This window comes from Bacillus sp. z50 (assembly GCF_058313585.1).
On sequence record NZ_JBZFQL010000001.1, the window covers coordinates 1 to 115343 of the forward strand.

The 115343-nt window shown below is 36.7% G+C and carries 111 protein-coding genes and 2 pseudogenes (1 of these 113 running past the window's edge); 73 read left to right on the top strand and 40 right to left on the bottom strand.

Going from position 1 to position 115343, the window contains the following annotated elements; translation table 11 throughout:
- The first annotated feature begins 151 nt into the window (after nucleotides 1–151).
- From AC4G3N_RS00005 to rsgA, 3 genes are all read left to right on the top strand, one after another.
- Entirely contained in the window at nucleotides 152–1354 is a 1203-nt protein-coding gene (locus AC4G3N_RS00005) for an IS110 family RNA-guided transposase (protein ID WP_491089503.1), read from the top strand.
- Between the two features lie 225 nt (nucleotides 1355–1579).
- Nucleotides 1580–1816: a DUF3953 domain-containing protein gene (locus AC4G3N_RS00010; RefSeq protein WP_140461420.1), complete on the top strand. Its 237-nt coding sequence runs from the start codon at nucleotides 1580–1582 to the stop codon at nucleotides 1814–1816.
- 266 nt (nucleotides 1817–2082) lie between these two features.
- Complete coding sequence (gene rsgA, locus AC4G3N_RS00015; RefSeq protein ID WP_225983692.1) at nucleotides 2083–3171, top strand: ribosome small subunit-dependent GTPase A; 1089 nt, start codon at nucleotides 2083–2085, stop codon at nucleotides 3169–3171.
- Between the two features lie 349 nt (nucleotides 3172–3520).
- On the opposite strand, the gene AC4G3N_RS00020 is transcribed toward rsgA, so the two are convergent.
- The 3 genes from AC4G3N_RS00020 to AC4G3N_RS00030 all read right to left on the bottom strand — a co-directional run bounded on the left by AC4G3N_RS00020 (nucleotide 3521) and on the right by AC4G3N_RS00030 (nucleotide 7932).
- Entirely contained in the window at nucleotides 3521–6133 is a 2613-nt protein-coding gene (locus AC4G3N_RS00020; RefSeq protein ID WP_192796843.1) for a calcium-translocating P-type ATPase, PMCA-type, read from the bottom strand.
- Nucleotides 6134–6658: 525 nt separating this feature from the next.
- The gene (locus AC4G3N_RS00025; protein WP_491089504.1) at nucleotides 6659–7501 is read right to left on the bottom strand and encodes a manganese catalase; all 843 of its coding nucleotides are present in this window, start codon (nucleotides 7499–7501) and stop codon (nucleotides 6659–6661) included.
- A 302-nt stretch (nucleotides 7502–7803) separates the two neighbouring features.
- Nucleotides 7804–7932 carry a hypothetical protein gene (locus tag AC4G3N_RS00030; protein ID WP_257469051.1) on the bottom strand — a complete coding sequence of 43 codons (129 nt, stop codon included), beginning with the start codon at nucleotides 7930–7932 and terminating at the stop codon, nucleotides 7804–7806.
- A 468-nt stretch (nucleotides 7933–8400) separates the two neighbouring features.
- Between AC4G3N_RS00030 and AC4G3N_RS00035 the strand changes: the two genes are divergently transcribed.
- Nucleotides 8401–8832 carry a DUF2621 domain-containing protein gene (locus AC4G3N_RS00035; protein WP_066103960.1) on the top strand — a complete coding sequence of 144 codons (432 nt, stop codon included), beginning with the start codon at nucleotides 8401–8403 and terminating at the stop codon, nucleotides 8830–8832.
- A gap of 100 nt (nucleotides 8833–8932) precedes the next feature.
- Here the strand turns inward: AC4G3N_RS00035 and AC4G3N_RS00040 are convergent, their stop codons facing one another.
- Nucleotides 8933–9502, bottom strand: a complete 570-nt coding sequence (locus AC4G3N_RS00040) for an HD domain-containing protein (protein WP_491089505.1) — start codon at nucleotides 9500–9502, stop codon at nucleotides 8933–8935.
- A 241-nt stretch (nucleotides 9503–9743) separates the two neighbouring features.
- On the opposite strand from AC4G3N_RS00040, the gene AC4G3N_RS00045 reads away from it, so the two are divergent.
- On the top strand, nucleotides 9744–10244 hold the full coding sequence (locus tag AC4G3N_RS00045) for an NUDIX domain-containing protein (RefSeq protein ID WP_066103956.1): 501 nt from the start codon (nucleotides 9744–9746) through the stop codon (nucleotides 10242–10244).
- A gap of 76 nt (nucleotides 10245–10320) precedes the next feature.
- Here the strand turns inward: AC4G3N_RS00045 and AC4G3N_RS00050 are convergent, their stop codons facing one another.
- A complete protein-coding gene (locus AC4G3N_RS00050) occupies nucleotides 10321–10932 on the bottom strand; it encodes a hypothetical protein (protein WP_066103954.1) in 612 nt (203 codons plus the stop codon).
- Between the two features lie 420 nt (nucleotides 10933–11352).
- Nucleotides 11353–11493, bottom strand: a complete 141-nt coding sequence (locus AC4G3N_RS00055; RefSeq protein WP_077248027.1) for a small acid-soluble spore protein P — start codon at nucleotides 11491–11493, stop codon at nucleotides 11353–11355.
- A gap of 146 nt (nucleotides 11494–11639) precedes the next feature.
- On the opposite strand from AC4G3N_RS00055, the gene AC4G3N_RS00060 reads away from it, so the two are divergent.
- The 7 genes from AC4G3N_RS00060 to AC4G3N_RS00090 all read left to right on the top strand — a co-directional run bounded on the left by AC4G3N_RS00060 (nucleotide 11640) and on the right by AC4G3N_RS00090 (nucleotide 19107).
- The gene (locus AC4G3N_RS00060; RefSeq protein ID WP_066103951.1) at nucleotides 11640–11915 is read left to right on the top strand and encodes a hypothetical protein; all 276 of its coding nucleotides are present in this window, start codon (nucleotides 11640–11642) and stop codon (nucleotides 11913–11915) included.
- Nucleotides 11916–12144: 229 nt separating this feature from the next.
- Nucleotides 12145–14874, top strand: coding sequence for an aconitate hydratase AcnA (gene acnA / locus AC4G3N_RS00065; protein ID WP_066103949.1), 2730 nt, complete (start codon nucleotides 12145–12147; stop codon nucleotides 14872–14874).
- 159 nt (nucleotides 14875–15033) lie between these two features.
- A complete protein-coding gene (locus tag AC4G3N_RS00070; RefSeq protein ID WP_066103947.1) occupies nucleotides 15034–15528 on the top strand; it encodes a TlpA family protein disulfide reductase in 495 nt (164 codons plus the stop codon).
- A 126-nt stretch (nucleotides 15529–15654) separates the two neighbouring features.
- Entirely contained in the window at nucleotides 15655–15786 is a 132-nt protein-coding gene (locus AC4G3N_RS00075; RefSeq protein WP_077248025.1) for an FbpB family small basic protein, read from the top strand.
- 68 nt (nucleotides 15787–15854) lie between these two features.
- On the top strand, nucleotides 15855–15998 hold the full coding sequence (locus tag AC4G3N_RS00080) for an acid-soluble spore protein N (RefSeq protein ID WP_066103946.1): 144 nt from the start codon (nucleotides 15855–15857) through the stop codon (nucleotides 15996–15998).
- Nucleotides 15999–16345: 347 nt separating this feature from the next.
- On the top strand, nucleotides 16346–18652 hold the full coding sequence (locus AC4G3N_RS00085) for an AAA family ATPase (protein WP_490553324.1): 2307 nt from the start codon (nucleotides 16346–16348) through the stop codon (nucleotides 18650–18652).
- 35 nt (nucleotides 18653–18687) lie between these two features.
- A complete protein-coding gene (locus AC4G3N_RS00090; RefSeq protein ID WP_066103942.1) occupies nucleotides 18688–19107 on the top strand; it encodes an acyl-CoA thioesterase in 420 nt (139 codons plus the stop codon).
- A 46-nt stretch (nucleotides 19108–19153) separates the two neighbouring features.
- Here AC4G3N_RS00090 and AC4G3N_RS00095 read toward each other — a convergent pair whose 3' ends face one another.
- From AC4G3N_RS00095 to plsY, 3 genes are all read right to left on the bottom strand, one after another.
- Entirely contained in the window at nucleotides 19154–19444 is a 291-nt protein-coding gene (locus AC4G3N_RS00095; protein ID WP_066103940.1) for a HesB/YadR/YfhF family protein, read from the bottom strand.
- Nucleotides 19445–19778: 334 nt separating this feature from the next.
- Nucleotides 19779–20918 carry a CapA family protein gene (locus AC4G3N_RS00100; protein WP_491089506.1) on the bottom strand — a complete coding sequence of 380 codons (1140 nt, stop codon included), beginning with the start codon at nucleotides 20916–20918 and terminating at the stop codon, nucleotides 19779–19781.
- 308 nt (nucleotides 20919–21226) lie between these two features.
- On the bottom strand, nucleotides 21227–21835 hold the full coding sequence (gene plsY, locus AC4G3N_RS00105; protein ID WP_066103936.1) for a glycerol-3-phosphate 1-O-acyltransferase PlsY: 609 nt from the start codon (nucleotides 21833–21835) through the stop codon (nucleotides 21227–21229).
- A 171-nt stretch (nucleotides 21836–22006) separates the two neighbouring features.
- On the opposite strand from plsY, the gene AC4G3N_RS00110 reads away from it, so the two are divergent.
- The 4 genes from AC4G3N_RS00110 to AC4G3N_RS00125 all read left to right on the top strand — a co-directional run bounded on the left by AC4G3N_RS00110 (nucleotide 22007) and on the right by AC4G3N_RS00125 (nucleotide 28054).
- Entirely contained in the window at nucleotides 22007–22417 is a 411-nt protein-coding gene (locus AC4G3N_RS00110) for a CoA-binding protein (protein ID WP_066103933.1), read from the top strand.
- Between the two features lie 337 nt (nucleotides 22418–22754).
- Complete coding sequence (parE, locus tag AC4G3N_RS00115) at nucleotides 22755–24722, top strand: DNA topoisomerase IV subunit B (RefSeq protein WP_373925479.1); 1968 nt, start codon at nucleotides 22755–22757, stop codon at nucleotides 24720–24722.
- A complete protein-coding gene (gene parC, locus AC4G3N_RS00120) occupies nucleotides 24716–27151 on the top strand; it encodes a DNA topoisomerase IV subunit A (RefSeq protein ID WP_148629689.1) in 2436 nt (811 codons plus the stop codon). Before parE ends, parC begins: the two co-directional genes overlap by 7 nt.
- Nucleotides 27152–27298: 147 nt before the next feature.
- Nucleotides 27299–28054, top strand: a complete 756-nt coding sequence (locus AC4G3N_RS00125) for a YybI family spore inner coat protein (protein WP_140461426.1) — start codon at nucleotides 27299–27301, stop codon at nucleotides 28052–28054.
- A gap of 227 nt (nucleotides 28055–28281) precedes the next feature.
- On the opposite strand, the gene AC4G3N_RS00130 is transcribed toward AC4G3N_RS00125, so the two are convergent.
- Entirely contained in the window at nucleotides 28282–28701 is a 420-nt protein-coding gene (locus AC4G3N_RS00130) for a F0F1 ATP synthase subunit C (RefSeq protein ID WP_139891975.1), read from the bottom strand.
- Nucleotides 28702–29161: 460 nt separating this feature from the next.
- On the opposite strand from AC4G3N_RS00130, the gene AC4G3N_RS00135 reads away from it, so the two are divergent.
- The 4 genes from AC4G3N_RS00135 (at nucleotide 29162) to AC4G3N_RS00150 (ending at nucleotide 31833) form a co-directional block, all read left to right on the top strand.
- Nucleotides 29162–30079: a nucleoside hydrolase gene (locus tag AC4G3N_RS00135; protein WP_139891974.1), complete on the top strand. Its 918-nt coding sequence runs from the start codon at nucleotides 29162–29164 to the stop codon at nucleotides 30077–30079.
- A 168-nt stretch (nucleotides 30080–30247) separates the two neighbouring features.
- Nucleotides 30248–30697 carry a staygreen family protein gene (locus AC4G3N_RS00140; protein ID WP_491089507.1) on the top strand — a complete coding sequence of 150 codons (450 nt, stop codon included), beginning with the start codon at nucleotides 30248–30250 and terminating at the stop codon, nucleotides 30695–30697.
- An 81-nt stretch (nucleotides 30698–30778) separates the two neighbouring features.
- The gene (locus AC4G3N_RS00145) at nucleotides 30779–31339 is read left to right on the top strand and encodes a YcxB family protein (RefSeq protein ID WP_491089508.1); all 561 of its coding nucleotides are present in this window, start codon (nucleotides 30779–30781) and stop codon (nucleotides 31337–31339) included.
- Nucleotides 31336–31833, top strand: a complete 498-nt coding sequence (locus AC4G3N_RS00150) for a metallophosphoesterase family protein (RefSeq protein WP_491089509.1) — start codon at nucleotides 31336–31338, stop codon at nucleotides 31831–31833. Before AC4G3N_RS00145 ends, AC4G3N_RS00150 begins: the two co-directional genes overlap by 4 nt.
- Before the next feature lie 49 nt (nucleotides 31834–31882).
- Here AC4G3N_RS00150 and AC4G3N_RS00155 read toward each other — a convergent pair whose 3' ends face one another.
- On the bottom strand, nucleotides 31883–32905 hold the full coding sequence (locus AC4G3N_RS00155) for an HAAS signaling domain-containing protein (RefSeq protein WP_066103916.1): 1023 nt from the start codon (nucleotides 32903–32905) through the stop codon (nucleotides 31883–31885).
- Nucleotides 32892–33239 carry a PadR family transcriptional regulator gene (locus AC4G3N_RS00160; RefSeq protein WP_139891970.1) on the bottom strand — a complete coding sequence of 116 codons (348 nt, stop codon included), beginning with the start codon at nucleotides 33237–33239 and terminating at the stop codon, nucleotides 32892–32894. Before AC4G3N_RS00160 ends, AC4G3N_RS00155 begins: the two co-directional genes overlap by 14 nt.
- Nucleotides 33240–33645: 406 nt before the next feature.
- Here AC4G3N_RS00160 and AC4G3N_RS00165 point away from each other — a divergent pair, with 406 nt between their 5' ends.
- From AC4G3N_RS00165 to AC4G3N_RS00195, 7 genes are all read left to right on the top strand, one after another.
- Nucleotides 33646–34197 carry a site-specific integrase gene (locus AC4G3N_RS00165; protein WP_066104338.1) on the top strand — a complete coding sequence of 184 codons (552 nt, stop codon included), beginning with the start codon at nucleotides 33646–33648 and terminating at the stop codon, nucleotides 34195–34197.
- 131 nt (nucleotides 34198–34328) lie between these two features.
- Complete coding sequence (locus tag AC4G3N_RS00170; RefSeq protein WP_066103913.1) at nucleotides 34329–34829, top strand: hypothetical protein; 501 nt, start codon at nucleotides 34329–34331, stop codon at nucleotides 34827–34829.
- 303 nt (nucleotides 34830–35132) lie between these two features.
- Nucleotides 35133–35411: a hypothetical protein gene (locus AC4G3N_RS00175; RefSeq protein WP_491089510.1), complete on the top strand. Its 279-nt coding sequence runs from the start codon at nucleotides 35133–35135 to the stop codon at nucleotides 35409–35411.
- Between the two features lie 39 nt (nucleotides 35412–35450).
- Nucleotides 35451–35729 carry an alpha-amylase family glycosyl hydrolase gene (locus AC4G3N_RS00180; RefSeq protein WP_148629692.1) on the top strand — a complete coding sequence of 93 codons (279 nt, stop codon included), beginning with the start codon at nucleotides 35451–35453 and terminating at the stop codon, nucleotides 35727–35729.
- Between the two features lie 442 nt (nucleotides 35730–36171).
- A complete protein-coding gene (locus tag AC4G3N_RS00185) occupies nucleotides 36172–37485 on the top strand; it encodes a sugar ABC transporter substrate-binding protein (RefSeq protein WP_077248024.1) in 1314 nt (437 codons plus the stop codon).
- A 265-nt stretch (nucleotides 37486–37750) separates the two neighbouring features.
- Nucleotides 37751–38872: a carbohydrate ABC transporter permease gene (locus AC4G3N_RS00190; protein WP_491089511.1), complete on the top strand. Its 1122-nt coding sequence runs from the start codon at nucleotides 37751–37753 to the stop codon at nucleotides 38870–38872.
- On the top strand, nucleotides 38869–39777 hold the full coding sequence (locus AC4G3N_RS00195) for a sugar ABC transporter permease (protein WP_066103904.1): 909 nt from the start codon (nucleotides 38869–38871) through the stop codon (nucleotides 39775–39777). The genes AC4G3N_RS00190 and AC4G3N_RS00195 overlap by 4 nt, the downstream gene beginning before the upstream one ends.
- 158 nt (nucleotides 39778–39935) lie before the next feature.
- Here the strand turns inward: AC4G3N_RS00195 and AC4G3N_RS00200 are convergent, their stop codons facing one another.
- A complete protein-coding gene (locus AC4G3N_RS00200; protein WP_491089512.1) occupies nucleotides 39936–40928 on the bottom strand; it encodes an aldo/keto reductase in 993 nt (330 codons plus the stop codon).
- A gap of 575 nt (nucleotides 40929–41503) precedes the next feature.
- Between AC4G3N_RS00200 and AC4G3N_RS00205 the strand changes: the two genes are divergently transcribed.
- From AC4G3N_RS00205 to AC4G3N_RS00265, 13 genes are all read left to right on the top strand, one after another.
- Complete coding sequence (locus AC4G3N_RS00205) at nucleotides 41504–42364, top strand: Cof-type HAD-IIB family hydrolase (RefSeq protein WP_066103900.1); 861 nt, start codon at nucleotides 41504–41506, stop codon at nucleotides 42362–42364.
- A 188-nt stretch (nucleotides 42365–42552) separates the two neighbouring features.
- Nucleotides 42553–43464 (top strand): N-acetylmuramic acid 6-phosphate etherase, encoded by a 912-nt coding sequence (murQ, locus tag AC4G3N_RS00210; protein WP_491089513.1) that lies wholly within the window; start codon nucleotides 42553–42555, stop codon nucleotides 43462–43464.
- Between the two features lie 25 nt (nucleotides 43465–43489).
- Nucleotides 43490–44350: a MurR/RpiR family transcriptional regulator gene (locus AC4G3N_RS00215; protein WP_139891964.1), complete on the top strand. Its 861-nt coding sequence runs from the start codon at nucleotides 43490–43492 to the stop codon at nucleotides 44348–44350.
- Between the two features lie 22 nt (nucleotides 44351–44372).
- Complete coding sequence (locus AC4G3N_RS00220) at nucleotides 44373–45737, top strand: PTS transporter subunit EIIC (RefSeq protein WP_066103894.1); 1365 nt, start codon at nucleotides 44373–44375, stop codon at nucleotides 45735–45737.
- A complete protein-coding gene (locus tag AC4G3N_RS00225; RefSeq protein ID WP_490553297.1) occupies nucleotides 45734–46735 on the top strand; it encodes a MupG family TIM beta-alpha barrel fold protein in 1002 nt (333 codons plus the stop codon). Before AC4G3N_RS00220 ends, AC4G3N_RS00225 begins: the two co-directional genes overlap by 4 nt.
- 181 nt (nucleotides 46736–46916) lie before the next feature.
- Entirely contained in the window at nucleotides 46917–47168 is a 252-nt protein-coding gene (locus AC4G3N_RS00230; protein WP_139891962.1) for a GlsB/YeaQ/YmgE family stress response membrane protein, read from the top strand.
- A gap of 209 nt (nucleotides 47169–47377) precedes the next feature.
- Nucleotides 47378–47650 carry a YhdT family protein gene (locus tag AC4G3N_RS00235; RefSeq protein ID WP_139891961.1) on the top strand — a complete coding sequence of 91 codons (273 nt, stop codon included), beginning with the start codon at nucleotides 47378–47380 and terminating at the stop codon, nucleotides 47648–47650.
- Nucleotides 47647–49086 (top strand): sodium/pantothenate symporter, encoded by a 1440-nt coding sequence (gene panF, locus AC4G3N_RS00240; protein WP_139891960.1) that lies wholly within the window; start codon nucleotides 47647–47649, stop codon nucleotides 49084–49086. The genes AC4G3N_RS00235 and panF overlap by 4 nt, the downstream gene beginning before the upstream one ends.
- A 237-nt stretch (nucleotides 49087–49323) precedes the next feature.
- Nucleotides 49324–49470 carry a hypothetical protein gene (locus tag AC4G3N_RS00245; RefSeq protein ID WP_175354260.1) on the top strand — a complete coding sequence of 49 codons (147 nt, stop codon included), beginning with the start codon at nucleotides 49324–49326 and terminating at the stop codon, nucleotides 49468–49470.
- A 70-nt stretch (nucleotides 49471–49540) separates the two neighbouring features.
- Entirely contained in the window at nucleotides 49541–49675 is a 135-nt protein-coding gene (locus tag AC4G3N_RS00250; protein ID WP_219847586.1) for a DUF6254 family protein, read from the top strand.
- Between the two features lie 109 nt (nucleotides 49676–49784).
- On the top strand, nucleotides 49785–50399 hold the full coding sequence (locus AC4G3N_RS00255) for a PH domain-containing protein (RefSeq protein WP_066103882.1): 615 nt from the start codon (nucleotides 49785–49787) through the stop codon (nucleotides 50397–50399).
- Nucleotides 50400–51011: 612 nt separating this feature from the next.
- Nucleotides 51012–51419, top strand: a complete 408-nt coding sequence (locus tag AC4G3N_RS00260; RefSeq protein WP_066103880.1) for a hypothetical protein — start codon at nucleotides 51012–51014, stop codon at nucleotides 51417–51419.
- A gap of 179 nt (nucleotides 51420–51598) precedes the next feature.
- Nucleotides 51599–53263 (top strand): FAD-binding dehydrogenase, encoded by a 1665-nt coding sequence (locus AC4G3N_RS00265; protein ID WP_491089514.1) that lies wholly within the window; start codon nucleotides 51599–51601, stop codon nucleotides 53261–53263.
- A 38-nt stretch (nucleotides 53264–53301) separates the two neighbouring features.
- Here AC4G3N_RS00265 and AC4G3N_RS00270 read toward each other — a convergent pair whose 3' ends face one another.
- Entirely contained in the window at nucleotides 53302–55068 is a 1767-nt protein-coding gene (locus AC4G3N_RS00270; protein WP_066103876.1) for a glycoside hydrolase family 3 protein, read from the bottom strand.
- Between the two features lie 350 nt (nucleotides 55069–55418).
- On the opposite strand from AC4G3N_RS00270, the gene AC4G3N_RS00275 reads away from it, so the two are divergent.
- Entirely contained in the window at nucleotides 55419–55592 is a 174-nt protein-coding gene (locus AC4G3N_RS00275; protein WP_180349962.1) for a hypothetical protein, read from the top strand.
- 188 nt (nucleotides 55593–55780) lie between these two features.
- Here AC4G3N_RS00275 and AC4G3N_RS00280 read toward each other — a convergent pair whose 3' ends face one another.
- A complete protein-coding gene (locus tag AC4G3N_RS00280; protein ID WP_180349961.1) occupies nucleotides 55781–56278 on the bottom strand; it encodes a phosphatidylglycerophosphatase A family protein in 498 nt (165 codons plus the stop codon).
- A 109-nt stretch (nucleotides 56279–56387) separates the two neighbouring features.
- Between AC4G3N_RS00280 and yutH the strand changes: the two genes are divergently transcribed.
- Entirely contained in the window at nucleotides 56388–57416 is a 1029-nt protein-coding gene (gene yutH, locus AC4G3N_RS00285) for a spore coat putative kinase YutH (protein WP_491089515.1), read from the top strand.
- 80 nt (nucleotides 57417–57496) lie between these two features.
- Here yutH and AC4G3N_RS00290 read toward each other — a convergent pair whose 3' ends face one another.
- Complete coding sequence (locus AC4G3N_RS00290) at nucleotides 57497–58321, bottom strand: STAS domain-containing protein (protein WP_491089516.1); 825 nt, start codon at nucleotides 58319–58321, stop codon at nucleotides 57497–57499.
- 499 nt (nucleotides 58322–58820) lie between these two features.
- On the opposite strand from AC4G3N_RS00290, the gene AC4G3N_RS00295 reads away from it, so the two are divergent.
- The 17 genes from AC4G3N_RS00295 to AC4G3N_RS00375 all read left to right on the top strand — a co-directional run bounded on the left by AC4G3N_RS00295 (nucleotide 58821) and on the right by AC4G3N_RS00375 (nucleotide 80946).
- Entirely contained in the window at nucleotides 58821–59582 is a 762-nt protein-coding gene (locus tag AC4G3N_RS00295) for an ion channel (RefSeq protein WP_491089517.1), read from the top strand.
- Nucleotides 59583–60005: 423 nt separating this feature from the next.
- Nucleotides 60006–60254 carry a hypothetical protein gene (locus AC4G3N_RS00300; RefSeq protein ID WP_139891951.1) on the top strand — a complete coding sequence of 83 codons (249 nt, stop codon included), beginning with the start codon at nucleotides 60006–60008 and terminating at the stop codon, nucleotides 60252–60254.
- Between the two features lie 297 nt (nucleotides 60255–60551).
- On the top strand, nucleotides 60552–62060 hold the full coding sequence (locus AC4G3N_RS00305) for a sensor histidine kinase (protein WP_491089518.1): 1509 nt from the start codon (nucleotides 60552–60554) through the stop codon (nucleotides 62058–62060).
- A gap of 349 nt (nucleotides 62061–62409) precedes the next feature.
- The gene (locus AC4G3N_RS00310) at nucleotides 62410–63534 is read left to right on the top strand and encodes an alcohol dehydrogenase catalytic domain-containing protein (RefSeq protein WP_140461443.1); all 1125 of its coding nucleotides are present in this window, start codon (nucleotides 62410–62412) and stop codon (nucleotides 63532–63534) included.
- Nucleotides 63535–63846: 312 nt separating this feature from the next.
- Nucleotides 63847–65403: an ABC transporter substrate-binding protein gene (locus tag AC4G3N_RS00315; RefSeq protein WP_491089519.1), complete on the top strand. Its 1557-nt coding sequence runs from the start codon at nucleotides 63847–63849 to the stop codon at nucleotides 65401–65403.
- A gap of 55 nt (nucleotides 65404–65458) precedes the next feature.
- Nucleotides 65459–66415, top strand: a complete 957-nt coding sequence (locus AC4G3N_RS00320; RefSeq protein ID WP_140461445.1) for an ABC transporter permease — start codon at nucleotides 65459–65461, stop codon at nucleotides 66413–66415.
- A gap of 18 nt (nucleotides 66416–66433) precedes the next feature.
- On the top strand, nucleotides 66434–67321 hold the full coding sequence (locus AC4G3N_RS00325) for an ABC transporter permease (RefSeq protein WP_140461446.1): 888 nt from the start codon (nucleotides 66434–66436) through the stop codon (nucleotides 67319–67321).
- Nucleotides 67322–67341: 20 nt separating this feature from the next.
- Entirely contained in the window at nucleotides 67342–68340 is a 999-nt protein-coding gene (locus tag AC4G3N_RS00330; protein ID WP_140461447.1) for an ABC transporter ATP-binding protein, read from the top strand.
- Entirely contained in the window at nucleotides 68327–69301 is a 975-nt protein-coding gene (locus AC4G3N_RS00335) for an ABC transporter ATP-binding protein (protein ID WP_140461448.1), read from the top strand. The genes AC4G3N_RS00330 and AC4G3N_RS00335 overlap by 14 nt, the downstream gene beginning before the upstream one ends.
- A gap of 285 nt (nucleotides 69302–69586) precedes the next feature.
- Nucleotides 69587–70348: a sporulation protein gene (locus AC4G3N_RS00340; RefSeq protein WP_491089520.1), complete on the top strand. Its 762-nt coding sequence runs from the start codon at nucleotides 69587–69589 to the stop codon at nucleotides 70346–70348.
- A 447-nt stretch (nucleotides 70349–70795) separates the two neighbouring features.
- Nucleotides 70796–72448 carry a serine hydrolase domain-containing protein gene (locus AC4G3N_RS00345; RefSeq protein ID WP_491089521.1) on the top strand — a complete coding sequence of 551 codons (1653 nt, stop codon included), beginning with the start codon at nucleotides 70796–70798 and terminating at the stop codon, nucleotides 72446–72448.
- Nucleotides 72449–72462: 14 nt separating this feature from the next.
- Entirely contained in the window at nucleotides 72463–74547 is a 2085-nt protein-coding gene (locus tag AC4G3N_RS00350; protein WP_375138410.1) for a glycoside hydrolase family 3 protein, read from the top strand.
- A gap of 23 nt (nucleotides 74548–74570) precedes the next feature.
- Nucleotides 74571–75830: an exo-beta-N-acetylmuramidase NamZ family protein gene (locus tag AC4G3N_RS00355; protein WP_491089522.1), complete on the top strand. Its 1260-nt coding sequence runs from the start codon at nucleotides 74571–74573 to the stop codon at nucleotides 75828–75830.
- Nucleotides 75831–76375: 545 nt separating this feature from the next.
- Nucleotides 76376–77155, top strand: coding sequence for a hypothetical protein (locus AC4G3N_RS00360; RefSeq protein WP_491089523.1), 780 nt, complete (start codon nucleotides 76376–76378; stop codon nucleotides 77153–77155).
- Between the two features lie 246 nt (nucleotides 77156–77401).
- The gene (locus AC4G3N_RS00365) at nucleotides 77402–77551 is read left to right on the top strand and encodes a hypothetical protein (RefSeq protein ID WP_491089524.1); all 150 of its coding nucleotides are present in this window, start codon (nucleotides 77402–77404) and stop codon (nucleotides 77549–77551) included.
- A 177-nt stretch (nucleotides 77552–77728) separates the two neighbouring features.
- A complete protein-coding gene (locus AC4G3N_RS00370) occupies nucleotides 77729–79795 on the top strand; it encodes a thioredoxin domain-containing protein (RefSeq protein ID WP_491089525.1) in 2067 nt (688 codons plus the stop codon).
- Nucleotides 79796–79971: 176 nt separating this feature from the next.
- Entirely contained in the window at nucleotides 79972–80946 is a 975-nt protein-coding gene (locus AC4G3N_RS00375; protein WP_140461454.1) for a Gfo/Idh/MocA family protein, read from the top strand.
- Between the two features lie 69 nt (nucleotides 80947–81015).
- Here AC4G3N_RS00375 and AC4G3N_RS00380 read toward each other — a convergent pair whose 3' ends face one another.
- Complete coding sequence (locus AC4G3N_RS00380; RefSeq protein ID WP_066103850.1) at nucleotides 81016–81219, bottom strand: hypothetical protein; 204 nt, start codon at nucleotides 81217–81219, stop codon at nucleotides 81016–81018.
- A gap of 302 nt (nucleotides 81220–81521) precedes the next feature.
- On the opposite strand from AC4G3N_RS00380, the gene AC4G3N_RS00385 reads away from it, so the two are divergent.
- Nucleotides 81522–82481 (top strand): YsnF/AvaK domain-containing protein, encoded by a 960-nt coding sequence (locus tag AC4G3N_RS00385; RefSeq protein ID WP_066103848.1) that lies wholly within the window; start codon nucleotides 81522–81524, stop codon nucleotides 82479–82481.
- A gap of 46 nt (nucleotides 82482–82527) precedes the next feature.
- Here the strand turns inward: AC4G3N_RS00385 and AC4G3N_RS00390 are convergent, their stop codons facing one another.
- Together AC4G3N_RS00390 and AC4G3N_RS00395 are read right to left on the bottom strand one after the other, a co-directional pair.
- Nucleotides 82528–82959: a MarR family winged helix-turn-helix transcriptional regulator gene (locus AC4G3N_RS00390; RefSeq protein WP_066103845.1), complete on the bottom strand. Its 432-nt coding sequence runs from the start codon at nucleotides 82957–82959 to the stop codon at nucleotides 82528–82530.
- A gap of 6 nt (nucleotides 82960–82965) precedes the next feature.
- The gene (locus tag AC4G3N_RS00395) at nucleotides 82966–83448 is read right to left on the bottom strand and encodes a glutathione peroxidase (RefSeq protein ID WP_066103844.1); all 483 of its coding nucleotides are present in this window, start codon (nucleotides 83446–83448) and stop codon (nucleotides 82966–82968) included.
- Nucleotides 83449–83602: 154 nt separating this feature from the next.
- On the opposite strand from AC4G3N_RS00395, the gene AC4G3N_RS00400 reads away from it, so the two are divergent.
- The 3 genes from AC4G3N_RS00400 to AC4G3N_RS00410 all read left to right on the top strand — a co-directional run bounded on the left by AC4G3N_RS00400 (nucleotide 83603) and on the right by AC4G3N_RS00410 (nucleotide 84965).
- The gene (locus AC4G3N_RS00400) at nucleotides 83603–84259 is read left to right on the top strand and encodes a hypothetical protein (protein ID WP_066103842.1); all 657 of its coding nucleotides are present in this window, start codon (nucleotides 83603–83605) and stop codon (nucleotides 84257–84259) included.
- A gap of 21 nt (nucleotides 84260–84280) precedes the next feature.
- Nucleotides 84281–84472 (top strand): YkvA family protein, encoded by a 192-nt coding sequence (locus AC4G3N_RS00405; RefSeq protein WP_066103840.1) that lies wholly within the window; start codon nucleotides 84281–84283, stop codon nucleotides 84470–84472.
- Nucleotides 84473–84698: 226 nt separating this feature from the next.
- Nucleotides 84699–84965: an NINE protein gene (locus tag AC4G3N_RS00410; RefSeq protein ID WP_490994542.1), complete on the top strand. Its 267-nt coding sequence runs from the start codon at nucleotides 84699–84701 to the stop codon at nucleotides 84963–84965.
- Nucleotides 84966–85078: 113 nt separating this feature from the next.
- Here the strand turns inward: AC4G3N_RS00410 and AC4G3N_RS00415 are convergent, their stop codons facing one another.
- The 4 genes from AC4G3N_RS00415 to AC4G3N_RS00430 form a co-directional block, all read right to left on the bottom strand.
- Entirely contained in the window at nucleotides 85079–85819 is a 741-nt protein-coding gene (locus tag AC4G3N_RS00415) for an exonuclease domain-containing protein (RefSeq protein WP_491089526.1), read from the bottom strand.
- Entirely contained in the window at nucleotides 85806–86798 is a 993-nt protein-coding gene (locus AC4G3N_RS00420; RefSeq protein ID WP_491089527.1) for a DUF294 nucleotidyltransferase-like domain-containing protein, read from the bottom strand. The genes AC4G3N_RS00415 and AC4G3N_RS00420 overlap by 14 nt, the downstream gene beginning before the upstream one ends.
- A 58-nt stretch (nucleotides 86799–86856) precedes the next feature.
- Complete coding sequence (locus AC4G3N_RS00425) at nucleotides 86857–88131, bottom strand: ammonium transporter (protein WP_491089528.1); 1275 nt, start codon at nucleotides 88129–88131, stop codon at nucleotides 86857–86859.
- Between the two features lie 147 nt (nucleotides 88132–88278).
- Nucleotides 88279–88608: a MerR family transcriptional regulator gene (locus tag AC4G3N_RS00430; RefSeq protein ID WP_066103828.1), complete on the bottom strand. Its 330-nt coding sequence runs from the start codon at nucleotides 88606–88608 to the stop codon at nucleotides 88279–88281.
- 228 nt (nucleotides 88609–88836) lie between these two features.
- On the opposite strand from AC4G3N_RS00430, the gene AC4G3N_RS00435 reads away from it, so the two are divergent.
- From AC4G3N_RS00435 to AC4G3N_RS00460, 6 genes are all read left to right on the top strand, one after another.
- Nucleotides 88837–89139, top strand: coding sequence for a MerR family transcriptional regulator (locus tag AC4G3N_RS00435; RefSeq protein ID WP_490994537.1), 303 nt, complete (start codon nucleotides 88837–88839; stop codon nucleotides 89137–89139).
- 223 nt (nucleotides 89140–89362) lie between these two features.
- The gene (locus AC4G3N_RS00440; RefSeq protein WP_257469042.1) at nucleotides 89363–89491 is read left to right on the top strand and encodes a hypothetical protein; all 129 of its coding nucleotides are present in this window, start codon (nucleotides 89363–89365) and stop codon (nucleotides 89489–89491) included.
- A 9-nt stretch (nucleotides 89492–89500) separates the two neighbouring features.
- Nucleotides 89501–89698 (top strand): hypothetical protein, encoded by a 198-nt coding sequence (locus AC4G3N_RS00445; RefSeq protein ID WP_491089529.1) that lies wholly within the window; start codon nucleotides 89501–89503, stop codon nucleotides 89696–89698.
- Between the two features lie 379 nt (nucleotides 89699–90077).
- Nucleotides 90078–91043, top strand: coding sequence for a hypothetical protein (locus AC4G3N_RS00450; RefSeq protein ID WP_491089530.1), 966 nt, complete (start codon nucleotides 90078–90080; stop codon nucleotides 91041–91043).
- Nucleotides 91021–92979: an McrB family protein gene (locus AC4G3N_RS00455; RefSeq protein WP_491089531.1), complete on the top strand. Its 1959-nt coding sequence runs from the start codon at nucleotides 91021–91023 to the stop codon at nucleotides 92977–92979. Before AC4G3N_RS00450 ends, AC4G3N_RS00455 begins: the two co-directional genes overlap by 23 nt.
- Entirely contained in the window at nucleotides 92963–94771 is a 1809-nt protein-coding gene (locus AC4G3N_RS00460; RefSeq protein WP_066103820.1) for a nuclease domain-containing protein, read from the top strand. Before AC4G3N_RS00455 ends, AC4G3N_RS00460 begins: the two co-directional genes overlap by 17 nt.
- A gap of 223 nt (nucleotides 94772–94994) precedes the next feature.
- Here AC4G3N_RS00460 and AC4G3N_RS00465 read toward each other — a convergent pair whose 3' ends face one another.
- The 3 genes from AC4G3N_RS00465 to AC4G3N_RS00475 all read right to left on the bottom strand — a co-directional run bounded on the left by AC4G3N_RS00465 (nucleotide 94995) and on the right by AC4G3N_RS00475 (nucleotide 96288).
- Nucleotides 94995–95177: a hypothetical protein gene (locus tag AC4G3N_RS00465; RefSeq protein WP_066103818.1), complete on the bottom strand. Its 183-nt coding sequence runs from the start codon at nucleotides 95175–95177 to the stop codon at nucleotides 94995–94997.
- Between the two features lie 359 nt (nucleotides 95178–95536).
- Nucleotides 95537–95785 carry a hypothetical protein gene (locus tag AC4G3N_RS00470; protein WP_066103816.1) on the bottom strand — a complete coding sequence of 83 codons (249 nt, stop codon included), beginning with the start codon at nucleotides 95783–95785 and terminating at the stop codon, nucleotides 95537–95539.
- Nucleotides 95786–95901: 116 nt separating this feature from the next.
- On the bottom strand, nucleotides 95902–96288 hold the full coding sequence (locus AC4G3N_RS00475) for a hypothetical protein (protein WP_139891935.1): 387 nt from the start codon (nucleotides 96286–96288) through the stop codon (nucleotides 95902–95904).
- A gap of 222 nt (nucleotides 96289–96510) precedes the next feature.
- Between AC4G3N_RS00475 and AC4G3N_RS00480 the strand changes: the two genes are divergently transcribed.
- From AC4G3N_RS00480 to AC4G3N_RS00490, 3 genes and pseudogenes are all read left to right on the top strand, one after another.
- A complete protein-coding gene (locus AC4G3N_RS00480) occupies nucleotides 96511–96675 on the top strand; it encodes a hypothetical protein (protein WP_491089532.1) in 165 nt (54 codons plus the stop codon).
- Nucleotides 96676–97018: 343 nt separating this feature from the next.
- On the top strand, nucleotides 97019–97549 hold the full coding sequence (locus AC4G3N_RS00485; protein WP_491089533.1) for a hypothetical protein: 531 nt from the start codon (nucleotides 97019–97021) through the stop codon (nucleotides 97547–97549).
- A 420-nt stretch (nucleotides 97550–97969) separates the two neighbouring features.
- A pseudogene (locus AC4G3N_RS00490) lies at nucleotides 97970–99063 on the top strand (metallophosphoesterase).
- A 577-nt stretch (nucleotides 99064–99640) separates the two neighbouring features.
- Here AC4G3N_RS00490 and AC4G3N_RS00495 read toward each other — a convergent pair.
- The 3 genes from AC4G3N_RS00495 to AC4G3N_RS00505 form a co-directional block, all read right to left on the bottom strand.
- Entirely contained in the window at nucleotides 99641–100018 is a 378-nt protein-coding gene (locus AC4G3N_RS00495) for an rRNA methyltransferase (protein WP_139891933.1), read from the bottom strand.
- A 395-nt stretch (nucleotides 100019–100413) separates the two neighbouring features.
- Complete coding sequence (locus AC4G3N_RS00500; RefSeq protein ID WP_139891932.1) at nucleotides 100414–101733, bottom strand: MFS transporter; 1320 nt, start codon at nucleotides 101731–101733, stop codon at nucleotides 100414–100416.
- Nucleotides 101734–102017: 284 nt separating this feature from the next.
- Nucleotides 102018–102701, bottom strand: coding sequence for a GntR family transcriptional regulator (locus AC4G3N_RS00505; RefSeq protein ID WP_180349957.1), 684 nt, complete (start codon nucleotides 102699–102701; stop codon nucleotides 102018–102020).
- Between the two features lie 324 nt (nucleotides 102702–103025).
- Between AC4G3N_RS00505 and mbcS the strand changes: the two genes are divergently transcribed.
- Entirely contained in the window at nucleotides 103026–104606 is a 1581-nt protein-coding gene (gene mbcS, locus AC4G3N_RS00510; RefSeq protein WP_491089534.1) for an acyl-CoA synthetase MbcS, read from the top strand.
- Between the two features lie 88 nt (nucleotides 104607–104694).
- Here the strand turns inward: mbcS and AC4G3N_RS00515 are convergent, their stop codons facing one another.
- From AC4G3N_RS00515 to AC4G3N_RS00565, 11 genes and pseudogenes are all read right to left on the bottom strand, one after another.
- Nucleotides 104695–105144, bottom strand: a complete 450-nt coding sequence (locus AC4G3N_RS00515; RefSeq protein ID WP_066103785.1) for an OsmC family protein — start codon at nucleotides 105142–105144, stop codon at nucleotides 104695–104697.
- Between the two features lie 95 nt (nucleotides 105145–105239).
- Nucleotides 105240–105398 (bottom strand): hypothetical protein, encoded by a 159-nt coding sequence (locus AC4G3N_RS00520; RefSeq protein WP_181162001.1) that lies wholly within the window; start codon nucleotides 105396–105398, stop codon nucleotides 105240–105242.
- A 369-nt stretch (nucleotides 105399–105767) separates the two neighbouring features.
- Nucleotides 105768–106274 carry a VWA domain-containing protein gene (locus AC4G3N_RS00525; protein WP_491089870.1) on the bottom strand — a complete coding sequence of 169 codons (507 nt, stop codon included), beginning with the start codon at nucleotides 106272–106274 and terminating at the stop codon, nucleotides 105768–105770.
- A pseudogene (locus tag AC4G3N_RS00530) lies at nucleotides 106253–106882 on the bottom strand (TerD family protein); the annotation flags it as partial. The pseudogene AC4G3N_RS00530 and the gene AC4G3N_RS00525, both read right to left, overlap by 22 nt.
- A gap of 199 nt (nucleotides 106883–107081) precedes the next feature.
- Complete coding sequence (locus AC4G3N_RS00535) at nucleotides 107082–108164, bottom strand: toxic anion resistance protein (protein WP_066103781.1); 1083 nt, start codon at nucleotides 108162–108164, stop codon at nucleotides 107082–107084.
- Nucleotides 108165–108218: 54 nt separating this feature from the next.
- A complete protein-coding gene (locus AC4G3N_RS00540) occupies nucleotides 108219–109844 on the bottom strand; it encodes a YceG family protein (protein ID WP_491089535.1) in 1626 nt (541 codons plus the stop codon).
- A gap of 313 nt (nucleotides 109845–110157) precedes the next feature.
- Entirely contained in the window at nucleotides 110158–110955 is a 798-nt protein-coding gene (locus AC4G3N_RS00545) for an HAD family hydrolase (protein ID WP_491089871.1), read from the bottom strand.
- Between the two features lie 7 nt (nucleotides 110956–110962).
- Nucleotides 110963–112072 (bottom strand): cysteine protease StiP family protein, encoded by a 1110-nt coding sequence (locus tag AC4G3N_RS00550; RefSeq protein WP_491089536.1) that lies wholly within the window; start codon nucleotides 112070–112072, stop codon nucleotides 110963–110965.
- A 113-nt stretch (nucleotides 112073–112185) separates the two neighbouring features.
- Nucleotides 112186–113574: a phosphoribosyltransferase family protein gene (locus AC4G3N_RS00555; RefSeq protein ID WP_491089537.1), complete on the bottom strand. Its 1389-nt coding sequence runs from the start codon at nucleotides 113572–113574 to the stop codon at nucleotides 112186–112188.
- A 1-nt stretch (nucleotide 113575) separates the two neighbouring features.
- Complete coding sequence (locus AC4G3N_RS00560) at nucleotides 113576–114784, bottom strand: HpcH/HpaI aldolase/citrate lyase family protein (protein ID WP_139891924.1); 1209 nt, start codon at nucleotides 114782–114784, stop codon at nucleotides 113576–113578.
- A 78-nt stretch (nucleotides 114785–114862) separates the two neighbouring features.
- Nucleotides 114863–115343: the 3' portion of a TerC family protein gene (locus tag AC4G3N_RS00565; RefSeq protein WP_373925477.1), read on the bottom strand. The gene runs 251 nt beyond the window's last position; the window shows 481 of its 732 coding nt (coding positions 252–732); its start codon lies off the right edge, out of view; it ends in the stop codon at nucleotides 114863–114865.

Sequence of the window (115343 nt, forward strand, 5' to 3'; positions counted from 1 at the left end):
ACAAATGATCCCGTCCGCTAAACTGTTCACCCCCTACTTGTAGAAATATGTTTGAGGCTGGTTGGGACTGAGATCTCGTATAACAAGCGAAGCTATAATACTACTTGGAGGAAATAGGGATACTGGTGAATTTATCAGAGGAGGAGAAAGAATGAACCCAGTTGTGGGTATAGATATAGCCAAAGAAGAAAGTGAAGTACAGGCTTTTTTAGATAAAGGAAAGCCGTATGGAACAAGTTTTTCGATTAAGCATAATCGTGAAGAGTTGGAGAAGTTTATCTATTTCTTAGAAGAAATGAAGGAAACAACTGGGCAGATGCCTGTGGTTATATTGGAATCAACAGGACATTATCATACCCCAGTTGTTCAATGCTTAGAAGAGAATGACATACTTTATATCTTATTGAATCCAATCATTTCTCATCAAGCGAAGAAGGCCAGTTTAAGAAAGGTGAAAACTGATGCGTTTGATGCGTATCAATTATGTGTTCTCTATTATAAAGAAGAATTTGAACCTCAAAAAAGGAGAGGAATTCAACTTCTAAATATTCGGAATCTATCGAGACAACAAGAGATAATGACGAATATGTATGTGGAGGCAAAATTGCATTTCCATACGATTTTAGATCAGGTTTTCCCTGAATATAGAAAGGTTTTTGGGGATCTATTTTCGAAAGTATCTTTATCGGTATTAAAGGAATACCCTACCTCGGAGAAGGTTCTAAGGGCTAGCAAGGAAGAGCTAGAAGATAGGATACGAGAACATTGTCCCAGTCGGTCTGTACAGTGGGCCAAAGAAAAGGCAAGAAAGCTCATTCATTCAGCTTCTCAAAATCCTTTTCAGAAAGTGCGATATGAAAGCCATCTTATCAATCTTAGTATGTATATCGATATTTTATTTCACTACCAAGGACACCTTACGGATTTAGAGAGCCAAATGGTATCCCTGGCAAATGAAATAGAAGAATATAAGATTATCCAATCGATTCCTGGTATCGGTGAAAAGATTGCGGCAACAATCATTTCGGAGATAGGAGAAATTGATCGGTTTAATCACCCTAAAAAGTTAGTGGCCTTCGCTGGAGTAGATCCCAGTGTCTATTCATCTGGTAAGTTTACTGCGAACATAAATCGTATAACCAAACGAGGATCCAGTAGGCTAAGGCATAGTTTGTATTTAGCTGTTTTATGTGGGATAAGAGGCTCTAGAAATAAAAAGCTCAAAGAGTTCTATGATAGAAAACGTTCAGAAGGAAAACCTTCAAAAGTTGCCATTGTAGCTTGTATCAACAAGCTGCTTCACTGGATTTATGCTTTATTGAAAAAGAACGAGAATTTCCTAGATTTAGCTTAGGAAATGATATTTATCCAACATAAGAAAAACCTTCCAAAAAGAAACTGGAGGGTTATTTGGCATACCCAAAAACAGTATAGCATATAAAAAAATGAAATATACAGAGAGATATTGACAACCTATTAGCTGGTTTAGCTCAAGAAGGAATTGAATAGAATAATAATGTAAATGTGATATGATTAGACAAAAACTTGGGGATATGACTTGTTGTAAGGGGAGAGAAATATGCTAAAAACATTAAGAATTATTTTATCGATAGGTGTTCTTGCATTAGCGTTTTTTGGTCTAATAACTAAGAACTTTGAGTATATGCCTTATTTAATGATGGTACTAAGTTTTTTCATATTGACTACGGGACTAATTGAGCTTCAAAAAGATAAAAAAGCATTTTGGGGTTATATGTCTATTGGTGTTTCTGGTTTTGTTTTTTATGTTTCAATTCAGGGATTCTTATTGAGTTAACAGGGATATTAGCAAAAGAAAAGGCTGTCAAATTGACGGCCTTTTCTTTTGCTGCTAACGGGTCAGTTTAGTGAAAGAACATTGTTTAATTTGTGTTGAACATTAGAGTTGGATTGTACTAATATAAAACTTATAAGTAATGAAAGGAGCTGCTGTGTTTATGTATAGCAAGCGAAATGTGGAGATTGTAACAAATAGGGAGGTATGCACAAAATAAACTAATGCATAAAACCTCCCAAAAGTTATTATCTAAACTTTAGGAGGAAATGAAATTGAATAATATTGATATGAAAAATTTAGGACTTACTGAAGAATTCATACAGGAGTCTACAATATATAAAGACCTTTTTATTGGGCGAGTTTCATCACAATCTAAAAATTTATATAAGGTGATTACAGAAAGTGGTGAGGTTGTTGCTGAGATATCCGGTAAGTATCGCTATAATGTAACAGGAATTTCTGAATATCCTGCTGTTGGAGATTTTGTTATGATCGACAGAACAAATAATTCAAAGGGGAACGGAATTATTCATCATATACTTTCACGAAAAAGCGTATTTGGACGTAAAATGGTAGGAACCAAAAAAGATATTCAGATTGTCGCTACAAATATTGATACGGTTTTTATTTGTATGTCACTGAACAATGATTATAATCTGCGTAGACTAGAGCGTTATCTTTCTATCGCTTGGGACAGTGGTGCAAACCCAGTTGTTGTACTTACAAAGTCAGATTTATGTGATGATATAGCATCAAGACTTGATGAAATATATTCTATTGCAATTGGTATAGATGTGATTGTTACAACAAATACTTCTGATGAAGGATGCCAATCTTTAAAAAAGTATCTTTCAAATGGGAAGTCAGTAGCGTTTATAGGTTCATCTGGAGTTGGGAAATCAACCTTAATTAATTGCCTTATCGGCCAAAACTTATTAGATACAAATGAAATAAGGAATGATGATAAAGGCAAACATACTACTACAAGCCGTGAATTAATTATGTTGCAAAATTTAGGTGTTGTTATAGACACTCCTGGTATGAGAGAGCTTGGAATTATAAGTGCAGATTTAACCAAGTCTTTTTCTGATATTGAAGACCTTGCTAATGATTGTAAATTTAATGATTGTACACACCAACATGAGCCAAACTGTGCAGTACAAAAAGCAATGAAAGATGGATTTTTGTCAATTGAAAGGCTAGAAAGCTACTGGAAACTAAAAAAAGAGACTAAGTATCAAGGTTTGAATTCTAAAATGATTGAAAAAGAAAAGGCAAATGAAATGTTTAGTAGCATAGGCGGCATGAAAAATTTCAAGAAATTTAAAGAACAAAATAGAAAGAAAAGAAGATGAAGTTTTATAGCTCTTTGAAGTGAAAAATAGGTAACAGCTCGATGTTGAGCTGTTACCTTATTTTTTGGTAGATAGTATAGTTAAATGAGATTTTATTTATAATATTTGTGAAGGAATGTACTTAAACAAACAGGAGAGTTAGTCCAATAACAAGTACAACCACTTCCTTTTTGGAGGTGGCTATTTTCATAAAAACAAGCGTTAATCAATAGCAACAATACTTACGAAAACAGCCAAGTAAAAATAGCTAGAGGCTATTCTAGTAACACCAAGGGGAAAAGAATCAGAAAAACCGAATGGATTAGCCGAATAAAAAGCACCCAATCGGGTGCTTTTTAACTGCTGGAAATTAGGTTGTCTTAGTTCTTCTGATCAGTTTTTCAATCTCAATTACAATGATTGGAACAAATCCAAGTCCAAGCGCGATCAGATAGTATTCAGAAGGAAGAGGAGTTACCTCGAAAATATAAGCAAGCGGTGGTATAAATACAATCGCAACTATAAGTAAAAGTGAAGCAAGCAGGGCAAGAATCATATATTTATTTTCACGAATATCGGATTGGAAAATAGATTTGGTTGTTCTTACATTTAGAACATGAAAGAGCTGCGAAAGTGATAAAACTAGAAAAGCCATTGTTTGGGCAGCGCCTAATGAGTTCAGATTGACTCCTGCCAGATAAAAGCCGATTAAGGAAAGTACAGCAAACATCAACCCCTGAAGGACAATCCGGTAAAGGAGCCCACCTGCAAAAATTCCTTCTGCTTTTGGCTTCGGTCTCCTCTTCATAATATCTTCTTCAACAGGTTCCATTCCAAGAGCGAGTGCAGGAAGTCCGTCTGTCACTAAGTTCAGCCACAAAAGATGGATGGCAAGGAGCGGTGTTTGTTGCCAAATAATCATGGCAATGAAAACAATAAATATCTCACCCATATTAGTGCCAAGCAGGAATTGAATGGCTTTGCGGATATTATCATAGGTACCGCGACCTTCTTTTACTGCATCGACAATTGTCGCAAAATTATCATCCGTCAAGATCATATCTGATGCTCCTTTCGCGACATCCGTCCCCGTTATACCCATCGCGCAACCGATATCAGCTGCCTTCAAGGCAGGAGCATCATTAACCCCGTCACCTGTCATTGATACGATTGCACCTTTTTGCTGCCAGGCGCGGACAATCCGTATTTTATCTTCCGGTGACACACGTGCATAAACAGAGTACTCATCGATTGAGTCATTTAATGCTTGATCGCTCATTTTTTCAAGTTCTGCACCACTAAGAGACTTTTGTCCGGCATTTAATATACCGAGTTCTTTGGCAATGGCATTTGCTGTTCCAATATGGTCACCTGTGATCATAACCGGGCGTATACCAGCTCTTTTACAAACCTGTACGGCATCCTTAGCTTCTGCACGTGGAGGATCAATCATTCCAAGCAAGCCGACAAAGTGCAAATCATGCTCAATCTCATCGCTATTAGGGTGATCAGGAACACTGTCAAGTTCCTTAAAAGCAACAGCGATAACACGCATAGCTTCATCCGTCATTTGGTTGTTAATTCTCTTGGCAGCTTCAAAATCACCAGTTTTACAACGGTTCATCAATACATCAAAAGCACCTTTTGTTAATGCATAAGGTTTTCCTTCTATTACATGGATGGTTGTCATTAGCTTTCTGTCAGAATCAAAAGGAATCTCACCAACACGGGGTGCTGCTTCATGGAGGCTTTCTTTTGTCATTTGATTCTTAAGCGCTGCTGAAAGGATAGCAGTCTCTGTTGGATCGCCGATGTGCTTTTCTTCTCCATCTACGATTTCAACGGTCCCATTTGATGCAAGTGAACCAAGGCGAAGCAAGGATTTAATTGGACCGGAAACATGGTCAGTTATATCTTCTGGTTCACCTTTAACCCAGGCTTTGATGACTGTCATTTTATTCTGTGTAAGTGTACCTGTTTTATCAGAGCAAATAACAGAGGCACTTCCTAAAGTTTCAACTGCTGGAAGCCTGCGGATTATAGCATTTCTTTTGACCATTCGCTGGACGCCGAGTGCTAAAACGACTGTGACAATTGCTGGCAAACCTTCTGGAATAGCAGCGACTGCTAAGGATACTGCAGTCATAAATATCTCGAGTATCGGCATTCCAGAGAAGAATCCGATAGCAAAGATTACAATACTGATGGCAAGCGCCAGCAAGCCGAGGTACTTTCCTAGCTTGCCTAGTTTTTGTTGCAGAGGTGTCTGACCTTGGTCAGCTGATTCAAGCAATTCGGCAATCTTGCCCATTTGTGTATCCATTCCGGTTCCAGTTATAATTGCTTTTCCGCGACCATAGGAAACACTGCTGCCTGAAAAAACCATATTCACTCGATCTCCAAGGGGTGCATCCTCATTAACTGTTGCATTCTGATCCTTTTCAACTGGAACGGACTCTCCAGTTAAAGCTGACTCCTCAATTTTCAAGGAAGCTGCATCAACTAATCTTCCATCAGCCGGAATGAAATCACCAGCTTCAAATTCGATTAGATCACCAGGCACAATCTGGCTTGCTTCAATCTCGGTTAATTTTCCATTACGGATGACTTTTGCCCGTGGAGAGGAAAGGTTCTGTAGTGCCTCGAGTGATCTTTCCGCCTTATTCTCCTGAACAACTCCAAGTACAGCATTCAATATAACAATACTTAAAATAACAACTGGTTCAATATATTCCTTTGTATCATGGCCTTTAAGGGCGACGAAAAAGGAAACCGCAGCCGCGATGATTAGAATCAAGACCATGATATCCTTAAATTGTTCAAAAAAACGTTGGACGAGCGACTTCTGTTTCTTTCCTTTTAATTGATTAAGTCCGTATTTCGCTTGGTGTTCCGCTACTTGTGCGTCGCTTAAGCCAAGCTTACTATTTGTCCGATATTCCTTTTCGATATCATCGAGTTTTTTCATATGTGGATTATTCATGAAGAAACCTCCATTCTTTTTCACTAAATATGCCTTTAGCATATCCAAAAGAGAGCGAAGGATTCTTTTAAGATAATAAATTAATAAAGAAAGGTAGACTTACTCAATATCTTCTTTTGATATCATAAAGAATTAATGAAATACAACTATTCACTCGAATTGGACTTGCCGATAGAAGTGAGATAGTTAATGAATAAGCATTGTTTTATTACTTAGATACGATAGGTAAATATTATCGATTAATGGGGGAGGGGGATGTTTTTTATAGAACATGGAATGAGTGGCTAATGTTCCCCGGAATTTAGATTACTTTACAGTACAGAAATAAAATGCGATTCGATATTCTTTTTAAATGACACATAGAAATGAAGGAATTTTTACGATATTCACCAATAGGGGATGCAATAGTAAAATAAGGACAAGAAGAGCAGGGGAATCAATGGGAAATATCTATGAAAAAAGGACTTCAGAATAACACTTATTCTGAAGTCCTTTTGTATGCTAATCAAAAATATACATTAGCGTTTATAAGATTGATTTATCTGTGTCCATTGGCAATGTGTTATGTGTTTCAAGTGGAGCTGGTTTTAACATTGGTTTTGCGCCTTCTGCAGGTGGAACGACAGCTTCATAGCGGAATTCACCTTGTCCATCCGGAGCTTCACCGCTTGCCCACGTTCCAGTACTGCTTTCTTCGCCTTCAGAGAAATTATATAAAGAGTATGCGATATCTAAGCGTTCTTTTTCACGTGGGAATGTGCTTGGAACAAGTAATCCTTCTTGTTCTTCTAATTCAGCGATTGCTTTTGCCCATAGATTTTGGTGATAAGAATCACGTGCAATAAGAACGGAAAGCATATCTTTAATTCCTGGATCATCAGTCATTTCATAAATACGAACAGCTTGCAGGCGACCTTGTGATTCAGCATTTAGGTTGGCGCGGAAGTCAGCTAATAAGTTTCCGCTTGCAGTTACGTAACTGCCCATCCATGGATTACCAAGGCTATCCTGAGGACGAGGGTTTAATCCGGATACAATCGCGTGTTGTGGGTTCATTCCGCTTAATACTGCACCGGTTGCCGGGTCAGCCATAGCTTTTTCCTGATCTTTTAGCGGTGCATCCTCAAGAAGACGTGCGACCATAGTTGCTAACATTTCAACGTGACCAATTTCTTCAGTACCGATATCAAGTAAAAGGTCTTTATATTTTTCGTTGCCGCGTACGCTCCAGCCTTGGAACAAATATTGCATCATAACGGACATTTCACCATATTGTCCACCAATCAGTTCTTGAATTTTCTTTGCCATCAATGGATCTGGTCTAGTTGGTTTAGCTTCAAATTGAAGTTCTTTTTTATGAAAAAACATATCTATACCTCCGTATATAATAGTATTTTTTTGAGCGATTGCTCGTACAATCTATTACATACCCAGCGTTTTTAGGAAGAAACATAGAAATTTTGTAAAATCAGGTAATAGAGGTGTGAAATGCTATGGTAATATTGACATAGAGAATAAGAAATAAATTTTATTTTCAAGTGTATTTTTACATATTTTTTTCTTGGTTGTCGAAAATTTATGGTCTATACATAAAAAATGTCATAATAAGAAAAGAGCACCCAGAATACATGTATTCTGGGTGCTTTAGTTCGATAGGCGATAGCGCCAGATTAATTTTTCATTGCACCGATTGGCGTTAATTGTTCATTAGGCTGTTGCTTGGTTATTGATTCCATCTTCTTTAATTCTTCTCGAAGTAATCGTCTGACTTCCCTGCGTCTGTGTACTTTTTTTCCCATTAAGTAAAGACCTCCTTAAAGTAGTGGAAATGCAACAAACCAATCTGACCCTTAACAAAAATAACCACAATCCCTGATTAGATTAAAGAAATATCTAGATTGAATGATATGAGGAAACTATACAGTATATTCATTACTTCTTTAATACAGTCAGATTGTTATCTTTAGTTATATCAGAGATTGATAATTCTGACAATTAAAAACAATCTCAATTAACAAGGGAAAACAATAGAGAAAAGCCCAAAATCTTTGATATATTTACGTAATACACCCTTTTCCTGCAATTCTTTTTATTTTTCTCCAAAATCCATGTTAGGAATGGAGGTTCCCTTATACGAATTTTGTACAAACAATTTAGTAATTATTAGTCAATTTAGTTGAAGGTTTCCAACTCTTTGTTATAATAATACATGGAAAATGATTGTTAAATTAGGGGATTGTGTATTACTTAACTGGGGTGAATGATTTATGTTAGAAGGATGGTTTTTATGGTTCATCCTGTTTTGGGTTGTCTTTATGATTGGTTTTATGGCCATCGGTGGATTTTTTATGTTTCGAAAGTTCTTAAAAAAACTGCCCAAAGAAGATGGAAAATCAGATATGGACTGGGAAGTTGAATTTGTTAATCAGACAAGGCATCTATGGAATCAGGAAGAAAAAGATTTTCTAGAAGAATTAGTAAGCCCGGTTCCTGAATTATTTCGAGATGTAGCAAGGCATAAAATCGCAGGGAGAATCGGTGAACTTGCACTTAAAGAAAAGGCTAATAAGATAACGATGGATCTTATTATTAAAGGGTATATTCTAGCAACACCAAAACGTGATCACAAATTTCTTCGAAAAAAATTAGAAATTGAAAAAATAGACGTCAGTCCATTTGAAAAATACTTCTCTATTTGACCTCTTCTTTTTATGAAGAGGTTTTCTTTTACGGAAATAGCGTTTGATTGAAAATAGGACCTTAATAGGTCCCCGGGTTATTATGGCTGTGTTTGACAAATTATTTGTTGTTACTATCTTTTATAGAATCAAAAAAGCTATTTACGTCTTTAACGTATTGATGGAAAAACTCCGGAATCTCTTTGTCGTCCAAACCATAAAAGCTATTCATTGCAACCCCTCTGATATACCATTCCTGAGAATCCAGTCCTCTTTTAAAGCAGTTCCAAATTTCACTCCCCAATAATTCATGTCCGGCAGTCATGGATTTTAGGTTATCCCATTTATCAGCAACAATAAGAGCCTTTACTTCAAGAGGCGCTTCTTTAACAAGCTCAAGTGTATGCTGCTTACGTTCTTCCCAGGTTTTTGTTTTGTCCTCTGTATGAGCAGAAACATAATGCGCGATTTTAGGTCCAAACTTCTTTTCAATCTGTTCAATCGTTGTATCTGTGTCCTCCACAGTATCGTGCAGTAATGCTGCAATCACCAATTCTTCACAAAAACCAGCCTCTTCAAGAGTTTTAGCCACCTGCAAAGGGTGTATAATATAGGGTTCATTTGACAGCTTACGTACTTGTCCGGCATGTGCCTCCGTTGCAAATTGTACTGCTTTTTCCTTTAATGTCATTCATTCAGCCACCTTATCTATATATACTGAAATTTCACTATCTTATTATAAATAAATAATTCTGTGCAGCTAGAATATATAAAATATACATATGATTATGGGTATTATATCATATTTAGCTTTGAGGCAGGTCTTATGCGTTTTATTTATGAATATGTATAATAATATATTACACAGAAAGCTAAAATTATATATAATCATACTGTGGATTATTAGAAAGATTTAAAAGGGGTCATAAACCATGGAACTTATCAAGGAAATTTATGATGATGCGTCAGAACAGTATACGGATCATGCATATCGTATTAGAAAGGCATCCAGAGCTGTAGTCATTAACGACCGTGATGAGATTGCTCTTTTATTCGTTGCAAATGGAAACTATCATAAATTGCCTGGTGGAGGCATTAAAAGCAATGAAACTATTTATGATGCATTAAAAAGAGAGGTAGAAGAAGAAGTAGGAACCTTAATAGAAGATATTAAGGAACTGGGACTTACTATTGAATACCGTAATAATGAAGAGCTGCTTCAGATATCTTATGGATATATTGCTAAAACTATTGGTGAACTTAAAGACCCGATGTATACCGACGATGAGATTAACGACGGATTTGTATTAAGATGGGTGCCAATCAAAATAGCGATTGAAATATTAAAACAAGACATGCCTTCTAATTATGCAGGACAATTTATTCAGCAAAGAGATCTGGAATTTTTATTAAAAGCTGACGAACTGATTTAAAATAATGTCAGTCACTACTCTAAAAGCTGCACTCCAATTGTTAGAGATTTAATTGCAATTGGAGTGCTTTTTTAGTTTAGTTAAAATAGTTTTCTAAGTCAGCTAAAGAATAGGCATCAGAAACACCTTTTTTGGAATATAAATATTGAATTAGATTTTTATCATCTTCATACAGATCAGCTAGTCCATAATAAATATTCTTTAAATAGGGAAGAGAAGGTGGAGTGATGTTCTTTTCAGCAATAGTTCGATTATCTGTAAAGGTGAAAATCGGATATCCATCCGTCTCACCCAAGTAGAGAATATTACCATACCAAGAATCGTTAAAGGAATAGGTATGAACATTTTTGGCTAATTCAAGATCTATCTCCATTTTATAATTGTCATTCTCCTGCTGTACAATTTGTTTAAACTGTTCGCTAGTAATTAGGTATTTCTTACCGTATGTCCTTGTATTCGTATCTCTATCAGTATTGATAAAAGCGACACCGCCATCCCAACGACCTGAGTATTCAGCGAAGTACATCTCATAAGGAAGAGAAATCGGAGCAATTTTTTCTGGATAAGCAGGATTCGTACACCCACGTTCATTTTTTGTAGAACCCTCTGGTGTCCCTCCGCTTATATAACAACGAAAGCGGCTCTCTAATAAATTGGATCCATAACTTGCGTACCATACATAATCCATTGTCGTATAATACCTCCTCAATAAAATTCTATATAGATATACGTACCACAAAAGGGATTGATTACACATGAACATGCGGGAGGCAGGTTAATTCCTTAGAAAAATCAAACGTATCGTGAGCACGCACAAAAACGGTAAGCTGTGTAACCTTCAGAAAAAGAATTTTAAACAATCAGGGAGAGAAAAGGGAAAGTTAATAATAATATTTTTAGTTAAAAGGCGAAAATTTAAAAATATAGAGGATATTAGTAGTTGTATTAGGTCTGCCAGTAGGAAAGGCCATTAAAGATAATACAAAACCTTATAATCAATGTTTCTGTTGAAAGTCTGAGGATCTTTTCCTGAATACTATCTATGAGCGGAATTAAAATGCGAGAGAAAAAAATTCCTCCCGCAGTCTTTTAAGAAAAGATAATGCTGTTACATATCGTGATGAGAATGATTTTTTTGACGTGTATGCTGCCTGTTTTTCACTTTATGAGAACCGCTTAAGGGTGCCGGTTGGCCAGAATGATTTTTATCTTTAGGGCCTTTTTGGTGATTAGCGTTTTTATTCGACATATTCATCCCTCCTACCTATAGTATGAGAGCCTATTAAATGATTATACAGGTATATAATAACGGGTATTTAGAAGCTGATTCACATCATGAATAAGGCAATAAACTTCCGTACATCATAAAAGATATATTGTTAAGGAGGGGTGTACGTGCCTTATCACAAAAATAAAGTTCAAGCCTTTCAATCCGCTCAAAATGGCGTCAGAAGAGCGGTGGATGCACATGAAAATCTTGAATCTATGCAGCATGATCCTCAATTTGGCCATGAAGTGGGACATTTGTGGGAAGAAATTAATGAGGCGTATCAGCAGGTTGAAAATGCTTATGAAGTGGCAAGTGAACATCAAAAGGACCAACTGGATGATTATAGAAATACATTAGACAAAATGGTTTCAGATTTAGACAAATTTGAAAAATATCGATAAGGTACCGGCCAGCTAATATTACTTTGCTGGCCGACTTTTATTTTATCAGGAAAATAATTACCAATAAGCAGAACTTATGACAGGTAATAAATTACTTATATTTTACTTTATGGAAAGGTTATATTAATATTAAATTGTTAGAATATTAGGATTGAATGAAAAGTGTTTTACTTTTCTACAATTTATTACTATATTCTGTAATATCTTTTACCTAGAGGGGGTAATTTGATTGGGGAAAAATGATGTGTTCGATTCACGGAGATTTTTTGAAATCGACGGTAAACGCTATCATTACTACAATTTGAATGTATTGGAAGAAGCAGGAGTTGGAGAAGTTTCCAAATTGCCTTATTCCATTAAAGTTTTACTGGAGAGCGTTTTGCGTCAACAGGATGGGAGAGCTATTAAAAAGGAACATGTGGAAAACCTTGCTAAATGGGGAACAGAGGAAATGTCAATCGATATTGATGTACCTTTTAAACCTTCCCGTGTAATATTGCAGGATTTCACAGGTGTACCGACTGTAGTCGATTTGGCTTCATTACGTAAAGCCATGGCTGATATCGGAGGAGATCCGGGTAAAATTAACCCTGAAATCCCGGTTGATCTTGTTATCGACCATTCAGTTCAGGTTGATAAATATGGAACTGCAGATGCGTTGCAGATTAATATGGATTTAGAATTTGAAAGAAATGCGGAACGTTACCAATTCCTAAGCTGGGCACAAAAAGCATTTGATAATTACCGTGCGGTTCCACCAGATACAGGGATTGTTCACCAAGTGAACCTTGAGTATTTGGCTAATGTTGTACATTCAGTAGAAATGCCGGATGGCGATTATATGACTTTCCCAGATTCTTTAGTGGGAACTGATTCACATACTACCATGATAAATGGTCTGGGTGTATTAGGATGGGGTGTAGGCGGAATTGAAGCGGAAGCTGGAATGCTTGGCCAACCTTCTTATTTCCCAGTACCTGAAGTTATCGGTGTACGGTTTATTAATTCCTTGCCAAACGGAACAATGGCTACAGATTTGGCGTTAAAAGTTACTGAAATACTGCGTAAAAGTGGTGTGGTTAATAAATTTGTAGAATTTTTCGGCCCTGGGATGAGCGCTCTTTCACTTTCAGATCGTGCGACCATCGCAAATATGGCACCGGAATATGGCGCTACTTGCGGTTTCTTCCCAATTGACGAAGAATCTCTTACTTATATGCGTTTGACTGGACGTACAGAAGAGCATATCGCAATTGTTGAGCAATATTGTAAAGAAAACGGTTTGTTCTACTATAAAAACAGTGATGAACCAAGATATACAAAAATTATTGAGATTGACCTTTCAGAAATTGAGGCTAATCTATCCGGTCCAAAACGTCCGCAGGATTTGATTCCTTTATCTAATATGAAATCTGCCTTCAATCAAGCTTTAACAGCTCCGGTTGGAAATGCAGGATTCGGTCTTAGTCAAGATGAAATTAATAAAAAAATCACTGTTCAGCTGAATGATGGCCGTCAGGCGCCGATGAAAACAGGTGATATTGCCATTGCTGCCATTACAAGCTGTACGAATACTTCTAACCCATATGTTATGCTGGGTGCTGGACTAGTTGCTAAGAAGGCTGTGGAATTAGGATTACAGGTTCCACATCACGTAAAAACATCATTAGCTCCGGGATCAAAAGTCGTTACAGGCTATTTGCGTGATTCTGGTCTGGGAACATACCTTGATAAACTTGGTTTCAATGTTGTTGGGTATGGCTGTGCTACATGTATCGGGAACTCCGGTCCATTAATGGAAGAGATTGAAGCAGCTGTTTCTGAATCAGATTTACTTGTTACTTCTGTCTTATCCGGTAACCGTAACTTTGAAGGACGTATTCATCCGTTAGTAAAAGCAAACTATTTGGCATCACCGCCATTGGTTGTCGCATATGCCTTAGCAGGTACAGTGGATATCGATCTTGAGAATGATCCAATTGGAAAAGGTAAAGATGGAAAAGATATTTATTTCAAAGATATCTGGCCATCCAGTGAAGAGGTTAATAAACTTGTACAGGATACCGTAACATCTAATCTCTTCCTTAAAGAGTATGAGCATGTATTCGATGACAATGCAAGATGGAATGAAATCCAAACCAGCAACGAACCTTTATATAATTGGGATTTTGATTCAACTTATATTCAAAACCCACCTTATTTTGTAAATATGGATCCTAACCCAACAGAAGTAAAACCGCTTGACGGACTGCGCGTTGTCGGATTATTTGGAGATTCAGTTACAACAGACCATATATCTCCGGCTGGATCTATCGGCAAAGATACACCAGCAGGTAAATACTTGCGTGAAAAAGGAGTTGCTATCCGTGACTTTAACTCATACGGTTCTCGTCGTGGAAACCATGAAGTTATGATGCGCGGTACTTTCGCTAATATCCGAATCCGTAATCAGATTGCTCCAGGCACTGAAGGTGGATATACAACGTATTGGCCAACTGGTGAAGTGATGTCTATCTATGATGCATGTATGGAATATAAAAAAGATGATACTGGCTTGATCGTATTGGCTGGGAAAGATTACGGAATGGGAAGCTCCCGTGACTGGGCTGCCAAAGGTACCAACCTACTTGGAATTAAAACGGTCATTGCGGAAAGCTTTGAAAGAATTCACCGTTCCAACCTTGTATTAATGGGTGTACTTCCGCTTCAATTCAAAGAAGGCGAAAGCGCTAAAACACTTGGTTTAACTGGAAAAGAGAGAATCTTTGTTCCAGTTAATGAAAATGTTAAACCACGTGACATCATCGAGGTAACTGCAGTTGGAGAGGACGGAACAGAGAAGAAATTTGATGTTTTAGTTCGTTTTGATTCTGATGTGGAAATCGATTATTATCGTCATGGCGGTATCTTACCAATGGTTTTACGAGGAAAATTACAAGAAGCATCATCTACTAAGTAACGATAAAAAACTGACTTCGGTCAGTTTTTTATTTTTGTTTAGAATAACTAATTGTAAATATGAAGTTATCAGGATGAGATTTTCACGCTTTCGTAAAATTGGAAATACTGATACAATTTCAGGTGGGGAATATACTATTTGTGGCTGGGGGAGTTTAGTGTGAAAAAAATCATCGGGTCACTTTTATTGCTGATACTGATTGGAGTAGCATTTTATCAAGTGTTGAATCAGCCTGATACACCTGTCAAGGCTGATGAGGGCAAAGAAGCAGTCGACTTTACATTAAAAGATCCAGATGGAAAGGAAATTACACTATCTGATTATAAGGGGAAAAAGGTGTTGTTAAACTTTTGGGCAACCTGGTGCAATCCGTGTAAAAAAGAGATGCCTGATATGGAAAAAATTAAACAATCTCATCCTGATGTAGTTGTTTTAGCCGTAAATATAGATTCTGATCAGGATATAAAAGGATTTATGAGTGATTTAAAACTTACGTTTCGGACTGTATTGGATGTAGATGGTGAAGTGAACAAAAAATATAAGGTTGTGTCCATTCCAACTTCATTCTTCATTAATGAAGAGGGAGTTATTGATAAAAAGGTTGTAGGGTTAATGGAATATAAACAAATGGAAGAGCATATCGCAAACATGTAAGCAGCCTTGAAGGCTGTTTTTTCATATTTTAAAGACTAATTAGTTATCGTTATTTTCTAAAAATGTTATAAATACAGAAAAAGTAGGCAATGATATTATAAAATAAAGTATGGATGGTGGTTGACGATGAAAAAGCGTAAGCGGATGTCTTTAGCAGATTTAATACTGGAAAATAAAAAACAAATTATAATGGATAAACATGCAATGGAAGTTCTAGAAGATCGAATCGATAAAAGAATGATGGAACGAGCGGAGTAATATCCAATATCTACACCTTATAAGTCATGCGTAAGTAAGCATGATAAGAAAGAAGGGGTGAAGATAAAATGGGAAATCCGAAGAAAAATTCCAAGTCATTTGTACCAAATCACATTGGAACTCAACCTAGAGCTGCCGGTGGAAATAAAGGCAAACAGATGCAAGATACATCCGGAAAGCATCCAGACGTGATTCAAACAAAAGGTGAATAGCTGAATAATTTAATCTCAAATCTGCCTGAATCCTAATGGAGACAGGCAGATTTTTTAGTTGGTTAGAATCCAGGAAATTTACTTCGCGTTCATTAATGAATTAAAAAAACTATGTTCCAAATCTTCATGGTGAATTTTAAAACCAAACCCAAGTAGCCAAGAAAAATAATCCGTAAAAAGAGGGACAAATGAAGCGGCCATTACGACTAAAAGACAGAACTTCTGAATAAGAGAATGTTTAATTTCAATAGTTGACTGGTGAATCATACATTAAGCTAAAATGATTAATCTGGAACGTGTTGTATGATAGGATGGAGACATCGACTGAAAAAAGGATGAAGCAGTAAATGGAATTATCAATAACCAATTATAAAAATATGATTGATGAGTGGGAGAGAACGTTGACTAAAGAAGGTTCACTCCCCATAAAAACAGAATTACTTAGTGTGCTTCAATTTATATGTAAAAACCAGGGTGAGTGGGGAATATCAGCAGATTTAGAAGGAAAGCTGTTATATTTATTAGCCCTGGAAAGAAGTAAGCAAGAGGAACAAGATGATTTATATTATCTATTATTAGATGAAGCAAACCGATTATTGAATAATCGCTCTGAAATACAACGATTGCTGGAAACTAAGCAGCTCAATCGTTTTAATGACTTATATACTGGCTTTTCTACTCCAACTTTACGAGAAACGGATAATAGAACTGCAAAACGTAACACGGTCGGGCAGATTATGAATGAAACAAGCAATTACATGAACCGTACAACTGAAGCATTAAAACAAATCAATCAACTGGCAGAAACAGATTTAATCCATACTGCAAAAAAATACTTAAATGATATATTTGACGGTATGCAAAAGGTAATCTCTACGGCAAAAGAGTATGAAGAAACATTAAGCGGGAATTTCCATACCGCAATTGTTTATCAGGAGTTAAAATCCTCATTAAATCTTCTGAATAGCCATATTCATCAATTTAACGAGTTTATATCACAGCATGAAATTGTTGATGCAAAGGATCAAGTAAGTGCCTTAGCAGAGTTGAACGAAATGGTTGGGCTGATTGAAATAAAAAAACGGGTTAACCAGCTTTATCAATTTTTGAAGTATCAAAAACACCGTGAAGAATTAGGATTCAGTAATACAGGTGATATTAGCCTAAACATGATTTTAACGGGTAATCCTGGAACCGGTAAGACTACCTTGGCCAGATTATTAGGGAAAATCTATTATGAATTAGGGATATTGCCAAAAGAAAAAATTGTAGAGGTTGATCGTTCTAAATTGGTTGGAGCTTATGTTGGACAAACAGAAGAAAACGTTCGTAAAGCTGTGGAAGAGGCAGTAGGAGGCGTCCTTTTTATTGACGAGGCATACAGCTTAAAAAGAGAGGGCCAACAAGGAACAGATTACGGGCAGACAGTGATAGATACGCTTATATCTCTTATGGATAGTGCAGAGTATTCTGGAAGGTTCGCTGTTATTTTAGCAGGATATCCTGAGGAAATGAGACAGTTTCTGGATAGCAATCCTGGTTTGCGCAGTCGTTTCCCGAATTTTAATTATATGGAGTTACCAGACTATTCATTGGATGAAATGATTGAAATTGCGATTCAAACGGCAGAAAAAAATCATTATTTTATCGCTCCCGATGCGATTCCTTCTTTAAAAAAACGAATTGAATATGAGATGGTTGATCAAACTTTCGGTAATGCCAGAACAGTTAAATCAATTGTTATGGATGCAATCTTCCATAAAGGTTCTACAGGTGAACAGCAAGCCAATGAAAGCTTTTTAAATTATCTTCTTCTGCAAGAAGAGGACTTTTCTTCTCAGTTTCCTGTATCCACTGGAAATCCCCAGGCAGAACTAAAGAATCTTGTTGGTTTGGATATGATTAAAGAGGAAATTCATAAACTTTCAGCATTTGTAAAGATACAGCAATCCAGGAGACAGGCTGGAGTAAAAACGGTACCTGTCCAGCTTCATGCGGTTTTTACCGGGAATCCTGGAACTGGTAAAACAACAGTTGCAAAGCTGTACTCGGAAATACTGCGAGATTGTGGACTGTTGAAGAGAGGTCATCTAGTTGTAGCTAGCCGTGCTGATTTTGTAGCTGGCTATGTCGGGCAGACAGCCATTAAAACGAAAAAGAAGGTTCAGGATGCATTGGGCGGTGTATTATTTATTGACGAAGCTTACTCCTTACTAAGCTCTTCCAATTCAGATTATGGAAAAGAAGTTGTGAATACTTTAGTGGATGAGATGACCAAACATAATGAAAACCTTGTCATCATCTTGGCAGGATATCCTGATGAGATGAAGGCGTTGCTGTCCAGTAATCCAGGATTTTCATCCAGGTTCAAAAAGTTCATGCATTTTCCGGATTATAGCACAGAGGAATTGATGCAAATCATTGAAAATTATGCTCGTAAATATCAGTATATACTGGACCAGGCGGCAAAAGATTACTTGGTTGAAAAGTTGAACCTAATTGAGATTGATGGGAACGGACGATTTGCTATTAATTTGGTTGACAATGCGATACAGGTACAGGCGGTTCGATTAATCGAGCAGACGGGAGAGGATCTGGCTGCGGTTGATTACTCTACTCTGACAAAGGCTGATTTTCAAGATGTGTTAGAATAGAAAAAGGACTATTGTAGAATAGGAGTGTAGAAGGAATGTTTGTTTCAAAAAAAGAAATCCAATTATTTTACGCAGATACTGATATGATGGGTGTTATGTATCATGCAAACTATCTTAAATGGTTTGAGCTGGGCAGAACAGCCCTTATTGAGGATTTGGGCTATAAATATACGGATATGGAGGAAGCAGGCTATTATGCACCTGTTTACGATATTCATGTAACCTATAAAACACCATTACGATATGGTGATCAGGCCTATGTACATACTTGGGTAGAAGAAAATAATGGAATAAAAACACTGTATGGATATGAAATCCGGAATCAGCATGATCAAATTTGCGCAACTGGAACAACTACGCATATTGTAGTAAAAAAAGATAATTTCAGACCGATTCAGTTTAAAAAAGCATTTCCGGAATGGAATGCAAAATACGAAGAAATCAAACGAAAATAGATAAAGAGAATCCCCTGTGTCAGTGGTACACAGGGGATTTCTGTTCTTATTTGCTATAGGAGAACGTGGGCTCAGCCTTCTGTTCGTCAAAGGTTATATTGAGGTTATTTCCGTCAAAATACCATATATCATCCTCATTAATAAAATAGGTGATTCCATCCTTTAATAAGGTAACAGTGGCTTGTTTTCCTTCCTCTTTGCTGATTCCCAAAGAAAAGCCTGATTGTATAGGGCTATAGCCTCCATAACGGGGAAAGAACCGAAGGCAGTCGCCTTTTTCAAGTTCCAATTCTGCTTTATACCATGCAGCTGATTGCTCATCGATTGTAATTTCCATGTTTGAATCCTCCTGATATGTTTATTGGCAGATAAAGGTGAGCTATCTAACTACTGAATACTACCATTATGACATAATTTTAATAAGATAACGATTGGTAACACTCAGTAAACAAAAGGATGTATCACTAGAGTGGTTTAAACTGTTTCAATTCCCACTTTTTATTCGGTGGAAAATTCATCTCTGATAAAGACTCAGTTGCTGTTAGATTATTATTATAATACTCTATAGCCCTTATCCATCTCTTTTAATCTTTTTCTCTCCTAAACTTGAAAAAGAAAAACTGTCCCAATGCAAATTAAGCAAATTTGGAACAGCTCGTTAGTTTAAATTCTTATTTTATGGATGGATGGCTAAGCATAAAATCAGTCAATTTTTCTTTATCGATCTTTTCCTGTCCAAATACATCTTCACTTCCAAACGTATTTATTCTGTAGTCACGGTCGTTTTGATTAGTTACATAGGTTGGAGAGAAGTTTACGTTAGTTACTTCGGTCTCAGTTCCCTTAGCTGACCATTCTTTACGAACGCTAATGGTAACCATACCGCCAATATCTTTATAGTTATTTTTTTGGGCGGAGATGAAGTTTCCTAATGAATAGACAACTAATGTTTTTTTCTGATTGGATTCTATCCATTCAATTGGTTGGAGGACATGCGGATGATGCCCAATAATAATATCTGCACCTGCATTAGACATTAATTTTGCCATTTTTCTTTGTTCATCAGATGGGTTTCTTTGATATTCCAGTCCCCAATGAGCATTAATGAGTATAAGATCCACTTTATCACGTAAATCCTTGATATCTTGCGAGACTTTTTTACCATCTAAGTAATTGACTAAATAATCTTTTCCATCCGGAATAGGAATCCCATTCGTTCCATATGTGTAAGAGAGAAAGCCGATGTTAATACCATTTACGTTCATGATGCGGTCTTGTTTGGCATCCTCTTCATTCTTATGAATTCCTACGTAAGGCATATCAATTTTATTGTAATACTCGATTGCACGCAGAATACCTTTTTCACCTTTATCGAGGGAATGGTTATTTGCTAAGGTTACGAGGTCTATTCCAACGTCTTTTAAGGTGTCCGATATTTCATAAGGTGAATTAAATGTCGGATACCCCGATAACCCCAAGTCACTTCCGGCTGCAATAGATTCCTGGTTGGCAATCGTAAAATCTGGGTTGCTTAGCATGTCTTTTACATGTGCGAACATATCTGAGAAATCATAACCAGAACCAGTATCTGCATCTTCATATACCTTATCATGCAAAAGTATATCTCCGATGGCTCCAATTTCAGCAGTAGAATGGTAGTTACGTTCAGATAAGAAAACTTCCCTGTTATGGGTTAAAGCTACGTTTTTTTCTTCATAATTATTGAAAATCTCCTGAGTGTTTAGATATATAAGTATACCTATAGCTGCGGTAATGATTAAAAATGATAGGAGGGCTATTTTTTTCTTCATTCTTCACCTGCTTAGTAAATTTTTCTAAATATGAGTACATATTTTTAATATATTCCTACATGTATATTGACACTTTTTAGATTAAAATGCAAAATAAGGTATTTTTCTGGTTTCATATGACTGATAATTTTATACTAAATTATCCGATCGTTTAATCCTATTAGGTAATCAGTCGATAGAGGTCGAGCTTTGTTGTTTGAATATGAGATGAGGTTTTCGGAGGAGAATATTGCTTTTGTATTCTGTTTAGCAAAAATAAAAAAGACTGTTTTTGGACCACTAATCGTGATTCCAAAAACAGTCTTATATCATCGTTTAAACAAATTAACCTTAGGTTCTGTTTTATTAATAATACGTTTGATATTAGCGCGATGGCGATAGAAGATAAATCCTGCCAGGAAGATAATTAGGATTAACATGGAAGGATCTCCGCTAAACATGGCATAAATAAGTGCCACAACTGCAATCAACATAGAAGATAAGGACACGATTTTAGTTAGGTATAAGAATACAAAAAAGCATGCAACTAGAATCACAAATAAAAGTGGATCGTATCCGAGCAAAATACCTCCGGATGTAGCTACAGCTTTACCGCCTCTGAATCCGGCAAATATAGGGTACATATGGCCGATAACTGCCAATAAGCCGCATATCAACGGAATAGCAATCCAACTTGGCCATTGATCAGCTTGTATATTAAATATGTATGGCAATAAGGTGGCCAAAGTACCTTTTAAGATATCTATAGTTGTAACGATAATTCCGGCTTTTTTCCCAAGTGTCCGGAATGTATTGGTTCCTCCTAAGTTTCCGCTGCCATGCTCACGTATATCAGTGTTATAAAAAACTTTTCCTATAATTAAGCCTGAAGGTATTGAACCTAGCAAATAGGCCAATATAAACAAAAAATATAACATATAAACAGTTCCTTTCTTACACTACTGGTTAATATATTTTAACATGTACCTGCAAAAAGAAAATAAAAAAATTATTTTTATTAACTTCCCTATTCTGAGCTGACCGTTTATTCTATAATAGCCTATGGGTATACATAAGGATAAATTTTATTATTGAAAGGGGCTATATTCATGATAGAAAATCCAAGCAGAGATGAAATTGGTCTCCTCTTAAAAAAAGCGAAACGAATAGCTGTCGTTGGTCTTTCTGATAATCCGGAACGGACATCTTACATGGTATCTAAGGCCATGCAGGATAATGGATATGAAATTATCCCGGTCAATCCTTCAGTGGATAGTGTTTTGGGTGTAAAGGCGGTTGCGACATTGAAGGATATTGAAGGGCATGTAGATATTGTCAATGTTTTTCGCCGATCTGAATATGTAATGGATCTGGCTAAGGAATTTTTGGAAATCGATGCCGATATATTTTGGACACAGCTGGGAGTTATTGATGAAGAGGCCTTCCAAATGCTAAAGGACAAGGATTACACCGTCATTATGGACCGTTGCATAAAAGTGGAGCATGCATTAACTAAATAATAAAAAATGGCCACCAATTGCTCGTAAATAGCTCATTGGTGGTTTTATAATGTTGTAGGTAATAAAAACTAATAGTTGTAAAAACACCGAAGATGATACCATAATTAAGATACAGGGACTTATTTTATTTGTTTTTTACAGGGACTGGAAGCCGGGATGTCTCGTATACATAACCTTTATCTAAACTTTATTTGCGAAACGAAAAATAATCTGTAAAAATAGAGCAATAGAGCTTTAGTGTGCTGTTTATACTATCAAGAACATTTGTTCTTGTTTAAGAATATGTATATAATAGAAGTTGTAACGTAAAGAGAGGGGTACATAAGTGGCAAAAAATATAAAACCTATTGACTATAACGAAGATGCCATCCAGGTACTTGAAGGATTAGAAGCTGTCCGTAAACGACCGGGAATGTATATCGGAAGCACAGACACACGAGGCCTGCATCATCTCGTTTATGAAATCGTTGATAACTCCGTGGACGAAGTATTGGCCGGACATGGGGACGAAATTATTGTAAAAATTCATAAAGATAATAGCATCAGTGTAATGGATAAAGGTAGAGGGATGCCTACTGGAATGCATAAAATGGGTAAACCGACTCCGGAGGTTATTCTAACCATCCTTCATGCAGGAGGAAAATTTGGTCAGGGTGGCTATAAGACGAGCGGTGGTTTACATGGGGTTGGTGCATCGGTCGTAAATGCTTTATCAGAATGGCTTGTTGTTACCATTAAGCGTGATGGTTTTATTTATGAACAGCGTTTTGAAAATGGCGGAAAACCTGTAACGACTTTAGAGAAAATTGGTAAAACCAACCAAACTGGAACAACCATTCATTTTAAACCGGATGAGAGTATTTTCTCTACCATTGTTTACAATCGTGAAACCTTAAGTGAACGCTTACGCGAATCTGCCTTTTTATTAAAAGGTTTAAAAATTGAATTACATGACTTACGTACGGATGAAAAAGATGTTTATTATTATGAGAATGGGATTGAGGCATTTGTTTCTTACCTAAATGAAGAAAAAGATACATTGCATCCTGTTGTAAGCTTTGAGGGGACTCATTCTGATATTGAGGTTGATTTTGCTTTTCAATTTAATGATGGATATTCGGAAAATATTTTATCATTCGTCAATAATGTCAGAACAAAAGATGGCGGAACTCATGAAGTAGGAATGAAAACTGCTGTTACACGTGCCTTTAATGAGTATGCACGTAAATCCGGTTTGCTGAAAGAAAAGGACAAAAACCTGGATGGTTCAGATATCCGCGAAGGATTGGCTGCTATCATTTCTGTAAGAATTCCAGAAGAATTATTACAATTTGAAGGACAGACAAAAAGTAAACTTGGTACCAGTGATGCCCGTTCTGCGGTAGATTCTGTTATATCTGAAAAATTATCTTATTATTTAATGGAAAATGCCGATATTGCGACATCCTTGGTCCGTAAGTCGATTAAAGCGGCTCAGGCCAGAGAAGCAGCCCGAAAAGCAAGAGAAGATGCACGCAGCGGTAAAAAACGCAAGAAATCGGAAGCGTTGCTTTCAGGAAAACTTACACCGGCGCAGTCCCGCAATCCATTGAAGAATGAACTATACCTCGTCGAAGGAGATTCTGCCGGAGGGTCTGCCAAACAAGGGCGTGATCGAAGGTTCCAGGCTGTTTTGCCTTTACGCGGTAAAGTTATTAATACAGAAAAAGCTAAGCTTGAAGATATTTTTAAAAATGAAGAAATAAACACAATTATTCATGCTGTCGGTGGTGGAGTAGGATCCGATTTCTCCATCGAGGATATCAATTATGATAAAGTCGTCATTATGACCGATGCTGATACGGATGGCGCCCATATCCAAGTATTATTGCTTACCTTCTTTTATCGTTATATGAAACCATTAATTGAACATGGTAAAGTATTCATCGCCTTACCTCCTTTATATAAAGTTAGTAAAGGAAGCGGTAAAAGAGAAGTTATAGAATATGCTTGGGATGATGATGAATTAGAAGGTACCATTAAAAAGGTTGGAAAAGGATACATGCTTCAGCGATACAAAGGTCTTGGAGAGATGAACGCAGACCAGCTATGGGAGACGACTATGGATCCAGAACAACGTACCTTGATCCGTGTATGCATTGATGATGCGGCACGGGCAGAGAGACGGATTACCACATTAATGGGTGATAAAGTAGAACCAAGGCGTAAGTGGATTGAAGCCAATGTTGCTTTTGGTTTAGAAGAAGATGGAAATATTTTAGAGAATGAGAACTTAACGGTTGCTGGTGAGGAGGAAGTATTATGACAGCAGAGAAATACCGCGATCTCCCTCTTGAGGATGTGATTGGCGACCGCTTCGGCCGATACAGTAAATATATTATTCAAGACAGGGCATTACCGGACGCACGAGATGGATTAAAGCCGGTTCAACGAAGAATCCTTTATGCCATGCATTCGGATGGTAATACCAATGACAAACCATATAGAAAGTCAGCCAAGACAGTCGGTCTGGTCATCGGTAACTTCCATCCTCACGGTGACTCATCCGTTTATGAAGCCATGGTCAGAATGAGCCAGGACTGGAAGCTTCGCCGTGAATTAATTCAGATGCATGGGAATAACGGAAGTATTGATGGGGATCCTCCGGCAGCCATGCGTTATACGGAGGCACGTTTATCCTCTATTGCAGGCCAGCTTTTACGAGATATCGAGAAGAAAACAGTCGATTTTGTACCAAACTTTGATGATACAGCTGAAGAGCCGATTGTGCTGCCGGCTAAATTTCCAAATTTGCTTGTAAATGGTTCAACTGGAATCTCAGCTGGTTACGCCACTGAGATTCCGCCACATAATCTTGGAGAGATTGTTGATGCTACCATCATGAGAATCGATAATCCGGATTGTACAGTTGATGAGCTAATGACTGCTGTAAAAGGACCTGATTTCCCTACAGGTGGAATCATTCAAGGGGCAGATGGAATTAAAAAGGCGTACGAAACAGGTAAAGGCAAAATTGTCATTCGAAGTAAAACGGCGATTGAAACTTTACGCGGTGGCAGACAGCAAATTACGATAACTGAGCTTCCCTTTGATGTAAACAAAGCTAATCTTGTTAAAAAAATTGATGAATTGCGCCTTGATCGTAAACTTGAGGGTATCTCTGAAGTAAGAGATGAGACCGACCGTACAGGTTTACGGATTGTCATTGAGTTAAAAAAAGAAGTAGACTCTAATGTTATTCTTCAATATTTATTTAAAAATACAGATTTGCAAATTACATATAATTTCAATATGGTTGCCATTCATAAGAAACGTCCGCAGCTTATGGGCATAAAAGCAATGCTGGATGCCTATATTGATCATCGCCGTGAAGTGATAACAAGGCGCTCTGAATTTGATTTGGCAAAAGCTCGTGATCGTCAGCATATTGTTGAGGGACTTATCAAAATGATTTCCATTCTTGATAAAGTAATCGCAACAATCCGTGCGTCTCTCGATAAAAAAGATGCAAAAGAAAACCTAATAAAGGAATATACATTTACAGAGGCACAAGCAGAAGCGATTGTTTCCCTTCAGCTCTACCGATTAACGAATACGGATATTACGGCATTGGAAAACGAAGCTGAAGAACTACGTAAAAAAATTGAAGAGCTGACAACTATCCTTGGCAGTGACAAGAAGTTAATGGCAGTTATTAAAAAAGAACTAAAAGAAGTTAAAAAGGATTTTTCAGATTCACGTAGATCTCTAATAGAAGCTGAAATTCAAGACATTAAGATTAATCTTGAAGTTCTGATTCCAAGCGAAGATGTTATTGTTACGGTCACAAAAGAAGGGTATATAAAACGGACAAGCTTACGATCTTATACTGCTTCAGGCGGCCAGGATTATGGAATGAAGGAAGGAGATAGGCTCCTTCATAAGCTGGATATGAATACAACCGATACCTTGTTGTTGTTTACAGATAAAGGTAGTTATATTTACTGTCCGGTTCACTTACTTCCTGATATCAGATGGAAGGATACTGGTCAGCATATCAGTAATATCGTACCGCTTGATAAGAATCAGAATCTATTAAAGGCTATTCCAGTTTCTGATTTTGAAAAAGGATCGTTTTTATTATTTGTTACGAAAAATGGATTAGTTAAGAAGTCTGAACTTGCACTATATAAGGCAACGAGATATTCAAAACCTTTAACAGCTATTAATCTTAAGGGAGATGATCAGGTTGTGGATATCCATCAAACAGATGGAAATCAAAACATCTTCCTGGCTACTTCTATTGGGTATGGATTGATGTTCCCTGAAAGTGAAATTCCAACTGTGGGAGCACGTGCTGCCGGTGTTAAAGGCATAAATCTCAAGGACGATGATTATATAGTTGCAGGGAAAGTTTTTGCTGAAACTGATTCATCTATGATAGCGTTGATCACACAGAGGGGCGCTATTAAGAAAATGAAACGAAGCGAGTTTGAAATGACTTCCCGTGCAAAACGAGGAGTTGTTATGTTGAGAGAGTTGAAGAAAAACCCACATCGAGTAGCAGGAATAGAATTTGTAAACGATGTTGATACTATTGTGATTTTGTCGGAAAAAGGCATGATAGAAGAAGTTGCATCCTTCCAATTACGACCTAGTGATCGCTATTCAAATGGTTCGTTCTTTATGGATGAAGGCGAAAATGGACCAATCGTTGAAACATGGGTTAAGACTCCCGAAGTATCAAATTCATAGCTTCAATGTATTTCTATCCAAAAAGCTGTAAACAGGATCATCTGTTTACGGCTTTTTTTCTTTGATTTTCATCAGTTATATGCATAATTAAGTTAAATTCCAGGCAATCTATAATGAATAATCCTATACCTGGGAGTTGATGAGTATATGATGAAATGGATTAATCATTTTATAATTTTTTCGATAGTTGGGTGTTTGCTTCTGCCAGTATCCATAGATGCTGCAAAAAAAGATGCAAAAAGCCAGGAAGTTGAACTTGGTTCTTATAAAGTGGATGTGACAGGAGACGGGAAGAAGGATCAAGTATATTTATATGGTAATCCTTTTGATCAGGAGACAAAGTATTACAAGGAATTCAAGTTGGTAGTAAAAACAAAAAAGGGAACTAAAAAGGAAACGATTCAAGGAGGGTTTAAGCCTGCCGTTAAGTTTCTCGATCTTAATGACGACAGTACATTGGAAGTTCTGATGGAGATTCCAACAGGGGGTAGCGGAGGAGTTAATGATTATTATGCCTTTTGCATCTATAATAATAAAATTGAACTGATTGAGCTCCCCGAAACATTAAATATCAACGGAGCATTCAAAAATAATTATCAAGCCACTGTGATGGTTCCAGAAATGAATAAATCCTACTTAATTGATTTAAAAGATCATAAAAAGAAGTATGATAAACTCGGGGTTTATCGAAAAGGGAAATTAAGTGAACCATCTGAAACATTAGTAAGTGAATACAAATCCTTAAAGGTAAAAGACATTGATAAAGATGGTCATAAGGAATTGATAGGCATTCAGCAAATTTCCGGCGCATCCGTGGTTGATCGAATCGCTGAGGTTCGATCAAGCTGGGTATATAAAGAAGAACAATGGGTGCTAAAGGATGTTCAAGTGGTGCCAAATTAAAACCTTATCCCACGATCTACGATTTCCTTTTGAATTTAATGAGTGAGCGTGTTTAACAGGATTTATGTTTAAATGAAAAAAGTCTCCTAGTCGGTAGGATTACGTATCCTTTTCGACTAAGGAGGCTCTTTTTATTGCGGAAATTGCTGATATAAATTAAATTGCCCTTTTATACCGCTGACAACCAGTTTTAGGATATCTTCTGAGAACATCTCCAGCTTGCATATTTATGAATTCATGACAGTAAAACAAGCTACAACAGCTATGGTAGGTATGGCTAATACTAAAGTGACACCCATCATGGTGAGAGTCTTTATTGCTAATTTCAAGTCCCCTGGGGTATTCAAATCATTCGTTATTTCAGAGGATGTACCATAGATGAAGATAATATTAAGAATTGTAACTGCACCTACTATGATAAGGGGTAAAATAACATCAGAAGTTGAAGAGGATAGGTTAATAAAGCCAAAAATGATTAAAATAATGGGAATTGCCTCTACAACAGCTACTTTGATGAACATCTTAGTTTGAATGTTTTCTTTTCTTTCTGGCTCATTGACCAATTCCTTGATTGCTGTTCGAACAGCCCAGCTAATGCCAAATGTTGCGATAACAGCAGCTAAAACAAAATAATAAAGAGCTTCCATCAGTAGTACCACCTCAATCAATTATTTTTAAAATAGTCCTATATTAAAAAATCATTCTATTAATAGAATATCACTATTGGATATATTTGTAATGCGATAATCGTTATAGCGAAACAAAATTATTACCTAGCTATTATTTTATATAATGTATTACAATCTAGATCAAAAGTAATTAAAATAGTATATAGATGTAAATCTAAGTAAAAATAGTCAATGATATCACAGTATATGATTAGAATGAGGGGATTTATTAACTGGAAGATTAACTATTTATTAATGATACATATTCAACTCTACGATAAAAATAGTATGATAAACCACTTTCTCGTTTAATTTCGTGTGATATTTTGAAAAAGAGATTTTTTCGTTTAATAAATATCAGATGGTCAACTCATGGCATTACATGCAGCTATCATCATACTGGGAAAAAGTATACTTCAGGAGAAGAGGAGAGAACATAATGAAATCGGTTATCTTAGACGTAGATACAGGAATAGATGACGCATTGGCTATAGCTTATGCCGTTCATTCACCGGAATTAGATATAATAGGTATCACTGCGTGTTTCGGCAATATTCCTGTTGAAGAAGCAGTAAGAAACTCGCAAATCGTTCTAGAAAAATTGGGTCGTTTTGATATCCCGGTGTATGCCGGTGCGTATGAATCTCTTAGGCGTGGACCGCGAAAAGTATATGCTCGTCATGTACATGGTGAGGATGGTCTTGGAAATGTACTTAATGGAGAGAAGCCCAGTGAAATACCAGAGGTCCATGCAGTTGATTATCTGATTGAGCAGGTGAAAAACAACCCTGGTAAAATTACTTATATCTGTGTAGGACCGCTGACAAATCTTGCGCTTGCCCTCCAAAAAGCGCCTGAGATAACTGCTATGTTTGATGAAATCATCATCATGGGAGGAGCGGTTTTCTGTAAAGGAAATGTAACGCCGCATGCAGAAGCAAATATTCATTGTGATCCTGAAGCAGCTGACCTTGTTTTCCGCTCTAATCTACCGCTTTTCCTTGTAGGACTTGATGTAACCATGCAAACCCTGCTTAAGAAGGAGGAACTAGCAAACTGGCGGAAGAAGGAAGATGAACTCGGTTCCTTTTTGGCAGACATGACAGAGTTTTATATGGACTTTTATAAGAAGGCCACTCCTGGCATCAAAGGTTGTGCCCTGCACGATCCACTGGCTGTTGGAGTAGCAATTGACAAGAGCTTCGTCACACTGAAGACAGAACCCATCTCGGTGGAGCTCGAAGGAGAAAGGGTAGGGGAAACCTGTCCCAGTGGAAACGAAAGGCCGCTTGTTCATGTATGTGTAGAAGTGGACGAAAAACGTTTTGTAGAACATTTTTTAAATAGAATTATTTGATGTTATATAAGTGGGTAAAGAGCTATATGACTGTGAAGGTAAACATCTGGTTTTAACATACCAGTTTACGAGTAAGGAGAAAAATAGCGATCTATTTCATTTGCACCATTTTTAGGCTGATGTCATAGAATGGTAAAAAATCTTCTTATTTAAAGGAGTGTTTCAGATATGTCCTTCCAGACAGAACAATTGAGTGTGACCTATATTCCGCCGATAACCCCTTCAGGTCCTTTAGAGGGTAGAAAATATACGTTGACACATTCTGACTTAACCGGACAGTTGTTTTTGAGCATTGGCTGTGAGATTGATGCACTGAACATCAACTGGGAGATGCGGGATGAAGTTGTAGCTGATTGGCGCATGTTAAACGGACAATTTGTCTTAACAGCTTACATTCATATTAGTAAAGGTGAATTTGATGAACAAAAGGCCCAATCACGTTATGATCATTTTGTAAAGATGATGCCTGTAGCCTTACATGCAATTATACATGGTGATCAAACGCTGTTTGCTTACTATCCATGGTTGCTCGATAGCCCCATTTATGTTCAGTTTTCTTCTATTTATCCGGAATACAATAAGATTGAGTATTATGGGACGGTCCGACATTATCAATGATAATGTCGGCTGTCTTTTTTGTTTGCTGTAATTACCTGTTACAATGAAGTTGAAATGAAATAGAAGATGTGAGGGAGTAAAATGCAATTAACATATGATCTTAAGCTGACTGATGTAACCAATTTTTATCTCCACATGAACAAACAATCTGAAATAAGCAATCGGAGAATGAGAAATAGACAACTAAGATTATTTTTGATCACTTTATTTATTTCACTAATCCTGCAATTGCTATATTTTCGACCTACTACACCTATTTACTATTTGATCAGCTTATTCATTGCACTCTTACCGGTACTTTTTTATTCATTCTATTTAGAGAGAATAATCAGAAGGAAGTTTAGAAAATTTCATAAAAATAGCAGGGAGCCTAATCTATTTGGTACATACCGCTTATCCATCGGAAAAGGCGGATTAACAGAGATGATTGATGGTGGGTATGAGGTACTCTATGAATGGAAAGATATTAAACAAATCGAAATGCTGAAAAATTATATTTATATATATACGAATGCCATTCATGCTGTTATTATTCCGGTAAGGGTGTTCGGTACATTAGACGACTGTACCTTTTTTCTGAATGAATTGAAGAGATATATAAAGGAATCAACAAAGCAAAATATCGAGGTGAATCGTCGATGAAAATCATTGTGATATCAGATACCCATATGCCCAGAATGGCAAAAGGACTTCCACCGCGTTTAAAGGAAGAATTGAAAACAGCTGATCTTATTTTACATGCTGGTGATTGGCAAATGAAGGATGTATACGATGAACTGCTATCCTATGCACCCGTTGATGGTGTTTGTGGCAATGTCGATGGAAAGGATTTGATTGACCAACTTGGATATCAAAAAATTCTCACATTAGATGGATATCGAATTGGTTTGGTACATGGGCACGGTAAGAAAGGAACTACAGAGGGAAGAGCAATTGAAGCATTTAGCGGAGAGGAACTGGATCTAATTATTTTTGGACATTCTCATATCCCTGTTAATAAAGACATAAATGGGACAATTCTATTTAACCCGGGTTCTCCGACAGATAAAAGACGCCAAACTGAATACTCATTTGGGATTATTCGGATTGAAAAGAGTTTATCGGTTGAGCATGTGTTTTATAAAAATAAGAGATAAGTGTAAAAACAAGAAGGATGCAGCTTTATCAAGCCTGCATCCCTCTTGTTTACTTTTTCTTTTTTTGCTGATTTTTAGTAGTTTTATAGGCTTTATAAAATGCAAAACTGCAATCATACACAGATATTAAAATAACAACTGCTAATGTGATGGCTATAATACCTGATGGTAATGTTCCATTTGTAGATTTTTCAAATAATAAATTGAAGCGTTCGATAAAATCGCTATTGTATAAAGTAGTGTCATACAGCATTTTATAAAGGATTGCTATAACAAATGCGCTTTGGACTGTATAAAATATAGCGATATGGTAGGTCCATTTACCCATCATGTATTTCAATCCCGCTAAACTTATTTCTAACACTGCCAAGGCAATTAAAAGGGGGATATACGTTTTCAGAACTTCTTGGTTAAACAAGGAGGCTTGCAAAACAAGCTCGCCATTAACGGTCTCATACCAGCCTAATAGATATTCAGAAAATAATAGAATTAGGATCCATATAATTGTCCAAATGAGTCCAAAGATTGCTTCCCCTTTGGATATTTGATACTTATGCTTTTGAACAGTCCGCCTCTGCAATTGGTCAGTGTTCCATTTTGGCTTTACAAGGGGGATGCTATTTGTTTTATTTGCAATTTTATCTATAAATATAAATGTAATGGTGACCCAGGTAAATACCTGAAATGCTGCCTGGAGGATTCCTATGATAGAATCTGTAAACATGTCAATTAGAAATGATACAACGGAGGAATAACTGGTATAATCCGTAATCCCGCTGACTATATGACCCAATAAAACCAAGCCCGCCATCAAACCAAAAGCTATTAGTAAGACCCGAATATAACTATCATAAAAAATCGGCCCTATAATATATCGGTTATTTCCGCTATAATCGGCAGCAAGAATTCTGGGGTCACCCAAGCTATTCAAAACGTTCTTTACATCATTTTCAGTATAGTTATGTGGCAGCATATCCTCAATATTCCCTTTGAGTTCCAGCGCAATCTCCTCTTTTGACTCTTCTGGTAGCCACTTTGTAACTTCATAAATATATATATCAATTAAACTCATCACATTCATCCTCTCTTAACAATTGTACCATCTGATTAGACGTTTCAGACCATGCTTCCTTTAATTTTTCATAAATCTGTTTGCCATTGTGGCTCAATTGGTAGTATTTTCTCTGTCGATTTCCATTTAACTTCCAATCGCTAACCAGTAAACCTTGCTTTTCTAATCTTCTCAATAAAGGATAAAGTGTGCTGGGATCAATAGTAACATTTTTTTCTTCAAGGGATTGAACGAGTGAGTATCCATATTCGGGTTTTTGTAATTGACTTAAAACTGCCAGAGTAAGTGTACCTCTTCGCAATTCGATAATGAGAGATTGTATGAGTTCATCCAAAACACCTTCACCTCCTAATTCTATAATAGTGTATGGCATACAGTATTGTTAAGCAAATAATATCCAAAAATTGTTACAAGAAGAGTCAAAAAACGACCTTCATAATTGGGTTTTAAGGTCCTCTTTTTTAATTCCTAAGGTGTTTGTATTCTAAACGTTTTTTGTCGAATGTAGGCGATTTATAGCCTTTTTGGGAAATGTGTAGAATTATGATGGATTTTACCATTAATAATTAAAAAATTCCGAATGTAACAAAGGACTTGAATTGATACATTCGAAAACTGATTAAATCAAGGTTTACAGAAGGTGTGGAATTGAAAAAATCTTGTGTTTGAATGGCCTCTTCACGTACAATAAGAGATGGGAAGAAGGGGGACTGGCAAAAGTGGTTACAGCAACAAAACGAATTAAAAATGTACAGCCTATTCGCCGGCTTGATCAAATAGAGGCCATGAAAAAAGCATTATTACGCTATTGCAGTTATCGGGATTATATAATGTTTACAATTGGGATCAATATTGGGCTGAGGATAGGGGATTTATTGCAGCTACGGGTAAAGGATGTATTGGATGGAACGCATATTGTCATTATTGAACAGAAGACGGAAAAAACGAAAAGGTTTCTGATTAATCCGCACTTGCGAAAAGAAATTAAAAAATACGTCAAGAAAGAAAAACTTTCAAAGGACGATTATTTATTTCCAAGCCGTAAAGGAAATGGACCAATTACGAGGGTTCAGGCTTACCGTGTGTTAAATAAAGCAGCCGAAATGGCAGATATTCAGGATGTAGGGACACATACTCTACGTAAGACATTTGGTTATTTACACTACCAAAAATTCAAAGACATTGCATTGCTGCAGCAAATTTTAAACCATTCCAACCAAAAAGATACGATGATTTACATAGGATTGACACAGGATTTAATGGATGAAACTTTAATGGATTTCTACTTTTAACCAATTATTTACGAACCAACCACCTCTAGAATGGTTGGTTTATTTGTACAGTTAAGCCAAACCTGTCATAATTAAAAGGCATAAAATCCCAATAATAGGATGACAAATACTTTTGATAGGCGGGAGAACGAATGACTAAAAAACAAGATAAGAAAAAATCAAAGTGGCTATCTCTTTTAATATTAATAGTAGGTATATTAGCAGCTGGAGTGATTGGTCTTACTGTCTATTATCATTTGAATGATCCATCTAAAGAAGCAATGGATCAATTAAAGAAAAACCCTCCAAAAAATATATCGAATCAAGAAAGTGTGTTAATTGCTGAATATCACGCTAAATACAATGATTTAACAGGCTATGGCAGTATTGAAGAATTAGATATGTCAGAAGCCAAGAGTTTATCAGCCATACTTGAAAAAGATACGAATGAAATCATTAGCCAGGGGATAGAAAATAAAAAGGTATCGGAAGATTTTAAACAAATCCACGCAATTGCCAAGGCGACCAAAAATAAAGCAGACAAAGAACAGATTCGATTAATACATCGTTATTTTCATGATCTAGATATTGCGATTAATCAGTATAATGATACGAAGGATGTATTTGGGGTGACTAAGACTCTCGGTAAGTAAGTCTCGTGATTTAATGTAGATATTGTAATAGACAGAGAAGAAAATAAATTTTTGATTAAACGCTTAACTTATACAGTAGACATTTTAAAGATAATAAGGATAGACAGGCATAGATAATTGCTTGTCTATCCTTTTGTTTACTGACTTCTAACTGCATAAATAAAGTTCCTGATACTCAAGCGATGAAAATTTCGTCAAAAAACGTTGTGAATTCTCAACATTCTTAAACTATGGATATACGATATGGTAAAATGAAAAATTGTTAAAAAAATAGTTTTCTGATATCCATGTTTCCTTCATATAATGAATGGGAGCGGGGTTTCTTGGGTATTACGGGAAGAGACGTTTGCCCGCTTTGCCATCATGACGGTTGGGGGAAGACAATGGGGGTGTTTGGCGGAAGTAGACAAATGGGTAGGAGAAAAAGAGGATATTTCAATATCATTTTTCTGCTCGAACACCTGGGGTTATGGAATCGAGGGGATGGGGGGAGGACTGAATATGCCTTTGAAGCAGACTCTGCAAATGGTAAAAGGGACTGTAGGATCCCGGGTCGAATGCTTTGCTTTCGGAAAATCATGACCAGCCGAGAAGCTTCAGCACCTGGGTAAATGACGAGTCATGGCGCAGAGAAAGTGCCCAAGCACTCAGCACCTTGTTTTTGGAACCACGTTTATTTATGACGGGCAGGAAATCAGCATGACAAATATCCACTTCGCGACCATTGAGCAGTACAACGGTGTGGGCATGAAAAATTTACACAATATTGAAATATGGCAAGGGCGATTTATACGAGGAGATCATGCAGATCATTGGAAAAATGGAAGAGACAATTCTCGAACATTAGTACAATGGGATGATACTCATCAAGCGGGAATTACAACGAATAAATCTGCTTAGTTTGACATCAATCCCAACTACTCTCATGCTAATGTGTTCAATCAGAAAAAGGATACGCAAAGTATTTTCACGTACTACAAACAGATGATTCAACTCCGAAAAACCAACCTCTTATTTGTGTTTAGAACTATGACATATCCACCACGTACCACAACTGTGAATTTATACCTATGCCGAACCTTCGGGGACGAGCAGGCGGCGAGTCTGGTCTAATTGGCTCTCCAAGAATGTACCATTGTGATACAGGAAGAACTGAATGTACCCGTTAATGGTTATTTTTGAAAGCGTTTTCTCGAGGTGCCGCTGGATTAACTTTTGTTCGTATGAGGAAATGGTCTATCAGAAACGAAAGTAAAAAAAAGTGTGTATCGCAAAAGCACTTACAGCTTCTGTTTCATTAATTTTATACATGGTACAAAAATTCCCACATAGGAGGTTTCACATGATCAAGAAAAGAATAGTTGGTATATTGGCATCCGCCACCCTATTGGCAGGAATATTGGCGGGATGTTCGGAAGATGAGACGAAAAAAGCAACCACTGAAACAAAACCCAAGGAAACCACAAAAGAAACACTCAAACCTGAAGATGGAGCAACCCTGATTATTTGGGACAACGGAGCGGACGAGGGCGCGTGGGCGACCTATGTCGCAGAGCAATTCACGAAAAAATACAATGTGCCTGTTGAAGTACAAGAAGTGGGACACACAGACGCAGCAGGAAAATTGGAAACAGATGGGCCAGCTGGCTTAGGTGCCGATGTTTTCAACTCCGCCCATGATCATTTAGGAAAATTGGTGAAAGCAGGTTTGGTATATGACAACTATTATGCCGATGACTATCAAGACATGTTCTTGGAAGCAGCGGTAAACGGGACAAGTTTTGTGGATAAAGATGGAAAAAAGAAAATGTTCGGCTATCCCATCTCCATTGAAACATATGCCTTGTACTACAATAAAGACATCGTAAAAGAGGCACCAAAAACATGGGATGACTTGTTCAAAACAGCTAAAGAATTCCAAGCAACGAGCAAAGGAAAAAATCAGAAATATGGTTTTATGATGGAACCAGGTAACTTTTATTACACACATGCTTTCCTATCTGGTTATGGCGGTTATGTATTTGGAAAAGAAGACACCGATCCAACGGATCTTGGTGTCAACAATGAAGGAGCCATCAAATCGGCGGAATTTATGAAAAAAATCAACAAAGAATTGTTACCGATGAAAAAAGAAGACATTACAGGTGATGTGATTTCCTCTTTCTTCAATGAAAGTAAATTAGCCTACCGAATTTCAGGTCCATGGGATGTTAAAAACCATCAAGATGCTGGTGTGAACTTTGGAATAGCTCCACTTCCAACATTGGATAACGGCGAAACGCCAAAATCCTATTCAGGCATCAAAGCGTACTATGTAAACAGTTATTCCAAATATCCCAAAGCAGCAACTCTTTTAGCTCAAATGGCTTCCAGTGAAGAAATGCTCTTAAAAAGATACGAAATGACAGGCCAATTGCCACCAGCGACTTCGCTCCTTGAAAACGAAACCATCAAAAAAGATGAAGTGTCCATGGCTTTCTTGGAACAGGCGAAAAATGCTGTGCCGATGCCAAATATCCCTGAAATGCAAGCTGTATGGGGACCAATGGAAACGGCTTACACATCCATCTGGAATGATGGAACCGACTCGAAAAAAACGTTTGACGCAGCCAAAGAACAAATTGAAGATGCAGTGGCCACTCAGAATAAAAAATAAAGAGTTCATCTATCAAAAGAGCCGATATCCAGGTAGTGAGATATTGGTTCTTTTTTCTAAGAAGTGAAAAGGAGGTTAAAAACAAATGAAAACACATGCCAAGAAAAGCTTGATCTTTTCTTTGCTGTTTATGGGACTTGGGCAATTGTACAATCGACAGTACATCAAAGGGATCTTATTTATCTGTATGGAGCTATACCTTGTAGTGTTTTGGACATTACCGTTTCGAAATGGTATGTGGGGGTTAGCCACATTAGGGGAAACGGTGCAGACCCGTGTGGGATTTGATATTCAGCAAGGGGATCACAGCATCTTCTTGTTAATCGAAGGTATCATCTTTTTAATTTGTGGCTTGTTCTTTGTATGGATGTATTATTTGAATGTGAAGGATGCTTGGAAAGTCGGACAATGGCGAGATCAAGGGGGAAAACCAAACTCATTCAAAGAAACCCTCCGTGTCTTAATAGATAAAGGATTTCCTTACTTTTTGCTCACACCATCCATTGTATTCACGGCCTTTTTAACCATCTTGCCTTTGATTTTTGGAATTGCAATCGCTTTCACAAACTATTCAGGACCGAACCACTTGCCGCCTGCTTCTCTAGTGGACTGGGTGGGATTTCAAACCTTTGTGGACTTATTTAACTTGAAAACCTGGAACCGAACGTTCATCGGCGTCTTCGGATGGACGATTCTTTGGGCAATTTCAGCCACGGTTACCACGTTCTTTGTCGGAATCTTATTTGCGGTTCTCTTGAATTCAAAGGGAATCAAATTCCGGAAATTTTGGAGAAGCATTTATATCTTGCCATGGGCGATTCCTTCGTTTGTCAGCATTTTGATCATGAGGAACCTATTCAACGGGGAATTTGGACCTATTAACCAATATTTAGAAGTCATTGGACTATCCAGTATCCCGTGGCTTAGCGACCCGATGTGGGCGAAATTCGCGCTTATCATGGTGAATGTCTGGTTTGGATTTCCGTTCTGGATGGTCTTGATGAGCGGCGTCATGACGAGCATAGATCGTGAATTATATGAGGCGGCGCAGGTGGATGGGGCAAACGGGAAGCAACAGTTCTGGAAAATCACCATGCCGATTGTCATGTTCTCTACCGCCCCCTTACTTATCATGCAGTTTGCTGGGAATTTTAATAACTTTAACCTGATTTATCTCATGACGAATGGAGGACCTGTGAATGTGGATTACAGTTATGCAGGCTCCACAGATATTTTAATCAGCTGGATTTACAAACTGACCCTCGACCAAAGCCAATTTAATATGGCAAGCGTTGTGAGCATCCTGATCTTCATTGTTATTGCCATCATTTCGGTTTGGAACTTCAGACGAACGAAAGCATTCAACGAGGAGGACATGATGTCATGAAACAAAAAACACGTGAACGAATTTCATTCGTGTGGAAACATTTTCTGCTTCTCGTGGTGGCCATCTTCGTGCTTTATCCAGTTGTATGGATTCTCATGGGAAGTTTGAATCCTGGGGATTCCCTATTCAGTGCACAGCTTCTTCCTGGGATGGAATGGGGTCTCTTTTGGGAAGGGGTTCGGAGTTTTGATTTCGCTCAAATTGCCCAGTCCGTAAAAGGAATCCGTTTATCCTTAGATCATTTTGTCTATTTGATTCAGAAAACCGAGTATGTGACATGGTATAAAAACACCTTAAAAATAGCACTATGGAACATGGTCATTTCGACCTTTTTAGTGGTCACAGCTGCCTATGCGTTTAGTCGATTCCGCTTTCCAGGCCGGAAAGAAGGATTGATGGCTATGTTGATTCTGCAAATGTTTCCCGGATTTATGGGGATGATTGCTATCTATATCCTGCTTTTACAAATGGGATTATTGGACAATCACTGGGGACTCATATTGGTTTATGCAGGCGGATCCATTCCGTTTAACGCCTGGCTTGTGAAAGGATACTTCGATTCCATGCCTCGCAGTTTGGAGGAAGCTGCGAAAATTGACGGAGCAGGTCATTTCACTATTTTCTTTAAAGTGATGATGCCATTGAGCGTTCCAATTCTCGTCTTCGTAGCGGTTTCGAACTTCATCGGTCCGTGGATGGACTTTATCTTTGCTCGACTGGTTTTACGATCCAATGAAAATAAAACCTTAGCGATTGGGTTGTTTGAGATGGTGACGGGACGAGGAAACACCGAATTTACGACATTCGCGGCTGGAGCAGTGCTTGTTGCACTGCCTATCACGATTCTCTTTATGGCGTTCCAAAAATACATGGTAGAAGGGTTGAAGGCTGGGGCGAATAAATAAGCCCCAAGCCCCCTTACGATGGCAGGTATTTAGAGAGCAAAAATTGTTCGGCATTTAGTAGAATCACGAAAGAACATGATGCCGTAATATTGGTTGGCCATTGATTATTCAATAAGTTTATTCCGAATTGAATTCAGAAACTAAACTGGTTTGTTCAGTTATGCTAAAGAAATGTTATCAATCTGCTGTAACTCTTCTTCTGTGAATGTGATATTTTTTAAAGCTCCAATGTTATCAAGAATCTGGCTAGGTTTGGAAGCTCCTATGAGAACACTGGTCACAATTCCATCTCGCAAAATCCAGCTTATCGCCATCTCTGCAAGTGTCTGCCCTCGCTCCTCAGCTATCTCATTGAGTTTTTTAATTTGAGTTAATCGGTCTTCGGATAAGGTAGAAGCATTTAAAAATCGTCCATCCGTCTTTATTCTACTGTCGTCCGGAATTCCATGTAAATATCGATTGGTTAACATTCCCTGTTCCAAAGGACTAAACGCAATAATACCTTTTTTTAACTTTTTAGATGTATCTTTCAAATCATTTTGTTCAATTGTTCGATCAAAAATTGAATACCTATTCTGATTTATAATAAATGGGCAATGTAATTCTTGTAAAATTTCAGTCGCCTTTTCTAACGTTTTTCCATCGTAGTTTGAGAGACCTACATATAATACCTTGCCACTTCTAACGATTTGGGCTAGCGCATTCATCGTTTCTTCCAATGGTGTGTGGGGATCCATTCGATGATGGTAAAAAATATCAACATATTCTAATCCCATTCTCTTTAAGCTTTGGTCGAGGCTTGCAATAAGATATTTTCGGCTTCCCCAGTTTCCATATGGACCATCCCACATATCATATCCTGCTTTAGTACTGATGATAAGTTCATCACGATATGCTGCAAAGTTTTCTTTCATAATAAGTCCTAGATTTTTTTCAGCACTCCCAGGTTCTGGTCCATAGTTATTTGCTAAATCAAAGTGAGTAATTCCATTATCAAAAGCGGTAAAACAGAGTTGTTTCATATTTTCATATGAAGCTATATCGCCGAAATTGTGCCAGAATCCTAATGAAATAGCTGGTAATTGAAGTCCACTGTCACCACAGTGGAAATATGTCATAGATTTATAACGTTGTCTTGATGCCTGATACATGTTTTCCCTCCTATATTAAATACTCTTACTTTACTCAGCGTAGCCTTCAAGTAGACTTGAAGTCAAGCGTAGTATTTTGTTTTTTAAGAGTAATTTAAACATTCTAAATTTATATGGAGGAAGGGGAGTCTATCCCAGAATGGAAGAATGATCGGGATAAACTATTTGATGTGTAGATGGTATTTCTTCTATCTTCTCTATAAGAGAATCTCTCTGTTTTAGAGGTGTTAGAAAATCTCCTAAAATACTCCTTTGTAAGATAGATTAACATTGTCTTTTCTTGTTCACAGTTCTTCATTTAGCTTTTCAGCATGCTTGATTTTCGGTTTGTATTTTTGCCAAGCCAGTTCCTTTGCAACAAGGTGAAAATTATCCTCTGTAATTAGCCAGATTTATAATCGGTAATCCCGCTATCTAAGAGGTACGATATACATTGCTATCTAGTTTAACGAATAATAAATAGGTACACAGGTGTTATTCTCCTATTATGAGGGATTGGAAATGTGAATCTTTTGTGTGGTTGCCGGTAAAATATGATAATGTGCATGTATATAGGGACCTGGGAGGGATAGTAGATGGAGTATAAATTATTGGCTGTTGATTTAGATGGAACTTTGTTGAATGCGGAGATGGATATTGACAAAGAAACGATAGAGGCCCTGCATGATTTTAAATCAAGGGGAGGAAAGGTAATCATCTGCAGCGGAAGAACGCCTTTGGCGACTAGGTGGATTGCGGAGGCTATCCGTTTATCCGATCCAATCATTGCCTACAACGGAGCTGTTATACAAGGGCGGGACGGGAAGATTATTCAGCAATCTACCTTTAAAAAAGAAAGTCTGTTGGCCTTTATAGATGCGTGCCAAAGCTATGGGGTATATGGGCATTTGTATGAGGGTGACTGTTTACTAGTTCCAGAGAAAAATAAGTGGAATGAAAAATGGATTGAGAATAATATCCTGCCTTTACAAGGAACCGGTGCAGAAATGGGAGGATGTGAACGATTCCGGGCTCAGTGCGAAATCAGGCTGTTTCATTCTTTCGATGAATATGTGAAAGAAAACGAACCTGCCATTCAAAAGCTGGCTGCTTTTCGGAAGGAACAAGGAGACTATGAAGGATTTATGGATCGGCTATTCAACATGGAAAATCATTTTGAAGTGAGCAGCAGCTTCGGTTTCACAAGCCTTGAAATTACTCCACCAAAGACTACTAAGGCTTCTGCTTTGGAATATTTGGCAAAAAGGCTTGGCTTGGATATGTCTGAGGTGGCTGCGATCGGTGACAACTTTAACGATAGACAAATGCTGCTTTCAGCGGGACTTGGCATAGCTATGGGAAATGCGCCGGAGGAAGTTAAGGAAGCAGCTGATGCTGTGACCGAGCCTAATGACCGAATGGGAGTAGCGCATGCAATCAAAAAATATATAATGTAAAAAGGTTTTTTTAGCATATCCTATGTAGTTCTGCATATGAGAATATGCTTCTTTTTTTGGATTAGAATGAAATAAAATTTTAAATATTCAATAAAATTATTGAATATCAATTTCAGTTGGAGTATATTGGAAGTGTTGGGTTACTAGTAAATGGTAATCGCAAAAGGAGCTACCTGGAGGTCTTACTAATGAAAGAAAATCTTAATCTATTAACCACGGAATCACGCAATGATCGAAGTATGCAGATAGACACTTCCAGTCCGATGGAAATTCTGCGAATTATGAATGAGGAAGACCAAAAAGTAGCCGCTGCAGTTCAAGAGGTTTTACCAGATGTTGAAATAGCCGTTCACTTTGCTGTTTCATCTTTCCAAAATGGAGGGCGCCTTATCTATATGGGAGCCGGGACTAGCGGAAGGCTTGGTGTACTCGATGCTGTTGAATGCCCGCCGACATTCAGTACCAAGCCAGAGATGGTACTGGGTATTATCGCCGGCGGAGAAAGCGCATTCATAAAGGCGGTTGAAGGAGCGGAGGATAGGCCGGAGGATGGCGAGAAGGATTTAAAAGACATCACCCTTACTGAGAATGATACGGTTATCGGTATTGCTGCAAGCGGCCGGACACCATATGTTATTGGTGCACTTCGTTACGCACGGTCGGTAGGAGCCAAAACAGTGGCACTGTCGTGTAATAAACAGGCTAGAATCAGTGAAGAAGCAGATCATACCATCGAGGTGGTCGTAGGTCCGGAAGTGCTTACGGGATCTACTAGACTGAAATCTGCAACCGCTCACAAAATGATTCTAAACATGATTTCAACCTCTTCAATGGTTTTGCTCGGCAAAGCGTATGAAAACTTAATGATTGATGTCCATGTCAGCAACGAGAAGCTCAAAGAAAGAGCTATCGGCATTATTAGCAAAATCACAGGAGTAAGCTATGAAACAGCGAGACAAACATTAGAGGATGCTGATCATCAAGTAAAGGTCGCCTTAGTCATGCTTAAAAAGGATATTAAGAAAGAAGAAGCGGCTCTGATTCTGGAGCAATCTGGAGGGTATGTCCGAAAAGCCATTGAAGCCGAGCTCTCAGATTGATTTAAACACAAGTAGGTGATGATAAGTGGTTTCCGGAGTATTGAAAATGGTAGTAAACAGGGTAGAACACTTGCCTGCATCTGAACGGAAAATTGCTGAATATATACTGGAAAATCCGTATGAGGTTGTCAATTGTAAAGTCAATGAATTGGCAGAAAAGACGAGTTCAAGCGGGGCAGCGGTCATCAGGCTATGCAAGTCACTGGGGCTGAATGGCTTCCAGGATTTGAAGGTCCGTATTGCCGGTGATCTCGGCAGACCGGAGGAACCGGGATACAGAGACATTGAACGGGATGAAACCGCCGAGATGATCGTCCAAAAGACTTTGAATAATAGTATACAAAGTTTGCGTGATTCCTCTGAAGTAATCAACTACGAAGAACTAAAAAAAGCGGTCGATGTGCTGTTGAAAGCGAAAAATGTCCATTTCTTTGGAATCGGGGCATCATCAATCATCGCCGTGGATGCGCAGCAAAAACTGCTTCGGATCAATAAAAGCGCAACAGCATTTTCGGATGCGCATCTTGTAGCAACATTGATTGCTAACGCCGAGCCTGATGACGTGGTATTCACCATTTCGTTTTCTGGTGAAACAATCGAGGTCATCGAAGTTACAAGACTCGCAAAGGAACAAGGTATCCAAACAATCAGTTTGACTAAATATGGGCCCTCATCGGTTGCAGCATTAGCCGATATTAATTTATATACATCCTATTCGAAGGAAGCTCCGTTCCGGAGTGCGGCCACTTCTTCAAGGTTAGCTCAGCTGTTCATGATTGATATTTTGTTTTTGAGCATGGCGACAGAGCAATATGAAGAAACGGTCAGAGCCATCGATAAGACGAGAGAGGCTATAAGATTTATGAAAGGCAAAACATACAAATAATCAGTTTTTGGGGGGAAAGAAAATGGCTGGTCAAGATTACAAAACTCTGGCTAAAAAAATCTTGGAGCAGTTGGGCGGGGCGAAGAATATTAAAGCCTTTACGAACTGTATGACACGTCTTAGAGTCACACCTTATGATGAATCACTCGTTAACAAAGAAGCCATAAAAAAAATCGATGGAGTTCTCGGCTTTGTTGAAGAAGAAACGCTGCAAATCATTCTGGGTCCTGGACATGTCAATAAGGTCACGGACGAATTCGAGAAGCTGGTCAAGGAATCAGGAGACATCAATCTTAATGAGCGGGCTTCCAGCCTGAAAGGTGAACTTAAAAAGAAAAACAGCACGCCGTTTAAGCTCTTTTTGAGGAAAATTGCCAGTATATTTATTCCTTTGATTCCTGCGTTAGTTGCTTCCGGTTTGGTCAATGGTATTTCTAAGGCTGTCATTCAAGCAGGATGGTTATCGGCTGAATCACAACTTGCAATTATTTTAACAGTTATCGGTGGAGGTTTATTCACCTATTTAGGAATCTTTGTAGGGATCAATACAGCGAAAGAGTTCGGTGGGTCCCCTGCACTTGGCGGGTTAGCCGCTATATTGATTATTAACCCTGCTGCTGCCCAGATTGTCTTGTTCGGGGAAGAATTACTGCCTGGACGCGGTGGTTTAATCGGGGTCATGTTTGCTGCGATATTTATGGCTTTTATTGAGAAGAATGTCCGTAAGTTTGTTCCAGCGTCGCTTGATATTATCGTGACACCGACTATTGCCCTTTTGCTTACAGGTATTATGACGTATCTGGTATTTATGCCTGTCGGGGGATTTGTCTCTGATGTGATTACAGATGGATTGACCGCAGTGCTTGATTTTGGAGGAGCCATTGCAGGATTTGTTCTTGGAGCGACATTCTTGCCGTTGGTCGTGACAGGCCTGCATCAAGGTCTCACACCTATCCATTTGGAATTACTCAATACAATCGGTGACGACCCATTATTACCTATTCTTGCAATGGGTGGCGCAGGTCAGGTTGGCGCTGCGTTCGCTATCTATATGAAAACAAAGAAAACACGCTTGAAAAGAGCGATTGGCGGGGGACTTCCTGCTGGTATTCTTGGAATCGGCGAGCCATTGATCTTCGGAGTTACATTGCCGCTCGGCCGTCCGTTCTTGACCGCATGTTTGGGGGCAGGCGTTGGTGCAGCCTTCCAAGCACATTTCAATATCGCAACGACAGCAATTGGGGTATCCGGTTTGCCGCTTGCATTCCTTGTGAATAACGGTGAGGTACTGCTTTACTTAGTCGGGGTATTAATTGCTTATGTTGCTGGCTTCATCTTTACATACCTGTTTGGGTTTAAAGATGAAATGGCTGGTGAATTTGATTGATCGGAATTTCCTTTTATTTGAATGATCCTCTGGCTGAGGAACGTATTATCCAAGCAGGCCAAATGGGGGTGAAGCGGGGATTTACCTCGCTTCATATCCCGGAGGAAGCAGGTGAGCTTGCAGTACGTGCCAAAAAGCTGCTACATCTGGCTAAAGGACAGGGAATCGATGTATATGCGGATGTTTCATTAAAAACCCCGGGCCATTTGGGAATCGACAGTTTGTATCAATTGAAGGAATTGGGTGTCACCGGGCTAAGACTGGACGATTTCTTTGACCATGGTTTTATTGCTAGTCTGGCAAGGGAATTTAAAATTGCGGTTAATTCAAGTATACTGTTCGAACGTGATATACAGCTGCTGCTGAATAACGGACTCAAAACTGAACAGATAATCGGTTGGCATAACTTTTACCCGCGGAGGGAAACAGGACTAAGTGAATCGTTTTTCCGGGAGCAAAATGCATTGTACAAGCGATATGACATTCCGATCTTTGCTTTTGTACCGGGAGGAGGCGAGAAACGCGGCCCTTTATTTGAAGGACTGCCGACTCTGGAGAAGCATCGATATATATCCCCTTTTGTTGCCGCGCTTGAACTATATAAAGATGGAACGGAAGTATTTGTTGGTGATCCGGAGCCTGGAGAAGACTTACTCAAAAGGATGGATGGCTTTGAAAACGGAAAGATTAGCATCCAAACAGAGCAAGGATTCGAAAAATATGGTGAATACCGTTTGCGCCCGGATGCTTCCAGGGACGTTCTTCGTTTTATGGATACAAGGGTTGCGGAATCTGTACCGCCACTGCAAAATGATCTCCGTCCGAAAGGGAGCATAACCATTGATAATGACCTTTACGGACGCTATCGCGGTGAAATGCAGATTACGCTGACAGATTTGCCTGCTGATGAACGGGTCAATGTCGTTGGAAGTGTGGCAGAAAGTGATTTGCTGATTTTGGATCATGTGAAGCCTGGGATGGTCATTGAACTAGTATAGGAATAATGTAAACTCCACCCAATCAATGGGTTGGAGTTTTTTTGTAGGGAGACATGACTCATGAGAATTGCTTTTCCCTTCGACGTATTTATATCGACTAAAAAAGTAGCCTTCTTTCCTGCTAAATAAAGCCATTTAGACCTTACCAGCATATACTGTCCATGAAGGAGGGAGCTAAAAAATGTCCTTTATTGGCATCCTGTTTGTTGGTGGCTTTATTGGTTGGATTGCGGGATTACTTATTCATGAAAACGTTCACAACGGGATGGTGGGGAATTTCCTGGCTGGCATAATTGGTGCGTGGATTGGTACAGGAATTCTCGGTGAAATGGGTCCTGAAACTGGAGGATTTTATCTATTTCCAGCATTCACAGGTGCTCTTGTCCTTACCCTAATTGTGAGTTTTATTTTAATAAAGACAAGTAAATGGTGAAATTATATAATGTGCCTCCTCAAAATCTGATTTTGAGGCTTCTTTGCGTTATACAGTTTTTTATTAAGCTATCCATTATAAGTTATTCTACCAAATTTTGTACCTTCATTTTAAGAGTATGGCTTGGTTTAATGGTAATGTTGTTTGTTTACGTATTATACAAAAAATAATGGCGGGCAAACTAATGGTGCTATTGCAAGGAGGAAGATATGAAAGATAGACGTTTTAAAGTAGCCCATAGGGAAGCAATCATAGGTGTCGTACTTGTCATTATAAATTTTATCTGGTGGTTTGGATTTGCGTATGGGTTAGGATCAGGTAATCCGAAGGAATATACATACATTTTAGGATTGCCAGCTTGGTTTTTTCTAAGCTGTGTAGTCGGCTTTCTTGTAATGGTGGTCCTTGTTACTCTTATTGTCAAATTTTTATTTGAAGAAGTATCTTTTGATGTGGATGACGAAGAGGAGGAGCAATCATGAAGTGGGAGGTCATTGTTCCTTTATTGATCTTTTTAGTTATTATTTTTTATATAGGATTCTGGGCAAATGGAAAATTAAAATCCTCTGATTCCTTCCTGCAGGAATATTTTCTTGGCGGGAGACAATTAGGCGGTTTTGTGCTTGCAATGACTATGATGGCAACATACGGAAGTGCTTCAAGCTTTATTGGCGGGCCGGGTGTTGCCTATACACGTGGGCTCGGTTGGGTTTTACTATCTATGGCTCAACTGGCAACCGGGTATTTTGTATTAATGGTTTTAGGGAAAAAATTTGCGATTATGGCTCGTAAGTATAAAGCAATCACGATCATTGATTTTCTAAAAGGCAGATATAAAAGTAATACGGTTGTCATTATATCGGCCATTAGCATCATTATATTCCTATTTGCGTCGATGACTGCCCAATGGGTTGGGGGAGCGCGATTGATTGAATCCTTAACAGGGCTTCCATATAAGACAGCACTTTTCATATTCGCCGTTTCAGTTTTAATGTATGTTATTATTGGTGGATTTAGAGCAGTCGCTTTAACAGATACCGTCCAAGGAGTAGTCATGTTAGCCGGAACCGTCATCCTTTTAATCGCCACCATTATTGCTGGCGGAGGAATATCGAACATTATGTCAGACTTAATGGCTGAAAATCCCAACCTAATTACTCCTTTTGGTGCAGAACGAGATTTAACGCCTTTGTATGTCTCATCTTTTTGGATTTTAGTTGGTGTGGGCGTCGTGGGTTTACCGCAAATCAGCATGCGAGCGATGTCCTATAAAAATTCGAAGGGAATGCACATCGCGATTATCACAGGAACAATTGTGGTAGGTGCTGTGATGCTGGGAATGCATTTAATCGGAGTTTTCGCGCGTCCATTGATACCTGGGATAGAAATTGGTGATATGGTCATGCCTGCATTAACTATGGAGGTCTTGCCACCATTTATTGCGGGTATTGTCTTAGCCGCTCCCATGGCTGCTATCATGTCCACAGTTGATTCTCTTTTAATATTAGTAAGCGCAACTATAGTAAAGGATGTATATATCAATTACATAAAAAAGGATGCTACCGAGAAGCAGATTAAAAGAATCAGCTTTTGGATTACAGCAGCAATTGGAATCGCTGTTGTATTGTTTGCGTTAAGTCCACCTGATTTAATTGTATGGTTAAACTTGTTTGCATTTGGAGGCTTGGAGTCGGTGTTTATATGGCCAGTTATTATGGGATTATATTGGTCTGGCGGGAATAAATACGGCGCGGTTTCATCCATGATTGTAGGAATGGGCAGCTTTATGATTATAGATCGATTTTATCCAAATCCTTTCGGGATGCATACGGTCGTACTGCCGATTGTTTTATCGTTTTTTACTTATGTTTTAATGAGTAAACTGACGAATGCAAAACAACAGTTATCTATTCAATAACAAGTAAGATAATCGCACAGTCAAGGGCGGTCTCAATATTTAGATCAATCAAGCAAAGAATGCATAGCTTTATCAGCATTCTTTGCTTTTTCTTTTATCCACGATCAGCTAATTCAAATAACATTGGAAAAGAAAAAGGAGTAGTCGTCCTTGAAAGAAGATAAAACAATAATTCATAGCTGACAGTGCATATTTACTCTTTACTTTCTAATACTAAATGAGAGAAGGAGGGATCGTATGCCGAAAAGAAAGCATGATGCAGCTCAAAAAAGTAAACAGGGGTTTGATTCTAGTAAAACGGATGCTGAATTCTCAAAGGAATTAGGAAGCGCCAGCGCAAATCAAGCTTATAAGAATAAATCTAAAAAGGCAAAGAAAATATAAAATAAAGGAAAATAGGGCGATATGCTTCAATCTTTTGCAATGAGTCCTATTTTAATTTGGAGGTATATATATGTCACATTCAAAAAAAGAAGAAGAAAGACACTGGAAGCAAAGAAAAAATTCACAGCATCCTCATGACGAAGTAAAAAGTTATAAGAAGCTTGGTGAAGAAATAGCAAAAATAACAAAAAAATATGATGAATAATGACATAAAACACATGGACCATCCATGTGTTTTCTTGAGCATTAAATGAATTTTATACTAGTCACTTTTCTGATATAGTAAAAGTATAAACTACAATGGGGTGATATACATGTTAAAGAAAATGGCTTCTGATGCATTGGGTTTGTCTGACGTAGGTGTTATTATTCCGCCGGAAGATTATGACAAAACGGATGCAGACGACTATGTTATGCACGAGGATAATGAGAAGATTTATTTCATTATCAAAACGAAGGCAGACGAATATTGCTTTACAAATCTAGCATTAATTCATGTAGATGGCGAAAATGCTGTCTCATCTAAACGTTTATTAAAACGATACCCATATTCTCAGTATAAGATTTCAAATGTCATGCTTGAAACTGCAGGGCGATTAGATTTGGATACAGAAATAAAGTTTGATGTAGGAAATGTTCATTTTGATATTGACGTCAAGAAAAATCAAATTGAACAATTAAAGGATTTGTATAAAGCATTACTGCGAATTGAGGAAATCACGTATGAAAACTCCATTCAAATGAATTATGCCAAGGAAGGACTCGATCGAGCGGTTCAAACACTCCAACACTCAAGATCTGAGGAAGCATCATTAACAGGCACATATAAAGGGATAACTGAATTTACATTTGAATGGTTAAAATCCTCCTATAATGAATATCATATGAAAGATTTTGGTGCAGTTTTTGAAAAATACATTAATAATTAATTTTGCCTGGATAGAGTGCCAATTTATGAATAAATAACTAAAAAGGGAGTTCTAAAGTCTATTTATTTTAGAGCTCCTTCCTCTTTTACTAATTCTTCTGATACCCTCAATAACTTACTCCAATAGTAGGCTCATAAATAAATGTAAGTTAACATACTAGGGATGATGAATCCTTGAGCCAATGCACTCGCATCTGCTGTCTTCCCATTTTCGCCTCATAAATAGTTTAGTCCACTTACTTATCGAACTTATCGACTTTCGCTTTGATTTGCGGAAGTATACACTGACGTATTTTAATTTCTTCTGCAACCCAGAGGAAAACTCCAATTCCAAATTAACTAATTTCCTCATAAATACACCATAGAATACATAATCGGGTCTATTGGAAATAGAGGTGGTTGTCCTCTTATTTTTCATAAAATCTGAAACTCTTGGGACAATTCAATAATAAGCGAAATAAAATCTTGTTGAGAGCCATATAATCGTATGAACGGCAGGGGGATGAATACTAATTTTATAAGAATGAAGTAAATTGGTACTATGTCGGCAACTATCAGGAGAAACGACGGTGTGGAAGAATACTACTATAACACATAAAGGGGGAGGAAGAGGATGGCTAAGAAATATAAAGTGATGGTTATCATAGCAGCTGCAGTATTGATATTAGGGATAGCGGCCTTTGCAGGTTATAAATATTACTCAGACGCGGAAAACAAAATAGCTAGGGTTGCCAAGAATAAAGTGGAAGATGCTTCATCAAAGGATGAAACTTTTGAATTTATTGGGCATAGCAAAGTTGAGTACAACAAGGATGAAGATTATTATGTCGTGAGCGGATTCATGGAAGTCAATGATGAATATGAGGCTGGACGCAGAGTGATGTATATAGCAATAGTGGAAGAGAACATGGGGGAATATCAAGCTACAGAAGTGGAACGAACAGATGATGAAGTAAAATATGAATTCGTGGATTATTTCTCCGATTATGAGGAAGAGGATGATGAGGAAGATGATTATTGAACCAGTCTGGTACTAGGCTGGTTTTTTATTTATAAAAAGGGAGGAATATAAAACTGTTGATTTAGGCTCATAATTTTAAGCAAAGTAAATTCTTCTTTTTATATCAGTATACATACCTAAATTATGGAACTATAGATTAATATAAGAGTATAAACGTTTATCAAAAAGGGGGAAATGCATTGGAGTTCGATGCGATCGTTATTGGGGCTGGTTTGGCCGGTTTGGTGGCTACAGCAGAAATTGCAGATGCAGGGAAAAAGGTATTATTGCTAGATCAAGAACCTGAAGCTTCATTAGGCGGACAAGCTTGGTGGTCATTCGGTGGTTTATTTTTAGTGGATTCCCCTGAACAACGTCGTATGGGTATTAAAGATTCTAAGGAATTGGCTTGGCAGGATTGGATGGGTACTGCAGGGTTTGATCGAGATGAGGAGGATTATTGGGGTAAAAAATGGGCAGAAGCGTATATTGACTTTGCTGTTGGAGAAAAACGTGCTTGGCTTCATAAACAAGGAGTTCGTTTTTTTCCTGTAGTTGGTTGGGCTGAAAGAGGAGGTTATTTGGCTGAAGGACATGGTAACTCAGTACCAAGATTTCATATTGTTTGGGGAACAGGTCCAGGTATTGTATCGCCTTTTGAAAAAAGGGTAAGAGAGCATATTAAAAATGGATTAGTTGATTATCGTCCTCGTCACCGTGTAGATGAACTGATGAGCAGTAATGGGATAATTCAGGGGGTGAAGGGTTCCATATTGGCAGCCAGTTCGGCTTTAAGAGGTGAGAAAAGTAACAGGGACGTTATTACTCATTTTGAGTTTTCTGGTAAAGCAGTTCTTGTTTCGAGCGGGGGTATCGGAGCCAACCATGATTTAATTCGCACAAATTGGCCAGAAAGACTGGGGCCGCCTCCAAAGAACATGATTTCAGGGGTCCCGGCACATGTGGATGGCAGAATGCTGGGGATATCAGAAGAGGCAGGTGGGCGTATTGTAAATCGAGATCGTATGTGGCATTACACAGAGGGAATCAAAAACTGGAACTCGGTATGGGAAAACCATGGAATTAGAATTTTGCCAGGTCCGTCCTCTATTTGGCTGAATGCAACAGGCCAGCGCTTCCCGGCCCCCAACTTTCCTGGGTATGATACACTTGGCACCCTGGAGGCTATCCAAAAAACAGGATTTGATTACTCATGGTTTATTTTGACACAAAAAATGATTGAGAAAGAATTTGCGCTATCCGGTTCTGAGCAAAATCCGGATTTAACGAATAAAAGTATCCGCAAGGTCTTAAGCAGAGTACTCCCTGGTCCTCCTGGTCCGGTAAAGGCATTTATGGATCATGGCGAGGATTTTGTCATTGCAGATAACTTAGTGGAACTTGTTAAAGGAATGAATGAATTAACAAAAGATAATCTATTAAATTACGAAGAAATTGAAAGACAAATAAAAGCGAGAGATCGTGAAATGGATCATACATTCACAAAGGATTTGCAAATTACGGCATTAAGGGGAGCGAGAAATTACATAGGTGACAAATTAATCCGAGTCTCCAAACCGCATAAAATACTTGATCCTCAAAATGGACCATTGATTGCTGTTCGTTTAAACATTGTAAGTCGCAAAACTCTAGGCGGGCTACAAACAGATTTATCAGCACGAGTCCTCAATTCTAAGGGTGAGGCAATACCTGGCTTTTATGCAGCTGGTGAGGTTTCTGGATTTGGAGGGGGAGGAGTTCACGGATATCGTTCGCTAGAGGGGACATTTCTTGGAGGCTGTTTATTTACAGGCAGGGTAGCAGGCAGGGCAATCGCTTCCTACTTAAAAGAGAAAAAGGATTAAACCGAGGAAGGTTTAATCCTTTTTTTGCTTTTGACAGATTAAATGTATGTGTCTTTTAATCCGCAGTATGCATCAACTGGGCTGTCACCCTTGAATGGTGATTTACCCATCATTTTTTCTACTAGTACTTCAATTGTTTCTTTATTACCGTCATACGTGTTGATGTATGTTTTCACTTGTGGAACATCCGCTAAGTGGAATGGGTAGTTTACAGAAACAAAGATTGTTGGTACTTCGTGTACATAGAACGGAATATCAGGTGTTCCTTTTAACGCATTCCATGTCATACGTTGAACAACTTCACCCATTTTGATATTAGCGATATTAATGATTAAATCATATTTATCTGTTAATTCTTTAATAGGGCGTTTTGCTGCATATGCGTTCATGATGCTCTTCATTTGTTCTTCTGGTGGCAGGTCCGCGATTTTATCCATTGGAGATTCGTGAATTTCCACTTCAAAGCCTTGCGCTTCAAGCTCTGCTTTCAGAAGATCAATTGGCTTAGGTTTGTTACCGCTAATTAATTTACTGAATGCACCTTCAGCAGTTTTAACATTAACTAGTAATACTCGTTTGTATTTTTCAGGAGTAACAGGCCAAATATCTTGTTTGTCTTTTACCAATGTGATTGCACGATCAGTAACTTCTTTAAATAGCTTAACGTTTTCAGGAAGACCGATTTGTTTAAGCGCTTCTTCTTTCGGCATCATGATTTCCGTTTTTGCTTTTTTGTGAAGACCTAAAGATGCTTTAAGACCAAGGATACGAGTAAGAGCTGCTTCTAAACGCTCTTCTGTAATAATACCGTTTTTGTATCCGTCCATCATGTAGCCGAAATCTTCATCTGGATCGTTGAAGAATAAGAATAAGTCACAACCAGCAGCAATAGCAGTAGGAAGCATTTCGCTGCGTTTCATTGCAGAAGTCATCGCAACCATGTGGCTCGCATCTGTAACAACAACGCCATTGAATTCTAATTTACCACGTAATAAATCTGTGATTAGCTCTTTAGAAAGAGTTGCTGGCAGCAAATCTTCATCTGTAAGGCTAGGGTTGAAGTGCTTGGAATAAGCAGGCATATGGATGTGACCAGCCATGATAGAAGGTAGGCCAGCATCGATTAAGCCTTTGTAAACTTTTCCGAAAGTTTCATCCCACTCATCACAAGATAGGCTGTTAGGCGCGAAGGATAAATGCTGGTCACGCTCATCTACACCGTCACCAGGGAAGTGTTTAGCAGCAGGTGCAATTCCGCTTTCCTGGATACCTTTCATGTAAGCCAAGCTCATTTCTAAAACTTGATCAGGGTCAGAACCAAAAGTACGGCTAGAGATGATTGGGTTACGCCAGTTCATGTGAATATCTACGATTGGCGCAAAGCTCCAGTTACATCCGATTGCAGACGCTTCTACACCAGAAACTCGGCCCATTTCATATGCCCATTTCGCATCTTTTGTTGCACCGATTTTAACTTCAAGACCAACTTCAGTACCGTCTGTACAAGCTCCATTACCGCCTGCTTCTGTGTTTGCAGCAATTAGCAATGGAATTTTGCTGTTTTCTTGAAGAATTTTATTTTGATCGTAAACTTCTTCAGCTTTACCAGGATTGTAACGTACAGCACCGATATGGTAGTTGTTTAGCATACCTGTTAAATATTCTTCAGTACGGCTAGCTCCCATATTAACGAATAATTGGCCAATCTTTTCTTCGATTGTCATAGAATTAATTGTGTCTGTTACCCATTTAATATCTTCATCAGATAAATGGTATGGTTTTGCTTTTAAATCCACTTTAGTCATCCTATGTAATACTCCCTTACTAAATATTTGAGAAAAATTTCTATCATCATGTAGTATGTACGTTTTTTCCTTTATTTATGTTTAGGCTTTCATAATTAAAGACGAAGGCATCAACCTTCAAATAAATTAGCCATACATTTAAACTACAAAAAAGTAATTTAACTCAACCACTAGTATTCTAGCATACTAGTTTAAGGATTTCTATAGAAAGTTCAATATTTCACAAACTTATTCAGGATTTAAATAATAAAGATTAATATTTAGAAAAGCCATACAATTGTCAAGATACCTATAGGTACAGTGTTTGATAACGGGAATAATGATAATAGAAGAAAAAGGGGGGATAGACGATGATTCTAAGATTTTCAATACTAATCTTACTCGATATCATTTTTGCAATTACCCTTATTGATCAGCAGCTCATATTGGCAGCACTGATTGCTCTTGCCTTTGTCTATTATACAATAGAGCTTGCAGCTGAAATGGAGTTTGACAATGTGGAATTTGAGTTAGTTCACTTATGATTACCTAAGCGATTAAATGAATTCACAAAGATGTGTATTACACATAATTCATATAAATATCAGAACAGTAGAACGAAAGGGCAGGTATGCTCTTTCGTTCTTACTTGTTAGACTGTTAGGAAATTAACCGACTCGGTTTAATTATCTTATAAAAGAAAAACTCAAAGTATAAATTCAGGATTTTATATTTATTCTACATTCTCTACTCGGTGAGCTAAACGGCTGGAAGCGGCAGCAGCAATCGCCCCAACAATATCATCCAGGAAGGTATGGCATTCACCGGAGGATTTATCATTCAATTTTGCCAGTATGCCTGGTTTCTTTTTATCAATATATCCATAATTGGTAAAACCAATAGAACCATATACATTCACGATGCTAAATGCTAAAATCTCATCAACCCCATATAATCCTTCATCAGTCCGGATTATGGATTGTAAAGGTTCTTCAAGCATCCCTTTTTCGGAAAGCATATCTAGTTGTATGCCAGTTAAAATGGCATTTTGGACTTCGCGTTTTGAGAGTACGCGCTCCACATTTTTAATACACTCATCCAATAGCAGATTATCATGATATTGATGCTGAAGGTATAAAACTAATTCACCAATATCTGTAACTGTCACCCCTCGATCATGCAACCATTTTCTTGCTGTTTGTTCAGTCATATCTACAGGTTTCCCTTTCATACGAAGACACCAACTCCCATGCATATAGTAAGTATAAATCTTGATGTTAACCACATATAACAGTTATCTTGCCCATATACTTATCATAGTAAGCAAGGAATTAGAGGTGATGAACAATATTGTGATGAACAAACAATTATTACACGAACAATATGGAATTACAGTTGATCAAGAAATAAGCAGTGGGGCAATAAACATATATAACGGTGGAGGCAGAGTATTCATGAGCTTTGCCATAAACATGGAAGAGCAAGAGCTCCAGGAACGAAGCAGTTTGGCGTACCATATGCATAACAAAGGGGAGAAGGGAGTATGGCTTCCCCTGTTAAACAAGGAACAAAAGCTATTAACAAAACTGGAAAGTAACGATTATGTGGTTTGTATAAATGAAATGGAAATTCCTCAATCATATGAAGTGGGCAGAGAGCTGGCAATATTTCATTATCGTGGCAGGTCTATTCCGCAACGAATCGTTTTTTGCAGCAGAATCGGAAAATGGAAGGAAATGTGGGAGCAGCGTGTCGATCAGCTTGAACGAGTTTGGAGAGATAAATTGGCAGCAAAGCCACAAAACGATTTTGAAAAACTGTTTATTGACAGCTATCCTTATTACGCAGGCCTTTCGGAAAACGCAATCCAATATTTAGTTGATACTGAAATAGATGAAAACCCGGAGATGGTTGATGCTGGGACCGTTTGTTATAATCGCTTTACTTCAGAAACCTGGGGATCTGGCTCAAATGGCAAATTATTTAGTGAATGGGTTTTTGACCATAGTGCGAGGGATATTGCGGAGTGGATACGCGCTTATTATTTTAAACAGCCAAATACATACCATCAGGGTGTCGAGTCATTTTTGCGCCAATATCAATCAATCACCCCTTTATCAACATTTTCTGCACGGATGTTATTCTCAAGGTTGCTCTTACCGGTTCATTATTTTGAAATTATTGAGCAGTATTATGTAACAAAATCAGAAGGAGAAAAGACTCGTTTGGAGGAAAGATTAGAAAATTTCGTGAAGCACTCTACTATGTATGAAAGAATGCTAAGTGAAATATATGAACTGGCTGGTATACTAAAGGGGAATATCAAAATGGTTGTTCCTGAATGGATCATGAACAGGAGAACTATTTAGTCTATTTTAAGACATTCTTTGAGTGTCTTTTTTGTTTTAAATAAAAATACTCCCGACTGTATGTCCGGGAGAGAAATTTATCATAGGATATCTTTAACAGCCAAATGTAAGCTAGAGTAGCTTTTAGCTGTAAATTTAATTCCGAGGTTTACCATTGTTTGTGCAATTTCTATTCGGATACCGGATAAGCGCGTCTCGATACCGATGAGTCGCAATGCATCAATAACTTTAAATATCTGATGAGCCACCATTGTGTCCGTAATCGGAACTCCTGATAGATCAATAATAATATAACTTAGATCATATTCACTTCCAGCCTGTAATGCTTTTTCCATCAAGTGGCTTGCACGTTGAGTGTCTAATACTCCAATGATTGGAATAATCCCGATATTGGATGTAATCCTAACAACAGGAATAGACAGTTCAAAAGCAGTCCTCTCCGCTAATACGATTCTATTGGAATATTGTGAAGAATAAGAAATACTAAGCCAGTGTATCGCTTTATCAACAACTGAATCGAATTTAGAAATGATTTCATAGAAAACGTCCAGACTTACTGAATATTTTTTAGCTTGCTCCTTGATGATACCGCCAATTTTATCACGATAAAATCTAACTTCTTCTATTGCATCAGCAAGTGATAAATTTAAGTTTATGAGTAAATCAACGGTTTCCTTTCCCCATTCTTTTAAAACTGCAAAGGTTTCGTTTTGCTCTTGGGCAATTGAAAATCCATATATCTCTATAAGGGTTTTTCGCCAAGTTTTAACCATACTATTGATTTCCTCGGAATATGTATTCGTAGCGTCTTTAAATCGTAAATCTGCAAGAGTATCTTCTGAAGAGATTATGTGAGTTGAAACACCTTCTAAAAACACATGTATGCTACTATCAATGCTATGCATATCAACAGCTCCTAATTACTGCGATTTATGACCCATTGTTTTTTTGCAAAGAAAAAAACCCTTTAGAAGGATTAATTTTGAAAATATTTAAGCGCATATCCAATAAGCTAATAACCCTTATACAAAGAATGTATATTATTTTCTCTAACATAACAGTTGGAGAATAAACTGTAAAGAAATACCTATTTACAAAATGCTTCACATTTAACCAAATTATCTTAAGATTTGCGTAGTTAGAGATAGGGTAACCCGGTATATGGGTGGTAAATAATTGAAATATGTAGGCAAATATTTTAATTGGAATTGCAGAAGCATACGAGAGGAAAGAGGGACACGCTAAATAACTTAACTTTGGACAGCATTATATTGAATAATAAAAGTAACAAAATGGAATTGAGTATATATTAAATAGATGGTTCAATCTTATAATAATAGAGAAAATGGACTATGCATGCATTAACCGAAAAAAATCCTGTTCAGAGTAAGAAGAGGTGTTTGAATGATTATCTTACGTAATTTATATTTTAAACTAACACATATGTCTTGGTTATTATTGACCACATCAACCATATTTTTAATCGTATTCTGTACAATTATGCTTAGGTTGATTGAACCAGATACGTTTACTACCTATATGGACTCGTTATGGTTCACAATGACGACCATGTTGACGGTTGGATATGGAGACATGTCACCGTCTACTATAGAAGGAAGAATATTTACAATCCTATTTTTGTATGTGGTTGGTATTGGTTTATTCGCCACTTTTATCGGAAAAGTTATGGAAAGTTTTACGGTTTACAGAAGACGTAAAGAGGGTGGAGAGCTTATGTATGAAGGAAAGAATCATATTGTTATCATAGATTGGTCACATAAGGCGCAAAACGCAGTTAAGGAAATTTTAGACAAGAATAAAAAGGCGGAAATAGTGGTTATAGATATGCTTGAAAAGCTATCTTATGTAAATGGAAATATCCATTATATAAGAGGAGAGGCCTCGAATGTTGAGGTATTAAAGAAAGCCAATATCCAAAATGCAAAATCTATCTTGATTTTCTCTGATGATCGGATTCAGAATCAAACCTTAACTGACGGAAAGTCATTAATGATTGCATGTGCGGTTGAAAGAATCGCCTCTCATGTCCATACAGTTGTCGAAATTGAAAGAGAAGAGCATGTTGAAAATTTCTCACATATAAATATTGATAAATTTATATTATCCAATGGAACGATTGCCAAGATGGTAGTAGATGCCATGTAAGTGAGATAACAGGCAAGGCATAAATTTAGAGCTAGTAGGTGGATTATTTAAGGATATCGCTTATCTACTGCCGTTTGTTCATGCTGTTGAAGCTGGAAAAGCTGCATTAAGCGGAGTTTATAGAAATATGTTTCCGCATCTATGGTGGGTACTTGGGTATGCTGTTATTATTCTATTTATTTCAATATTTGTTTTTAAAAAGAGAACTCAGGAAGTCTAATTATTAACTTAAAATTATAGATGATTAATCATCTGAAATTGGTGCATGGTCATTAGGCCATGCTTATTTTAGTGAAGTCAGAATTTACCAATCCATCAGATAAGAGGATCATTATTCTTCTAGAATTTAAAGCAGCTTTTTCGCATTATTAATGAAGGATTTTACCATATATCAATAGAATTAAATTGGAAAGGAGGATATCTATGAACACATACGGCAGATTATCTTTATTAACAGTAGGCATCTGTATAGTCTTATCCTATTTTATAACGGATAATATGGCATATCCTAGATTGTTCTTGTTAATGGCTACCATCTTATCTATAGCAGGAATCGTCTTTGCTATTTTATCTAAAAAAATGGTAAGCATGATTTTTGGTATCCTCCTAAATGCCCTTATCTGGGTTGGCTTTTTCATATTAATATTAGTTGTAGGTATAGGTATAAACTAAAGGACCCTCCTTATTGATAGTGTATCAAATTAATAATTTTTAATAGCAGACCGCTCTATCTATTTATAAAATGATTCTATAGGTAGATATCCTTTTTTTTTACGTCTTTCCAATCGGAGCGGCGTTTTATTTTTGCTTTCATAATCACATTTTCAACTAATTTTCTAATGAATGATGGTGCTTATACATAACGAAAGGACTGGAATTAAATACATATAAAAAGGCATTATTATTTTGATATAATGAAATCCTCTGTTAATTTAATTGAATAGGCGAAAGGAACACTTAAGATATAAAATGATTAGTTTTAAAAAGAATTTGATAAATAATCAGCGAGTGTTTAAGCAAGTTGCATACTTTTCAATCATATCGCTGGTGTTTATTACCACTATTTTATTTGGTTATAACAGGATGTCGACTCTCTTTAGGAAAGAGGCATCTGAATTATTCCCAACTCATATTTGGCTAGAACATGCTCTATATGAAGATCAGCTAAATACCGAAGAATTAACTGACTTTTTGCAAACTATTCCAAAAGATAACGAGTATATCTATGTTTATAATCAAGATACTCAGTCAAAGGCATTATATTACAAGGACACAACAGTACTTGCCGATGACGTTGAAGGCTTCGATGGTCTTTTATTATTATTGTTAAACAAACTGTTAATGCATGTCGATTTAGGGGATGTCTATAATGTGTTTATTAAACAAAATTTGGATCTGAAATTACTTAATGAAAGTAATTCTATTTTAATCAACATCGGCCATGAGGTTAATACAGATGCTTTTAAGGGTGAGATCGTTACTTACCGTAATGTTAGTAAAGCTCTCTTGCAGGAGTTCAAAATAGTGACTATTCAATGCTTGCTATTCATCAGTCTATCAGTGCTTTTAATTTTCATTAACTATAAAATTATGAGAAATCTTTACTATACCCCTCTAATAAAAATGAGAGAACATTTTATGAAAATGTCACGATTTCATTTAGAGAGTTTCGTATACAAAAAGCCTGTTATACCAGAAATAGAAAAGACGATTGACGCAGTCAATACGACGATGTTGGAACTGCAGGATGGGATTAAAGAGACCAAATCCTTCCTTGATGAAATGGTTCATGAAATTAAAAATCCAGCCCATAATATTAAGAATGAACTTGAATTGATAGAGGATATGCTACCTGAAGCAGATGAGGAAATGAAACAGAAACTTCAATCCGTTATAAATGAAACGGAAAATATCACTTCCTTATTATCTAGCATAAAAATCATTTATGATATGTATTATTTAGGGGGTTCCCCTCCAGATAGTTGGCTGAATCCAATCGAGAAAATCAAACCTATTTTTGAGGAATATAAGAAAAAATACCCTAATCGAGAATTTCATTTCAAGTATAGTATTAACCCCAATATTCATATATGGATTGACCAAGGTTCAATCGAATTGATGATCAGAAACTTGCTTGATAATGCCATAAAATATTCAAAAGAAGACTCCTCCATCTTTATTGGTATCCGTGAGTATAATCAGACCAAAAAGATCGTTATTGAAGTCATAAATTCTGGTTCGAGTATAGATTATAATAATCTTGGAAAGATTTTTGGAAAGTATTATCGTACAAATTCGGCTAAAGCGCAAACGAGTGGAGCAGGTATTGGACTTTGGCTGATTAATAGTATTGCAGACATCTATAATGCCAACGTACATGTGCAAAGTTCAACAAATACCACAGGATTTGCGATTGCTTTTCAGTATTATAAAATTGTAGAACAAGAAAGACTTGTGGATGAAGCGATCTCTTCTTAAAAGAGATCGCTTTATATATTTTGTTTAAAAACTTAATTAACCTTTACAGTCAGAACAAAAATTGATTTCTTGATACGAATAAAACAAACCGAGAATAACAATACCTTTTATTATCCTATATATTTAATCTTCAATCTGAAGTATTTTGAAGGTGATTAATAGAGAAGAATGTAATATGAATTTACAGAACAAAAATACAATAAAGAATATTAGTATAAGATAGGTGAAATGTCCATTCTGATTTTTTAATAAAATAGGATATTGGCTATTCTATAGAATATATATATAACAAGGTATCAAAAGCCGTTATAAAGGGTGGTAACAAACGCTGAGAAAAAGGAGAGTCTTGATGAAATCTGCAATTTTATATAATCCATCTATCGAATTTCCATACAGTAAAAGCAAACCTCTAAAAGTAAGGGATATAAAGCTAGATGATATTGATGATGATGAGGTACTAGTTGAAATAGCATACGCTGGAATTTGTCATTCTGATTTATCTGTTATTAATGGAAAAGTCCCGAGACCATATCCTATCGCCCTTGGGCATGAGGCATCCGGAATAATTATGAAAACCGGAAAAGATGTTCATAATTTCCAAAAAGGTGATCATGTTGTATGTATTTTTCTGGCGAGCTGTATGCAATGTGAGTATTGCCAAAAGGGAAGACCTTCTTTATGTACGTTTGGTAAAAAAGCAAATATAAAAGGAACACTTTTAAGTGGCAAAAAGAAAATCATAGTAGATGACCAACATGTCTCACACCATGCTGGTATATCTGCCTTTTCAACACATGCTATTATGTCATCCCGTTCAATCGTTAAAGTCCCTAAAAAAATATCACTTGATGTTGTTGCTATTTCAGGATGTGCATTAATTACTGGTGCAGGTGCCGTAATTAACACGGCAAAAATTCCTCCTGGAAGTCATATTGGCATCGTAGGGCTTGGCGGTGTTGGGTTAAGCATGCTATTAGGCAGTAAAGTAATGGGACCTAGTCTAATTATTGCAATGGATATTAATGATGAAAAATTAGCTTTTGCTCAAGAATTGGGAGCAAATCTTTCATTTAATACTTCTAAACATAGTTCTGTTAGACAATTAATGCATGATTTTGAAGGCAAGTTAGATTTCGTTTTTGATGCTTCAGGTGTATCAGAAGCATTTGATATAGCCTATAAGCTTCTAAAACCAGGGGCTACATATATTACAAGCAGTTTACCGGATTTTGAAAGTAAGCTTTTTATACCATATATTAATTTAACGACTGAAGAAAAAATAATAAAGGGATCCTATATCGGTAGTTCTTTACCGTATCTGGATATTCCCAAATATTTAGAACTTTATGAGAAAGGATTAATGCCTATTGATAAATTAATTAGCCATAGAATATCACTAAATGAAATAAACAAAGGTTTTGATTTGTTAAGATCAGGAAGGGCAAAGCGGATAGTCATCGATATGGCTTTATAAATGGTATCATACGAAGGATGATTCTCTAAAATTATCAGTAATTAAATCTACCTTTGTTCAAAATCCGCTCTAGAGAAGAGAGGTGTAAATTTTCTTTGAATACTCCAGTTGAAGTCTTCAAAAAGAAAGGCTGGCTGAAAATGAAATTTTAGTGGTCAAGAAGGGCCATTCTAAAAAGATGGGAAGACCATTTAAACGCTTAGACACGGTCTAAATTTAATTCAGTCATCTTAAAATAGCATTATGATTCGAGTTTTATGAAAAAAAACGCTTTATATTTTCTGAATTTTCAGATAAGGGAGAGATTTTATTATGAAGAAAAATTTATTATTTATGATATTAATTTTAGCTTTTGTCCTAAGTGGTTGTTCATCAGGCGGAGAATCAGCTACTGATTCAAATGTAAAAAAACAAGCAACAGAATTAAAGGTTGCAATCAACGCGCAGCCGAATACATTAGATCCTCATATAACAACAGCGGGAATTACCCGAGATATCTCGCGAAATATATACGAGCAGCTGGTTGTTTTAAATGACAAATATGAAGTAGTACCGGAGTTGGCAGAAAAAGTGGAACAATCGGGGGATAATAAAAAATTTACTTTTATTTTGCGAAAAGGTGTTAAATTTCATAACGGTAAGGAGTTAACTGCTGATGATGTAGTTGCTTCCATGAATCGCTGGATAGATAACTTCGGTACAATTCAATCAGTAGTTGGTGATGCACGTTTTAAAAAGGTTGACGATTATAAAGTAGAAATTCAGTTATCTAAAGGTGTTTTAGAATTTCAATCTATGATTGCTGGAGCCAAACAGTTAGCATCAATCATGCCTGAAGAAGTAATTAATAATGCTGCCGCTAATGGTGTTACTGAAACTATTGGAACAGGGCCATTTAGTTTTATTGAATGGAAATCTGAGCAATACATTCATCTAAAAAAATTTAAAGACTATCAATCTATAGATATTCCATCTCAAGGTTTGGCTGGTACGAAGGAATTGTTTATCAACAATCTTTATTTCTATATTGTCACAGATGCTTCTACTCGGTTGGCTGGCTTGCAGACTGGTGAGTATCATATTGCTCGTTCCCTTTCCTATGATGACTTCGATATGATTGAAAATAACTCTGATTTAGCATCAGAATCAGAGCTGCTTGGAGATTTAACGATTGTATACAATAAAAAAACAGGTTTAATGGCAAACCAAAAGATGCGCCAAGCTATAAATGCCACATTGGATATAGATGAAATTATGATGGGTGCAGGGACAAATGAAAAGTTCTATCGTATGGGTTCAAGTTATATGTTTGAAGAACAAGAAGCTTGGTTTTCAGAAAGCGGGAGTGAACATTATAATCAAAAAAATGAAAAGATAGCAAAGCAACTTCTCAAGGAAGCAGGATACAACGGTGAAGAGTTAGTTATGGTTACTAATAAAGAATATCCGCAATTCTATAACGCAACAATCGTAATTAAAGATCAGCTTGAACGCATAGGAGTAAAAGTACGTATAGATGTATACGATTGGGCTACTCAATTAGAGATTGAGAATGACCCTGATAAATTTGATTTATACGTGATGTCATATAGCCCCGTAACCACACCCACGAGTTACTTATATTTAAGTCCGACGTACTCAGGGTGGACAGATGATAAAAAAATTTCAAAATTAATGGTTAAGATTGATAATGAAACGACAAGAGAAGATGCTAAAGCTGCGTGGGATGAGCTCCAAGGATATATGTGGGAATCTTTACCTATAACGAGTCTTGGGGATATTTATACATTAACTGGCCGTTCAAAAAAAGTGAGTAATTTAGAATTCTTCCAAGGACCTATTTTTTGGAATGTTAAAGTCACTGAATAAAATTTGATAGCCTTGCTGGTAGAATATCAGCAAGGTTTATATCGAGGTGAATAATATGCAGATATATCTAATGAAAAGGGTCTTCTCTATCATTCCTGTGTTGATAATCGTATCAATTATTGTTTTTACATTAATACACCTTATTCCAGGAGATCCTGCCCGTACAATTTTAGGTCAAGAGGCTTCTGGTGAGCAAATAGAGAATCTTAGGGAAGAGATGGGGTTAAATAAGTCCATTGTTACACAGTATTTCGTTTGGATTACTGGAATTTTCAAAGGAGATTTAGGAACATCATATTTTAGTAACCAACCTGTGTCTGAAATTCTTTTTCAATATCTCGGAGCAACATTATCTTTAGCTATTTATGCACAAATTTTAGCTCTTGTTATTGCTATTCCACTTGGAATATTGGCAGCCCGAAAAAAAGGAACAATAATTGATCAAATTTTAACATCAGCTTCGTTATTTGGCATCTCATTACCCAGTTTTTTATCTGGATTGTTCTTGGTTATGATTTTCGGTGTGCTTCTAAAATGGCTTCCAGTCGCTGGGTACAAACCATTGGATCAAGGTATTATCGAGCATATTAAATATTTGACTTTACCGGCCGTATCATTGGGATTACTTCAGGCAGCGCTAATAACAAGAATGACACGCTCATCCATGCTTGAAATTTTAGGCCAAAATTTTATACGTACAGCTAAGGCCAAGGGGGCGAAAGAGCAAAGGATTATCTATTATCATGCTTTAAGAAACGCATTTATTCCTATTTTAACAGTCATTGGCCAATCTTTTGCCTCCTTAGTAGCTGGGGCTGCTGTAGTGGAAACAATTTTTAACATACCAGGGATAGGTCAACTTATAGTCAATTCGGTAACACGAAGAGATTATTCTGTTATCCAGGGGATTGTATTATTCATAACTGTTTGCTATGTATTTATCAATTTATTTATTGATGTCTTGTACAGTATTATAGATCCTCGCGTTAGATTGTCCTCCAAGCGTTCGTAAAAGAAAGGGTGATATCGAATGCAAGAAAACGTTATAAGTAGTATTAAAGAAGTTCAAAAGGCAGAACTGAAAAAGCGCAATAGAATAAAGTTAACCCGCTTCTTTAAAACAAGGGCTGCTGTCACTGGAGTATCAATTTTACTGTTGATTACGGTAATTGTAATTCTTGCGCCCTTGATTGTAAGGTATACACCTATCGAAGTAAATGCCATGAATCGGCTTGTAGGACCAAATGGCGATCACTACTTCGGTACGGATAATTTAGGACGAGACTTATTTAGTAGAATACTGTACGGTTTACGAATTTCTCTTATTATAGGGCTTTCTGTTACTATATTATCTACTCTTTTTGGTCTGTTCGTTGGACTATATGCAAGTTATTACAAATTCTTAGACAATCTTTTAATGAGGATATGTGATGGAATTATGGCTTTTCCATCTATCTTATTAGCGATTGCTGTTATGGCGATATTAGGTCCAGATATTAAAAATGTTGTTATTTGTTTGACCATTGTTTTCACACCCTATATTGCTCGAATTATCCGTTCTGCGGCCATAGTTATCCGCGAACAAACATATATTGAGGCGATGATGTCATTAGGTGCTAGTGATTTACGTATTATTTTTGGACATATACTTCCTAATGCTTTATCTCCCCTTATAGTACAGGCAACCTATATTTTTGCGGAAGTTATTATTTTGGAGGCTGCATTAAGTTTTTTGGGAGTAGGTGTACCAGCTCCCAATCCAAGCTTAGGCAATATCTTGTATGATGGAAAACTGGTGATATTCAGTGCATGGTGGATGGTCGTATTTCCAGGAATATTTGTGGTACTAAGCGTCGTTTCTCTGAATTTAATGGGAGATGGAGTACGGGATTTATTAGATCCAAAAATGAAAAAGTAATTTAACAAAGGAGGGGAATTATGTCATCAAATGTCTTATTAAATGTTACTGGATTAAAGACAAGTTTTAAAACAGAAAGAGGAAATGTTTCTGCTGTTAAGGGTGTAGATTTTCAGATAAAGAAGGGTGAGGTAGTAGGTTTAGTAGGTGAGTCCGGTTGTGGTAAAAGTGTGACTGCACAATCAATTATGAGATTATTTGATGAAGACAGATTGGTGAATTATGAAGGTAAAGTGGAATTAGAAGGTGAAAACTTACTTGAAGTTAACGAGAGAAAAATGCAAGACATACGGGGTAATGATATATCTATGATATTTCAGGATCCTATAAGCTCATTAAATCCTTTGATGAAGGTAGGTGATCAAATAAAGGAAGCACTAGTATTACATCGAAATATTCCGAAGTCTGAACTCACTAATAAAGTAGTTGATTTGTTACGACTTACCGGTATCCCCTCACCAGAAAAGCGGATACACGACTATCCCCATAAATTTTCTGGAGGTATGCGACAGCGAATAATGATAGCTATCGCGCTGGCATGTAAACCTAAATTGTTAATCGCAGATGAGCCTACTACAGCATTAGATGTTACGATTCAATCTCAAATCATTAAACTAATAATGAAATTAAACAAGGAATTAGATATGGCAATTTTAATGATTACTCATGATTTAGGAGTAGTTGCGGAAATTTGTGATAGAGTGATTGTTATGTATATGGGTCAAGTAGTAGAAGAGGCAGATGCCATAACATTGTTTTCTAATCCAAAGCATCCATATACAATAGGGTTACTAAAATCAATTCCTGATTTAAAAGGTAATCGTAAAGAGTTATTGCATATTATACCAGGGATGGTGCCTTCTTTATTTGAAAAACCTGCCGGCTGTTCATTTGCCCCTCGTTGTCCAATTGTAACCCCTGAGTGTACAAAGAAGAATCCTCCATTTGAAGTATTGAGTGAAAATCATCGTGTCCGATGTTTGTTTGCAAAGGAGGGGGAATTATATGCAACAGAATGATAATACAAAAGATATTCTATTGACAGTGAATAATTTGGAGAAGTATTTTAAAGATGAAAGCTTAGGAAAAAAAGTGATTGTAAAAGCAGTCAATAATATCACCCTATGTATTGAACGAGGTGAAACATATGGTCTGGTAGGTGAATCAGGTTGTGGTAAAAGTACAGCTGGCCGAACCATCCTAAATTTAATAAGGCCAACAAATGGTGATGTTGTATTCAAGGGGATAAATTTATCAAGCCTATCCCAAAGGAACATGCGAAAATATCGTAAAATGTTACAGATGATATTTCAGGATCCATATTCATCCTTGAATCCTAGAAAACGGATAGGAAAAAGTTTAGAAGAGCCACTTGCAATTCATAATGTTGGCGCAAAATCAGAACGAATAGAAAAGGTCATTAAAGTACTGAAAAGCGTAGGAATGGGACCGGAAAGCTTATATAAATTCCCTCACGAGTTTTCTGGCGGTCAATTACAACGCATAGGGATTGCTCGGGCACTAATCTGTGAACCAGAGTTAATCATCTGTGATGAGCCTGTTTCCGCATTGGATGTTTCGGTTCAAGCACAAATTATAAATTTATTAATTGAATTACAGAAGCAATTACAGCTTACATATATTTTTATCGCACATGATTTAAGTGTAGTTCGCCACATCTCAGACAGGGTTGGTGTTATGTATTTTGGTAGTTTAATAGAAGAAGCTGTAACTGATGATATTTATAATAACCCGTTACACCCTTATACCCAGACACTGCTTTCTGCAGTACCTTCAGTAGATCCGAAAACTAAAAGTGAACGAATAGAAGTTCTTGGCGAGCCTCCATCACCATTAAATCCACCGCTTGGATGTCCATTTCATACGCGCTGTCCTAAAGTGATGGACATTTGTAAACACCATTTGCCTAAAAGAATAGAAGTAGAGAGCGCCCATTTTGTAAATTGCCATTTGTATTAAAAGAGGAATTTTTTCTAGAATATTAAAGAGATTAATCTGTTGGTGATCCATTGTGTAATAAAGAAGATATTTGAAAAATATTAGAATCAACACCGGCCAACTAAATAACAGTCTTAGCATAAACTCTTTCAATAGTATTCATACAGTCTATCTATCAACTCTAGTGGGATTTTGCCCAATAAGTTAATTATATTTTACATTGAATATCTATAATTGTTCTGTACTAGTTATTTTTACGGATAAGTATAGTAAAATAGACTTATAAAAAGGAAATGAGGGATTATCATGTTTGATAAACTGCTGTCATCCATAGGTATCGGTGCTGCCAAAGTTGATACAAAGCTTGCAAAAAAAAGTTATACTGTCGGTGAGACAATCGAAGGTGAGGTTTTTATCAAGGGAGGAAAAAACGAGCAGGATATTGATAACATCTATTTAACATTAATGACTGACTATGTAGTGGAAGTTGATGATAAAAAGGTTAGACGTTCTGTTGCCTTGGACAAAATCTTATTGACTGAACGCTTCACAATCGCTTCAAATGAAGATAAAGTGGTGCCCTTTCAGTTGAATATTCCTTATGAAGCCCCTGTTACAAAAGGAAGTACACGTGTTTGGATTCAAACCGGCTTGGATATTAAAATGGCAATCGACCCTCAAGATAAAGACTTTTTGGAAATAAAGCCACATCAGCTTGTAAGAGAATTCATTGATGCTGCAGGAAGATTGGGATTCCGCTTACGTCAGGTAGATTGTGAAAAGACTCCTTCGTATTTCAGAAACGGCTTACCGTTTGTTCAGGAATTTGAATTTAAAGCTACATCCGGTGAATTTGCGAGAAAGCTGGATGAACTAGAAGCTGTATTCCAGCTGACGGAAAACGAAGCAAGAGTGTTGCTTCAAATCGATCGAAGAGCAAGAGGTTTCTCAAGCTTCTTAGCTGAATCATTAAACATGGATGAATCGTTTGTTAAATTCACTTTTGATAAGTCGGACATTGGCACGCTAGACCGTACATTGGGAGATTTAATTAGAAAATATTGCTGATTTATGGTTTCGACCAGTCAGATTCAATAAAATTTTACATGTTTTTACATTGTGATGAAAGAAACTGCTCACTGGCAGTTTCTTTTTTTATATAGAAATCTATTTTTTTATAAAAATAGTTAGCTGAGAAATTAGATATAAGTAAATGAAACTAATGATCTCTTAGTTATGAATATATCCATATAGGTAAACTAAGCAATAAGAATGAGGTGAATATGCAGAAACTTGTCATTTTTTCATGAAATAATTGTTGTTACATTAAGATAGACCTAAGGTTAATAATGGAAGTAAGTACTTATGCCGGATAGAAAAATAAGAAAGATGGATGTATTCTCGAGTGAGAGGAATCTATCTAGATAAATCCCCCAAAGATCCATCTCCGTAGCCTTCATCAACCTTTCTTTCGTTTTGATCACTCGCTTTGTGATAAAAAAGAGGAGGAATGATATGAAAAAAATCACCTCAATTGCATTCAGCACGATGATTGCTGTGTCTGCATTTAACACATCCGATGGTCTAATGATGACAAGTGCTAAGGGACATTTAGACAATGCATCATATTGGGACGAACCTGGTCGAATGCTACCGATACTCCTACCTTCAAATGCCAGAATGGCAGGTATGAAGCAGTCTGCACTTGATGACATAGATGTGACAATCGGCCAATACATCGAAAGCGGCTTAATTCCAGGGGCGGTCACCTTTGTGGCACGAAGCGGTCATATTGTTCAAAAAGCTGCATATGGGTTTGCGGCTCTCTATCAGGATGATACCTTCACGGAAATTGAAACACCCCTTAAAATGAAAGCGGATACAATTTTTGATATCGCTTCTATTAGTAAGCTTTTTACAACTACTGCGGTCATGATGCTTTATGAGCAAGGAATTTTCCAACTCGATGACCCTGTTTCGTTGCATCTGTCACAATTCGCTGCAAACGGCAAAGAAGACATAACAATCAGACAACTTTTAACCCATACTTCAGGTTTTGCAGCTGGGATGCCTCTTTATATGCAAGAGGGCACTCGAGAAAGCCGCATCCAGTCCGTACTGCAACATGGTTTGATTAACGAGCCTGGGAACACCTATTTATACAGTGATTTGAACATGATAACGCTTGGGGCGCTAGTCGAGAAATGGAGTGGTCTCCGGCAGGACGAGTTTGTTAAGAAAGCCATCACAGAGCCGCTTGGTATGAAGGATACGATGTATAATCCTCCGGCAAAATTAAAGAAACGTATAGCTGCAACCGAATATCAGCCAAAGATAGGGAGAGGGCTTGTCTGGGGCGAGGTTCATGATGAAAATGCGTGGTCGCTTGAAGGTGTGGCTGGTCATGCAGGCGTCTTCTCCACAGCCAAGGATTTAGGGATTCTCGCCCATGCATATTTAAATGATGGTAAATACGGTAAGATACGCATTCTAAAGAAGAAAACGATTGACTTAATTATGAAGAACTATAACACTGCGTTTCCAGGAAATGACCATGGATTAGGCTTTGAGCTTAATCAGGGCTGGTACATGGATTCACTTTCTGATACATTCACCGCTGGCCATACGGGCTATACCGGTACAGCTCTTGTGATGAGTCCATCTAATCAGACTGTTGCTATTTTACTTACAAACCGGGTACATCCATCCCGAAATACACCTTCCATTAATCCTATCAGACGAACATTCGCTAGAGGTGTGGGAGACAGCATACCTATAAATGTGAAAAAGGGACAAATGGCTTGGTTCGCGAGCTATGGAGATCAATTAGATAACACACTTTCAGCTCAAGTGAATTTAAAAAGAGATGCTTATTTGAGTTTCGATACCTGGTTCCGTATTGAAGAGGAGAGTGATTATGGATATTTGGAAACATCGACTGACGGAAAAGCATTTACAAGTATTCAAAGCTTCACAGGAAAAAGCAATGGATGGGAGAAGGAGAATGTCCTCATTCCTGCCGGCACGAAATTTATTCGTTTTTCCTATAAAACTGATGAAAGCGTGAACGGGCGCGGCTGGTATGTACAAGACGCAAGCATAAAAACAAATGGAAAGAAGGAACGACTGACCTTCGAGAGCAATGGATTTGAACGTAGAACAGATTAAATGGGGAGGTGCTAATATTGAAAAATAGGAAATGGTTCTTGATTATACTTGTGATGAGTGTATTCCTGACGACCGGATTCAGCAGCCAAACTAAGAAACCAGCAAATCCAAATGATGGTGTGCGAGATATTGTAATCTATCAAAATCTGCATGAGGTTGATAAAACGATTAGCGGCAACAGTGTCAAAATGAAGGCAGTGAACGTCTACCATGATGGTCATTTTACAAAGACAAATAAGGTAAAATGGTCGGTTGCAAATAAACGTATCGCGAAAATTAGTTCTAATGGAACCTTGACGATTACAGGGAAATCAGGAGTGGCAGTCATTCTTGCTACATCGGGAAAAAAGATAGACACTGCCTTTTTGGTAGTGGATAAAAAGGGAAATGCAACATTCCGCTCCATCAAGCAAAAACGGTACCAGCTTGCTGAATATGCCGTTAGCAAGATGAAGTTAGAAGAGAAAATCGGGCAAATGCTTATGCCTGATTACCGGAACTGGGATGGCAAGAATGTGACAGAGATGCTGCCGGAGATAGAACAGCAAATTAAGGATTATGACTTGGGTGGAGTTATTCTATTCCGCGAAAATGTTGTAACGACTGAGCAAACCGCTCGTCTCGTGGATGCGTATCAGCTCGCCTCTGAGAAATATGGGATGCTCATCTCAATTGATCAAGAGGGTGGAATTGTGACCAGGCTGCAATCTGGAACTGATATGCCCGGCAATATGGCCTTAGGAGCTACACGGTCTGGGACAATCACGAAAGATGTTGCGCGTGCCATTGGCGAGGAGCTCGGTTCGCTTGGCATTAATACAAACTTTGCCCCATCGCTTGATGTCAACAATAATAGTAACAATCCTGTCATTGGTGTCCGTTCCTTCAGTGAAGACCCGAAACTAACCGCTGAACTAGGAACTGCTTATATTGAAGGCATGCAGGAAACAGGCACGATTGCAACGGCCAAGCATTTTCCAGGTCATGGCGATACGGCAGTTGATTCCCATGTTGGACTTCCAGAAGTTCCATATGAGATGGAGAGATTAAAGGAAGTGGAACTATACCCGTTTCAGCAAGCGATGAATGCTGGTGTTGATGCCATCATGACCGCGCATATCACCTTTCCGAAGGTAGATGACACGAAAGTGATTTCCAAAAAGACCCGTGAGGAAGTCTCTATACCAGCAACTCTCTCCCACCGCTTTCTGACAGAATTGGTTAGGGAGGAAATGGACTATGATGGATTGATCGTTACAGACGCCATGAACATGGGTGCTATCACCGAGCATTATGGAACTGTCGATGCGGCCATCATGTCTGTTAAGGCAGGTACGGACATTGTACTTATGCCCGTTGGACTAGAGGATGTTCGTAATGGGCTCCTTGATGCAGTAAGAAATCGCGATATTAAAGAAAAGCGAATTGATGCATCCGTAAAACGGATCCTGTCACTGAAAATCAAAAGGGGCATCTTTAAAGAAGAATCCCCAGACCCACTTGAAGAAAGAATCGAAAAAGCGCTTGAGACCGTTGGTTCACCAGAGCATAAGGCGATCGAGAAAACAGCTGCAGAGAAATCTATTACCCTCGTCAAGAATAACAATCAGCTCCTGCCTTTAAATGACTTGCAGGAATCCGGAAAGATTGTCGTTATCGGTATGACCTACAACCAAGAATTATATAACGCTATTAAAGAAAAGCATGCCAACACTGAGGAGATTACCCTTCCTTCTAGCTATCAACTGACCGATGCACAGAAGGAGCAGCTTCGTCAGGCGGATTATATTATTATTGGCAGCCATACATCAAATGTAGCAATGAGGTTACCTACCCATCCTCAAATGCAGAGAATTAATGATATTACCGACAACTATAATGCGCCTTCTATAGCTGTTGCGATTCGTAATCCATATGACATTATGTCCTTTCCTCAGGTTGATGCATATATCACTCAATATGGTTTCCGTACCGCAAGCTTTAAAGCAACTGCAGCAGCCATTTTCGGTGAAATAAATCCATCTGGTAAACTCCCTGTCACGATCCCGAACGGGCAAGGGGAAACTTTATATCCATTTGGCCATGGTTTATCCTACTAATTAGATAACTAAGGAGGCTTTATATGCAGAAGAGAAGTTTCGCTGTCCTATTCACACTGATTCTGATTTTATCAACGATTTCTTTCGCCCAAGCAGGTCAAAAGGACAAGCATAAAAAGAAGGATTTAGAACTAGGCGTCGACGTTATTCTAAGTGATAAAAAAGAATTGCTGGAAGGTAAAAGGGTAGGTCTCATCACAAATCCGACCGGTGTAGATCAAGAGCTTAACAGCATTGTTGACCGTTTCTATGAGGATGAGGATATCAATCTCACCGCTTTATATGGCCCGGAACATGGAGTTAGAGGAGACGCGCAGGCCGGCAGCTATGTTGATTTCTACATTGATGAAACTACTGGTCTTCCTGTATACAGCCTTTACGGCAAAACCCGTAAACCAACACCGGAAATGTTAAAAGATATTGATGTACTTGTATTTGATATTCAGGATGTAGGCGCACGCTTCTATACGTATATTTACACAATGGCATTAGCGATGGATGCGGCAAAGGAACAAGGAATCCCATTCATCGTACTTGATCGCCCGAATCCCCTAGGAGGACTGAAGGTGGAAGGACCGATTCTTGAAGCACCCGAATATGCTTCGTTTATCGGGCAATACGAAATCCCACTCAGACATGGGATGACTGTTGGAGAACTCGCGAAACTATTTAACAAGGAATTTGGCATTGGGGCGGATTTAACCGTTGTAAAAATGAAAAATTGGAAGCGTCATATGAATTATGAAGATACAGGACTAGAATGGGTCCTTCCATCCCCAAACATGCCGACACTCGACACAGCTTATGTATACCCGGGTACAGGATTAATTGAAGGCACGAATTTATCCGAAGGGCGCGGAACAACGAAACCTTTTGAATTGCTCGGAGCCCCATTCATAAATGGAACAGAGCTAGCAAAGGAGCTAAACAAGCTAAACTTAAAAGGTGTTCAATTCCGAGCAGCCTCGTTCACGCCGACATTCTCGAAGCATAGTGGAATCCTATCCCATGGTGTTCAGGTTCATATAACAGACTATAATGATTTCGTGCCTCTTGAGGCAGGTCTTCATATCGTTAAGACCATTCATGACATGTATCCGGATGATTTCAAATTCCGTACAGAGGACAGCAAAGGAATTTCCTATTTCGACTTGCTTATCGGCAACGGCTGGATTCGCGATGATATCGAAGCAGGTAAATCCGTAAAACAAATCAAGCAGAAATGGGAAAAGGATTTGAAAGACTTCATGAAACTAAGATCTAAATATTTGCTGTATAGATAAGGGAGGGAAGCTTGAAGGCTGAGATGAGTGGAGCCTTTGAGCTTCTTAATTTTTTTGCGCATTCAAAAGATGCTATTCCGTCTAAGAGACACCGGTACCAAGATTATAGAGTTAGAGGAAATGTTAGTTGCTTTAGTAGTAATGAGACAAAATAGTTTTCTGCGTTATTTTAGAAGATAATAACAAGTAATGAGGTATTGTATGATTACGGTGATTGTTTGGAGTTATTTTTCACCTTGTATGCGCCAATAAGATACTGTAATCCGTCGAATATTTATTATTGTCAATGTGTATTTCAGAAATCACATAAACTTACATAACCAGAACAAATGAGTTATTTTCTATCTCGCTTTTGAGTATCAGACTTATTTAAACAGTCCATTTATATCTCCACTTACATATTGCAAACTATCGAATTTTACCAAAAATCCCCGAGAGCAAATCATTATTTTTTATGCTAAAGTTATATCGATATTACATGCGAAATATACAAACGTAGGGATTACGCATATGATATACAATATACATCAAGGAGTTGGCTTTAATTGTTTGGATTTTTAACATTACTTTTTTTAGTCGCGACAATCTTAGTTGTTGTTGGAATAATCAAACCTACGAAAATAAAAATGTCTTCTCGTAAAGAAGTCTTGAAAAAAGGCGGTATAGCTCTTTTAGTACTTTTTGTATTAATGATGGTAACAGTTCCTCCGACTGAATCAACTACTTCTGAAACCGATAAAGGCACTTCTACTGGGCTAGAAACTACGGAGGAAGCAAAAGCAGAAGAGGCCAAGAAAGCAGAAGAGGCCAAGAAAGCAGAAGAGGCTAAGAAAGCAGAAGAGGCCAAGAAAGCAGAAGAGGCCAAGAAAGCAGAAGAGGCCAAAAAAGCAGAAGAGGCCAAAAAAGCAGAAGAGGCTAAGAAAGCGGAAGAGGCTAAGAAACCAGAAAACATTGTGAGAAAAGCAGTAGAGGAACATTTTGGGGAAGAAAATCTCGAAGAAGTGACATATAATGCTAGCGGAAAATTTGTATTAATACGTGTTTTGGGCAATGACAACTTAACCACTAATATGATAAGAAGAGGTATGTGGCTAGACACCCAAGATGTATTAGAAGATTTAGACGGTGTAGAAGGAATTGACACAGTTGATTTTAATATATTATTTCCTATGCAAGATCAGTATGGAAATAGTTCAAATTCTATAGTTATGAAATCATCATTCAACAAAGAAACTAGAGATAAGATTAATTGGGAAAATTTCTTAACTGATAATATTCCAAATATATCTCAAAATTATTGGGAACATCCAGCTTTTTCTAAATGAAACATTTAACTATTGGCGGAAACCCTATTACTCCAGCGATGTGATGTAATAGGGTTTTTAATTGGTTGTATATTTATAAGAATAATATAGAGGAATAGATATTACTTAGACTTCATTATGAAGTCTTTTTTATCGTCTATAAATCATATTAATTATAATAATATATAAATTTATAAAAATATAATCACGATTATTACAAATAAAATAACCAGCGGAATCCATATCGAAAATATAAGAAGAGTTGAAATGCCAATTTATAAAGTAGATATTAAAGCTGAATTAGATTTACCAATTGATATAGAAGAATGGATTTATAGTCTTGAAAGAACAACGAATAATAAATGGTTAAAAGAAGCTATTCTTGACTACTGGGAAAAGAAAAAGGTATCCAATTAGGATGCCTTTTTTATTGAATGAAAATCCTTATAAATCAATAAATAATGGAATTAAGTTTATACTAGTGAAAGATCTGTATTGAATAAAAAGGATAAGTTAAATCCATAACGTGTGAAGGTGAAAGGTAAAACTTTGTGTAAATGAAAAAATCCTGATTTCAAAAGGAGAAATGATTATATGAATGAAAAAGCTAGTCCAAATAGACTAATAAATGAAAAATCTCCATACCTTTTGCAGCATGCCTACAACCCTGTAGACTGGTTTCCATGGGGAAAAGAGGCTTTTGAGAAGGCAAAACAAGAAAATAAACCAGTTTTTGTAAGTATTGGGTACAGCACTTGCCATTGGTGTCATGTGATGGAGAGGGAAAGCTTTGAAGATGAAGAAGTGGCGTCGGTTATAAATGAGCGGTTTGTTTCCATAAAGGTAGATCGGGAAGAACGTCCTGATTTGGATTCGATTTATATGTCCGTGTGCCAGGTGATGACGGGACAAGGCGGTTGGCCGCTCAATGTGTTTTTAACTCCTGATCAGGTCCCCTTTTATGCAGGAACCTATTTTCCTAAGCATAGCCGTTATGGCCGTCCTGGAATAATAGATGTGATTACTCAGCTACACGATACGTATATTAACGAGCCACATAAAATCGAAATGACAGGTGAGCGGATTAAAGATGCAATTATGCCACCGAAACAGGAGACATCGAGTGAGAAATTAACGATGACTGCGATCAATGCAGCTGTTCAACAATTTAAGCGGGTATTTGATGAACAGTATGGCGGGTTTGGCTCGGCTCCGAAATTTCCTACACCACATAATTTAATGTTCCTGCTGCGTTACTTCCATATGACGAAGGATCAGGAAGCATTGAATATGGTGCTAAAGACATTAGAAGGGCTATCAAGAGGTGGAATCTATGATCATATCGGATACGGGTTTTCTCGCTATTCCACTGATGAATTATACTTAGTCCCACATTTTGAAAAGATGCTATATGATAATGCCTTGCTGTTAATGGCGTATACAGAAGCCTATCAGGTTACCGGAGAAAATAGCCATCAAGTGATATCTGAACAAATCATTGAATATGTTTTACGGGACATGCGACATCCTGATGGCGGATTTTACTCAGCGGAGGATGCAGATTCAGAGGGTGTGGAAGGGAAATTCTATATATGGGACTACTTTGAAATCTTTGATCACCTTGATGAAGACGTAGCAGAATTATATTGCGCTGTTTATGATATAACCCCTGAAGGAAACTTTGAAGGCGAAAATATTCCTAATCTAATTCGTGAACCAATTGACTCATTTGCTGCTCATAATGATTTAGACGCAGCAGAAGTTCGTAAACAATTGGAGGAAGCAAGGAAAGTCTTATTTAATGTTCGCGAGGAGCGGGTTCATCCGCATAAGGATGACAAAATATTGACTGCCTGGAACGGATTAATGATTGCCGCTCTAGCCAAAGCTGGTAGAGTTTACAATCATCAGGAAGCACTGGTTGCAGCAAAAAGTGCTATCCAATTTATTGAACAGAATTTAATCGTGGATGGAAGAGTCATGGTCCGATACAGAGATGGTGAGGTTAAGCAGGAAGGATTTATTGATGACTATGCGTATCTTCTTTGGGCTTACATTGAACTCTATGAAACGACATTTGATTTATCCTATCTCAAAAAAGCAAAAACACTTACGCATCAAATGATCGAATTATTTTGGGATGGGGAAAATGGTGGATTCTATTTTTATGGAGAGGATAATGAGGAATTGCTGATCCGTCCAAAAGATGTATATGATGGAGCATTACCATCCGGGAATAGTGTCGCAACCTTACAAATGCTAAGGCTGGCTCGTTTAACTGGTGAGTTTTCATTGGAGGATAAGGTACAGAACGTTTTTGACGCATTTGGCGATGATGTGATTCACTATCCAATGGGTCATACTTATATGTTAATGGCGTATATGACAACCCAAATGAAAATGAAGGAAGTCGTTGTATTGGGAAGTACGGATTCAGAGAATAACGTTATCACACATTTGCACAAGGAGTTTCATCCAAACTTAACTTATCTGGCAAACGAGGATTCCTCTTTATTTACTGGTGTTGCTGATTTTGCGGCAGGTTATTCCAAGGTCAATGATCAGGAAACCTATTATGTATGTGAAAATTTTGTTTGCTACAGACCACTGACCAGTGAAAATGAAGCAATCGAGCTTATAAATGGCGACAAAGAGTCATAAATTTAATAAATAACAGCTGCGTTGGCTATATAAAATATAGGATAAAATAGTACATCATGATTGGTGTGCTATTTTATTTTGGGTCTTTCCACTACTAATTATCTCATCTATGATTCATTTATATTATAATGAATGTAAATATTCTATAAATTAAATAAACGAAATTGAGGGATTCTATGAAAACAATTCAGTGGGGTATTATTGGACTTGGTAACATAGCAGAACGTTTTGCGAAAACGGTGAAAGCAATGGATGGCGTTACTTTAAAAGCAGTCGCCTCCAGGACGAAGGATCACGCGCTCGAATTTGGCCGAAAATACGGGGTTGAAGAAAAATTTTGTTATGGTACATATGATGAGCTAATACAGGATGAACAAATTGATGCTATTTATATCGCTGTTCCACACCCATTTCATAAAGAAAATGCGATTCGTTGTTTAAACCATGGAAAAGCCGTGCTTTGTGAAAAGCCTGTTACAATGAATAAAGAAGAAGTTCAAGAAGTCATCCATGCTGCTAAAGAGAATAAGGTCTTCTTTATGGAAGCGATGAAATCACGCTTTATGCCAATTAATAAAGAAATAAGAAACCTCGTCAAGGAAGGTGTCATTGGAGAGCCTACTTTCATGAGAGCGGAACTCGGTTTTAAAGGGGAATTTGATCCGAAGGGGCGCATATTTAACCGAGAACTTGGCGGAGGAGCATTATTAGATATCGGGATTTATCCTATCTCATATTGCGCTTATTTACTTGGAAATAAACCAAAATCGATTCAAAGCTCATTACAATATGGAGTAACAGATGTAGATGAAAATGGGACTATACAATTAAGCTATGACAATGGATCGTTTGCTCAAATTTACTGTACGATAAGGGCAAATACACGAAAAGATGCAAGTCTATTAGGCACAGACGGCAGTATTTATATACCGTATTTTTCAAATGCCCAGTCCGCAACAATCACCACCCCAAATAAAGAATGGACGATTGAAGAACCTTTCGAATTAACTGGATTTGAATATCAAATCCGTGAAGTAGGCCGATGCCTTCAAGAAGGTGTGCTTGAGAGTCCACAAATGACTTGGCATGATTCTATTGAAGTCATGGATATCGTTGATCAAATATTTGCTAATAATGTTTTAAAAGGATGAGAGGAGAGCCAATTAGGCTCTCTTTTTTTAGAAGATTTATTGGTTACGAGGTGTATGAAAATGAGTAATTTAAGACAAGAAAATGGGTAGAAGGGTCACGATTAAGCCAACCACTAATAAAATTGTCCCAAAAATACGAGATAACAATTCTTCGTCACCTGAAACACCGTTCCACAAAACAAGATTCACTAAGAAGAGGGCTTTATTCCTTAATACTAAAAAACCAATAAACATAATAAAAATACCAATGATTAAGACTGCTAAAGTCTCCACATTCATTCACCTCCGAAATATTCTTCACACTCTTCTTTGTTTATTTTAACATAAATATCCAGTTTACTTTATGAGAATTAAGGATTGAGAACGGGTGTTTATTTGCCAGATTCCCCTAAAAAGACAAAGATAATAAAAAAATTTCAATAAAATAAAAACGAGAACCTACCATATATGCAAAAAAACACTTGACATAATCAGGGTGTTGATTCTCACTTTATTGTTTATTGATTTCCAGTGTGGGTATATTTTAACTGTGAAGCAAATATTATCCGAACAAAAATTGCTAGGAGGAATATAACATGAATAAAACAGTTTATGGAGTTTACACACAAAGTGCAGAAGTCGTACAGGCTATTAATAGTTTGAAAGCAAAAGGGTATGATAGTTCTGATATTACTGTAGTCGCAGATAATGCAGATAAATTAGATTTGATGGGAAATTACACGATAGATAAAGATGTTAAAACAGTATCAAATGATGAAGATTCCTTTATGGATAAAGTAGCAAAATTCTTTACATTGGATACTAATAATCCAGTTGAAGAGAAAATGAGAACGGACTATGGTTTTACTTCTGAAGAAAGTGCACGCTATGCAGAAGAAGTGAACAACGGAAAAGTTTTAGTTCTTGTTGATCAAGATGCACAGCTTGGAGATACAATTGGCATGGATCGTACTGAAGATGTGAATTCAGGAGCAAATGCTTCTGCCGCTCTTAATACAACTGATCGTTTGGCAAATGATGATACACTAACTGACGAAGAAAGAAGAATTAAACTTCGCGAAGAACGATTAAACGTTGATAAAAATGAAGTGAAAACTGGAGAAGTAATTGTTAATAAAAAAGTAACGGAAACACAAAAAGAAGTTGAAGTACCAGTGGACCATGAAGAAGTTTATATTGAGCGACGTAAAGTAACAGATCGTGATACGACAGATCAATTGGGTGCTATCACTGACAATGAAGAAATTCGTATCCCTGTAACAGAGGAAAAAATAGAAGTGACCAAAAAGCCAGTTGTAACTGATGAGATTGTGATCGGTAAAGAAAAAGTTACAGATACCAAAACCGTTCAAGATACCGTTAAAAAAGAAGATGTTCAGGTTGACAAGGATGGTAATCCATTTGTAAATGATCATAATACAACTACTCGTATGGAGGGTACCTCTGTACAGGATTCTTCGTTAACAGACGAAGATACAGACCGTTTAACTGCAAAGCCATATCAAAAAAATAAGATTGATACTGATAATCTTTAAGAGTAATATAAAAAAAGCTGTCTCATTGAGACAGCTTTTTTTTAGCTTAAAGACTTTTTAACTTTGCATTGAGTTTATTTACGTATTCCATCAATGCTTGATACTCCTCGATTTCTAATCCACATTCCTCAATTTTCGACTTAATGGAATCAATGATATTATTTTTTTGCTTATATGCTTTTTCTTGCAGAGAGATCAGCATCATGCGTTCGTCCGTCTTAGACCGTTCTTTTATCAGCCATCCGCTATGCTGCATCCTTGAAATAATGGGATTTAACGTCCCAGTTCCCATATTCAGCTTTTGTCCAAGCTCTTTCATTGGAACTTGATCTTGCTCCCATAAGCTCAATAATACTAAGTATTGAGGATATGTTAAGCCAAATGGCTTTAAAACATTAGAATATAGCCTCGTAAATTCATTGGTAGTTTCGTGTAAAGCGAAGCATAACTGTTTATTTAATGTAACTTCCTTCTCCATAACCTATCACTTTTCCAATTCTTCCATGATATCTTTCGTAATTTTTTCGGGAGCGGTGGTTGGAGCATAACGCTCGATAACCTGACCTTTTTTATCAATTAAAAATTTAGTGAAGTTCCATTTAATTTTTTTGCTAAGGAGACCTTTCTGTTCAGTCGTTAAATACTGAAAAAGCGGGTCAGCATGATCACCATTTACATCAATCTTCGCAAAAATTGGGAATGTAACTCCATAGTTTATTTGGCAAAACTCGGTGGTTTCATTAATATCATCATATTCCTGACTATTAAATTGGTCGCATGGGAATCCTAATACCTCAAAGCCTTGGCTGTTAAATTTTTCGTATAACTCCTGAAGTCCTTTAAATTGAGGCGCCAGCCCACATTTACTGGCTGTATTAACGATAAGGAGAGGCTTGCCTTCATATTCTTTCAAAGACTGCAATTTGCCGTTTGTCTTTTTTACTTCAAAATCGTAAACACTTTTCATCGTATTCCTCCTTTTATATCGTGTACGATATAATTATACAATATATGGTAGGGTGAAACGAATTTTAAAGCTACACGTATAAGGTAATAGAAGGAAATAGACAGTGAAAAGTATAGCTGGTAAACTATTATAAACTTAATAGAGGTGAATTATTTTGGGAAAACGATTGGCGTGTATGCATGCACATCATTCAAATATTCATTATATTGACGGGGCATTCTCACCCTATGAGGTAGACCTTGTACACTTTGTGGATCCAGGTTTAATGAGTCGTTTAACTCATGATTTATCTTTTCAAAAAGAACAAGCTGGTATGAAAATTGCAGAACAAATAAACTGGATGGAGAGCTGTCAGGTAGATGGGATTCTTCTGACATGTACAAATTATATTGCTCTGTTACAGGAAGAACATGTAACATCCAAACTACCAATATTTAAAATAGACGAGCCTTTTTTCGAAGCAATCTGCGGGGTTACTGAACCACAGACTATATTCTTTTCGAATCCAGGAACTGTAAAGGGAACGATGGACCGACTTCATCAATATGCTGCTATAAAGGGAAAGACATTACCTATTAATGTTCATGTTATAGAAGGTACATTCGATTTAATGATGAAGGGGATGACTGAACAATATAACGAAAAAATAGCGGAATATATTACGTTATATCGTCAAAAATCTCAAGATATCCTATCAGTTGGTCAACTATCTATGTATGATGGTGCTAAACAAACAGGTCTTGAGATTATTAATCCGTTGGATACGCTGGTAAAACCGATCGTCCGTGGACTAGGTTTAAATAAAAGCTAAAATAAAAATGGAGGTAATCCTATGCTGAAAAAATTATCGAAGAAATCAAAATTTGCTATCGCTGCTGCCGGATTATATTTAGTATTACCTACAGACGTAATACCTGACTTTATTATCGGTTTCGGCCAAGTGGATGATTTAGCCGTAGCGGGCTATGTTTTTAAGACAATCTATGAAGATCTTAAAAAATCAAAAAAAGCTATTAATCAGTAACTAAGTTGAGAATATCTGATAAGGAATGTCCCGCAATTCAGTGTTCGTACGAATCAGATGAGGTTTATGAAAACTTACTGATAAGCTAATTAGCATTGAGAACTGGTTGTTTTCAGATGCGTACTGTAAAAGTGGTTACTCCTTCTAGTATTATGTATAATTGTTAAATTTAGCAGGTAGACATAGTTATTCGCTTCTTTCATAATGATGTGCGAAGGACTTTGCAATGCTAGAATTTATACTTAATACAGAGAAAGAAGGACTTATTTTGAGAGCACAAAGAAAATCATTTGGAATCGCATTATTATTATGGTTTCTTCTCGGAAGCATCGGAGCTCATAGAATGTATATACAGGAACGCATCCATTATTTCTTTTGGTATTGGTTTGCGGTGATGTGTACATTTTCTATCATTCTATGGATTGATCTGTTTAGATTGAAAGGTATGATTGATAGACAGTATTACTACGACCGTGGTAAATATGGGGTTTGAAATTATTGTCTTATTTAGTGCAAGAGGGGGTTAAGAACCCCCTCTTTGTAGTTTTATAACACTTGAGTTATCTATTTAATAATTTTAATGGAACAATAAAAGGAATATGTTCCTTATCTATACCTGGCTATATGATTATATATTTCACTAAGATTTTTAAATCCTGCTTCCTGGGCTTTCGATAGATAATAGCTCCATAAGTGAGCCGTCATAAAGGCATCGCCCAATGCGTGATGTCTATTTTTGATTTCTATCCCACATCCAGTGCATAGATCTTCTAAGGCATTTGAGTTGCTGACGGGATTAAATAGTTGTGTTAAGAATGAAGTATCAAGGATTCTATGCTGGAATTTTGTCCGTGTCACATCCCAGGTGAGCTTGTGCATAAAGCTTTGCTCATGCTGAGAATGATGGGCAACCAGACTTTTAGTAGAGACAAATTTAAAGAAATTCATCAGGACATCTGAACTGTCAGGAGCGGCTTGAAGTTCTTCATCTGTAATATTCGTTAGGGAAGTAATTTCAGAAGATAAAGGAATGTCCGTCTTAATCAGTGAATAGAAGCGTTCTTCAGTTAATATTTCACTTCCGTGCATTTTCACAGCACCTATAGAGATCATCTGATCACCCTTGTCAGGGAAAAATCCTGTTGTTTCAATGTCAAACACCACCACATCAAGCTGATCAAGAGGACAGCTTAGATCGTCTTTTTTACGCGCTTCTTTTTCTAGCTGCCGCAAAAAAGAGATGTTTTGCGGAGAGGCTTGGGCTTGCCCCTGTACACCGGCGAGTACGTTCGAACTGATCTTACCACCCATTCCTCTGAAAAATTCGATAAAATCATTCATTCCCATTTTTATCATCCTTTGCTGCAAGCTTTTTCACATATTCAGTCAGTTGAATCCCATTCTTGATTATTTCCTTAACATTTTTCTTTTCTACTTTCGATAGCTTATTCACAGCCAAGTAATGTCCGGATTCATAGTCTGTATGAATTCCATAGACCAGCCGATATGTTTGTAGTTTGGCAAACTGATTAGCATATTTTTCTCGATTTTGTTTTGGTAGCACAGAATCCGGTACACCTTTAAGCCTATCGATAGTGGTGGTTGCATTTAATTTTTCTTTGATTGCGAGAATTCTTCCGGCATTCACATATGGGTATATAGCAGATTCCTTTATATTTAAACAGCCAGAATATGGGCCGTGAGTTTCTAAAAGTAACTGTCCGAATACACCAATCGTTTTTTTTATATGCATTGTATTATCCAGGATACGAGTTAATAAATGTTTTTCATCAATTAGTTGATAAGAATACTTTTTTAATTGCCGTATAAACCTTTCCTCGCCCAGAAATGCTCGACTATCCATAAAAGTAAGCAAATAACGGATAGATTCCCATGAAGCATCATCTATCCAATCATCTAATTGTTGTATCCACTGATTGTATGATCTGCACCAGAAAGGATTACTTGCCATCACTTTACCTTCACAAAGGCTATATCCAACTTGCATTAACCCCTCGGATATTTCTTTCCCCAGCGATAAGAAATAATTTCGCACTTCTGGATGGTTGTGTTCAAAAATGATCCCATGGTCCTGATCGCTCCAGATGCCTTGTTCTTTTCGACCGACACTTCCCATAACAAAAAAGCAAAAAGGGGAGGGAGGAGGGCCAGAGATTTGGACTGTCTTGTTAAAAGCTATAGTGATGGTCTGCCTTATAATCTCGTCATGCAGCAAATTCAGTTCATCAGGGCTTAAGATTATTGAATTAAATTGCTGCACTCGATAAGCCAATATTTTTGAATAGTCCTGATTTTCGGTTTCCATTCAGACGCTCCTTAATGGAAATGATCCCCTGAACTAAGCACAGTTCAGGGGATACCATTTACACGATAGATTTATCAGTTGTTTCATTTTTAAGTAATTCAGGATAACCATATGCGCCATGCTCACTCATATCCAATCCCATAATTTCTTCTTCTTCCGTAACTCGAAGGCCGCCCATTACTTTTTTCATACCTAACAAAAGAATATAGGATACAAGAAAAGCAAATGCTCCGCATACAACGACACCCAAAGCTTGAACACCTAATTGGCTAAAGCCGCCGCCGTAAAATAAACCAGCTTTTCCGACAGTGGCCAGCTCTTTTGTAGCAAAAAAGCCAGTGGATAAGGTACCCCATATCCCAGCAGCTCCGTGAACAGAAAGTGCGTAGATAGGATCGTCGATTTTTCGAGCTTCAAAGAAACGGATGCTATAAAATACTAGAATTCCAGCAACAAATCCAATGACTACGGATGCCCATGCTTCAACGAATGCACAGGATGCCGTGATGGCAACCAAACCAGCTAATGCTCCATTTAACATCATGGATACATCTGCTTTCCCCATGACAATCCAAGAAATAATCATCGCAGCTATCGTACCTGCAGCCGCTGCAAGATTTGTATTGACTGCAACAAATCCAAAGAATCCTGCATCCACTGCTACCGTACTGCCGGCATTGAATCCGAACCAGCCAACCCAAAGCAATAAAACACTTAAAGCTGTGTAAACTTGGTTATGTCCATATAAGTTATTAGCTGAGCCATCCTTATTAAATTTACCGATACGCGGTTTTAAAAGGATCGTAGCTGCCAAAGCCGCCATTGCACCCGTTAAATGAACAACAGTGGAACCGGCAAAATCCTGTTTTCCATGATCCGCTAACCAGCCACCGCCCCAAATCCAGTGAGCGATAGGAGGATAAACAAGGGCAGAGAATAAAACGGCGAAGAGTACATATACACCCATTTTCGCTCGTTCTGCAAATCCACCAAACGCAATGGTTATCGATATTCCGGCAAAGGCTGTTTGGAATAAGAAAAAGACAGCTCCAGATAAACCAACACTTTCGAGATCGTAGCCAGAGTAGAAGAAGTCAGATAAACCAATGATTTGACTTAGACCGGCTCCATCCCCAAATATGAATCCAAAGCCCACTGCCCAAAAGACAATAGAAGAGATTCCAAATGTAAGAATCGTTTTACCTGCGATGTGACCTGCATTTTTCATTCGAGTGGATCCAGTCTCCAGCAGGATGAAGCCACCAATCATCAGGATGACTAACACTGCTCCCACCATCACCCAAAGGCTATTCATTAAAAAAATCGTATCCATAATTCCACACCTTCCTAAATAAGTTTTCCTTTACTGTCTGTATTGTCGCATCATCAGGGATGGGAATTCTACAACCATGTAAGGAAACCTAACGTGGTTTTTATGGAAAGGAGTGGAAGTGTGTGTGCAGAAGGCGATAAACCTGAGCTAGTTGTATTTTTGAACACCAAATTGAGCATTTAATTGCCCCTGGATCATTTTTTTGTGCGTTTTAGCCGCATCTTCCTTTTTCTTTTCTCTGAGCATTTCTTGCCTGATCTCATAGGTCTGTATACCATCTTCAATTTTTTCTGCTATATCCATTAATAATTCAATGTCTGTAAAAGAGTATTTCCGACTTCCGCCATTGTTTCTGGCAGGAAAAATGAGTTTACGTTCTTCGTAATAACGGATTTGCCTTTCCGATAACCCGGTTAATTCTTTAACAACACCGATTGTTATGACTTTTTTATCTTTATATGAAGTCTCCTGGCTCATCCGCAATCCTCCTAAATATAGTAAAATGTACCTTGTGATATTATCTCACATAGATAGAATTAAATATATTGAAAATTCAAAAATCATTAGTAAAAATTATTTATAATTTATGAACCTGTAAAAAAATATATGTCAGAACATCTCCCAAACACCTTGAGATTAATTGTAAACAAGTAATAATCATCTATATAGCGATTTATATAGCCTTGTTTAGGGGGTGACGGAGCCATGTCTTCATATAAGGATAAGAAGGTTATATCTATAGGCATTGTTAGCGAGCTGACAGGTATTTCCCAACGGAAAATTCGTTATTATGAAGAACGCGGATTGATTTTTCCTGAAAGATCAAATAAAGGTATACGAAAATACTCATTTCAAGATGTGGAAACCTTAATGAAGATAGCTGAAAAGATGGAAGAAGGTGTACAAACAGCAGAAATAAGAAATGATATGCAACGCAGAAAAATTCGGGATGAAATGATTAAGGGACAATTAAATGCTCATTTTCGTTTTAGGAACTCAGATAAATAAATGGTATTCCATATAAACAAAATTCGGGAGTATTTGTCATCATTTTTAAATCAAAGACTACTAGGTATTTGTATATGAAGTGAGAGACTACTCTTAGAACAAACCTTTTTATGCGTGTTTTGTTAATCGCAAACATAAGAATATATTCAGCTATACGAAGTATATAACCGCTGAACTTTGGACACTCTGTTAATATTAGAATATGAATTAACAGAAGAGAGAAATGAAGCGAGTATATCAAATTTCTTTAGGCGACCCAATTGGCAACAGTATGATTATAAACGGCAAATGGTACAAAGACGCAAGGGACGCATTGATAGCGCGGATCTCGTTAATTGCTGCTTATGAATAAGTATATGGTGTGAAAATTGCTTGTGATGATTCAGGAGAACTTCATAGAAGGGTAGATAATGAAAACTCTATATGTATCAACGAAGGTCGAGTTACCGGAGCAAGCATCCCTGTAATGAACGAAGCATATGTTCAGGTAGAGTGGCAAGATGTAACAGATGATTTTCCTACATCTGAACCAAATTTGCCTGAAAAACCAATAACTTAAGAAGAAAAGTTCATTATTGAAAATCTTAATGACTTTTTCATTCAAATAGATAACGGTGAAATCATCATCAACAGCCACAACTGAAACAAGACAGTAATTAAGTTGACTATTGCTCAATATCCAAGTTAAATCTCATTTTAAAAACCTTCATCACTAAGATGATGGTTTTTTGTTTTTACACTCCTGATAAACTATAACACTTTTGCAAGGCAGCTCGGTGTTCTTCTATATGTCTTTGCAACTACTCTATATATTTATGAAACCACTTTCTCTGAATTTGAAACCTCCGCATAATAAGGTGTCTGAATAGTTTGTTAATATCGAATTTATTAAAAATAACTTTTCTAGTATAATTTAAGTAAGCGGCAGAGTTAGGAGGATGGCGATGTATGAGCTTTTTTTAAAGATAATAGATAAGCTTGATAGCAAACAACTAGAAGACATATTCAGAATTAACAAATTGCGCGTTAAGGGCTTTCGTATTAACGGCCCCTCAAGCCCTACCAAGACAAAGACAATGAAAAGGATACTTACTGAAGTATCTGAAGAAAAATTGATAACTTTATTAAAAAAAGCCGCTGAGACATATACAAAAGAAAAAAATAGAGATTATTCTTGGGCTTTAACATCTACCATTGATGAAAAAATGCTAACAGAAAAGATCGAGAATACTAGTATCGGAGAAGTTGCTTTCGCGTTGATTTTCGGGGATAAGGTTAGCTTATTAGAAAAGTATCTAGGGAATTCACAAAATGACAACATAGCATTCAAAAAAACAGAAGAGAAGACTAACGAAGAAGAATCACTAGTCAAAAATCTTCGATCCATTATCACCAAACTAGAAGAAGAGAATAAAAGATTACAAGATATAGCGATGAAGAGAAGAAAAGCTGTTTTAACACAAGAACACGAAAACAAAGGTTTAAAAAAAGATTTAAAATTAGCCAAAAAAGAAAACCAAAGATTAGAGAATGTACTTACGAAATTAAGAGAGGAATTGAGGCAGTTCGAGATAGAAAACGAAGAACTAGGCAAACTGAAGCTCTTGTTTTACGGAAATGACTCTTATAGAAAATGTATAGATTCTAAAGTGACGACTTTAGATTTTTTAAATTATGAATATGCGAGTGGAGGCATCGATGAGATAGAGGACTATAAAAATTATCATAAGTTAGTCGTGCTTTCTTTTACCCTAAACAAAAAAGAAGAAGCGAAATTAATTGCTTCAAAAATCTTTAAATACTTTGGAGAAATAGGCAATGCACTGTTTATTGACTCTCTAGAGAATTTTGACCAGTACATTGGAAGAATGGAGGGTTATTATGACCGAAACCAAATGGTTTGAAACAAAATTCCTTGGCAAACTACAGGACACGGACCATTTCTTATTAACGAAAGAGAATTCAATCATACGCTTTCCAATCAAAGTGGTTTCTAATCCACCAGAAAATATAACAGATGATATAACTAAGCGAGTAACCAGTTTTTCAGGGGAGTTAGAAAACTTAGGGTTTACCGACGATAAGGACTTAACACCTGAAGAAAGATATAAGGAATTGACCGATTTTTTAAAAGTACATTATCTAATGTTCAAAATTAAGGCTAAGTATAAAGAAAATGACCAAACCTTTTATAACGCATACGACTTAGAGGTTGTTAGAAGGGAATCAAACAACGATCATACGTATTTTCCAATACCTTTTATTCGAACTAATTCAGGTAAAAAAACAGTAGATGTTATCCAAAAGTTAACGAACAACGAATACGTCCAATCGTACTTTTCACTATCTAAAGAATCCGAGGACTACCCTTCGTTTGTTTTGATAGGTGAGTACAAATCTAGCCTTGCTAAGGAACCATTTTCGGATCCAAAACTTGATAGGTTATATGCGTTCGGTCCTATTGAAGGGATTGAGTATTCGGAGGAATATCAATTTAAATTTATCACGAATAAAGAGAATACATATTATAGAGAAATCAGTTTAAAGGAACTAGGAGAGTATTACTTATCTAAAGGCAAAGTAATGTTTGTTACAGGCGAAAAGGATAATGAGATTAGAGAATCCTTGATATCAAAAGGACGCAAAGTAAGTCCTCAAAAAGCCAAATCAAAAATAGAGGATATTAATGAACTAGAATTTTTGAAAGTGTTCGAAGAGGTTGCATTGTCAAAAAACCTACTTTATACACCTTTAGATTTGTATAACTTCCATACGGCTATGAAGAACAAAAGCCTTGTGATCTTAGCTGGGTTGAGCGGAACAGGGAAATCACGTATCGTACAGTGCTATCACGAAGCTCTTAATAAATTTGCCAGCAAGGGCAGCGATTATTCAAACGTCAATAAAAGTAAGTTGCTATTCGTTCCTGTAAGACCATTTTGGCAGGACGATACGGATTTATTAGGATACCTAGACAGCTCTCAAGGCATATATAGACCTGGGGAGTCAGGGTTAGTTGATTTCATCATCGAGGCAAACAACAACCCTGATGAATGTTACATCGTTTGTTTAGATGAAATGAACTTAGCAAAGGTGGAGCATTATTTTTCCCAGTTCCTATCCGTATTAGAGAGAGAGCCTGATGATAGACACATTAATTTATATAGCAGTAACTTAAACGGGCGTGTTTATAACCAAAACGTATATCCATCTGAAATTAAACTTAGTGAAAATCTTTTGTTTGCGGGTACGGTTAACATCGACGAATCTTCATTCCAATTTTCAGATAAGGTGCTTGATAGAGCCAATACGATTTCACTTGGACTATGCCCATACAAAGATGTACGGGAAAAACTTGCAACTGCCCTTAACGAAAAGAAAGAGTCACCTAAAGGGGAAGTTGAGACTGAGGAACCTTTAAGAACCTTCATTAAGCTAAAAAGTATGCAGAAAAACCATAAATACAGTGTATTGACTGCAGAAGAGATTGATATCTTGTGGGAAATCAACCGCTTAATGCAGGAAGCAACAGACCAAATTGGCGTAGGATATAGGATTGTTAACCAAATTGAAGAGTATATAGAGAATATCCCTAACTCTCCGCAATTTCCTAGAAGCAAAGCATTCGATTTGCAACTAACACAAAGGATTTTGCCGAAATTAAGGGGTTCCCAAAAGCAGCTCGGAGCGCTGATTGGTAAAATTCAAAACGAAAAATACGAAGAAGGGCATCTTTATAAATTGTTAAACAACAACCGAAGTATTTCTGATTTTGATTCAGCAAAAAGAAAACTAGTCAATTTAGCTAAGGAGCTAGATGAGTATGGGCATACCATTTAACTTGCTCTTTTTTTCGAATAAGAACACTGTAGGAGACTTGGTTGTTAGTTTTTCAACTGATTTAGAAGAAGCTTTAAAAAATCTTGAAGAGTATAGTTACTCCTGCACCGAACTGTGCGATTTAAGGGTTAAATTTGAATGCAACCAACCGGACGCTAAGTTATGGATCGAAATAATGGATATGTTGCCCGAAAAGTCATTTAGAGATTCTGAAACCGTGTTTTTTCATCCTTCGCAAGAAATCAGAGGTCTCTACTTAAATTTTGAATCTGATTTCAATACGGATAACCTTAATTTCAGCTGTCTTTTACCTGGTGTGTACAGAATGGTAGTCACTGTTCACGATGAAGAGTATTATGCTTTCTTGAAAGTGACCCCTTCAAGGATCCACGTAGAACAACTAAATTTAATGAGGGGAGAAATCGAAGGAACCTTAGTGGACCTCGCTAAGGAAACAGCAGTTAGAAGAAATTTTGCTGGGTTTGAAAATGATTCAACCAATGAATCTATAACCCGCAAATACGACTTCTTAATTTCAAACTCAGTGGCTTTGATTAACAACATCAATTTAATATTACGAGAGCCTAGATTTAAAATAACCAAAAAATATATGTATAAATCGTTAGGACAGCCAACGCGGAGCGACCTGAAAACGACCCAATTAAAGCAGAGCAGACACACTTCCACCCACAAGGTTCCTAGCTACGATTATATAATTGACTACAATCTTTCGATAAACAGCAATTTAAAGAAGATGTTAGAAGAATTTTTAGACAGCATTTTCTTGGTAGAAAAATATGTGAAGAAGAAAATTGTGTCTTTAAAAAATGACTTGGCATTGCAAAAAAGATATAAATCTCCAACAGATATAATCGATAAAAAATTAGTGATTGAAAAGGAACGATTGGAACAATTTAAGAAGCTAAAAGCCAATGTTATTTTGGCTTTGGAGGAAAATTGGTTTGAAAATGTCGATGCACATATGAATAATCAAGAGAAATTAACGCGATTTCCCTATTATCGAACCATATATTCTTTGTATTTGCAATTAAACAAAGGGAGTACGTTTACGATCAACCCTTTCAAACACTACATTTACTATTGGAAAGAAACATCAAAGTTATATGAAATTTGGGGATTTATTAAACTGTTATTAATGCTTAAGAACAACAAATATTTAAATTTCAATGAAATCTCGGGTTGGATATTTGATCATAATGACGATTCGATTTATCCATTCTTAGACCCAAACACGAAAATAACTCTCAGAAATTCTGAGGGCCTCGTATTGAATGTTTGGTACGATTCGTTTATTTCTAAACCACCCGAAAAAGCCGATACATTCGATAACCCACTAATCACTGTGGAAAAGAGCAACAGACCGGACTTTAGGATGGATATTTATGACCAAGGAGTGTTTAAAGGGAGCGTCTTAGCGGATTTCAAATATAGATCTTATGACAAACTGGGCACTCTAGGCGTTTACACTCGTAATCGCGATAATAACCAAGGCTATAAGGTGTATTCTCAACTCGTCAATTATTCAAATGTGAGGTCGTTTTACTACAACACCACCCGTAAAACGAAGTATGCGAATCCAGCGATTAAGAGAGTGTTTGGCATATTTCCACAGAAAGAGAACAAATCTAATTTTTTTGAATCTGATGACGCAACCACAATCATCAGATGTTCTCTTTCACCAGGAGTAGAATTCAAGGATATCGAAAATGAATTTTTGGACATTATTGAAGAAGCTACAGGACGCGAATTGGAGAGAGGAAAGGGAATATAATCACGAAGTATACTATTAAAAAACCACATCTCAGATGGTGTGGTTTTATTCTTTTACTTTTATAAATTAACGCATTTTTGTAAAGCTGCTCGGTGTTCTTCCAGATGTCTTTGCAACTTCTCCAATTCCCCTTGGTGCTGCCCCAATTCAACCTAGTGATAGAGTTTTTCTATTCTTGATACATCTTTGGGTAAATTTTAAATCGTTGATGACTTAATGACCCCTACATTGTTTTGGATATCGGGAAACGCACACCCTCACAAACAAAAGCGTGCTCTGTTTCTTCCAGGACTTTATGTATTGTTGTTTTTAATGAACAAATGGTGATTGTTACTTTAACAATTTCTTTGACCCCGTTTAATTGTTCTCTCTTGTATTGAATTAATGTGTGTACGGTTCCCCTCATAGAAATTCCACTTCATTCCTTTAATTTTCATCAGTATACTGCCTCTTCTGGAACTTCCTGATGATTAATCAAAAAACGATACTTAATAAATCGTTTGTAGATTAATTAAAGTAAGAAAGACAAACCTAGCTTCTATTGCGATATAACTAAAATACTGCGAAATTTACTCATAGCTTAAACATTTATCACATGTAAAACCTTTATTTGAACGAATCAAACTAGTCAAAATCGAGGAAGATTTGGAGCGGCTGCAACAGCAAATTTTATCATAAACAAAAAGGGCATAGCGGATTTTCTATGCCCTTATCATATGAATACATCTATGATCTATAACGGATTGTCTTAGTAATAATTATGTTTTATCCTATCTGCTTTTTTTGTTTCGCAGTAATGAACATAATCTCCAATAAAGCAAGGGAGATACCGCGTCTATCCTCAACTGTATAATGCATGGATATATCATGCTGTAATGGGCTATTTTGCACAGTACGTAGAAACTCCTGGCCTCTTGATCCAAAATTATTCTGTAACTCTTCATAGAGCTGATCACGCAATAAATCCAGTTGGATAATCATTTCAGCCAGTTGCCTTTCATTCTCTATTCTCATACTGTATCATCCTTCCACCTTATTAACATAGTTTATTATAAGTGTAGAGGATTCATATAGATCTGTCTTTAATCTTGTTAACCTTTCTAACGCACATTTTTCTTAATATCTGACCGTTATACTTCTTTCACTGAAATAGCCTTGGAGTAAGTGATTAGCTTGCAGCTTTCAAAATCCTCTTCCTTAAGGAAGCCAAGCTTAATAGCAGCATTCATCTTTTCTTCATCTGGGATTTTCACTGTTTTAATTAATTCATTCATATTTAGTTCTTCTAATTTATATACAGTTGGTACAGTACTGTATTTTTCATATTTGCGTATCTGCCTTTGAAGCTTTATACCATTGTCGATTAATTCACCTTTATTATTTGCACCTACATGATGATCAAAATACGTATGAAAAACCTCTTTCAGTTTTTCCATTTCCATTTCAATCTCTTTTTTCTTCTTGTTGAGCTCATTAAATCTCGTAATCATATCAGCAGTGATAAGAGTATTATTCATATGATCCCTCCAAATTAACCTGTTTACTATAGGTTATTTTGGTAGAGAAGAGAATATGTCTTATGAATGAAAGAGAATCAAACAAATAAAGGTCATAAAAGCCTTAAACTAAAAGGTCTGTCAAAGAGAAGTAGAGGAGAGGGTGATTACCTGCTATAAATAAGCATATATAACGAGTTACCTGGTAAACCTATATGTACATAATATATGGGAGGTATAAATATGAATAAGAAAAACAGGAAAACAGATACAGAAAGAAAGCAAAAGGAGGAAATGAATATAATAGAATCTACATTACAGGATTCCTCATTTGATATTGAGTTAGAATATGAAGTTCCTCCAGTTGAGCCTTATGAAAAGAACCGGATTAATACAGAGCATTTGTGAATGGCCGTCTTTTATTGTTAAGAGAAATAGAAAGAAATTAATGGGTTCGGTTAACGGGGAGAAAACAATAAATAACGGATTAATAAGGGAAAATTCATCTATCATTAATGTTTTATTGAATTTACACATCAACATCAAAAATACGCATACAAATTAACAACACCCCATACATTTTTGCGGTGTTGTTAAAACATGGCCGATACTTTTCTGCACAAAGCAGTTCCTCTTACACTGATTTGATGCTTGATCAAACCTAGCAGAAAACATCTATATCAAAATGGTAAATAAATACATTCGAGGATATAATCAGATATAAGATGTTTGCCAAAAGGGGGAGGTTTATGTGAAAAAACGATTGAGTGATGTCTTTGCAACAGTTTTACTTACTTTACTTCTATTTATGTTAGTGGGTTGTACCGAAGAAAATGAAGCGAAAACACAAGATGAAAATATCCAGACCATTGAAGCTGTATTACAGAATAGTCTTACAGGCCCAAGTGATGAATTGAAACAAATAGTGGATCAAGAAAGCGAAGAGAAACTTGCAGCTTTACGTCAACATGAAGAAAAGCTATTTAAAGATTATTTTGCGAATGAAACATCATATACGGAATTCGTTAATGACTATGGTTCAACAAGCATGATAGAAGCCATAAAAAATGATTACATGTTAAAAATTAAAAACATTGATTACGAAAATGTAGATGAAAAAGACAGCGTTTATGATTTCTCAGTAGAAATACAGCTCCTAAAAGAAGGCGCTGAAAGTTCAAAAGATCAAATTGTGACCGGGCAGGCCAATCTTAATGATGAACATAAAATTGAAACGATGTTAATCCGTATAGAAGATCTATATAAATCTATGATTAATTAGCGGTTGAATCTAAAGTAAGTTCGTCATATTTGCTACTAGTTATTAAATTCATGTAATTAGTAAAGAAAATATAAGTTTAATAATATTAAATTAATCTGCCTTTTAAAGTAGGAATCATACTTTTAGGGCATTTTTTATGGTTGAAATTATTTCAGGTTTAACAAAATGCCGTAATAAAGTTTATTGAACTATGTATATAGTGGGATTTAGAGAAAAAGAACCATGTAATTAAGGTATTACATTCACATTAACAATAGTTTGGTCAAGATGTGTCCTCCTAAATAGAAGGGATGCTTCATCATTGTCTTTTTATGTAGAAAGAAGGAATTTTTTATTTTTATATTGAATAATAAAGAAGGTTTACTTAAAGTGGAGCGGGAGCAAACTGAGCACAAAAAATAAGGGATGGAGTGATTTATAATCGATAAAATAAAGTCTTTATCTTTACCTGATTATGCTAGAGTTGTTGTTATTTCAGATATACACGGGGAAATAGATTTATTAAAAAGTTTATTGAAAAAAGCAGATTACAACCGGGAAGATTATTTAATCATTAATGGAGATCTTTGTGAAAAAGGAGCTTAAAATATATTATGGAGTTATCAGAAGAAAATCCTAAGGTATATGTACTAGAAGGCAACTGTGATACTTTAGTAGAGAACTTATTAGAAGAAGACCCTTGGTTACTAAATTACATATCCAAAAGAAAGAATACATTGCTGAATGATTGTCTAAAACACTTAGGAGTTAATATGGATACCATTCGCAATATATCTGAATTAAACGAGATTATAAAGGAGAATTTTTCATCTGAGTTTAATTGGCTTAATGATTTACCGACAGCAATAGAAACTGACGATTTTATCTTTGTACATGCCGGTTTAGATTCTGTTCAAGATTGGAAAATGACTAGCAGAGAAAACGCCCTTAGAATGCCATCTTTCCTAGATAAGGCTCATCAAGCAAATAAATTGGTTTTTGTCGGTCATTGGCCAGTAATCAACTATCCAGCTGAAATTCCTTCCCACAATCCAATTATGGATTTTGATAAGAAAATAATTGCAATTGATGGGGGAAATGGTATTAAGGAAACTGGTCAATTAAATGCTTTAATTATCAATAAAATGCCGCTCGGAAATGAGTATTTCTACACATATGTAGACCGTTTCCCAAAATGTGAGATTATAAAAGATTATAAGATCAAGGCTGATCCCAAAATGACAGGCTCGATATCCTATCCTTTATTTGAAATATCCCCAATAGAAGAAGGGGAGTATTTCACACTTTGCAGACAGCAACAAACCGACAAATTGATTTATATCAAAAATGAATATATAAAACAGCATGAAGATGGAGGCTATAAAGTTAGAACGGATGTCTCCTGTGCTCAATTAAACGTAAATAAAGGAGATATTGTCTCTATATTGGATAATAATTGTGCTGCGTATACATTAATAAAAAAAGATGGTTTGGTAGGCTGGATACCAAAAGAAGTTCTTTTGGAGACATTATAAAGGTACCGAATTATTCCGCAGATCTCATTAAAAAACATGAGATCTTATTTTTTTTTGCAGCAATAAAGTTGAATGAAGCGATGACGAATATAAAAGTCTTAAGTAATTTTTATCGATCGCTACTAATTTAGAAGGTTTATAAATAAACGAGAAAAAAGTTGCCATAATAACATTATGTAAACTAAAAAAGAACCATCGTAAATCTGGCAACAAGACTATAAAATCTAATTTCTAATGATTTAAAACTAAATCTAAGTACAAGTTAAACAATTATAAGTTAGTTCAAGATTTATTATTTACTACAAAGAAAGAATAAAAATTCTATAAAAAATTATGTTCAACATCAACTTAAAAAACAAATTATTAAAACAACCAGGGATATAACGAATAAATAAATTATATAAATGAATTAAAGAATTAAATATATAATTAAGATCTACATTTGAAAATTTTTCTATTTTGTCTCAATTGCTAAAGTAATCTTGATTAATGAGACACTTGTTTAATTGGTTTTCACAACTTCCTATAATATATATTATGTTCGGGGCGTTGTATTAGAAAGTTAAAAAGAATCCAATCACCCCTTTTCTATCCTGTTTTTATAGTCTTTATCTTTACTCTTATCAATGTCTATTAGATTGACACTATATTCAATCACATCATTAATAAATAGCTTATGCTGCTTAGCAAATTCTTTAACAGCCTCGAGTAATTCCTTGTCATATGTAGTTTTATACTGGACACGATCCTTAGGGCGAGTATCTTTATTAAATGTAATAACACCTTCGGATAACAATTTTTCTAATCCGGTTTCCAATAAATAATTTACATGAGTATCATATTTCTCAGCTAAATCACTTAATTGATCCAGAATTGCTTTACTAATATTAGTTCTAAATTTTACCCGTGAAGTATCAGTAAGCTGTATCAACTTTCCATCGACGTTTTTCCACATAAATATCATTCCTTAAGTAGTCTTTGAGACATTAATTCACGTTTATAAGTCACACAATTTCCATTGCAATTATTATATATAATTTTAGCTAGCTTTGGTATATCATCTTTTCCTTTTACCCATATACGATAGATCTTGGTGCCTTTTGTAGTTGATTGTATAGTAATCTCTGATCTTAAATTCCACTTTTTAAAGACAGACAACAATCCTTCTGCAAAATAAGGAATTGCTTATAGTATAGCTAGATGAATATACTTCTAATTTTTGTAGACATTCAGATAATTTATATTGGTTTTGGATATCATGTATGAAAAAAGACAGCTTCGGTTTTGCTCAGAAGCTATCTTTTAATTTGTTTTGTCTATTTTAATAAATGCTTTTGTTGAACATTTATATTAGAGTATATTACTTTCTTCCTTGACTCCAATGGTTCCATGTTTACTCGGACCGTGGTTTAACGTAATAAGCGTCAGCAAACTAATAATCATAAATCCTGCTATCATCAGCATTCCTTGTTGTAAATTTAAAATCCCCAATATCATTGGACCGATAAAACCACCTAAAGATGATAGGGTGCTTACTAGAGCAATCCCTGCTGGGGCAGTAGATTCGCTGAAAAAATAGGTTAAATAAGCGTAAAATGAACCTGATATGCCATACAAACCTGCTGATGTAACGGAAAGCGTTAAAATCATTAATGGTACGCTAGTTACAAAAGCGCATCCTATCAATCCGATCATGGCAATTGATACACAAGCAGCTAAGTGGTGTTTATATTTGTTGGTCCTATCAGCATTCCATCCGACAAATAAAATTGACGGAATGGCGATTAATGAAGGTATCATTGCTAACCAACCAACTTCCATGTTAGAAGTACCTGCTACTGAAAGATTTTTAATTATGGTTGGTATCCAAAAATTTAAGCCATTTACAGCAACAAATCCTGCTATATTAAAGACTGCTAATTTCCAAACCTTCGAATCCTTTAGCATACCCAAATGTGAGGTTTTATTGTGCGTTGCAGCTACCTTTCTTTCTTTTTCTAACTCATCTTCAAGCCATGTCTTTTCTTCATTTGTCAGCCATTTTGCATCGGTTGGACGATTAGTCAAATAAAACAATACCACTATGCCTAAAACGATTGCAGGCAGTCCTTCGAGAATAAACATCCATCTCCAGCCAGATAATCCTGCCCATGCAATATGATCGATGATCCAAGTAGATAATGGTGCCCCAATTAATGCAGCTAACGGGAGTGCAACAAAAAAAGCAGCTGTTGCTTTTCCACGTTCGCGAACTCGAAACCAATATGTTAAATATAGAATGATCCCCGGAGTAAAACCTGCTTCGGCAACACCGAGTAAAAATCGTAATATATATAGATGTGTAGCGGATTGAACGAAACCGGTTAATACAACGATGATTCCCCAAGTAATCATAATTCGTGAAATCCATAACTTAGCTCCAACCTTATGTAAAATCATATTGCTAGGTACTTCAAACAAGCAGTAACTGATATAAAATATTCCTGATAGAAATCCAAATACTTCTGCTGATAAAGCAAGTTCAGCATTCATTTCTAATGCAGCATACCCCATGTTCACCCTGTCCAGAAAAGCAACAACATATAAAATTAAAATAAATGGTAGTATCCTTCGCATTGTTTTCTTTAACGTGGATTTTTTAATATCTTGTATATTTACACTCTCATCCATGTTTATCTCCTCCTGTTTAATTATAAAGCGCTTTCATTCTATGCGATTAATTTAAATTACTAACATATATGTCTTATCGCATTTGTAATATCCCTCCTTTTATGGTTCATGAAATAGATAACTAGTGTATTAAAGAATAATTGTATACAATTATTGGTAAGCTAATTCTATGCAAATTTTCCTTATGTGTCAACACCGAAGACAGAATTATCAAATAAATATAACTATTAATTCAAAGACTAAAAAATAACCACTATATTTAATATCTATAGTGGTGTGCTTATCTATTCATATTCATTAATATGACTTGTAATCGATTTTAGTGCTGCGGCTAAACTATTATGTATATGTTGCTTCATTAAGCTCTCTGCTTTTGTTGGATTCCGTTCTGCGATTGCTTCAGTTAATCTCTTATGTTCAAAGGCAGCTTCCATACTTCTAGTCATGCTATCCTTCGGCCCAAGTCTACGATAACGCGAGATTTTATCATTCATATTCCTTAATATTTTTACAGCAGTATGATTTCCGCTGATTTTGTATAGCAAGGAATGAATTTCGCTTCCGTAATTAACTACATACTCCCTACGATCGGTTAAAGCTGCTTCGTTCAGCAAATTTGTATATAATTGCAGTTTCTGAATTTCATCCTCATTTACCTTAATCGCTGCCTCTTTTGCTATTAACCCTTCCAGTAATCCTCTGATATTATAAATTTCTTTTGCCTCTTGTATAGAAATCGGTGCTACTTTAAGTCTACCATTAGGCTGTCGAATGATAAGTTCTTCTATCTCTAATCTTTGTAATGCTTCGCGTAATGGTGTTCTGCTAATCCCTAAATCCGAAGCAGTTTTTATTTCATTTATTGGTTGAAGAGGTTTCAATTCACTTAAAATAATTTGTTTTTTAATTTCTTGATAAACAAAATCTTTTGTAGATAATCTGCGATTATCCATTAGAGGTGAGTCCATTATTTCTCCTCCCTTCTGAAAATGCACGACAAAGTATATCTCTACTTTTATACTAAACATATTTATCTGATTGCGCAAAATATAATAGGTATAATTGTATACGATAAAATTTTTATAAATTGAATTAATTCCCTCAATAAAACTTATTATCTTTAATCAAATTGTATTGGTGACCTCTGCTTAATCTCTCCATAAACAAACTCTTATCCACTTTCCTTTACATGTCTAGAAAAAATAGTTAAAATTAATTTTATTACCTAGTACTAAAAGTTGCATATGACAACAGGTATCACATACTTGATTCGTATTTTAGGAGGATTTTTTATGAAAAGAGAAGAATTAATAGCTCCTCATGTCTATAATTTAACAACGGAAATTGAGCGTTATGCCAACGATTCTGAGAAATTGGCTCTAAAGTGGGAGAATCAGGATGGTCTGACTAGATCAATTACATATAAACAATTAGTCGAAGAAGCTAATAAAATAGGAAATGTATTTGCTGAAGCGGGATTACAAATGGGTGATAAAATACTGGTGATTGTTCCCCGTATAATCGAGGCTTATGCCATCTATATGGCTGCATTAAAATCCGGTATCGTACTTATTCCATGCTCAGAAATGCTCCGTTCAAAAGATTTGGCTTTTAGAATTCAGCATGCTGAAGCCCGAGCGGTAGTCTGTTATGAAAAATTCACAGCTGAAATTGATGCGGTGCCTGACTCTGATAAGCTGATTAAATTCAGTGTCGGCGATGCTAAAGATCAATGGATTTCACTAGAGGAAAAAGTGAAAACAGCTTCCTCTCAATTTAAAGCTGCCAACACCACTAGGGATGATATTGCTTTGTTATCCTATACTTCCGGCACAACAGGCAATCCAAAGGCAGTTGTACATACTCACGCCTGGGGCTTTGCTCATTTGAAAACAGCTGCAAAGAGTTGGATGTCTATCAATGAAAATGACCTAGTGTGGGCAACAGCCGCTCCTGGATGGCAAAAATGGGTGTGGAGTCCCTTCCTATCCGTACTTGGAACAGGAGCAACGGGCTTCGTGTATAATGGAAAATTCAATGCTGATACCTTTTTAGCTTTGCTGGATAAATATCGAATAAATGTTTTCTGCTGTACACCTACTGAATATCGGTTAATTGTAAAAAGTGAAAATCTACATAAGTACAAATTACCTTATCTCCATAGCGCAATTTCCGCTGGTGAAGCACTAAATACAGAGGTAATAAATGCTTTTTACAATCAGTTTAATGTAACGATTCGCAATGGTTATGGACAAACCGAGAGTACATTATTAATCGGCCAATTAAAAGATATCCCAAATAAGCCTGGTTCCATGGGTAAAGCTACACCGGGAAATATAGTAGAAATTGTCGATGAAAATGGGCAGCTGTGCCAAGCAGGTGAAGTTGGTAATATAGGTGTTCATCTTAGTACACCTGCTCTCTTTAAAGAATATTATAAAGATCCGGAACGTACACTTTCGCAAAGAAAAGGTGAATACTTTATTACAGGTGACCGAGCTTTAAAAGATGAAGAAGGTTTCTTTTGGTTTGAGGGTAGAAGCGACGATATTATTATTAGCTCTGGATATACAATCGGGCCGTTCGAGGTGGAAGATGCTTTAATTAAGCATCCTGCCGTGAAGGAATGTGCAGTCGTAGGAAGTCCTGATGCGATTAGAGGAAATATTGTTAAAGCCTTTATCGTCCTAACAGACTCTTATAAACACCATTCAGAAAAAGAACTGATTGCAGATCTTCAGAGTTTTGTAAAAACCTTAACCGCTCCATATAAATATCCGAGGAGCATTGAATTTACCGAGGCGCTACCAAAAACGACTTCAGGAAAGATTCGTCATGTACAATTAAGAGAAATGGAACTAAGTAAAGACTAAATATCAAACGACCCGACTTCTAAGTAAGTTGGGTTTTTTGTCTCTATATAAATAAAAACCGTCACTAATACCGCGACGGTGTAAAATTTTATTTTGTTTGTGTGACCTTAACGCCTTTTGATACAACTTTTGTTGGATTGATTAAGGTATCAAGTGCTGGGCAATGTGCTTCTATATAACGGATAAATTCCTCGATTTTTTCTTGAGGCGCATTAGACTCCATATGGACGAAATAACGAATTTCCTCTAAACCAACTTTTGCACCTGGTTTTCCCTTGTAACCGCCCGTATCTAAATCACCTTCAAGCTCGATCACTAAACGATCGTATTGAATTCCCATTTTATCCGCATAACTTTGAGCCATAATGGTTTGACAAGCACCGAGTGATGAAAGAAGGAGTTCTAATGGGTTCATGCCAAGATCTGTTCCTCCTGCTCTTTCCGGTTCATCAATTGTCACCTTATGTCCCCTTGCTTCGACCTCGACCTGTACATTATTAATTAAAGTTGCTTTTGACTTCAGTGTCGTTTTTGCCATCATCAATCTCCTTTTACACGTAGTATATGAAAATGAATAGCTCTCTCACGTTACTGATCCGTTAAAACGATATGTTTGTAGATTGTGATTTTCTTTTATTTCTTTTTGTGGTGATCCGATTCTTTTCGTATCGTCCCGATTTTCTTATCACTGCGTGTATCCCTGCCATTACGATTTCGAATGGTCCCGGGTGGGAGCTCATATTCTTTTTCAAAATTGCCTAATCTGCAATCGTCACTTGTCTGTTTTGTCAATATAGATCACCCGTATATAATTTATATCTGACTATATAGGTTAATACCACGAATTATACGATTCTATTCATAGGATCGAATAGACTGTAAAACAAGGTGCGAACATATGTTCTGTTAATTAAAAATAGCATTTTGTAAAAATTACAGTCATAATCTCTAATTTTTCGAACTTTTATAAAGAAAATAGCCAATGTTCGTGTTTTTCGCCAACTCGTTGGTGTCCGGTCGGTGGAGCAACCGCACTTAGCTTCTCTAAATACGAATGAAACCATTTCATAAACATATAACGTTTGTGTTTTTGTGTGGTATCATTCAAAAATTATTATAGAGATTCATCCTTGTAAAGGAAATATAGAGCTTTTGAGTATATTATCTCAAGATCCCCTTTTGCTTTGCTTCCTCTAACCATTGTGGAAATTCGTTTAATAATTGATCGTACAATTCTTCATCGGACACATCTTCCAAATTATTCAGATGAAAGAAATTTGCATTATCCACAAATCGGCCTTCCATTGTATCCAACTTTCTTAACACATCAAAATTAGAATCACCTATACCTACAAACTGCCAGAAAATCGGCATTTTTGAAGAATTTGCGATGATCTTTTTAATACCTGATTTACATCCGCCATCATTAATAAAAACTAAAAAGACGGGCTCATCTGCTGGTTCTTCTTTCATATATTTATGTATAACATCTTTCATAACTTGTGGTTCGTCATTTCTTCCAAACTTATGTATGGACTGATTATTTACTATCTTATCATTGACATAATTGACAAAATCCTTTTCTGTAACAGCAGGCAGCCTGGAAAATTCATTATTTCTAAATTTGCTAACTGTGGTGCAATCCTTTATTTTGAACCTCTTACCCAGTTCATGCCCCAATTAAAAGCACGATCCATATCCTGATGACCCTTAAAGTACTCTACTAGTCTTTCCACCTTGAATGTTTCGTTGTTAACATTTTCTATCATTGCTATTGCACACATATTTTTCCCGTTCAGATGTTCATCTAGTTTTACTTCTACATCGGAACCTCCAGGATACTTAAGAGTTACGACACCGTCTGCCTGAGACCAATTAGCTACTCCTTGATATATAAATGCATATACTAAAATTCGCTTGATTTCGGTGACTTTATCTCCGTTAATCCGAAGATTTTCTCCGCCTATGGCACTTCCCGTACGGTCATCAGCATCCAATTTTATAAAAGGTCTTGCGTTATAATTGCCAAAAGCATTGCCAAGAGCTTGGACACAGCCTTTTTCTCCATTTTTCATTTCAAATAAACAACCAAGATCAAGGTCGACATTATTAGACTTACCGAATAAAGCAGACATGAATCCACCGGATTTAGGAGCACTTTTTTGATTCCAATTTAGGTTTACGAGCAGTTCTCCGAGTGATTGATTCGTACTTTTTGTTAGATTGATATTTTGTCCTTTTTTCTTTAATTCAATTTTATTTAAGTTAACCATTATATTACACCTTCCTTATTTGTATTTTATTTACATAAATTAATTATATTTTAATTTACAAATTTTAGATAGAAAAAGAATCATATTAAGTCGATATTTCAAATGAATCGATAAAAAAGCTAATATTCACTCGAATTACCAGCCAATTGGTGATATAGAATATAAAAAAAACCCTATCTTCACTATAGATAGGGGTAATCGGTTAGGATTGGGATAGGACGCGTTTCGCATCCTCTCTAATCGTTTCCAAACGTTTTTTATCTTCAATCCGTTGCATGGACTGTTCTTCTTTAACCTTTTTATATTCATCTATTCCTTTAACAATCGTATCCCACATATTTTCAATGGTATCCATTTTAATACTAGAGCTACCGGAACGCTGAGCAATCTCAATGCTTTGATTCATAATATCGCTAGTGACATCCTTTAACATTTGATTCGTGCGATCTTCAAATGCATTCAATGAATCTGAATGTACTTTTTGACGTTTTGCACTGACCGTATTAATAATGCCCATTTTAAAAATCGGAATGGTTGTAACAAAGGCACTATTAATCTTTGCAACTAAATCATTATTTCCACGTTGCATGGTTTTAATCTGTGGAGCGGCAATAACAGCTACCATACGGGCTTTTTCTAAATCATCTATTTTTCTTTCTAATAATTCTTTGACTGTACGAAGATTTTCCAGCTCCATCCGAGCCATTTGATTGCCTGAATTTACTCGTTGTTCGCATTCAGGGATTAACGTCTGATTTACTTCCTCTAATTTCATTTCAGCAGCTACTACATATTTTTCTAATTCGAAATAATATTCAATATCTTCTTCATATAAACCTTCGAGATTTTGATTTGTCCGCTTTAATTCATCCTCAATCATCGCAAATTCTCTATGAATTTTATCAAGCTCTCCACCTAATGTTTGATATTTTTTAAAGAGAGCTTCCGTGGTCGCCTTCGCTTTTTTAAATAGTTTTGCGATGAAATTAGGTTCTTTCATGATTTCGTTTTTATCAAATCGTTTCATTAATTTCTCTAATTGAATTAATAATTCACCGGATTCATCAATTTTTGAAAGTGCCATGGTGTTTAATATTCTGTCTGAAAACTGAGAAAGTCGTTCTGCGGGTGCTCTCCCAAGTGATAATAATTCATTTTGATTTCGAAGATCCATATTTTCTACAATTTGAAGAACCTGTGCTTCATTGCGCAGCTGCATTCTAACTTCATTAGCAGACTGTTCTGTCAGATCTGTATTTTGTTTTATCTGTAATTCATTTACCATTAGTAATTTCCCCAATCATTGGAATATTTGTTGATTCAGCCTCATAGATATCAGTCAAAATATTCTTTTAATAATCTTTTTAATGAATGATTTTTCTTCTTGCTGAAAGTCTGGAATTTCTTGTTCAAAAACAATATCTTCTAGCCAATGGGTATCGTAATGAGATGGGTCTACAAAATTTTCTATATCGGTTTGTCCTGCTGGATGGTATAACACAATATCTACGCCAAATTCATTTAAAAACAGCAGCAGTGCTGCATCCTCACGGGTAAATGTACTGTTAGTTCCCATATTGTATAGAACGATTCTGGGCACATCTTGAGAATAATCGAATTGTTGTAATTGTTTCAGAAAATCTTCAGGAATCAAACTCGCTTGTTTAAATAAAAATAATTGCAAATCATATTCTGTTTCATGATTCAGCTTTAGTAATTTAGGATGTTCACAGTACTCTTTAATCGTCCAGGCGATGGCCCTTTGCAGCTCAATCGGCAAATTTCCATATCTCCACCAATTTCCTGCGAGCATTTTTTCGGGTGACAGTGCGCCATCTTTATCTAAGGAATGCTGAAAGTGAAAATGATAATTGGCTTTTGTCTTTGTCGTGAAAGGAAATTCGCGAATGTTTTTCGAGAGTGAAGAATCCTTGAGACCCTTCATTTTAGACCAATAATCCGCTCGATCTCGTGAAACTCCATTGATTTTTGTGAATATGACAGGAATGATTACTCGATCCTTATCAATTTTAAATTGAGGCCTAATCATTGCTTTTTCTTTTGCATATATAAATACATCATCATAGGTCATTCTTAATGTTGTAGATGAAGGCTTGAAATTTCTAAATTGCCAAGGTTTATAAATACCAGACTCATGATCATTTAACATGATTTCAAGCTGTTTGTTGGCTCGATACGCTACAGTTGTTTGCCGCTCTCTTTCTTTCGTAGGGAATGGTTCTAGCTTCCCTTTATTCGTATACACATAGGGTAGTGAAAATTCATTTTCTCGATCAAGATTGCTAAAAAAGTCTGTGCCGGCAGGATGCAAAATTAAAACATCACAACCAAATTCCATGAGCAGTAATAAAAAATATTGCTGACTTAAGGATAGATCTCCATACCAAACGACTTTCGGAAAATCTGAACCTATTTGGAGGTCTTTAGACCATTTTTCCCAATGATTTTTAAGCCATTTGATCATATCGATGATAAATCTGCGGAATTCAGGTGAGAGCAACCCGCTCTTCTGTTTATCTTTAAAATGTTCAACCACTTTAATGATTGATATTTGTACATGCCTGTTAATGGTAGAATCCGTATGCTTAGGTATTAAGTTTTTACCATAAAAAATGGCTATCAATCGTTTAATTGATAATCCTTTATTTTCTGTACGGTGTAAAGTTAAAACATCCTGTATAGTTTGAAAGACCTGATTATCGATCGTTTTATCCAATTCTTCACTTAACACATGTATATAAGGTTTTTGGTGCATGTCGTATAAAGAGTTAAAGTATTCATCTTCGTCGAGCGGAATACCTAATACTCGGAGACTGATTCTTTGAAAACGAAAAGTTGATTCATCTAAATGATAGGATGGTCTTGTACGAATAGAAGAAAGAAATAACTCTAACCATTCTGCTGTAGATTTGTTTAATAAAGGTTCTACTTTTATGTAATTCAATATTTAAACTCCTTTCTCTAAGATGATTCGTACATTAATATTATATATCTATTTTTTTACAGTTGCGCTAAGAGATTTGGGAAATCTGCTCTTTTTTTACAAAAAAATATAACTTTGGGAGAATATTATACGCCCGTAATTAGTCAGTTTTTCTATAAACTAAAAAATCTATGATATTTTCGGTCAATTACATAGATGTTTTTTAGGAATCGCTATTCAGTTAGAAATAAAATTGCTAAAACAATTGAAAGAATGAGCAGTAACCCAGTGGGATAGTACTTTATACTCTTACTCCCACCGAGTTACAGCTTTCTTACAGGCTCAGAAGATTTTTAATTAAATCCTCTGTGGAAGCTGCTCCTTTACCTTTTAACCAGTTTATTTTTTGATCGTTCGGTTTGACATCGTAAAGCTCTCCATGCTTTAGACTATATCCTTTATCGGCAATCGCGATCATATCATAATCCATAAGGGAATCCCCGGCAGCAGTGTGAATATCATAGTCCAGCCGCTTTTTTAAATGCTCCACTGCAAAAACTTTATTTAAATTACTTGGCAGTATATAGAGTTTTCTTCCGTGCAAAAATGTTCTCCATCCGATTTTGTTTAATTCATCTTCAAAGGACAGCAGTTCTTGATGTGGTAAGGTATCTTTATTTACATGGTACATATAGAACAAGGAATCGATATAAAACTCACGCTCAACCCAGGAATCATGACGGATCTTTGCGAACGTATTTAGCATGTCATGATGTGGAAGTGAAGTAACAGAGAGATGGTTTTTAATAAAATCGTCCCACTCAGAGTCAGGCTTTCCATCTACTAAAATCGTTCCGCCATTGCTCACAATCGCATATTTAGGTTTTATTTTCTGTTGAAATACTTCAATTCTCTCATATTGATATAGTGCTCTTGTCGTTACTGGTACAAATAGATGTTGTTGATTAAATTGTTGTAAAAGGTCAATAGAAGTTTGAGACATATAGGTAATAACCTGATCATCTTTAAATTCGACTGGTGTTATTTGATTATCGATGGGGTACTTGTCCATCATATTTTTTGAATAAATTAAAGTTCTGTCTAAATCGGATGTAAATAAAATAATAGTAATCCCTTCCTTATACCTCTTTTATAATTCCGCAGCATGTATAGGACATATCCCTGAATTCCTCAACCGGTACATTTCGCTCTTTAGCCAAAAACAAAATATGTGATAAATCATTTGAATGATTAGGATTGATTAGGATTTTCCAGGGTATTCTTCGCAATAAAACACGTGTTGTTTCTCCAACACCTGGTTTGATAAAATGTGTATTGCTAATATTGTAGATGTTTTGAATTCTTTCAATAGAATCCATCCCGAGCCACGTAGGTGTTTTATCTTCTTGACGTAATTGTTCCAAGGATTGTTTCACTTGCTCTTCTACTTTCCCAAAATCCTCGCTAATCGTATCCACATAAAAATTCGATAAATCTGCATCCGCTAATTCTTTATAAAACTTTGCACCATGAAAGTCATCCTTGCTCATGAATTCATAGTTTAATACAGTACGACTTACTAATCCTGATACCGTAGAGTTTAAACAAGCGGATGGGATTAAAAAGTCATCTCTTGTTCCATATATATCTACACAATGCCCTGGATCGGCTAACACGGCCAATGAAGGATCAATATAATTCGAGTGAGTTGAATTATATTGATCGCATGCTTCAGCTAATTCAAACGTAATAGCTCCTTTTCCTGTCCAGCCGTCTATTACCTGAATGTTCGCATGAGAATGCTGCTCAAAAATATAATCAATAGCTGCCTCATCAATGCCTCTGCCGCGAATGATAGATATAGAATAGTGAGGAACATTGATTTGATATTTATAGGCGTAATAACGTTTAATCAACACTCCAATTGGTGTTCCAGCTCTTGCTAAGCTGACTAAAACTAAGTTATCCATTCCTTTACGTTCAATAATCTGTTCGGCCACTGTTCCAATAGCCACAGCTAGACGCTCTGAATATTTTTTTAATGTATCATGAAATAAATTTATATATTCTTTTGGAGGATGATATTCGACAGGGAGCATTTCCGAATAGTGTATACCGGATTGGATCAAACTTTCTCTTTCTTCCGTTTTGGTTTCAAAAACGTAATCACTAATATCTCTTAATAAAAATATGGCATCATCTTCGTTGTAGCTTCCCATTTGATCCGGTATTAGTTTTCGTTTAAGCATAAAATCCCTCCTGGTTGTATAGTGGAGCAGTATATAACTATAAAAGTATGAAACTATATATGATATCTAACAGTTCTAGTCCAATTAGAAAGAAAATGGTTGATATGAATTCCTTACTGATTCATTTCCGTTAGAGTGATGACAGTAATGAAATTAATTCCGGTTTGTTTTAATGCGGATAGTATGGAATTTAATGACTCATGAGATGAGTTTCTTTCAATAAAAATAAATATCTCGTCATAGCGATTGATTTCAATATTATATAAGTAATTTACGACCCCTTTATTTTCAGGACTATCGAAAGTGAATTTATTATGAATTAGGTAATCACTCTTTTCTAAAGAGTATATTGGACTTCGAGTAGTAGATTGAAAGTAAACCTCACTCCCCATGGACGAAGCAATCATCATAGGTATATACATAAATTCCCCGGTACCTATAGCCAAGGTTCTCTTACCTTTGCGATGCTGTTTCAAAATACCGCCTATCTCTTCAAAAATAGGAGAAAAACTTCTTTCTTCTTCTATATCCAGACCAAATCTCCCTGTAGCCTGTGAATAAGGGGAAGCATTTAGAGACTCATCTGTATTGATAGAAGTAAATTGATTAAAGTGATGGTCTTTAAAATAATGATGGATAGGTATATATGAAACGTGTTGCTCAGAAGTTTGATTAGGAGCAGCAAGTTGGTCCTCCAGCTTTAAATCAGGTTGACCATTAATCGAGATTGTTCCATCCATTAAAGACACTGGATGTACGGTAATCCCTAATTCTTTTTCTATTTGTTGATATTGTGCACGATGCTCAGCTGTGCGCCAATCCAAAATCGATATCAATGTAAATACCTTTTTAGATGGATAAACAGAATTGATTTTTCGGATAATATTGATTGCTGTTTTACCCGTTGTTATTTCATCATCCACTAATACAATTTCTTGGTCGTTATCAAAAAAAGCAGGATCGCTTGAATAGACATAATGGCTGCTGGCATGGGAATGTTCTTCTTCAAAATTAATGATTGAAGGGATTTCAGCTATTTTTTCTCTTGTTGTGTGTATGTATTTTGCATGTTTATCAAAGGAACTAAATACCGCATGGCCCAATGCTGTAGCCGTCTCAGCAAAACCAATAATGGTTAGTGGCTTTGGCAGTTTGATCGGATCTTCTTCAACTAAAAGCAAGGCTTCCTCAATGTTTCCACCAGTTTTTATAGCCTCAGCGATTGCCTCTGCACGCATATCTTTCTTGCCGTAGACGACTTCTAAATATCGCAGGGATAATAAATGACCAACCAGTAGAGGTATTTTAGGGTTAACAGCCAGATGTTTGCCTAAAACCGTACTTACAAATAAAAAATTACGCTTTTTATTGATGCGAGTCGCCATTTTAAATAACTGATTTGTTTCGAAATCATATGGATTATGAAAAACTTCGATCCCAACTGTTAAATCATCCAGTATTTGGTGCGTTACTTCTCTTATATTCACTCTGGTTGCTGTCATTTCATTTCACCTCTAGAATTTGTTCATCATGTCCTTGATTTAAAAGTAAACTAGTAAAATCTTGATCAACATTATATACACCGAATACCTTGGCTCGGAGTAGAATTTTTTTCGCCCAATAATAATGAGGTTTCATTTCATTCATTTTGTTTTCATACATGCTTTTTAATACCCCTGCATCCCCTTCGCGGTTCGCTATGATGCTTATGGCATCTAAATATTCTTCATGTGTAATGGTATATAAAGAATGCACTGCTTTAATATGAGTAGGGTGTATAATGGTTTTTCCGTTAATTCCATTTAATTTATCCAGGAGGACTTCGTTAATTAAACCATCTAAATATTCATTGATTAATTCAGTCCGCTTTACTAGACCGGAGCTACCATATCTTCTTTGAAAAGGAGATACACGCAGTGTTGGTTTTAAGATACGGTTATCTTTTGAGAAGAACTCCCAAACTGGCCCGGAAACTACATATTCATCACCCTGTCTGGTAAAGAGATTGATAATATCCGTGATACAATCTCTTATCACCGACACATCATAAATAGTTGTGTCTACTTTTCTTCGTATACCAAATAAACCGGAAAAATCAGTAGCTCCTATCCGGATGTTTAATATATAGCTCTTATATGAGTCCAATAATTCTTTTATTTTTAATAGAGCATCCATTCGGGTTTCTTTATAAATAATTTCAGCTGACTCCAATATAGGCATACCATATAGTAAGCTATTATTTTTATTGATTTCATCCAGGATTGCTAAAAATTCTTTCCCATTTTCATAATTGAATTTTGGAAAAACAAACCCTGTCAGTATGTACAAATAATCGTTAATGAGCTTAGTTATTCGTCTCATTTGGATTGGGTCCCTTACTCTTATAAAAATAAGCGGCAGTTCATCCATGCTTATTTTGTTTTCCTCAAGATGCTCAGATAGTATAGATAGATGTTCCAGCAATTTGTTTTCAGCATCCACAACTATACAATCAGCAACTGAGTCTTCCAAATCAATCACTAATGAAGTAAGCTCTTGATACTTTTTGTTAATGATATCCTTTGCGATATTCGCTTTTATAGCAGGCATATAAAGAGTGGCACCAAGGGCATAAGCAAGTACCTCTTTATCTGTATATTTCGTAAAAGGCTCCGGTTCCATATAAAAAATCTCTTTCATTTTTATGGATGATTCATAGCTGAAATGTTGCATTCTTATGCTCCTTTCATATAAAAATAAAGACTACTGTTTACGAACACAGTAGCCGTCTTTAATTCAAGCCAGATCTTTTTATTTATCTTTAGATGCAGCCATTTCCGTGTTTTTATCAATATTTTTACCTTTATTGATATAATGAATGATAAAAGTTGCGAGAAAAGCGACAATGATAATCGCAAAAAACACATAATGAGATACATGGAAGCCAAAAACACTTGCAAACATTTTTGCTGAGATAATCCCAATAAGTATAAATGCAGTAGTTTCGAGTTCAGGTACGCGTTCAATTAATGTTAAAAATACACCGGCAACTGTACGCATCATTAGGATTCCTAACATACCGCCAACCAAAAGTACCCATACTTGATCAGATATTGCAAATGCAGCTAATATAGAATCCACTGAGAACGCAATATCCATTAATTCTACTGAAACAACCGTGCTCCAGAATATTCCGATTGTACGTGTAAGCCATGAATTTTTATTAAATTGTTTTACGCCGTCTTCGCCATCTCCGGCTTTTGACCGAAAATGCTGGATTACGATCCATGCT

What these genes read in the sequence shown, in the direction of transcription:
- AC4G3N_RS00005 (WP_491089503.1), top strand. Translation starts at nt 152, where the DNA reads ATGAACCCAGTTGTGGGTATAGATATAGCCAAAGAAGAAAGTGAAGTA.
- AC4G3N_RS00010 (WP_140461420.1), top strand. Translation starts at nt 1,580, where the DNA reads ATGCTAAAAACATTAAGAATTATTTTATCGATAGGTGTTCTTGCATTA.
- rsgA (WP_225983692.1), top strand. Translation starts at nt 2,083, where the DNA reads ATGAAATTGAATAATATTGATATGAAAAATTTAGGACTTACTGAAGAA.
- AC4G3N_RS00020 (WP_192796843.1), bottom strand. Translation starts at nt 6,133, where the DNA reads ATGAATAATCCACATATGAAAAAACTCGATGATATCGAAAAGGAATAT.
- AC4G3N_RS00025 (WP_491089504.1), bottom strand. Translation starts at nt 7,501, where the DNA reads ATGTTTTTTCATAAAAAAGAACTTCAATTTGAAGCTAAACCAACTAGA.
- AC4G3N_RS00030 (WP_257469051.1), bottom strand. Translation starts at nt 7,932, where the DNA reads ATGGGAAAAAAAGTACACAGACGCAGGGAAGTCAGACGATTACTTCGA.
- AC4G3N_RS00035 (WP_066103960.1), top strand. Translation starts at nt 8,401, where the DNA reads ATGTTAGAAGGATGGTTTTTATGGTTCATCCTGTTTTGGGTTGTCTTT.
- AC4G3N_RS00040 (WP_491089505.1), bottom strand. Translation starts at nt 9,502, where the DNA reads ATGACATTAAAGGAAAAAGCAGTACAATTTGCAACGGAGGCACATGCC.
- AC4G3N_RS00045 (WP_066103956.1), top strand. Translation starts at nt 9,744, where the DNA reads ATGGAACTTATCAAGGAAATTTATGATGATGCGTCAGAACAGTATACG.
- AC4G3N_RS00050 (WP_066103954.1), bottom strand. Translation starts at nt 10,932, where the DNA reads ATGGATTATGTATGGTACGCAAGTTATGGATCCAATTTATTAGAGAGC.
- AC4G3N_RS00055 (WP_077248027.1), bottom strand. Translation starts at nt 11,493, where the DNA reads ATGTCGAATAAAAACGCTAATCACCAAAAAGGCCCTAAAGATAAAAAT.
- AC4G3N_RS00075 (WP_077248025.1), top strand. Translation starts at nt 15,655, where the DNA reads ATGAAAAAGCGTAAGCGGATGTCTTTAGCAGATTTAATACTGGAAAAT.
- AC4G3N_RS00080 (WP_066103946.1), top strand. Translation starts at nt 15,855, where the DNA reads ATGGGAAATCCGAAGAAAAATTCCAAGTCATTTGTACCAAATCACATT.
- AC4G3N_RS00085 (WP_490553324.1), top strand. Translation starts at nt 16,346, where the DNA reads ATGGAATTATCAATAACCAATTATAAAAATATGATTGATGAGTGGGAG.
- AC4G3N_RS00090 (WP_066103942.1), top strand. Translation starts at nt 18,688, where the DNA reads ATGTTTGTTTCAAAAAAAGAAATCCAATTATTTTACGCAGATACTGAT.
- AC4G3N_RS00095 (WP_066103940.1), bottom strand. Translation starts at nt 19,444, where the DNA reads ATGGAAATTACAATCGATGAGCAATCAGCTGCATGGTATAAAGCAGAA.
- AC4G3N_RS00100 (WP_491089506.1), bottom strand. Translation starts at nt 20,918, where the DNA reads ATGAAGAAAAAAATAGCCCTCCTATCATTTTTAATCATTACCGCAGCT.
- plsY (WP_066103936.1), bottom strand. Translation starts at nt 21,835, where the DNA reads ATGTTATATTTTTTGTTTATATTGGCCTATTTGCTAGGTTCAATACCT.
- AC4G3N_RS00110 (WP_066103933.1), top strand. Translation starts at nt 22,007, where the DNA reads ATGATAGAAAATCCAAGCAGAGATGAAATTGGTCTCCTCTTAAAAAAA.
- AC4G3N_RS00125 (WP_140461426.1), top strand. Translation starts at nt 27,299, where the DNA reads ATGATGAAATGGATTAATCATTTTATAATTTTTTCGATAGTTGGGTGT.
- AC4G3N_RS00130 (WP_139891975.1), bottom strand. Translation starts at nt 28,701, where the DNA reads ATGGAAGCTCTTTATTATTTTGTTTTAGCTGCTGTTATCGCAACATTT.
- AC4G3N_RS00135 (WP_139891974.1), top strand. Translation starts at nt 29,162, where the DNA reads ATGAAATCGGTTATCTTAGACGTAGATACAGGAATAGATGACGCATTG.
- AC4G3N_RS00140 (WP_491089507.1), top strand. Translation starts at nt 30,248, where the DNA reads ATGTCCTTCCAGACAGAACAATTGAGTGTGACCTATATTCCGCCGATA.
- AC4G3N_RS00145 (WP_491089508.1), top strand. Translation starts at nt 30,779, where the DNA reads ATGCAATTAACATATGATCTTAAGCTGACTGATGTAACCAATTTTTAT.
- AC4G3N_RS00150 (WP_491089509.1), top strand. Translation starts at nt 31,336, where the DNA reads ATGAAAATCATTGTGATATCAGATACCCATATGCCCAGAATGGCAAAA.
- AC4G3N_RS00155 (WP_066103916.1), bottom strand. Translation starts at nt 32,905, where the DNA reads ATGAGTTTAATTGATATATATATTTATGAAGTTACAAAGTGGCTACCA.
- AC4G3N_RS00170 (WP_066103913.1), top strand. Translation starts at nt 34,329, where the DNA reads ATGACTAAAAAACAAGATAAGAAAAAATCAAAGTGGCTATCTCTTTTA.
- AC4G3N_RS00175 (WP_491089510.1), top strand. Translation starts at nt 35,133, where the DNA reads ATGAATGGGAGCGGGGTTTCTTGGGTATTACGGGAAGAGACGTTTGCC.
- AC4G3N_RS00180 (WP_148629692.1), top strand. Translation starts at nt 35,451, where the DNA reads ATGGCGCAGAGAAAGTGCCCAAGCACTCAGCACCTTGTTTTTGGAACC.
- AC4G3N_RS00185 (WP_077248024.1), top strand. Translation starts at nt 36,172, where the DNA reads ATGATCAAGAAAAGAATAGTTGGTATATTGGCATCCGCCACCCTATTG.
- AC4G3N_RS00195 (WP_066103904.1), top strand. Translation starts at nt 38,869, where the DNA reads ATGAAACAAAAAACACGTGAACGAATTTCATTCGTGTGGAAACATTTT.
- AC4G3N_RS00200 (WP_491089512.1), bottom strand. Translation starts at nt 40,928, where the DNA reads ATGTATCAGGCATCAAGACAACGTTATAAATCTATGACATATTTCCAC.
- AC4G3N_RS00205 (WP_066103900.1), top strand. Translation starts at nt 41,504, where the DNA reads ATGGAGTATAAATTATTGGCTGTTGATTTAGATGGAACTTTGTTGAAT.
- murQ (WP_491089513.1), top strand. Translation starts at nt 42,553, where the DNA reads ATGAAAGAAAATCTTAATCTATTAACCACGGAATCACGCAATGATCGA.
- AC4G3N_RS00220 (WP_066103894.1), top strand. Translation starts at nt 44,373, where the DNA reads ATGGCTGGTCAAGATTACAAAACTCTGGCTAAAAAAATCTTGGAGCAG.
- AC4G3N_RS00230 (WP_139891962.1), top strand. Translation starts at nt 46,917, where the DNA reads ATGTCCTTTATTGGCATCCTGTTTGTTGGTGGCTTTATTGGTTGGATT.
- AC4G3N_RS00235 (WP_139891961.1), top strand. Translation starts at nt 47,378, where the DNA reads ATGAAAGATAGACGTTTTAAAGTAGCCCATAGGGAAGCAATCATAGGT.
- panF (WP_139891960.1), top strand. Translation starts at nt 47,647, where the DNA reads ATGAAGTGGGAGGTCATTGTTCCTTTATTGATCTTTTTAGTTATTATT.
- AC4G3N_RS00245 (WP_175354260.1), top strand. Translation starts at nt 49,324, where the DNA reads ATGCCGAAAAGAAAGCATGATGCAGCTCAAAAAAGTAAACAGGGGTTT.
- AC4G3N_RS00250 (WP_219847586.1), top strand. Translation starts at nt 49,541, where the DNA reads ATGTCACATTCAAAAAAAGAAGAAGAAAGACACTGGAAGCAAAGAAAA.
- AC4G3N_RS00255 (WP_066103882.1), top strand. Translation starts at nt 49,785, where the DNA reads ATGTTAAAGAAAATGGCTTCTGATGCATTGGGTTTGTCTGACGTAGGT.
- AC4G3N_RS00260 (WP_066103880.1), top strand. Translation starts at nt 51,012, where the DNA reads ATGGCTAAGAAATATAAAGTGATGGTTATCATAGCAGCTGCAGTATTG.
- AC4G3N_RS00270 (WP_066103876.1), bottom strand. Translation starts at nt 55,068, where the DNA reads ATGACTAAAGTGGATTTAAAAGCAAAACCATACCATTTATCTGATGAA.
- AC4G3N_RS00275 (WP_180349962.1), top strand. Translation starts at nt 55,419, where the DNA reads ATGATTCTAAGATTTTCAATACTAATCTTACTCGATATCATTTTTGCA.
- AC4G3N_RS00280 (WP_180349961.1), bottom strand. Translation starts at nt 56,278, where the DNA reads ATGAAAGGGAAACCTGTAGATATGACTGAACAAACAGCAAGAAAATGG.
- yutH (WP_491089515.1), top strand. Translation starts at nt 56,388, where the DNA reads ATGAACAATATTGTGATGAACAAACAATTATTACACGAACAATATGGA.
- AC4G3N_RS00290 (WP_491089516.1), bottom strand. Translation starts at nt 58,321, where the DNA reads ATGCATAGCATTGATAGTAGCATACATGTGTTTTTAGAAGGTGTTTCA.
- AC4G3N_RS00295 (WP_491089517.1), top strand. Translation starts at nt 58,821, where the DNA reads ATGATTATCTTACGTAATTTATATTTTAAACTAACACATATGTCTTGG.
- AC4G3N_RS00300 (WP_139891951.1), top strand. Translation starts at nt 60,006, where the DNA reads ATGAACACATACGGCAGATTATCTTTATTAACAGTAGGCATCTGTATA.
- AC4G3N_RS00305 (WP_491089518.1), top strand. Translation starts at nt 60,552, where the DNA reads ATGATTAGTTTTAAAAAGAATTTGATAAATAATCAGCGAGTGTTTAAG.
- AC4G3N_RS00310 (WP_140461443.1), top strand. Translation starts at nt 62,410, where the DNA reads ATGAAATCTGCAATTTTATATAATCCATCTATCGAATTTCCATACAGT.
- AC4G3N_RS00315 (WP_491089519.1), top strand. Translation starts at nt 63,847, where the DNA reads ATGAAGAAAAATTTATTATTTATGATATTAATTTTAGCTTTTGTCCTA.
- AC4G3N_RS00320 (WP_140461445.1), top strand. Translation starts at nt 65,459, where the DNA reads ATGCAGATATATCTAATGAAAAGGGTCTTCTCTATCATTCCTGTGTTG.
- AC4G3N_RS00325 (WP_140461446.1), top strand. Translation starts at nt 66,434, where the DNA reads ATGCAAGAAAACGTTATAAGTAGTATTAAAGAAGTTCAAAAGGCAGAA.
- AC4G3N_RS00330 (WP_140461447.1), top strand. Translation starts at nt 67,342, where the DNA reads ATGTCATCAAATGTCTTATTAAATGTTACTGGATTAAAGACAAGTTTT.
- AC4G3N_RS00335 (WP_140461448.1), top strand. Translation starts at nt 68,327, where the DNA reads ATGCAACAGAATGATAATACAAAAGATATTCTATTGACAGTGAATAAT.
- AC4G3N_RS00340 (WP_491089520.1), top strand. Translation starts at nt 69,587, where the DNA reads ATGTTTGATAAACTGCTGTCATCCATAGGTATCGGTGCTGCCAAAGTT.
- AC4G3N_RS00345 (WP_491089521.1), top strand. Translation starts at nt 70,796, where the DNA reads ATGAAAAAAATCACCTCAATTGCATTCAGCACGATGATTGCTGTGTCT.
- AC4G3N_RS00355 (WP_491089522.1), top strand. Translation starts at nt 74,571, where the DNA reads ATGCAGAAGAGAAGTTTCGCTGTCCTATTCACACTGATTCTGATTTTA.
- AC4G3N_RS00365 (WP_491089524.1), top strand. Translation starts at nt 77,402, where the DNA reads ATGCCAATTTATAAAGTAGATATTAAAGCTGAATTAGATTTACCAATT.
- AC4G3N_RS00370 (WP_491089525.1), top strand. Translation starts at nt 77,729, where the DNA reads ATGAATGAAAAAGCTAGTCCAAATAGACTAATAAATGAAAAATCTCCA.
- AC4G3N_RS00375 (WP_140461454.1), top strand. Translation starts at nt 79,972, where the DNA reads ATGAAAACAATTCAGTGGGGTATTATTGGACTTGGTAACATAGCAGAA.
- AC4G3N_RS00385 (WP_066103848.1), top strand. Translation starts at nt 81,522, where the DNA reads ATGAATAAAACAGTTTATGGAGTTTACACACAAAGTGCAGAAGTCGTA.
- AC4G3N_RS00390 (WP_066103845.1), bottom strand. Translation starts at nt 82,959, where the DNA reads ATGGAGAAGGAAGTTACATTAAATAAACAGTTATGCTTCGCTTTACAC.
- AC4G3N_RS00395 (WP_066103844.1), bottom strand. Translation starts at nt 83,448, where the DNA reads ATGAAAAGTGTTTACGATTTTGAAGTAAAAAAGACAAACGGCAAATTG.
- AC4G3N_RS00405 (WP_066103840.1), top strand. Translation starts at nt 84,281, where the DNA reads ATGCTGAAAAAATTATCGAAGAAATCAAAATTTGCTATCGCTGCTGCC.
- AC4G3N_RS00410 (WP_490994542.1), top strand. Translation starts at nt 84,699, where the DNA reads ATGCTAGAATTTATACTTAATACAGAGAAAGAAGGACTTATTTTGAGA.
- AC4G3N_RS00415 (WP_491089526.1), bottom strand. Translation starts at nt 85,819, where the DNA reads ATGGGAATGAATGATTTTATCGAATTTTTCAGAGGAATGGGTGGTAAG.
- AC4G3N_RS00420 (WP_491089527.1), bottom strand. Translation starts at nt 86,798, where the DNA reads ATGGAAACCGAAAATCAGGACTATTCAAAAATATTGGCTTATCGAGTG.
- AC4G3N_RS00425 (WP_491089528.1), bottom strand. Translation starts at nt 88,131, where the DNA reads ATGGATACGATTTTTTTAATGAATAGCCTTTGGGTGATGGTGGGAGCA.
- AC4G3N_RS00430 (WP_066103828.1), bottom strand. Translation starts at nt 88,608, where the DNA reads ATGAGCCAGGAGACTTCATATAAAGATAAAAAAGTCATAACAATCGGT.
- AC4G3N_RS00435 (WP_490994537.1), top strand. Translation starts at nt 88,837, where the DNA reads ATGTCTTCATATAAGGATAAGAAGGTTATATCTATAGGCATTGTTAGC.
- AC4G3N_RS00440 (WP_257469042.1), top strand. Translation starts at nt 89,363, where the DNA reads ATGAAGCGAGTATATCAAATTTCTTTAGGCGACCCAATTGGCAACAGT.
- AC4G3N_RS00450 (WP_491089530.1), top strand. Translation starts at nt 90,078, where the DNA reads ATGGCGATGTATGAGCTTTTTTTAAAGATAATAGATAAGCTTGATAGC.
- AC4G3N_RS00455 (WP_491089531.1), top strand. Translation starts at nt 91,021, where the DNA reads ATGACCGAAACCAAATGGTTTGAAACAAAATTCCTTGGCAAACTACAG.
- AC4G3N_RS00460 (WP_066103820.1), top strand. Translation starts at nt 92,963, where the DNA reads ATGGGCATACCATTTAACTTGCTCTTTTTTTCGAATAAGAACACTGTA.
- AC4G3N_RS00465 (WP_066103818.1), bottom strand. Translation starts at nt 95,177, where the DNA reads ATGAGGGGAACCGTACACACATTAATTCAATACAAGAGAGAACAATTA.
- AC4G3N_RS00470 (WP_066103816.1), bottom strand. Translation starts at nt 95,785, where the DNA reads ATGAGAATAGAGAATGAAAGGCAACTGGCTGAAATGATTATCCAACTG.
- AC4G3N_RS00475 (WP_139891935.1), bottom strand. Translation starts at nt 96,288, where the DNA reads ATGAATAATACTCTTATCACTGCTGATATGATTACGAGATTTAATGAG.
- AC4G3N_RS00480 (WP_491089532.1), top strand. Translation starts at nt 96,511, where the DNA reads ATGAATAAGAAAAACAGGAAAACAGATACAGAAAGAAAGCAAAAGGAG.
- AC4G3N_RS00495 (WP_139891933.1), bottom strand. Translation starts at nt 100,018, where the DNA reads ATGTGGAAAAACGTCGATGGAAAGTTGATACAGCTTACTGATACTTCA.
- AC4G3N_RS00500 (WP_139891932.1), bottom strand. Translation starts at nt 101,733, where the DNA reads ATGGATGAGAGTGTAAATATACAAGATATTAAAAAATCCACGTTAAAG.
- AC4G3N_RS00505 (WP_180349957.1), bottom strand. Translation starts at nt 102,701, where the DNA reads ATGGACTCACCTCTAATGGATAATCGCAGATTATCTACAAAAGATTTT.
- mbcS (WP_491089534.1), top strand. Translation starts at nt 103,026, where the DNA reads ATGAAAAGAGAAGAATTAATAGCTCCTCATGTCTATAATTTAACAACG.
- AC4G3N_RS00515 (WP_066103785.1), bottom strand. Translation starts at nt 105,144, where the DNA reads ATGGCAAAAACGACACTGAAGTCAAAAGCAACTTTAATTAATAATGTA.
- AC4G3N_RS00535 (WP_066103781.1), bottom strand. Translation starts at nt 108,164, where the DNA reads ATGGTAAATGAATTACAGATAAAACAAAATACAGATCTGACAGAACAG.
- AC4G3N_RS00550 (WP_491089536.1), bottom strand. Translation starts at nt 112,072, where the DNA reads ATGCTTAAACGAAAACTAATACCGGATCAAATGGGAAGCTACAACGAA.
- AC4G3N_RS00555 (WP_491089537.1), bottom strand. Translation starts at nt 113,574, where the DNA reads ATGACAGCAACCAGAGTGAATATAAGAGAAGTAACGCACCAAATACTG.
- AC4G3N_RS00560 (WP_139891924.1), bottom strand. Translation starts at nt 114,784, where the DNA reads ATGCAACATTTCAGCTATGAATCATCCATAAAAATGAAAGAGATTTTT.